107 protein-coding genes and 1 riboswitch (2 of these 108 running past the window's edge) are annotated in these 115343 nt (G+C 51.7%); of the genes, 69 read left to right on the top strand and 38 right to left on the bottom strand.

Features of this window, described 5'->3' with window-relative positions:
- The 11 genes from galU to ABC502_RS01610 all read left to right on the top strand — a co-directional run.
- Nucleotides 1–511, top strand: the 3' portion of a protein-coding gene (gene galU, locus ABC502_RS01660) for a UTP--glucose-1-phosphate uridylyltransferase GalU (protein ID WP_330087815.1). It extends 461 nt beyond the left edge of the window; 511 of the gene's 972 nt are visible here — the last part of the coding sequence; its start codon lies off the left edge, out of view; the stop codon is at nucleotides 509–511.
- Nucleotides 512–616: 105 nt separating this feature from the next.
- On the top strand, nucleotides 617–1963 hold the full coding sequence (locus ABC502_RS01655; protein WP_345914700.1) for a UDP-glucose/GDP-mannose dehydrogenase family protein: 1347 nt from the start codon (nucleotides 617–619) through the stop codon (nucleotides 1961–1963).
- Nucleotide 1964: 1 nt separating this feature from the next.
- Nucleotides 1965–2957 (top strand): NAD-dependent epimerase, encoded by a 993-nt coding sequence (locus ABC502_RS01650; protein WP_345914699.1) that lies wholly within the window; start codon nucleotides 1965–1967, stop codon nucleotides 2955–2957.
- Complete coding sequence (locus tag ABC502_RS01645) at nucleotides 2950–3744, top strand: WecB/TagA/CpsF family glycosyltransferase (RefSeq protein ID WP_345914698.1); 795 nt, start codon at nucleotides 2950–2952, stop codon at nucleotides 3742–3744. Before ABC502_RS01650 ends, ABC502_RS01645 begins: the two co-directional genes overlap by 8 nt.
- Nucleotides 3734–4975, top strand: a complete 1242-nt coding sequence (locus tag ABC502_RS01640) for a hypothetical protein (RefSeq protein WP_345914697.1) — start codon at nucleotides 3734–3736, stop codon at nucleotides 4973–4975. The genes ABC502_RS01645 and ABC502_RS01640 overlap by 11 nt, the downstream gene beginning before the upstream one ends.
- A 4-nt stretch (nucleotides 4976–4979) precedes the next feature.
- A complete protein-coding gene (locus tag ABC502_RS01635; RefSeq protein ID WP_345914696.1) occupies nucleotides 4980–5918 on the top strand; it encodes a glycosyltransferase in 939 nt (312 codons plus the stop codon).
- Between the two features lie 8 nt (nucleotides 5919–5926).
- A complete protein-coding gene (locus tag ABC502_RS01630; protein ID WP_345914695.1) occupies nucleotides 5927–7207 on the top strand; it encodes an O-antigen ligase in 1281 nt (426 codons plus the stop codon).
- Nucleotides 7208–7212: 5 nt separating this feature from the next.
- Complete coding sequence (locus tag ABC502_RS01625; RefSeq protein ID WP_345914694.1) at nucleotides 7213–8382, top strand: endo-1,4-beta-xylanase; 1170 nt, start codon at nucleotides 7213–7215, stop codon at nucleotides 8380–8382.
- Nucleotides 8383–8384: 2 nt separating this feature from the next.
- Nucleotides 8385–9305, top strand: coding sequence for a glycosyltransferase family 2 protein (locus ABC502_RS01620; protein ID WP_345914693.1), 921 nt, complete (start codon nucleotides 8385–8387; stop codon nucleotides 9303–9305).
- A 25-nt stretch (nucleotides 9306–9330) separates the two neighbouring features.
- Complete coding sequence (locus ABC502_RS01615; RefSeq protein WP_345914692.1) at nucleotides 9331–10206, top strand: ATP-grasp fold amidoligase family protein; 876 nt, start codon at nucleotides 9331–9333, stop codon at nucleotides 10204–10206.
- Nucleotides 10207–10265: 59 nt separating this feature from the next.
- The gene (locus ABC502_RS01610; RefSeq protein WP_345914691.1) at nucleotides 10266–10826 is read left to right on the top strand and encodes a hypothetical protein; all 561 of its coding nucleotides are present in this window, start codon (nucleotides 10266–10268) and stop codon (nucleotides 10824–10826) included.
- A gap of 234 nt (nucleotides 10827–11060) precedes the next feature.
- On the opposite strand, the gene ABC502_RS01605 is transcribed toward ABC502_RS01610, so the two are convergent.
- The 9 genes from ABC502_RS01605 to ABC502_RS01565 form a co-directional block, all read right to left on the bottom strand.
- The gene (locus tag ABC502_RS01605; RefSeq protein WP_345914690.1) at nucleotides 11061–11534 is read right to left on the bottom strand and encodes a type II toxin-antitoxin system YhaV family toxin; all 474 of its coding nucleotides are present in this window, start codon (nucleotides 11532–11534) and stop codon (nucleotides 11061–11063) included.
- Nucleotides 11535–11536: 2 nt separating this feature from the next.
- Nucleotides 11537–11869, bottom strand: coding sequence for a type II toxin-antitoxin system PrlF family antitoxin (locus tag ABC502_RS01600; protein ID WP_330089372.1), 333 nt, complete (start codon nucleotides 11867–11869; stop codon nucleotides 11537–11539).
- 291 nt (nucleotides 11870–12160) lie between these two features.
- Nucleotides 12161–12592 (bottom strand): DUF86 domain-containing protein, encoded by a 432-nt coding sequence (locus tag ABC502_RS01595; protein ID WP_345914689.1) that lies wholly within the window; start codon nucleotides 12590–12592, stop codon nucleotides 12161–12163.
- The gene (locus tag ABC502_RS01590; RefSeq protein ID WP_330089374.1) at nucleotides 12589–12981 is read right to left on the bottom strand and encodes a nucleotidyltransferase domain-containing protein; all 393 of its coding nucleotides are present in this window, start codon (nucleotides 12979–12981) and stop codon (nucleotides 12589–12591) included. The genes ABC502_RS01595 and ABC502_RS01590 overlap by 4 nt, the downstream gene beginning before the upstream one ends.
- Before the next feature lie 351 nt (nucleotides 12982–13332).
- Nucleotides 13333–15072, bottom strand: coding sequence for a GGDEF domain-containing protein (locus ABC502_RS01585; protein ID WP_345914688.1), 1740 nt, complete (start codon nucleotides 15070–15072; stop codon nucleotides 13333–13335).
- A gap of 382 nt (nucleotides 15073–15454) precedes the next feature.
- Nucleotides 15455–18232 carry an InlB B-repeat-containing protein gene (locus ABC502_RS01580; protein WP_345915125.1) on the bottom strand — a complete coding sequence of 926 codons (2778 nt, stop codon included), beginning with the start codon at nucleotides 18230–18232 and terminating at the stop codon, nucleotides 15455–15457.
- A gap of 63 nt (nucleotides 18233–18295) precedes the next feature.
- Nucleotides 18296–20287, bottom strand: coding sequence for a hypothetical protein (locus tag ABC502_RS01575; RefSeq protein WP_345914687.1), 1992 nt, complete (start codon nucleotides 20285–20287; stop codon nucleotides 18296–18298).
- A gap of 328 nt (nucleotides 20288–20615) precedes the next feature.
- Nucleotides 20616–21713, bottom strand: a complete 1098-nt coding sequence (locus ABC502_RS01570) for a tetratricopeptide repeat protein (protein WP_345914686.1) — start codon at nucleotides 21711–21713, stop codon at nucleotides 20616–20618.
- Between the two features lie 110 nt (nucleotides 21714–21823).
- Nucleotides 21824–23008, bottom strand: coding sequence for a GGDEF domain-containing protein (locus ABC502_RS01565; protein ID WP_345914685.1), 1185 nt, complete (start codon nucleotides 23006–23008; stop codon nucleotides 21824–21826).
- 288 nt (nucleotides 23009–23296) lie between these two features.
- Between ABC502_RS01565 and ABC502_RS01560 the strand changes: the two genes are divergently transcribed.
- From ABC502_RS01560 to ABC502_RS01500, 13 genes are all read left to right on the top strand, one after another.
- A complete protein-coding gene (locus ABC502_RS01560) occupies nucleotides 23297–24079 on the top strand; it encodes a PEP-CTERM sorting domain-containing protein (RefSeq protein WP_345914684.1) in 783 nt (260 codons plus the stop codon).
- Nucleotides 24080–24203: 124 nt separating this feature from the next.
- Nucleotides 24204–24608 carry a hypothetical protein gene (locus ABC502_RS01555; RefSeq protein WP_345914683.1) on the top strand — a complete coding sequence of 135 codons (405 nt, stop codon included), beginning with the start codon at nucleotides 24204–24206 and terminating at the stop codon, nucleotides 24606–24608.
- A 398-nt stretch (nucleotides 24609–25006) separates the two neighbouring features.
- Nucleotides 25007–25777, top strand: a complete 771-nt coding sequence (locus ABC502_RS01550; protein WP_345914682.1) for a PEP-CTERM sorting domain-containing protein — start codon at nucleotides 25007–25009, stop codon at nucleotides 25775–25777.
- Nucleotides 25778–25936: 159 nt separating this feature from the next.
- Complete coding sequence (locus ABC502_RS01545; protein ID WP_345914681.1) at nucleotides 25937–27172, top strand: hypothetical protein; 1236 nt, start codon at nucleotides 25937–25939, stop codon at nucleotides 27170–27172.
- Nucleotides 27165–29207, top strand: a complete 2043-nt coding sequence (locus tag ABC502_RS01540; RefSeq protein WP_345914680.1) for a glycosyltransferase — start codon at nucleotides 27165–27167, stop codon at nucleotides 29205–29207. Before ABC502_RS01545 ends, ABC502_RS01540 begins: the two co-directional genes overlap by 8 nt.
- Nucleotides 29204–30340 carry a glycosyltransferase family 4 protein gene (locus tag ABC502_RS01535; protein ID WP_345914679.1) on the top strand — a complete coding sequence of 379 codons (1137 nt, stop codon included), beginning with the start codon at nucleotides 29204–29206 and terminating at the stop codon, nucleotides 30338–30340. Before ABC502_RS01540 ends, ABC502_RS01535 begins: the two co-directional genes overlap by 4 nt.
- Nucleotides 30337–31095, top strand: a complete 759-nt coding sequence (locus tag ABC502_RS01530) for a WecB/TagA/CpsF family glycosyltransferase (protein ID WP_345914678.1) — start codon at nucleotides 30337–30339, stop codon at nucleotides 31093–31095. Before ABC502_RS01535 ends, ABC502_RS01530 begins: the two co-directional genes overlap by 4 nt.
- A gap of 31 nt (nucleotides 31096–31126) precedes the next feature.
- Entirely contained in the window at nucleotides 31127–32248 is a 1122-nt protein-coding gene (gmd, locus tag ABC502_RS01525; RefSeq protein WP_345914677.1) for a GDP-mannose 4,6-dehydratase, read from the top strand.
- On the top strand, nucleotides 32235–33215 hold the full coding sequence (locus tag ABC502_RS01520) for a GDP-L-fucose synthase (RefSeq protein ID WP_345914676.1): 981 nt from the start codon (nucleotides 32235–32237) through the stop codon (nucleotides 33213–33215). The genes gmd and ABC502_RS01520 overlap by 14 nt, the downstream gene beginning before the upstream one ends.
- A complete protein-coding gene (locus tag ABC502_RS01515; RefSeq protein ID WP_330088026.1) occupies nucleotides 33212–34651 on the top strand; it encodes a mannose-1-phosphate guanylyltransferase/mannose-6-phosphate isomerase in 1440 nt (479 codons plus the stop codon). The genes ABC502_RS01520 and ABC502_RS01515 overlap by 4 nt, the downstream gene beginning before the upstream one ends.
- Nucleotides 34639–36090: a phosphomannomutase gene (locus ABC502_RS01510; protein ID WP_345914675.1), complete on the top strand. Its 1452-nt coding sequence runs from the start codon at nucleotides 34639–34641 to the stop codon at nucleotides 36088–36090. The genes ABC502_RS01515 and ABC502_RS01510 overlap by 13 nt, the downstream gene beginning before the upstream one ends.
- Before the next feature lie 60 nt (nucleotides 36091–36150).
- Nucleotides 36151–37482, top strand: a complete 1332-nt coding sequence (locus tag ABC502_RS01505) for a DEAD/DEAH box helicase (protein WP_345915124.1) — start codon at nucleotides 36151–36153, stop codon at nucleotides 37480–37482.
- 269 nt (nucleotides 37483–37751) lie between these two features.
- Nucleotides 37752–37964, top strand: coding sequence for a cold-shock protein (locus tag ABC502_RS01500; RefSeq protein WP_345914674.1), 213 nt, complete (start codon nucleotides 37752–37754; stop codon nucleotides 37962–37964).
- Nucleotides 37965–38015: 51 nt separating this feature from the next.
- Here the strand turns inward: ABC502_RS01500 and dinB are convergent, their stop codons facing one another.
- Nucleotides 38016–39068 carry a DNA polymerase IV gene (dinB, locus tag ABC502_RS01495; protein ID WP_345914673.1) on the bottom strand — a complete coding sequence of 351 codons (1053 nt, stop codon included), beginning with the start codon at nucleotides 39066–39068 and terminating at the stop codon, nucleotides 38016–38018.
- Nucleotides 39069–39317: 249 nt separating this feature from the next.
- On the opposite strand from dinB, the gene glyA reads away from it, so the two are divergent.
- From glyA to ABC502_RS01445, 10 genes are all read left to right on the top strand, one after another.
- Nucleotides 39318–40571, top strand: coding sequence for a serine hydroxymethyltransferase (glyA, locus tag ABC502_RS01490; protein WP_330088030.1), 1254 nt, complete (start codon nucleotides 39318–39320; stop codon nucleotides 40569–40571).
- 75 nt (nucleotides 40572–40646) lie between these two features.
- A complete protein-coding gene (gene nrdR / locus ABC502_RS01485) occupies nucleotides 40647–41102 on the top strand; it encodes a transcriptional regulator NrdR (protein ID WP_330088031.1) in 456 nt (151 codons plus the stop codon).
- Nucleotides 41099–42223 (top strand): bifunctional diaminohydroxyphosphoribosylaminopyrimidine deaminase/5-amino-6-(5-phosphoribosylamino)uracil reductase RibD, encoded by a 1125-nt coding sequence (ribD, locus tag ABC502_RS01480; RefSeq protein WP_345914672.1) that lies wholly within the window; start codon nucleotides 41099–41101, stop codon nucleotides 42221–42223. The genes nrdR and ribD overlap by 4 nt, the downstream gene beginning before the upstream one ends.
- A 1-nt stretch (nucleotide 42224) precedes the next feature.
- The gene (locus ABC502_RS01475; protein WP_345914671.1) at nucleotides 42225–42872 is read left to right on the top strand and encodes a riboflavin synthase; all 648 of its coding nucleotides are present in this window, start codon (nucleotides 42225–42227) and stop codon (nucleotides 42870–42872) included.
- A 41-nt stretch (nucleotides 42873–42913) separates the two neighbouring features.
- Nucleotides 42914–44023 (top strand): bifunctional 3,4-dihydroxy-2-butanone-4-phosphate synthase/GTP cyclohydrolase II, encoded by a 1110-nt coding sequence (gene ribBA / locus ABC502_RS01470; RefSeq protein ID WP_330088034.1) that lies wholly within the window; start codon nucleotides 42914–42916, stop codon nucleotides 44021–44023.
- 86 nt (nucleotides 44024–44109) lie between these two features.
- Complete coding sequence (gene ribE / locus ABC502_RS01465; protein WP_330088035.1) at nucleotides 44110–44574, top strand: 6,7-dimethyl-8-ribityllumazine synthase; 465 nt, start codon at nucleotides 44110–44112, stop codon at nucleotides 44572–44574.
- A 10-nt stretch (nucleotides 44575–44584) separates the two neighbouring features.
- Nucleotides 44585–44998: a transcription antitermination factor NusB gene (gene nusB / locus ABC502_RS01460; RefSeq protein ID WP_330088036.1), complete on the top strand. Its 414-nt coding sequence runs from the start codon at nucleotides 44585–44587 to the stop codon at nucleotides 44996–44998.
- Nucleotides 44999–45033: 35 nt separating this feature from the next.
- Complete coding sequence (gene thiL, locus ABC502_RS01455) at nucleotides 45034–45999, top strand: thiamine-phosphate kinase (RefSeq protein ID WP_330088037.1); 966 nt, start codon at nucleotides 45034–45036, stop codon at nucleotides 45997–45999.
- On the top strand, nucleotides 45996–46466 hold the full coding sequence (locus ABC502_RS01450) for a phosphatidylglycerophosphatase A (protein ID WP_345914670.1): 471 nt from the start codon (nucleotides 45996–45998) through the stop codon (nucleotides 46464–46466). The genes thiL and ABC502_RS01450 overlap by 4 nt, the downstream gene beginning before the upstream one ends.
- A 14-nt stretch (nucleotides 46467–46480) precedes the next feature.
- Complete coding sequence (locus tag ABC502_RS01445; protein WP_345914669.1) at nucleotides 46481–49546, top strand: diguanylate cyclase; 3066 nt, start codon at nucleotides 46481–46483, stop codon at nucleotides 49544–49546.
- Between the two features lie 25 nt (nucleotides 49547–49571).
- Here the strand turns inward: ABC502_RS01445 and dxs are convergent, their stop codons facing one another.
- Genes dxs through xseB form a run of 3 tightly spaced genes read right to left on the bottom strand, consistent with a single transcriptional unit; the run spans nucleotide 49572 to nucleotide 52586 of the window.
- Entirely contained in the window at nucleotides 49572–51434 is a 1863-nt protein-coding gene (gene dxs / locus ABC502_RS01440) for a 1-deoxy-D-xylulose-5-phosphate synthase (RefSeq protein WP_345914668.1), read from the bottom strand.
- 16 nt (nucleotides 51435–51450) lie between these two features.
- Nucleotides 51451–52338 carry a (2E,6E)-farnesyl diphosphate synthase gene (ispA, locus tag ABC502_RS01435; protein ID WP_345914667.1) on the bottom strand — a complete coding sequence of 296 codons (888 nt, stop codon included), beginning with the start codon at nucleotides 52336–52338 and terminating at the stop codon, nucleotides 51451–51453.
- Nucleotides 52335–52586 (bottom strand): exodeoxyribonuclease VII small subunit, encoded by a 252-nt coding sequence (gene xseB, locus ABC502_RS01430; protein ID WP_330088042.1) that lies wholly within the window; start codon nucleotides 52584–52586, stop codon nucleotides 52335–52337. Before xseB ends, ispA begins: the two co-directional genes overlap by 4 nt.
- 186 nt (nucleotides 52587–52772) lie before the next feature.
- Here xseB and pomA point away from each other — a divergent pair, with 186 nt between their 5' ends.
- From pomA to thiI, 3 genes are all read left to right on the top strand, one after another.
- The gene (gene pomA / locus ABC502_RS01425; RefSeq protein ID WP_330088043.1) at nucleotides 52773–53543 is read left to right on the top strand and encodes a flagellar motor protein PomA; all 771 of its coding nucleotides are present in this window, start codon (nucleotides 52773–52775) and stop codon (nucleotides 53541–53543) included.
- A 5-nt stretch (nucleotides 53544–53548) separates the two neighbouring features.
- Nucleotides 53549–54478 (top strand): flagellar motor protein MotB, encoded by a 930-nt coding sequence (locus ABC502_RS01420; RefSeq protein WP_330088044.1) that lies wholly within the window; start codon nucleotides 53549–53551, stop codon nucleotides 54476–54478.
- Between the two features lie 77 nt (nucleotides 54479–54555).
- The gene (thiI, locus tag ABC502_RS01415) at nucleotides 54556–56022 is read left to right on the top strand and encodes a tRNA uracil 4-sulfurtransferase ThiI (protein ID WP_345914666.1); all 1467 of its coding nucleotides are present in this window, start codon (nucleotides 54556–54558) and stop codon (nucleotides 56020–56022) included.
- Here thiI and ABC502_RS01410 read toward each other — a convergent pair.
- Nucleotides 56004–56927: a 2-dehydropantoate 2-reductase gene (locus ABC502_RS01410; RefSeq protein ID WP_345914665.1), complete on the bottom strand. Its 924-nt coding sequence runs from the start codon at nucleotides 56925–56927 to the stop codon at nucleotides 56004–56006. The genes thiI and ABC502_RS01410 overlap by 19 nt on opposite strands.
- Nucleotides 56928–57009: 82 nt before the next feature.
- Between ABC502_RS01410 and ABC502_RS01405 the strand changes: the two genes are divergently transcribed.
- The gene (locus tag ABC502_RS01405) at nucleotides 57010–57492 is read left to right on the top strand and encodes a YajQ family cyclic di-GMP-binding protein (protein WP_330088047.1); all 483 of its coding nucleotides are present in this window, start codon (nucleotides 57010–57012) and stop codon (nucleotides 57490–57492) included.
- Nucleotides 57493–57594: 102 nt separating this feature from the next.
- Nucleotides 57595–57772: riboswitch (cobalamin riboswitch) on the top strand.
- Between the two features lie 35 nt (nucleotides 57773–57807).
- Nucleotides 57808–59583 carry a TonB-dependent receptor gene (locus tag ABC502_RS01400; protein ID WP_345914664.1) on the top strand — a complete coding sequence of 592 codons (1776 nt, stop codon included), beginning with the start codon at nucleotides 57808–57810 and terminating at the stop codon, nucleotides 59581–59583.
- Between the two features lie 27 nt (nucleotides 59584–59610).
- Here ABC502_RS01400 and msrA read toward each other — a convergent pair whose 3' ends face one another.
- Nucleotides 59611–60150, bottom strand: coding sequence for a peptide-methionine (S)-S-oxide reductase MsrA (gene msrA / locus ABC502_RS01395; RefSeq protein WP_345914663.1), 540 nt, complete (start codon nucleotides 60148–60150; stop codon nucleotides 59611–59613).
- Nucleotides 60151–60233: 83 nt separating this feature from the next.
- Between msrA and ABC502_RS01390 the strand changes: the two genes are divergently transcribed.
- Nucleotides 60234–61205, top strand: coding sequence for an FAD-dependent oxidoreductase (locus tag ABC502_RS01390; protein ID WP_345914662.1), 972 nt, complete (start codon nucleotides 60234–60236; stop codon nucleotides 61203–61205).
- Nucleotides 61198–61914 (top strand): SDR family NAD(P)-dependent oxidoreductase, encoded by a 717-nt coding sequence (locus ABC502_RS01385; RefSeq protein ID WP_330088051.1) that lies wholly within the window; start codon nucleotides 61198–61200, stop codon nucleotides 61912–61914. The genes ABC502_RS01390 and ABC502_RS01385 overlap by 8 nt, the downstream gene beginning before the upstream one ends.
- 88 nt (nucleotides 61915–62002) lie before the next feature.
- On the opposite strand, the gene ABC502_RS01380 is transcribed toward ABC502_RS01385, so the two are convergent.
- Nucleotides 62003–65107 carry an efflux RND transporter permease subunit gene (locus ABC502_RS01380; protein ID WP_330088052.1) on the bottom strand — a complete coding sequence of 1035 codons (3105 nt, stop codon included), beginning with the start codon at nucleotides 65105–65107 and terminating at the stop codon, nucleotides 62003–62005.
- A 3-nt stretch (nucleotides 65108–65110) separates the two neighbouring features.
- On the bottom strand, nucleotides 65111–66163 hold the full coding sequence (locus tag ABC502_RS01375) for an efflux RND transporter periplasmic adaptor subunit (protein ID WP_330088053.1): 1053 nt from the start codon (nucleotides 66161–66163) through the stop codon (nucleotides 65111–65113).
- A 192-nt stretch (nucleotides 66164–66355) separates the two neighbouring features.
- Here ABC502_RS01375 and ABC502_RS01370 point away from each other — a divergent pair, with 192 nt between their 5' ends.
- The 6 genes from ABC502_RS01370 (at nucleotide 66356) to ABC502_RS01345 (ending at nucleotide 72355) form a co-directional block, all read left to right on the top strand.
- The gene (locus ABC502_RS01370) at nucleotides 66356–67057 is read left to right on the top strand and encodes a DUF2982 domain-containing protein (RefSeq protein ID WP_330088054.1); all 702 of its coding nucleotides are present in this window, start codon (nucleotides 66356–66358) and stop codon (nucleotides 67055–67057) included.
- Nucleotides 67058–67124: 67 nt separating this feature from the next.
- Nucleotides 67125–67460 carry a hypothetical protein gene (locus ABC502_RS01365; protein WP_330088055.1) on the top strand — a complete coding sequence of 112 codons (336 nt, stop codon included), beginning with the start codon at nucleotides 67125–67127 and terminating at the stop codon, nucleotides 67458–67460.
- A 99-nt stretch (nucleotides 67461–67559) separates the two neighbouring features.
- Entirely contained in the window at nucleotides 67560–69236 is a 1677-nt protein-coding gene (locus tag ABC502_RS01360) for a FapA family protein (RefSeq protein WP_345914661.1), read from the top strand.
- Between the two features lie 104 nt (nucleotides 69237–69340).
- Nucleotides 69341–70990, top strand: a complete 1650-nt coding sequence (locus ABC502_RS01355; RefSeq protein ID WP_345914660.1) for a DUF1566 domain-containing protein — start codon at nucleotides 69341–69343, stop codon at nucleotides 70988–70990.
- A gap of 11 nt (nucleotides 70991–71001) precedes the next feature.
- The gene (locus ABC502_RS01350) at nucleotides 71002–71511 is read left to right on the top strand and encodes a DUF1566 domain-containing protein (protein ID WP_345914659.1); all 510 of its coding nucleotides are present in this window, start codon (nucleotides 71002–71004) and stop codon (nucleotides 71509–71511) included.
- Between the two features lie 85 nt (nucleotides 71512–71596).
- On the top strand, nucleotides 71597–72355 hold the full coding sequence (locus ABC502_RS01345; protein ID WP_330088059.1) for a DUF2884 family protein: 759 nt from the start codon (nucleotides 71597–71599) through the stop codon (nucleotides 72353–72355).
- Between the two features lie 5 nt (nucleotides 72356–72360).
- Here the strand turns inward: ABC502_RS01345 and ABC502_RS01340 are convergent, their stop codons facing one another.
- The 8 genes from ABC502_RS01340 to ABC502_RS01305 form a co-directional block, all read right to left on the bottom strand.
- A complete protein-coding gene (locus ABC502_RS01340) occupies nucleotides 72361–74307 on the bottom strand; it encodes an SUMF1/EgtB/PvdO family nonheme iron enzyme (RefSeq protein ID WP_345914658.1) in 1947 nt (648 codons plus the stop codon).
- A 197-nt stretch (nucleotides 74308–74504) separates the two neighbouring features.
- Entirely contained in the window at nucleotides 74505–76349 is a 1845-nt protein-coding gene (locus tag ABC502_RS01335; RefSeq protein WP_345914657.1) for a DUF885 domain-containing protein, read from the bottom strand.
- Nucleotides 76350–76358: 9 nt separating this feature from the next.
- Nucleotides 76359–77501 (bottom strand): radical SAM family heme chaperone HemW, encoded by a 1143-nt coding sequence (gene hemW, locus ABC502_RS01330; RefSeq protein WP_345914656.1) that lies wholly within the window; start codon nucleotides 77499–77501, stop codon nucleotides 76359–76361.
- Nucleotides 77498–78106, bottom strand: coding sequence for an RdgB/HAM1 family non-canonical purine NTP pyrophosphatase (gene rdgB, locus ABC502_RS01325; RefSeq protein ID WP_345914655.1), 609 nt, complete (start codon nucleotides 78104–78106; stop codon nucleotides 77498–77500). Before rdgB ends, hemW begins: the two co-directional genes overlap by 4 nt.
- 7 nt (nucleotides 78107–78113) lie before the next feature.
- The gene (locus ABC502_RS01320; RefSeq protein WP_345914654.1) at nucleotides 78114–78530 is read right to left on the bottom strand and encodes a DUF4426 domain-containing protein; all 417 of its coding nucleotides are present in this window, start codon (nucleotides 78528–78530) and stop codon (nucleotides 78114–78116) included.
- 99 nt (nucleotides 78531–78629) lie between these two features.
- Nucleotides 78630–79172: a YggT family protein gene (locus ABC502_RS01315; RefSeq protein WP_330088065.1), complete on the bottom strand. Its 543-nt coding sequence runs from the start codon at nucleotides 79170–79172 to the stop codon at nucleotides 78630–78632.
- A 30-nt stretch (nucleotides 79173–79202) separates the two neighbouring features.
- Nucleotides 79203–80018 carry a pyrroline-5-carboxylate reductase gene (proC, locus tag ABC502_RS01310; RefSeq protein ID WP_345914653.1) on the bottom strand — a complete coding sequence of 272 codons (816 nt, stop codon included), beginning with the start codon at nucleotides 80016–80018 and terminating at the stop codon, nucleotides 79203–79205.
- Nucleotides 80011–80709: a YggS family pyridoxal phosphate-dependent enzyme gene (locus ABC502_RS01305; protein WP_345914652.1), complete on the bottom strand. Its 699-nt coding sequence runs from the start codon at nucleotides 80707–80709 to the stop codon at nucleotides 80011–80013. Before ABC502_RS01305 ends, proC begins: the two co-directional genes overlap by 8 nt.
- Nucleotides 80710–80738: 29 nt before the next feature.
- Between ABC502_RS01305 and ABC502_RS01300 the strand changes: the two genes are divergently transcribed.
- The 5 genes from ABC502_RS01300 (at nucleotide 80739) to ABC502_RS01280 (ending at nucleotide 84838) form a co-directional block, all read left to right on the top strand.
- Nucleotides 80739–81791: a type IV pilus twitching motility protein PilT gene (locus tag ABC502_RS01300; RefSeq protein WP_330088068.1), complete on the top strand. Its 1053-nt coding sequence runs from the start codon at nucleotides 80739–80741 to the stop codon at nucleotides 81789–81791.
- 9 nt (nucleotides 81792–81800) lie between these two features.
- Complete coding sequence (locus ABC502_RS01295; RefSeq protein ID WP_345914651.1) at nucleotides 81801–82925, top strand: PilT/PilU family type 4a pilus ATPase; 1125 nt, start codon at nucleotides 81801–81803, stop codon at nucleotides 82923–82925.
- A 26-nt stretch (nucleotides 82926–82951) separates the two neighbouring features.
- Complete coding sequence (locus ABC502_RS01290) at nucleotides 82952–83389, top strand: CBS domain-containing protein (RefSeq protein WP_345914650.1); 438 nt, start codon at nucleotides 82952–82954, stop codon at nucleotides 83387–83389.
- 92 nt (nucleotides 83390–83481) lie between these two features.
- A complete protein-coding gene (locus ABC502_RS01285) occupies nucleotides 83482–84345 on the top strand; it encodes a DMT family transporter (RefSeq protein WP_330088071.1) in 864 nt (287 codons plus the stop codon).
- A 67-nt stretch (nucleotides 84346–84412) separates the two neighbouring features.
- Nucleotides 84413–84838 (top strand): CBS domain-containing protein, encoded by a 426-nt coding sequence (locus tag ABC502_RS01280; protein ID WP_330088072.1) that lies wholly within the window; start codon nucleotides 84413–84415, stop codon nucleotides 84836–84838.
- A gap of 57 nt (nucleotides 84839–84895) precedes the next feature.
- Here the strand turns inward: ABC502_RS01280 and ABC502_RS01275 are convergent, their stop codons facing one another.
- Entirely contained in the window at nucleotides 84896–85018 is a 123-nt protein-coding gene (locus tag ABC502_RS01275) for a hypothetical protein (protein WP_345914649.1), read from the bottom strand.
- 25 nt (nucleotides 85019–85043) lie between these two features.
- Between ABC502_RS01275 and ABC502_RS01270 the strand changes: the two genes are divergently transcribed.
- Nucleotides 85044–85895 carry a hypothetical protein gene (locus tag ABC502_RS01270; RefSeq protein ID WP_345914648.1) on the top strand — a complete coding sequence of 284 codons (852 nt, stop codon included), beginning with the start codon at nucleotides 85044–85046 and terminating at the stop codon, nucleotides 85893–85895.
- A 68-nt stretch (nucleotides 85896–85963) separates the two neighbouring features.
- On the opposite strand, the gene ABC502_RS01265 is transcribed toward ABC502_RS01270, so the two are convergent.
- From ABC502_RS01265 to hisG, 9 genes are all read right to left on the bottom strand, one after another.
- Nucleotides 85964–87652, bottom strand: coding sequence for a PocR ligand-binding domain-containing protein (locus ABC502_RS01265; RefSeq protein ID WP_345914647.1), 1689 nt, complete (start codon nucleotides 87650–87652; stop codon nucleotides 85964–85966).
- Between the two features lie 114 nt (nucleotides 87653–87766).
- Entirely contained in the window at nucleotides 87767–88381 is a 615-nt protein-coding gene (gene hisIE, locus ABC502_RS01260) for a bifunctional phosphoribosyl-AMP cyclohydrolase/phosphoribosyl-ATP diphosphatase HisIE (RefSeq protein ID WP_345914646.1), read from the bottom strand.
- Nucleotides 88382–88699: 318 nt separating this feature from the next.
- Entirely contained in the window at nucleotides 88700–89473 is a 774-nt protein-coding gene (gene hisF, locus ABC502_RS01255) for an imidazole glycerol phosphate synthase subunit HisF (protein WP_330088076.1), read from the bottom strand.
- Complete coding sequence (gene hisA / locus ABC502_RS01250; protein WP_345914645.1) at nucleotides 89455–90192, bottom strand: 1-(5-phosphoribosyl)-5-[(5-phosphoribosylamino)methylideneamino]imidazole-4-carboxamide isomerase; 738 nt, start codon at nucleotides 90190–90192, stop codon at nucleotides 89455–89457. Before hisA ends, hisF begins: the two co-directional genes overlap by 19 nt.
- On the bottom strand, nucleotides 90189–90797 hold the full coding sequence (gene hisH / locus ABC502_RS01245) for an imidazole glycerol phosphate synthase subunit HisH (RefSeq protein ID WP_345914644.1): 609 nt from the start codon (nucleotides 90795–90797) through the stop codon (nucleotides 90189–90191). Before hisH ends, hisA begins: the two co-directional genes overlap by 4 nt.
- Complete coding sequence (gene hisB / locus ABC502_RS01240; RefSeq protein WP_305945699.1) at nucleotides 90797–91867, bottom strand: bifunctional histidinol-phosphatase/imidazoleglycerol-phosphate dehydratase HisB; 1071 nt, start codon at nucleotides 91865–91867, stop codon at nucleotides 90797–90799. The genes hisH and hisB overlap by 1 nt, the downstream gene beginning before the upstream one ends.
- Nucleotides 91864–92964 carry a histidinol-phosphate transaminase gene (gene hisC / locus ABC502_RS01235; protein ID WP_345914643.1) on the bottom strand — a complete coding sequence of 367 codons (1101 nt, stop codon included), beginning with the start codon at nucleotides 92962–92964 and terminating at the stop codon, nucleotides 91864–91866. Before hisC ends, hisB begins: the two co-directional genes overlap by 4 nt.
- Nucleotides 92954–94333: a histidinol dehydrogenase gene (hisD, locus tag ABC502_RS01230; RefSeq protein WP_345914642.1), complete on the bottom strand. Its 1380-nt coding sequence runs from the start codon at nucleotides 94331–94333 to the stop codon at nucleotides 92954–92956. The genes hisC and hisD overlap by 11 nt, the downstream gene beginning before the upstream one ends.
- Before the next feature lie 3 nt (nucleotides 94334–94336).
- Nucleotides 94337–95245, bottom strand: a complete 909-nt coding sequence (hisG, locus tag ABC502_RS01225; protein WP_305945696.1) for an ATP phosphoribosyltransferase — start codon at nucleotides 95243–95245, stop codon at nucleotides 94337–94339.
- Nucleotides 95246–95731: 486 nt separating this feature from the next.
- Between hisG and ABC502_RS01220 the strand changes: the two genes are divergently transcribed.
- The 11 genes from ABC502_RS01220 to ABC502_RS01170 all read left to right on the top strand — a co-directional run bounded on the left by ABC502_RS01220 (nucleotide 95732) and on the right by ABC502_RS01170 (nucleotide 106845).
- Entirely contained in the window at nucleotides 95732–98008 is a 2277-nt protein-coding gene (locus ABC502_RS01220) for a DPP IV N-terminal domain-containing protein (protein WP_330088083.1), read from the top strand.
- Between the two features lie 58 nt (nucleotides 98009–98066).
- Entirely contained in the window at nucleotides 98067–98720 is a 654-nt protein-coding gene (locus ABC502_RS01215) for a GntR family transcriptional regulator (protein WP_330088084.1), read from the top strand.
- A gap of 50 nt (nucleotides 98721–98770) precedes the next feature.
- Nucleotides 98771–99979 carry a Xaa-Pro peptidase family protein gene (locus tag ABC502_RS01210; RefSeq protein ID WP_345914641.1) on the top strand — a complete coding sequence of 403 codons (1209 nt, stop codon included), beginning with the start codon at nucleotides 98771–98773 and terminating at the stop codon, nucleotides 99977–99979.
- 145 nt (nucleotides 99980–100124) lie between these two features.
- Nucleotides 100125–100367, top strand: coding sequence for a hypothetical protein (locus ABC502_RS01205; protein WP_345914640.1), 243 nt, complete (start codon nucleotides 100125–100127; stop codon nucleotides 100365–100367).
- A gap of 55 nt (nucleotides 100368–100422) precedes the next feature.
- A complete protein-coding gene (locus ABC502_RS01200) occupies nucleotides 100423–102369 on the top strand; it encodes an ATP-dependent DNA helicase (protein WP_345914639.1) in 1947 nt (648 codons plus the stop codon).
- A gap of 87 nt (nucleotides 102370–102456) precedes the next feature.
- On the top strand, nucleotides 102457–103926 hold the full coding sequence (locus ABC502_RS01195) for an outer membrane protein transport protein (protein ID WP_345914638.1): 1470 nt from the start codon (nucleotides 102457–102459) through the stop codon (nucleotides 103924–103926).
- A 75-nt stretch (nucleotides 103927–104001) separates the two neighbouring features.
- The gene (tsaB, locus tag ABC502_RS01190) at nucleotides 104002–104685 is read left to right on the top strand and encodes a tRNA (adenosine(37)-N6)-threonylcarbamoyltransferase complex dimerization subunit type 1 TsaB (protein ID WP_345914637.1); all 684 of its coding nucleotides are present in this window, start codon (nucleotides 104002–104004) and stop codon (nucleotides 104683–104685) included.
- Nucleotides 104686–104765: 80 nt separating this feature from the next.
- On the top strand, nucleotides 104766–105062 hold the full coding sequence (locus tag ABC502_RS01185) for a hypothetical protein (protein ID WP_345914636.1): 297 nt from the start codon (nucleotides 104766–104768) through the stop codon (nucleotides 105060–105062).
- Between the two features lie 76 nt (nucleotides 105063–105138).
- Nucleotides 105139–105876 carry an SDR family NAD(P)-dependent oxidoreductase gene (locus tag ABC502_RS01180; RefSeq protein WP_345914635.1) on the top strand — a complete coding sequence of 246 codons (738 nt, stop codon included), beginning with the start codon at nucleotides 105139–105141 and terminating at the stop codon, nucleotides 105874–105876.
- Nucleotides 105873–106364, top strand: a complete 492-nt coding sequence (locus tag ABC502_RS01175; RefSeq protein WP_345914634.1) for a DUF2878 family protein — start codon at nucleotides 105873–105875, stop codon at nucleotides 106362–106364. The genes ABC502_RS01180 and ABC502_RS01175 overlap by 4 nt, the downstream gene beginning before the upstream one ends.
- Entirely contained in the window at nucleotides 106345–106845 is a 501-nt protein-coding gene (locus tag ABC502_RS01170; RefSeq protein WP_330088093.1) for a chalcone isomerase family protein, read from the top strand. The genes ABC502_RS01175 and ABC502_RS01170 overlap by 20 nt, the downstream gene beginning before the upstream one ends.
- A gap of 4 nt (nucleotides 106846–106849) precedes the next feature.
- Here ABC502_RS01170 and ABC502_RS01165 read toward each other — a convergent pair whose 3' ends face one another.
- Nucleotides 106850–108175, bottom strand: a complete 1326-nt coding sequence (locus ABC502_RS01165; RefSeq protein ID WP_345914633.1) for an alkaline phosphatase — start codon at nucleotides 108173–108175, stop codon at nucleotides 106850–106852.
- Between the two features lie 222 nt (nucleotides 108176–108397).
- Between ABC502_RS01165 and ABC502_RS01160 the strand changes: the two genes are divergently transcribed.
- From ABC502_RS01160 to ABC502_RS01140, 5 genes are all read left to right on the top strand, one after another.
- A complete protein-coding gene (locus ABC502_RS01160) occupies nucleotides 108398–109288 on the top strand; it encodes a methyltransferase (protein ID WP_345914632.1) in 891 nt (296 codons plus the stop codon).
- Between the two features lie 4 nt (nucleotides 109289–109292).
- The gene (locus ABC502_RS01155) at nucleotides 109293–110117 is read left to right on the top strand and encodes an alpha/beta hydrolase (protein WP_345914631.1); all 825 of its coding nucleotides are present in this window, start codon (nucleotides 109293–109295) and stop codon (nucleotides 110115–110117) included.
- Between the two features lie 161 nt (nucleotides 110118–110278).
- Nucleotides 110279–111937: a long-chain-fatty-acid--CoA ligase FadD gene (gene fadD / locus ABC502_RS01150; RefSeq protein WP_330088097.1), complete on the top strand. Its 1659-nt coding sequence runs from the start codon at nucleotides 110279–110281 to the stop codon at nucleotides 111935–111937.
- A gap of 3 nt (nucleotides 111938–111940) precedes the next feature.
- The gene (rnd, locus tag ABC502_RS01145; protein ID WP_345915123.1) at nucleotides 111941–113080 is read left to right on the top strand and encodes a ribonuclease D; all 1140 of its coding nucleotides are present in this window, start codon (nucleotides 111941–111943) and stop codon (nucleotides 113078–113080) included.
- A gap of 161 nt (nucleotides 113081–113241) precedes the next feature.
- Nucleotides 113242–114615 carry a DUF4397 domain-containing protein gene (locus tag ABC502_RS01140; RefSeq protein ID WP_345914630.1) on the top strand — a complete coding sequence of 458 codons (1374 nt, stop codon included), beginning with the start codon at nucleotides 113242–113244 and terminating at the stop codon, nucleotides 114613–114615.
- A 78-nt stretch (nucleotides 114616–114693) separates the two neighbouring features.
- Here ABC502_RS01140 and minE read toward each other — a convergent pair whose 3' ends face one another.
- Both minE and minD read right to left on the bottom strand, forming a co-directional pair.
- Nucleotides 114694–114954, bottom strand: a complete 261-nt coding sequence (gene minE, locus ABC502_RS01135; RefSeq protein ID WP_228591508.1) for a cell division topological specificity factor MinE — start codon at nucleotides 114952–114954, stop codon at nucleotides 114694–114696.
- Between the two features lie 4 nt (nucleotides 114955–114958).
- Nucleotides 114959–115343 carry the 3' end of a septum site-determining protein MinD gene (gene minD / locus ABC502_RS01130; protein ID WP_330088099.1) on the bottom strand. It continues 425 nt past the right edge of the window, so 385 of the gene's 810 nt are visible here — the last part of the coding sequence; the start codon falls outside the window, past its right edge; it ends in the stop codon at nucleotides 114959–114961.

Below are 115343 nucleotides of genomic sequence, written 5' to 3'. Positions count from 1 at the left end.
GCAGGATAATTTAGCGGCCATGTTGCTGCGTTATCAGCAAAGCCAGGCCAGCCAGATTATGGTGGAACCTGTGCCACAAAATCTGGTCGATCAATACGGCGTAGTCGATATTGGCGAGCAAAGCCTGGCTGCCGGCAAGACCGCACCGGTGCTGGATATGGTGGAAAAGCCAGCGGTGGATGAAGCGCCCAGCAACTTTGCCATTACCGGTCGTTATGTGTTGTCTGCCGCCATTTGGGATTTGCTGGAATTCACCCCGCCAGGTGCCGGCGATGAAATTCAGCTGACCGATGCCTTGCATCAATTGCGCTTGCTGGAAGCGGTAGAAGCCTATCGCATTCTGGGGAAAAGCCATGATTGCGGCAACAAGCTGGGGTTAATTACCGCCAATCTCGAGTTTGCTTTGCAGCATCCGTCTCTGGGCGCACCTTTGCGGGCGCAGATGGAAAAATTACTGCAGGCATCCGCGACAGACAAAAAAGTGGTGCAGTTGGCAGCCCAGTCGTCTTAACGATTGCCAACAGGCGTAGCTAAGCTTCCAGCGCTGGCTGCGCTTTTGTTATTGTTTTCAATTTTTTGCTTACTTCCAGAGTAAAGATTCCAAAGGTACTAGCGCATGAAAGTAACAGTTTTTGGTATTGGGTATGTCGGGCTGGTGCAAGCTGCTGTGATGGCAGAGGTAGGGCACGATGTGGTCTGTGTCGACGTTGATCAAACAAAAGTAGATAACCTGAAAAAAGGCATTATTCCTATTTATGAGCCGGGCCTGACCCCGCTGGTAGAAGAGCACTATGCCTCTGGCCGCCTGCAATTTACCACCGATGCCAAAGAGGCCGTAGCCCATGGTGAGGTCCAGTTTATCGCCGTAGGGACGCCACCGGATGAAGATGGCTCGGCCGATTTAAAATACGTGCTGGCGGTGGCAGAAACCATTGCTACTTACATGTCAGAGCCAAAAGTGATTATTACCAAATCCACCGTACCGGTTGGCACTGCCGATAAAGTCACGGCCAAAGTGCAGCAGACTTTGCAAAGCCTGAACAAATCGCTGGCATTTGATGTGGTCTCTAATCCTGAGTTCTTAAAAGAAGGCGCGGCAGTAAACGATTGCATGCGACCGGACCGCATTGTGGTGGGTACCTTCAATGAGCGCCCGGTGGATTTGATGCGTGAGTTGTACGAGCCCTTTAACCGCAACCACGACAAAATGGTGTTTATGGATGTGCGTTCGGCCGAACTGACCAAGTACGCCGCGAACTGCATGCTGGCAACCAAAATCAGCTTTATGAATGAAATGGCCAATCTGGCCGAGTTGCTGGGTGCCGATATTGAGCATGTGCGTAAAGGCATTGGTTCCGACCCGCGTATCGGCTACCACTTTATTTACCCTGGCTGCGGTTATGGCGGTTCCTGCTTCCCGAAAGATGTGCAGGCGCTTATCCGCACCTCGGAAGGTGAGCAGTACCAGCCCAAAATTCTGCAGGCCGTCGAAGCGGTGAATAACCAGCAAAAATACAAATTGCCCAACCTGGTAAAGCGTCATTTTGGTGAGCAGCTGGCCGGTAAAACCTTTGCGCTTTGGGGCTTAAGTTTTAAACCAAACACCGATGATATGCGTGAAGCCAGCAGCCGGGTACTGATTGACGAGCTGACTGCAGCAGGGGCTACCATCAAAGCTTTCGATCCGGAAGCCATGGAAGAAACTCAACGTATCTATGGCGTACGGGATGATCTGGAGCTGGTAGGTACTAAAGAAGCCGCCTTAAAAGGCGCGGATGCTTTAATTATCTGTACGGAGTGGAAACAGTTCCGGGCACCGGATTTTGATGTGATTAAGCAGCAATTAAAGCAAGCTGTGTTGTTTGATGGCCGCAATATGTTTGAACCGCAACGCCTTAGCAAAAAAGGCTTTATCTATTACGCCATCGGGCGTGGTGAAACGGTCAAAAAGGTGAGTGTCTGATATGAAGGTTCTGGTAACCGGTGCCGCAGGCTTTATCGGCATGCATACGGCAAAAGCCTTGCTGGAGCAGGGCCATGAAGTAGTGGGGCTGGATAACCTGAATGATTACTACGATCCGGCTTTAAAGCAGGCCCGGTTGGCGCAATTGCAGCCATACCGTCAGTTTCGCTTTGTGCAGCTGGATTTAGCCGACCGCGACGGCATGGCGGCGCTGTTTGCCAGCGAGCAGTTTCAGCGCGTGGTGCATCTGGCTGCGCAAGCCGGGGTGCGCTACAGCCTGCAAAACCCAATGGCCTATGTGGATTCCAACCTGGTTGGCATGATGACCATTTTAGAAGGCTGTCGGCATCATCAGGTAGAACACCTGGTGTATGCCAGTTCCAGCTCGGTGTATGGCAACCAGCAAAAAGTACCCTTTAGCGAAACCGACCCGGTGGATACGCCGATTTCATTGTATGCCGCCAGCAAGAAAGCCAATGAATTGATGGCCCATACCTACAGCCATTTGTATCAGTTGCCAACCACAGGGCTGCGCTTTTTCACAGTGTATGGCCCCTGGGGCCGGCCCGATATGGCGCCATGGCTTTTTACCGAAGCCATCAGCCAGGGCAAGCCGATTAAGGTGTTTAATCATGGTGATCTGATGCGCGACTTCACCTACATCGACGATATCGTTGAAGGGGTTGTCCGCACGGCCGATGCGGTTCCTACCAGCAGTGCAGAGCAACCGGTGCCTTACCGCTTGTACAACATTGGCAACCATCAGCCGGTGCAACTGGAAAGCTTTATTCAAACCATTGAGCAAGCGCTGAATACCACTGCAGATAAAACCTATTTACCCATGCAGCCGGGCGATGTGTATCAGACCTACGCTGATGTGGCTGCACTTAGCAGTGCGACCGGCTTTTCACCGAAAACCCCGCTAGCTGAAGGAATCGGCCACTTTGTGGCTTGGTACCAAGCCTATACCACAGGGTATTACAAGCATGTTTGAACCAATCTTCGATACCGTCAATGTAGGCGGAATAGAGACTGCCCGGCTTGGGCGCAAGGACCTGGCCAGGCTGGTCGGTAATATCTGCGCCCACTACAGCGAGCAGAACAAAGCGCAACCCTTTGTTATTTTCAGCAACAATGGCCATGCTATTTCCATCTACAACTCCGATGCCGAGGCAAAAACGCAGATGGATCAAGCGGATCTGGTGCATGCCGATGGCCAGAGCGTGGTGAGTTTTTCCCGCTGGTTTAACAAAGGCAACGCCATTCCAGAACGCACTGCCACTACGGATATGATCCACGATATTCCTAACTTTTACGAAGGAACGCTCAAGCATTTTTTGCTGGGTGGCAAGGAAAGCTCGGTTACCAAAGCAGCCGATGTCTTAGCACAGAGCTACCCGAATTTTCAGGTGGTAGGGGTGCAGCATGGCTACTTCAATGAAGCGGAAGAAACCGCCATTTGCGATGCCATCAATGCAGCAAAGCCCGATGTACTCTGGGTGGGCCTTGGCAAACCGAAAGAGCAAATTTTCTGTATTCGCAACAAGCAGCGCCTGAATGTGCCGGTGATTATTTCGTGCGGTGGCTGTTACAACTACATTACCGGCGAATACCCACGCGCCCCTATGTGGATGCAAAAAGCAGGGATGGAATGGCTGTTCCGGATGGCAAATGATCCGAGAAAGCTGTTTTGGCGCTACGCGGTGACCAACCCGCATGCGATTTATTGTGTGCTGAAGCATGGCCGAGCACAAAAGAACGTGGCAGCAGATGTCAACTAAACTGCCTTTTAAACGTGCTATCGCTGCCATTGGTGGCTCAGCAGGGATGGCACTGACAAGCTTGGTACTTGCGCTGTGTCTGATGCAGCAAGCTTCTGTTGAGGCTTATGGTCTTTTTGCTTTTCTATTAATTACACAAGCACTGGCAAACGGTTTCTCTAATGCCATGCTTGGTTCGCCATTGCTAATTGCACTAAGTGAGCTAGAAGGTTCTGATAATGACGATGCAAAAGCAAAGGTGCATAGCTTTATGCTGGCAAACGTTTTGCTTTGCCTTGTATTTGCTGTCATTCAGGCATCTATAGTCTATAGCTTTACCAAAGCACCTTGGTTAAGCAGTATCTATGCTTTTAGCGCTTTTATCACCACATTACGCTGGTTTGGTCGCTCTTACTGCAACAACAGCCACCAACACAGTAAAGTAGTTATCTCTGATGCTTGCTATTCTGCACTCAGTTTAGTTGGCGCTTGCGCTCTATTCTTTACTCAAAACGTTAGCTTAGAAAGCTTTGGTATTTTAACTGCTGCAGCTGCTTTACTGGCTACGCCATTGCTTGGCAGTCGATATTTAAAGCCCCAGTTCACTTCGGCATTTCGTGCCGGTTTTAAAGGGTTTAGGGAAGGTTGGAACAAGCAGGGTAAGCATGCATTAGTTGGTGTATTAACTACTGAAGGTACACTCAACTCTCACTCTTACATGGTCACCTTCTTTTTTGGGCCAGCAGCTTTTGCGCCAATTGCAGCAGCTGGTTTGTTATTCCGGCCAGTAATGGTAGTACTGACAAGCCTGGCACAGATAGAGCGGCCAAGACTTCGTCAGTTACTGTCAAAAGGGTTCGTTGCTGAAGCCAAAATATCTCTGGTTCGTTACAGAGCGGTGAATGCAGTATTCTGGTTCTTAAACTGCATTATTGCTGCTATTGTTTTACTATTTTTTATCGACCTTTACTGGAAAGACAGCCAAAGTGTTCATGCATTGCTTTGGGCTGCTTTGCTGTTTGCATTGATTCGGGGAAGCCGATCTCTAAGTAGCACCTACAGTGTCTTTTTACAAGCTGCTGACCAGTTTAAGGCCCTTAGTTTGGTCACTGTGAAGACATCACTATTGACCATTCCATTGGTCTTTATCTCACTGCAATTATTTGAGCCTTCATTTTCTTTAATTGGTATTTTAATGGGTGAGTTGGTCGCTTTTTCTTTGTTGGTTCGTCTTTATCGTGGAGTGAAATGACCATATGGGATCACAGACAGTTGTCATAGGTATACCAACCTACAAAAGACCAATTGGTTTGCGGCGTTTACTGGATTCTATAGCAAAGCAAAGTTGTGATTTTACGCCTATTGTGCTGATTGCCGACAACGAAGGTGATGGCGGGCAAGGGTTGCAGGTGGCAGAGCAGGTAAAAGCCGAGGGCTATCCTTGGGAGTTGCATGCAATACCAGTGAACGAGCGTGGTATTTCGCAGGTTCGTAATGCCTTGATGCAGTATGGCTTTGAACAACTTAATGCGATCCATCTGGCCATGATCGATGATGATGAATGGGTGGAGCCGCAATGGATAGCAGAATTAGTCAAAGTGCAACTGGCAACAGGTGCAGAGGTAGTGGGTGGTAGTGTATCGCCTGAGTTTGAGACCGAACGACCGGATTGGGCCAAGGGCTTGCATATATACTATGAAAGTAATCCTGGGGTTTCAGGTAAAACTGAGCTGATTCAGGGAACAACCAATGTGCTGCTGTCTCGTTCCATTATTGAAAGCTTTCCAACAGAGCGGTTTGACCCCTTTTATTCACTGGTAGGTGGTGGCGATAAAGAGTTCTTTACCCGTATTAAAAGGCTTGGAGCAAGTTTTGCGTTTGCGCATCAGGCACAAGCACATGAACTTTTCACTGCAAGCCGTCTAACTAAAAAATGGGCAGTTGAACGGGCATACAGAATTGGTGCAGGTGATATGCGAATTATTAAAAACCAGCAACCCCGATTGTTAGATTGGGTTAAAGAGTTTTCTAAATTGTCGTTAGCTTTATTAATATCATCATTGCTTGCATTGATATTTTTGCCTATTCCACACAAACATATGAAAGCACGATTAAAACTCACACGACAGCTAGGCAAGTTGAGTGCTCTCTGGGGTAAGCAAAGAGCTGTCTATACTAACGTGCATGGTAATTGAACACTTTTATGATTATACGAATACCTGCATTTACTCACCAAAACCTAGCATCCTTGCTTTTAGGGTTACTTTTAGCATTTGCTTTTGTTGGCTTGTCACCGTTCTCTACCAACTCCGGTTTAGAAATTGAATTGGGTGATACGGGTGGTGGAAGTTTTATAAGGCAGCTTGTTTTTATTTCTTTCTTTGCTGGATCTTTAACGATTTTCCTTAGAAATCAAAGAATTTCTGAACTCAAGAAGATACCCTTACTATTGATCTTTATGGGCTGGTGTTTTCTGTCTGTTTTTTGGGCTGATCATCCAGACATTTCTATACGACGCGTGGTACTTCTACTGATCACTGTAAGTACTATTTTTATGTTGATTAGCTGTATGACACTCGATCAAACTATCATGTGTGTTACAAGAGTCTTAGCAGTTCTTGTTGTTATTAGCTTGATTGCGATACCTATACTTCCTGGTGCCGTTCATACTGGAGCAGAGCTTTTTGATACTGGCCTGGAGGGTAACTGGAAAGGTATTTTTATTCATAAGAATCACGCAGGTCCAGCACTTGTAGTAGCGATATCACTGTTTTTATATCAGTACTATCATAAAAAATCTTATGTGTGGTTGGTGCTTATTCTCTTAGCATTTATATTTTTGATTTTCACCAAGTCAAAAACAAGTGCAGCACTCCTAATTCCATCATTAGCTTTTGGATATTTTATATATAAGACTTTACATATAAAATCATTTTCAAATGTAGTGGGCATATCTTATGTCGTTATCCTGTTATCTATTTTTTTACTGCGTGAGCCAATTATCAATGGGTTTGTGTCTATACTAGATAATCCCGAAGCCTTTACTGGCCGTGCTACCATCTGGGATATAATTTTAAGAGCCATACAAGATCATTTTTGGCTTGGTATAGGCTATGGCTCTGTTTGGAGTGTAGGGGAAGACATGCTGGTTGTAGAGTATGCTTTCGGTTGGGTTGATTGGGTATTTACTTTGACACATGCACACAACGGTTATTTAGAGGTTTTAATTTCGCTCGGAATTATTGGTTTATCCCTTTGCGTATTTACATTTGTTATTATGCCTTTTTTTAAAGCAGTCAGTTTAAGTCGCACTACTGTGCATCCATTCATGTTCTTATTTTTCTCATCATTCTTATTTTTCACGTTACATAATATGCTTGAAACTGACTTTCTAAATGCCACTGATGGAAGGTGGTTCCTAATACTTATATTCTACTTTTCCCTGTACCTTAAATTAGACGATCTAAATTTTAAAAGGAGTTAGTGGTAATGTTGAGGTTCGTCACTATTCGACTAGTTTTATTCTTAATTGGCATCTCTTACTTTTTTAGCTACTCACTGCTAAGCAGTGATAGTGCTCAGCTATCATTGGCATATGATAATTATTTTTCGATTGGAGTTGCTTTGTCTAAAACTGACACAGCCGATGATGTTGTAATGCAATCTGTTACTCAAAACTTTAATAGCATGACACATGAGTTTGCTATGAAGTGGTCTCAAATTGAAACGCGAACTGGACTGTATGATTTCTCATATGTCGATGACTTTGTTGATATGGCTTATAAGAGTGATTTTCAGCTTATCGGGCATACATTAGTCTGGCATAAAGCTAACCCGAGCTGGCTATTCACAGATAGAGTGATGAACGGCGATATGGTCCGAGATTTCTATCTGGAAGTTATGAGAAAGCACATTGCTACTATGGTAGCTCGATATAGAGGCAAAGTTCATGGATGGGATGTTGTTAATGAGGCATTTTATTACGATGGAAATTTTCGGCCTAGCCCATGGTTAAATTTGATTGGTAAGGATTATATTGAGAAAGCTTTCGAATTTGCACATCAAGCAGATCCTGATGCGGAATTATACTACAACGATTATGGGCTTGTGGATAAATCAAAACAAGATGCTGTAGTTAAAATGATTCAAGGTTTACAATCTAAGGGAATTCCGATTCACGGAGTAGGAATTCAGGGACACTACAGTCTAACATACCCAGATATTAAGCTGTTGGATGAAGCCATTTCCCGTTTTTCATCGCTTGGTATTAAAGTCATGATCACTGAGCTCGATGTATCGGTATTACCTTTTCCTGGTCCAGAAGAAAGGGGAGAGGATGCAGAAATTAACCCAGCAAGAATTCAAGAGCTAAACCCTTACTCTGAAGGGTTGCCAGATGAGGTTATGCAGCAGCTTACAGACCGTTATGTCGATTTGTTTTGTGTATTTTTAAAGCATCGTGATGCTGTTAGCCGTGTTACTTTTTGGGGCGTTACAGATAAAAGAAGTTGGCGGAATGACTGGCCAGTGAAAGGTCGAACCGATTATCCCTTATTGTATGACAGAAACATGCAGCCTAAACCAGTTGTGCCAGCTCTGGTTGATTTGGCAACCAATTACCAAGAATCTTGCGCCCATCTTTGGACAGAAAAGGAATAAAAATGTCCGTTACTCCACTTTTTAGCGTAGTAATACCTGCGTATAACCGCGCCCATTCTATTCGACAAGCAATAGACTCAGTTTTAAAGCAAACGGAACAACGCTTTGAAATAATTGTTGTTGATGATGGCTCAACGGATAATACCGATGCAGTTCTCGCTGAGGTAAAGAAAGTTGAACCCCGACTGCAATATATTAAGCAAAAGAATGGAGGTGCATCTAATGCAAGAAACACCGGAATTAAAGCTGCTACAGGTAGCTACATAGCTTTTTTAGATTCAGACGACGTTTTTTTGTCCGAACATTTAGCGCAAGCTTTGCCAGCACTGAAAAATGGCAGCAGAATCTGTACCTTTACCCAGGTGCAGGTAGACCGGGGAAATGAAGTCTCCTTTCTAAAGCCCAGTCGAGGCCCCAAAGAAACAGAAGTTTTTAGTGAGTACCTGCTTTGCAACAAAGGTTTTGTCCCAACCATTACTCTTATTGTTCCGTCGGAGCTGGCTAAGTCAGTGATGTACGATGAACTTATTGGCTATGGTGATGATATGGATTTTGCCATCAGGCTGGTGGCTGCAGGTGCAAGCATAACCATGTTGGAAAAGCCTGGGGCGATTTGGCAAGATCACTGGTCAGATAGCAGATTATCAAGTGCTATCGATCCCGCTAAGAGAATTGCTTGGTTAGATAGAACAAGGCCCCTTTTGACCAAACGAGCTTACTATGCGGTGTTAGGTCGCTCGGTTGCAAAAGGTTATGCACAGCAAGGGAAGAAACTCAAAGGGTTATCCTGTTACTTCAAATCTCTGTTTAATGGGGGCTTTACACCAAAAACAGCAGTGATGTACTTCTTTCAGGTGTCTTTAAATCAGAAGCAATATCGAAAATTCTCTGATTTTTTAGCAAAGCTTGGTTTTCGCCCATAACAGGGAATATTTGGTCGAGTATATAATGGATAAAACAAGTGTAGTGCAATCATTAAAGGTTGTAGTGTCAAAGCTCACAAGGTTTGTCGGTGATGTTACCTTTTGCAAGGCTCTTTTCTTTATAAAAAACAGACGCGCTATCAATCTAGACAATCCAGTTAGTTTTTCAGAGAAATTGTATTGGTTAAAGCTTTTTGGTGGTTTAGAACACTATTCAAAGTATGTCGATAAAGTTGCCGTTAAAGACTATGTCCGATCAAAGCAACTTGAGTCGATTTTGATTCCAACCTTAGCCGTTTATGATTGTGCCGAAGAATTTTCTTTAAACAGCTTACCGAGTCGCTTTGTCCTTAAACTAAATAATGCTTCCGGTTATAACCTGGTTGTGACTGATAAAACAAAATTTTCAGAAGCGCAATTACGAAAAATGATCGCTAAATGGCTGAAAATTGACTTCTATCTGATTACTCGTGAGCAGCAGTACAAGCCAATAAAGAACCAGGTGATTGCTGAGGAGTTCGTTGAATTTGGCGCTGAAAAGGCATTGTTAGACTACAAGGTCTATTGCTTTCATGGAAAACCTCACATGATACAGGTTATATCGGAGCGCTCCGGGCTCGACCAGCAGCATACCTATTACGATACAGACTGGAATCTTTTAAACCTTTCCAGAAAAGAGTATCCGGCTGGAAAGGCTGTGAGCAAGCCTGAAAAATTATCTGACATGCTTCATTTCGCTGAGCTACTAGCACCTGACTTTCCATTTTGCCGGGTAGATTTTTACCTTGTTGATAATAAAGTGCTATTCGGTGAAATTACCTTTATTCCGGCAAATGCGAACCTTAATTTCTTGCCTGCTAGTGAAGATAAGCGCTTGGCAAGTTTGATAAAACTCACATAAGAACTAGTTAAAGTATTAGCTTGTCATGCTCTACTTCACTCAAGTATAAAGGTGTTGGAATGGAAATTCTCCTGCCATTTGTGAAACCAATCTTAGCCTATTTTCAAAAGAAAACAGAAGATAGGACCGCCGCCCAACAGGGGATTTTGGCTTTAGTCGATTTGGATAATTCAGTTCGTCAGCATGTAGAACGTCTTCAGGTTGAGAGTTACATATATAAAGTAACCGGATACCAGCTTTCCAGTCAGCAGTTAGTTAACGTAGAAATTGCTAGCAAGCAGCTTGAGGGTAAAGTCTCAGACAAAGAGCTTTACATCGTTGCGAGTAAGCTTGTTCGTGAAAATGAAAAAATTACAGTGACTTACGGTGTAAAGCAGAAACTGAGCTGGTTTTTTAACTTTATTTTCTCTGATGGATTTTTATACGCAGGGCTGTTACTAATAATAATTCCATTCCCACTATATCTGTTTTCAGTGATAGGCATTGAAAAGTTTATTGCAGCTTATGTGTTTGCATTTGTATTGCTCGTTTTGGGGTTGGTAGGTCTGTCTGGTGCGACTGAGGCTAAAGTAATTAGGAAAATTCATAAGCTATTATCCTTAAAAAAACCTGTTAGCTGAAAGGAGTCAAAGAGTCAGAGTTGTTGTCATTTTGGGGTCAGATAAAAATAAATAGCATCGTAAGTACAACCACCGACCAACGAGAACGGAAATGCGCCGGTTATTGGTTTACAGGCAATAAAGATAGCGCAGTTGGCGTGCGCGCGGTTTTGGTTATGCTATTTGTCAGCGAGAGGCTAATGGATGACCCAAGATTCACGGCCTCTTGTCTCGGAAAAAGAGGAGGTTAAATGCCTAAGGCGAGAGTTGCGTGCCCTTGGCAGTGTTTAGAAGTGCATCCCAGTCATCCGGTGGATTGCCTGTTTTTAGCATCTTTACGAATACTTTGTAAGCATCCGTCTTACTGTCGTGGGCTCGTTTGCTGTTATCATCATTGACCCAGGCATAAACAATAACTTTCGATTCAAGATGGTATCGAAAGAATAACCGATACTGTTGAAAAAACTTGGCACGGAACCAGTGTTTATTGTGGTGACTCAATGTGGTTCCCTGGCGATAGTCTGGCAATGTTGGATCTTGTGGAATAATCTCAAAAGCCAGCTTATAGATTGCCGCTAACCGCTTCGCGTCGTTTTTCTTAGTGTACCCCTGTGGATCTTTTGCTTTTAATGCCCCAACTTTGTCTTTCAACCTTTGGAACTGCTGCGCAAAAAGGGGGTGGGTAAATAGCGTCCAACCATTGACCACCATCGGAACATTGTCTGGCAAAGTTATTCATCCTCATCAGACAATGCTGCATCCAAATCCACTTCTACGCCAGCAACCAGCGATGCCACGCCCTGACGCAGACTCGCAGATAATGGTTGTAACTTTTCAGGGTGCTTTTGCATATCAACAGCCAAAAAGGATAGAAACTGATCCAGCACAGGATCGGTTTCCGCCGTTTCAGCTCGTTTCATCAACACACTGCCATCGGATTGGATGATGTATTTAATCTTGTCTTTCTTATTCAGATGGAGTGCCTGACGCACAGGGCTTGGTACTGTTGTCTGGAAACGATCTGTCAATGTGGATTCTGCTTCCAAAGCCATTTGTGCAAACACGATAATCTCCGCAGGTTCAAGCTGGCTAGTAGCTGTGAGTTTAGCCGCAAAGCAGGGGTAATGCAAATGCATTACCTCTTGGCGGGTTGTTCAAATAGCCGCTGTAATTTTGGGGGCAGATGAAAATAAATAGCTTCGTAACCACCTGGGTTAGCCTCCGGGCCAGATCCCGAAGGTTCGTTTCACTGGAAAAGATGTTGAAATAGTCCATTATGAGGATTATCACTAATGAGTATGCACAATCCGGCTCATCCGTAATCAGGGGGGGAATTTCGACATGCCCCTTTTTTGCTAGGTTAAAAACTCAATGGCTTTATCACAAAAATTAGCAAGGGTTTGATAGCGGCCTTGCGCCACAATTAATCGAACAATGTTCACATCGATATTAAGATAATCATGCACCAGCCCATTACGCATACCAATAATTTGGCGCCACTCTGTCAGTTCGTCAGCGGTAATCATGCCGTGTTGGTGTAGCCTTGAAAAGGTTTGATAGGCATCTACACTAGTATGCTGCTGGTGTTTTTTTAAGCAATGCTTGGCGAGGCCGATGCTTAATTCTGTAAGGAGTTGTAATAGGCGTTCAATGGCTAAATAATCGCGCCTGCGCAGTTCGCCTTTTGCTAAATCTGCACGTAGCTCATCAAGTTGCTGGCAATAGTCTAGTTTGTGTTTTGCCGCTTCAGATAAGTAGAGTTGCAAGCCTGCATCATGACTTTTCATTGTTTTGCTTCTCGTTGTTGGTACTCAAATAGACTGTTTATGCGGGTAATTTCCTGCCAGGCACGTGCGCTGCCATCACTATAGAGTAGCTGGCCAGTATCAATAATTTGATAGGCCAGATAGATGGGCGCTTGGTTGATATCTACTATTGAGAACATTGTTTCAGGAAGACCTAATTCTGCTGCCCAATCAAGTGCTAAACATTGTGGACGTGTGTAACGGGCGAGAGGATCTAGTTTGAAGTTATTAAAAGCAATCGCTAAATCATAATCACTGTCTGGCCGTTCGCGTCCCAGTGCTCTGGATCCATACAGCCATATTGCCCCGATATCAGCATTTTTCGCTGCTAGCTTTTTAAGCTGGTGTAATCTTGGGTCCGTGTTAATCATGAAAAGGCGTTTGTAGGTCTGAATGTGTTTATCCTATCAGAAAAGCTAGGATTGGACGATAGAGCACATAAAAGCGGGGGGATTTTGGGGTCAGGATTTTGGGGGCAGATAAAAATAAATAGTTTCGTAAGCACAACTAACTGTTGATGTTCACTGGGAAATACAGACGGGGGAGCCCACTCAAGTCTCCGGAGCTTTTAAAGCAAGATGGAATGTTAAAGCGGGCTCTGTTGGTAAGTTAAAGAGTAATTATGGCTTTAAAGTGTTCGGCGACTATTAAACCGGTCCTGGAAGTCTGAATCAAGGGGTCAATCAAGGGGTCAGAGTTGTTGATGCTCGCAATCAAGAAAATTAGCCCAGATCAATCATACTACGGTTTCTGCCGGCTGCTTTGGCGGCATACAGCTGGCGGTCTGCCAGGGTAAGTACATCGTCAATACCCAGATTGGACTGCATGGCGGCACCACCGATACTGATGGTGACTTGGATAGCATGCTCCTGGACATCGGTGGTGGTGCTTTGCACCGCTGTTCGTAACCGCTCTGCCAGTGGCTGGGCCTCTGATGCTGTGGTTTTAGGGCAAATCAGTAAAAACTCCTCGCCGCCCCAGCGGCCTAATACATCGTTAGGGCGGATGCGTTGGCGCAGGCACTGACTAACGGCAGCCAGAACCTGGTCTCCTGCCAAATGGCCATAGGTGTCGTTCACGGCTTTAAAGTGATCAATATCCAGCAACAGCACAACAAAAGGCTCTGCATTGCGTTGATAGCTTTGGAACGCGCGCTCAAGCACCTGATCAAGCATTTTACGGTTGTACAGGCCTGTCAGGGTATCCGTTACCGATAGCTTTTCCAGCTGTTGATTGGAGTGTTCCAGATCGGCCATCAAGGTTTTGGACAACTGAGTATGAAACTTCAACAGCTCACTGGTGGTAAGGCTTAACTCGTCTTTAGGATCGACCGGTGTCGGCGATACAGAAAAGCGGCAACAGCTGTTATCTTCCGACAAAAAAAGAATCGACATGGCGTGGCTGAGTAAGCAGTTTTGGCCTTGTTGGTTTTGCCCGATTCCGCCAAATCCAAAGCAGCCGACCGTTGGCACCATTTGACGGATTGGAGCCAGCTCATCCTGGATGCTGTCTTTTAGCAATTCCAGCCGTCCACCGCAGGAAAAGATAAAGGCACAACCCGCTGGCAGGCAAGGGTAGTCTTCAAGATAGTGGTTATCCAACAGGCTGTCCATATTGGCAAAGGCTATCCAAACCTGGGCCCCTTCCGGTATCTGCCGATTGAACAGACAGCTGCCATCTTCGAAGGATTGCAGCAGCAATGCTGTTTTTTGATGATGTTTGCCGTAATACATTAACGGGAAGACAGAGGCGATTCCGATCAGCTGTTTTTTAGACAGGTCACCAAAATAGCGCTGATACACCTGATGAATACGCATGCCATCGATGCTATCCACCCGATAACCGGAAGCCTTGGTTACCCGCATCGCTTTGCCAATTGGAAACCAGTTTTGCTTGATCACCGACTGAGCTTGCAACTGGTCACCATGCAGCAGAGTCAATAAATAACCATCGTTGGAATGGTGCGTGCCATTGAACACACTGGACAACTTGTCTGGCCCTTGTGGCGATGCAACGGTGCCGGCTACCACGGTATCAGGGCTTAGCTGGTATAGCGCATCAAGAACGCGACTGTGGCTGTCTTGCCAATCGGCAGAGTGCAATAACACGGCTTTGGTATTGGCTTGCAGCGCATTCAGTAGCTGTTGTTTGATCGCCTGATCAGTCGCATCCTGTTCAATAAAGCATTGCGATGCATGGCTGCTTGGCATACGGGTGATGTTCATCGTCAATCCTTGACGAGTCACCTGGCTCTGATACAAAGAGCCATAGCTGGTGATGCCGGCAACAATGGCATCTGGAAATCGTTGCTGCAATAGCTGTTGCAAGGGCTCAATCCAATGGTCCAGGGGGTCACACAAATACAGCTGCACTAAAGTAGCAGCAGGAAGGATAGAAATGTTGCCCCAATCAGCCGGGCAAAGCGCTTCTGGTGTTGGAAAATGGTAACTTGTTGTCTGCATGAGCACTCAGGTTTTATCATCGCTCAATCGAAGGGCTGGTAGCTATGCTAAGTGTAGCGGTTATTGGTTTGTTTTGCTGCATCTTTGTTGGATCGTTCAGGAATTTTGGAGGCAGATAAAAATAAATAGCTTCGTAAGCACAACTACCTGTTGATGTTCACTGGGCAATACAGACGGGGGAGCCCACTCAAGTCCCCGAAGGTTATTTAAAAACCATCAATTAGTAAATCCAGACCGGCTTTGAGCTGAGCCCGGTAATGCTGTAGCGATAAAGATATGGCTGTTAATCGTTTGACTGAAACCGAGGTTATATCTAATCAATCGACAAAGCCGATCGGGTTGGAGATTCGTTTTGTTTCGTTAAATTAACCGCTGCACCCTCTCAGCGATTGCCAGGTTGCACCGCCAACCACACTAACCCCAGCCGGCTTTTGCGCAGCCATGCCAGTATGCCCAAGCCGACTAACCACAGTACATGCATACTGCCTCCTTTTGATGTCAGCTGCTCTTCGCTCTCACACCATTGCGCCGTCACCTGTAAATCGCCAGCTGGCATGGTCGCAGGTAATGACGGGTTCCAACCTTTAAACCTATACCCCTGTCTTACCGGTACCGGTGCTACTATCGGATTGCCAAAGTTCACCCACAGCGGCGCTAATTCCTGACCTCCGGCCGTATTAAAGCGAATTTGATACGCATTCACCTGCCACTGCGCCGTGTACGTTGCATTGTTAGACGGGATCGTCTCTGGTAATGCCGGGCTCCAGCCTATAAAAGTATGGCCTTCCCGAACGGGTGGAGCAATATTCAGCGCACTGCCAAATAACTGGGTTACCGGCGCCACAGCGCTGCCACCATTAGGGTTAAAGGTTAAGGTATAGCGATTGCGTATCGCCAGCACCCCCGGGTCCCGGATAACACCATTCGCTATGGCATCATCATCGTTAGGGCCGCCATCTTCAATAATCAGGCGGATACAGCCATACCCTGCAACAAGCCCATCCTCCCACACATCTGACGATACTACCGGACATTGACCCAGCGCATCGCGGGCGGCAGATTGGAGCACATTATTCTCATCTTCCACAAAATCATGCCATTGCATTGTGGTAAACTTACGCCATACCGCATCTTGGGGTATCGAAGTACCCACCGGTAACGGGATCATCACCGGTACAGACTCGCCCGGCACTAAGAGACCAAGGATATCCAGGTTCACCTTGTAACCTACCTGCGTAAATCCTTCATCAGGAAGGGAGCCGTCGTTTAATGCCAGCCCAAACTGATCTGAACTCCAGGAGGTATTGCCAGAGAAAATACCCAGTGCCAAGGTATACAACAAGGGTACCTCGGCAAATAAGAGATCTTGGTCCTGACAATTCCCGACCCGGTTAGTCACCATTTCAACAATAGGACAGATTGGTAAGCGATTTCTAGAGTTTCGTAACGAATTTCGCTCCGCAGGAATACCGCTAATGGTAGCGCAACTGTCAAAGTTACAGCCATCAATCACCCGCAATGTCAGGGTATATTGGCCTGTTCGACGACCATCTGTCGCGGTAATCAGCACGCTGTAATCTCCTAACTGGACATTTTGAGGATCAAAGCTAGCTTGTGCTGCATCGACTTGCAGCGGTAAACCATTTGCTGACCAGCTAAAACTCACACCGACACCTGTTTGTTCTTCTACTGATAACAGAACCATACCGTTGCGACGGTTAATCACTAACGTTGCTTCGTCCTGTTGCAATGCCGTTGCGAGTAAAGAAAGCGGGGCCGGCTCTTCAACAACAACCAGACGATGATTTTCCGGAGTACCGGGGAGTGCATTGACAATACTGTCAGCCTCTAACCAGATCGTTGCATCCGAGGTCGCAGTTGCCGTGAGGTTTTGCTGCAGTCTATCTTCAAGCTGAATATTCACCACCTGACTATTCAAGGCCACATCATTTGCCACCAGCGTTGCAGAAACTGGGTAGAAAATGGCCTCATCACTTAACCAAACCGAGAGTTGTGTTGCCAACTCCGGCTCTGTTTGCTGCCGGCTTGAGGCAAATGCTAAATAAGGCAAAACATCAAAGCTGATTTCCACCACCTGGCCACTGGAATCATCCACAAATCGGAAGCTATAACGCCCGGTTCGGCTTGCTGCAAAGCGGTAGCTGCCATCCTCAAGGTGGGTCAATGTCATGTTAATCTCGTATTCCGTCATCGGCACCACGCGACCGGCGCGGGTTAAATCCGCTTCCAATAAGTGCTGCTCACCACTGCCACCTAATACCGTAAAGGGACGGATTTGGTTGATTGGCCCTGGCGCAGTACTGTCTGCCTCAACCTGGACCGGCGCATACACTGTGACGTCAATGCTGCAGCCGGCAACGATTGGCGCCGTAATAATTTCACCTGCATGATAGCTGGCACCACAGTCGCTGTTTACCACGACCACATCATCAGCATTGGTATGATTGAGCGCAAAAGTTGCATGACGGCCATACAGCACCATCTGTCGATCCGGCGTGACTATGGCAGCACCACTAACGCTAACTGACACCTCGAAAGACAGCTCTTCATACAGTGCGCGAACATCCAGATCACTGGTGATACTACCCAAATCTTCACTCCAACCTATAAAGCGGAAGCCTTCACGCTCTGGTAACAGGGGTAATACCACGGCTTCACCATCAGGTATTTGCAGCACTTGCAGTAACGTTTCGTCCCAATCCAGGAAGCGCACTGTGAAGGTATTCAATTCCCAATGGGCGGTAAGGGTGGTATCGCTGGCTGGCATACTTTCTGGGAACGCAGGGTTCCAGCCAGCAAAGGTGTAACGTTCTCGTGTCGGGTTCGCTGGTGCTGTTAAGGTTGAGCCAAAATTGGCTGTGATCGTTGCCAGGGCTGAGCCACCATTGCTGTCAAAGGTGATCGTGTATTGGTTTAGCAGCCAACTGGCATATAAGATTGCTGAGGCATTCTCACTATAAATGGCACCTTCAGCAAATGCCGTCCCACTGCCGTCTGTAGCAGTATTCCAGCCATTAAAGGTATGGCCTGTTTTCGTCAATCCGCCGGTATTGCCAGACAAAATCAGCGGTGAATTAAAGTCTTTATTTTGAGCAACAGGTGGCGAGCCCGCAGTGGCACCATTACTTTCATAAGTGATGGAGTAACTAAAAGCTGCAATATCAACACTGGCGAAAAACGGCGAGAATAACTCGCCAGCATATTAAAAGTCACCGGCGACATATAGCCTGTTGTCACGAATTAGTAAGGAGTTAACATTCCCATTGACACCACTTCCTAAATGAAACCAGTTACTGCCGTTCCAACCAGCAATCCGGCTGGCACTAATGCTACCGGCTGACGCAAAAGCCCCGCCGGTAAATACAACCCCACCTTTAACAGCAATAGCACGCACAAAATTGCTCAGGCCATTATCAGCCTCGGAGCCGATACTTGACCAACTTCCCTCTGCCCATTTAGCAATCCGATTCGCGGTATTTCCCCCTGCAGTGGTAAAACTACCGCCTACAAATAATGCAGAATCACTCACAGTCAAGGTATTAACCACACCATTTAAACCACCACTCACATCAGACCAGGCTAAACCATTCCATTTAGCTAATCGATTAACCGGTGTGCCGCCCGCCATGGTGAAGCTGCCACCGGCATAAAGCCCGCTCTGCATCAAGGCCAGGGCTCTTACCTCGTTGTTAACGCCGCTACCCAGCGAAAACCAGCTACTGCCATCCCAGCGTGCAATTCTATTTACTACGATGCCGTCGGCCTGAGTGAAGGCGCCACCTACCAGCAACTCTGTATCTGATGCCACTATCGTGTTCACCACACCATTAACACCCAAACCAAGCCCCTGCCAGTTTGTGCCATCCCATCGGGCAATGTTATGCGCGGTCACTTCGCCTGCCATGCTAAAACTACCAGCTGCGTAAAGCATGCCATCTAGTATCGCTAGACTATTTATAACGCCATTTAAACCATCTGCCAGTGGAAACCAATGTTCACCATCCCACTTTGCTATTTTATTCGCGGCTATCCCGCCAATACGAGTAAAGTCACCGGCAACGTACATAGCCCCATCGGTTTGGGTAAAAGCGTTTATTACGCCATTCAGACCATCACCTGAGCCAAGCCAGTTACTTCCATCCCAAACTGCAAACTTTTCTACCGGCACCCCTCCGGCAGCACTAAAAACGCCTCCGACATAAAGTTTGCTATCTCCACGCCCTAACGCGTGAACGCTGCCATTTAAACCACCGCTCACTCCTGACCAGGCGGAACCATTCCATTTAGCTAACCGACCCACAGTCTGTCCGCCTGCTAAATTAAAAATACCGCCAACAACAAGCGCTTCTCCATCAAACAGCAAAACGTTTACTTGATTGCTAACCCCCGAACCCAATGCCTCCCAGGCTACTCCATCCCATTTAGCAACCCTGTTGGCCGCTACACCGGCTGCAGCGGTGAAGCTCCCGCCCACAAATAAAACACCATCCGCAGAGGCAAGCGATGTCACACTGCCATTAACGCCTGTAGCCAAACCGAACCAGTTGTTCCCATCCCATCTGGCAATACGATTAACGGTAATACCGCCAGCTGTGGTAAAGCTACCCCCCACATACAACTCGTCATTGTGTCTAACTAAGGCTCTGACATCACCATTGACCCCTGCGCCTAATGAAGACCAATTGGTTCCATCCCACCGAGCGATCCCGTTTGCAATAACAGCACCTGCCAGAGTAAAACTGCCAGCAACTAGCAGTGATCCATCGGCGTCAATGTCAAGTGCATACACCGTATCATTGACCCCATAGCTTATCTCCTGCCACTGTGAGCCATCCCACTTCGCTATATTTTGCGCAGCGATCCCGCCTGCATGATTAAAGCTGCCACCTATATAAATTTGGCTATCGTGGATTTTGATGCTATGGACAGTGCCCGCGACTCCGCTCTCTAAGGACCACCAGGCCTCACCATCCCACCTGGCAATTCCAGAAACTGACAAGGCACCTAAAACCGTAAAACTGCCCCCAATGTAAACATCACCATTATCAGCAATGGCAATAGCGTTAACCTCACCATTGATACTTGGTAACGTGTTCATAATCTGCCAGTCAGCATCGGAAATACTTGGCATTGCTTTAATGGGAAGGGAAAAAAAGCAAAAAAACATACAAATGATGTAAAACGTTTTAAACATATATTTCTTTGCTCTGCAGCCCTGGGCTGTTGATCTTTCGTGGTGAGTTTTTAGTCGGCATCATGCGCTGGTATAATTATTTTAGCCAAAAAACAACCACACAGCATTCCATCATGTCAAAAACAATAGTAACAGATGATTCCTGGTCGAAGCTAATCCAGTTGATGCTGAAACCGAGGCTGTATCTAATCAATCGACAAAGCCGAGCGGGTTGGAGATTCGTTTTGTTTCGCTAAATTAACCGCTGCACCCTCTCAGCGATTGCCAGGTTGCAAATCTGCCTAAGCATTCTTAACTCACCGGCTGTGCCGTTATGTGATGGCAGGCTTTAGCGGCAGCCAGTTGATCCAAGCCCTGCGTTTTTCTGACCAATCTGGCCAATTGTCCCAGCTGTTTGTTGTTTTTCACTGCTGAGTGTTGGCCAGTTGCATGCTACTACGCTGTTAAACCAAGGGCGGTTGAAGCCTTGGTTGTTGATGATGGGGTCTGCGTGCACATCCACGCCCAATTCGCCGGCCAGGTAGCGTTGAATCAGTATTTTTACGTGGTTGTCTTCCAGTTGCTCGAAGGCGTCGCTGAGTTGTTGCTTGGTTTGCAAGTCAATAGCATGTCCTTGCAGTTGCAGATACCTTTGATGCAACCAGAGCAGCAAGGCTTGTTTGGCTTCGTTCGGAAAGTTGGTTGTTAGGGTAGAGGTTGGCGGATACAAGCGCTGGAAGTTCGTGACATCGTGTTGCAAAACAAAATAAAACAATAGGTTAATGCCGGCTGATATTTTTCCCGCCCGATGGTCCATGGCCTGATACTGTGCCAGTGCCGCGCGAAAATGTGGCTCGGCGGCGGCCAGGTTTCCTTCATGCAATGCCAGTAAACCCAGATTATTCTCTGTCATCGCGGCTATGTTCATTTGGCCAGATTGCAATGCCATTCGTCTGGCTTCTTCAAAGAGGGTTTTTGCGTGGTCGATGTCATTTAATTGTCGGGCTACCAAGGCCATGCTGTTGGTCAGTGTAAGGCGTTGACGCTCTGTCTTACTGTGTCGGTATGAGCAGCTAAGGCTGATCTGGGCATCATGCAGGTAATTGTTTCGCCGAAGCCAAATGCCCAGGGCACTGGTAATTGCGGTTAGTTCTTGCTGGAAGTCAGCATGCTGTTGATGTTCAAAGAGCGCATCGAGCACTTGCAACAATCTGTCCATATCATTGGTTGGTACGGCTGCACGCAGTAACAAAATATTGCGTTGAATGGCAAGATTAAGGGGGAGCTTGTCAGGTGCTGGCATGTTGTCCAGCAAACTTATGGTGCGCGCTGGTTGAACTGTTAGGTAAGCCTCGGCTTCATGCAAGGTTGCGGCTGCATTGTTTGCATAAACAAAAGGGCTGAATATAGCCACCAGTACAGCAATATGCAGGTAATAGCGAGACACTGAGACACCTATGAGGATAAGTGCATACTATAAACATAGGTGATCAGGCGGAGTTTTTCAAAACCATTATCTCCGATAAAGTGCACTGCCACAAGGTCTAAGCTAACCGTTTAGCTACAAGCTATCGCATCGGCCAGTTCAGAGGGGGTAGCAAAGACCACACAATTCCGCCCACCAGCCTTGGCCTGGTACAGTGCCTGATCGGCTTGTTGCAACAGTGTTTGCCAGTTGGGCGTATCAGGCTGCTGTACGGCGCATCCTATACTGATGCTGAGCGGTGTGGATAGCGGTGCTGGTGTTGCCGCTGTGGCGATATGTTGTCGCAAACGCTCACAAATCTGCTGCAGGTTGGCGCCTGGTACCCCAGGCAAGACGGCGACAAACTCCTCACCACCCATACGGAACAATAAATCGTAATCGCGCAGCTGTTGCCTTGCCAGTTGAGTAATGTGTTGCAAAACGCGATCGCCCACAGTGTGGCCATGCTGATCATTTACCTGTTTAAAATGATCAATATCAAATACCAGCACACTAAAGGGCTGTTGTTCGCGTTGACAGCGATGCCACTCACTATCCAGACGCTTTTCCAGGTAATGGCGATTTAGCCAGCCAGTTAAAGGATCTGTTTCCAGTAAGGTTTGTAGTTGCAGAGTCTTTTGCCGTACCAGCAGCAGGACACAACCTACCATCGCCATCAGCATAAACAACATAACCGCCATGGTCCCAATGCTGAACCAATGCTCCGGGGTCAGTATCGGTTGTGCCCCAAACTGCTGTTGCAAAAAGGCGGTTAACCGCAGGCTCAGCTGCATCATGTTAAGAACTAACACGATATTAAGTAGCAACGCAGCCCGGGCTGTTTCAAAGGTGGCTTTGCTGAGTAAGTAGTAAAGACTGAGCAGATTAAGCAATAGCAGCAGCGGGTAGTTAAGTAGGACTCTATGCAGCAAGTCTGCTTGTGCAAAGGGTAATAGATTGGCGCCGTAGATCAGGAGTAATACGATGGTTAGAGTTCGCTTGCGGTACGGACGCTGAAAAAACATCGCGATACCGCTGAGCAACAATAAGTAGCTGGCCACCAGTAAGGTGTTTCCTAATGCCGGGCCGGCCCAGTAAGGCCAATGATCTGGGCTATAACTGAAACTTAGGGCTGAATAGGCTAAAAACGACATGGCAGCAAAAAACCAATGCAGCAGGCTTTGATCTTTTGGAGTTGCCAACAACAAACCAGCCATGGTGATCGTCATTACCAAAGCAACGGCGATATTTACGACCTGTAAAGTAAACGCATCCATGTAATTTTTATTCTTACGCCAGGCGGTTGCTATTATGTTAAGAGTATAACAGGGGCAGGAACTTTTGTCATGTTGGCAGCGGCGGATGTAGGGACAAGGCAGCAACAGACAGCTAGCATCTGTTCACATCCCTAAGTTACACAACGTCAGTTAATTTTACAGTATCAGTTACCACAAGATGATTGTTGCTGATAAGCTTATGATTTTATAGTAATTAAATTGTGGCGCTTATCTTGCTAAGGGTGCTGGGTCAATTTTGATGAAAACAATCACCTTTATGGAGGAAGTATGAAGTTATTAAAGCCTGTAGTTTGTGCTGTTGGTCTGGCATTTTCCGGCATCGTTAGCGCAGGGCCTATTTTAATTATCAATGGTGCGGATCAAACCTCAGAAGTACACACCACCGCTGCTGTTACTAACAATCTGACCTTCTTACATGAAGCTGTTGGAAATACAGTCACCGTTAGCAACCATCTGCTGGCCGATTTATCGGGCTATGCCCAGGTTTGGGATGTACGTTTTTTCAATGGGGCAGCACTGGACGCTGGTTCTTTTAACACCTACCAAAATTATCTGAGTAATGGCGGCGGCTTATTCTTGATGGGTGAGAACTCAAATTTTATGGCGCGTAATAACTCTATCCTGTCGCTGATCGACTTGTTAGGTGGTGGTTCTGTTGGCTTTCAGGGAAACTGCCAAAGTAATCAGGTTGTACACGCCCCTTTTGATGGCCCAAATGCGGTATCACAGGTAAGCTACAATGCTGCCGGTTGCTTTGATGGTACTGGTGCCGGCCAGTGGATTACCTCCACGGCGAATGGTGCTCAGGGCTCTGGTCTGGCGTTTAGTGTAGGCACTTTGGCCAACGCTATGGCAGGTAGCCTGACCACCATCCTGGATGTGAACTTCATGATGAATCAATTTGATTTACCAAACTCGCAAGAGCTGACTAAAAACCTGATCACCTATGTTGGTGATCAAACTGAGCCAACCCCGGTACCGGCCCCTGCCAGCTTTTTATTACTTGCTGCCGGCCTGCTTGGTTTGCGCCTGAGCCGCAAAACTGCCTGATTAAGACCCAGCCTTATTGGCAAATCAATGCACGCGCACTGCACAGTGCGCGTGTTTTTATTTGCAAAAACCAGTAAACTAGTCGGTGTTTTGTTACTTATTTCTGGTAGGGAAGCCCGAGCCTATGCTGTTTTTTCTTCGCGCTTGCAGTGCGCTGCTGCTGGCCGGCATTGCTTGCCTGGTATTGCTGATGTATTTGCCTGCGTCCAATGAGGCTGCAAGAGGTTTTATCCGTGCTCTTGGCGGCCATGCTCAGATGCATGTGCTGGTAGGGGCATTGCTGCCTTTGTGTATCGCTTTGCTGCTGCGGCTGTATCGTTGGTCAAAGTCTTGGCAGTGGTTGTTTTGGGGCAGCTGTCTGATGCTGTTTGCATTGGATGAAAGCATGCAGCGTTTTTCTGTATTGCGTGCATCACAACTAGCCGATTTTGGCTGGTCTGCTTTAGGCTGGGGGATAGGCTGTGCTATTTGGTGGCTGTTTACCGGCCTGGCACTCTTGTATCGCCGTCGGGACACTATCACGTACTAACCGATGCTGGCGGTGCTGGCCTCTTGAATGCATCCGCTGTGTCCAACTGATTAGAAACTACTTATTTTCGTGCTTTATTAACATCTTTGCATGAAAGCTTGCATTTTGATCTGTTTGGTTTTTTGTTATTTTTTTTCAGTGGCTTGGATTTTTTGTTTTTCCTTTTTTCTGCGAAAAAAACGTTCTGAAGCGAAGGTTTCAGTTTTTTTACCGGGTTAAATGAACGCTTTTAGTCGACTTATATAAAAAAAGGCTGATTTGTCAGGCTTCTTTACAGGCACAAAATCCCTATTTGTTAAAACTCTTTGAAAACAGCGGCTTAATATGTGGCATGTATTTTGCTTTAGATTTGAGTAAGTTTAAGCTCTCTTCTTATTTTTGCACAATGGAGTGTATCTATGTTCCGTGAAAAACTTTTGCCTACGCTGGTTGCTACTGTTGCTGCGCTATCTTTCAGTGCGCATGCTTCTCTTATTTCTAACGGTAGTTTTGAACAGACCCCAGGCAGCGCTGACTGTCTTGTTCAATATACGCATGCACCTTATGCATCCTGCGATGCCGAGGTGATCCGCACTGCAGATGGTAACTCAGGCGGCTGGGGTGTATTTAACCAGTTACCAGGTTGGAACCTGCTGTATGGTAACGGCATTGAAATTCAAGGGCAGAATGCTGTTGGCGGTGGTTTTGCACCGGCACATGGTGATTTTTATGTTGATTTGGATAGCCACTTTGAGGTTGCCAACCCAACTGGTAGCAACGCTGGTATTTACCAACAGTTGAACGGTCTGGCTATTGGCCAGTGGTATGAGCTGACCTTTGCTTACGGCATCCGTACCAACAACGAGAATGAAAACGGCCTGAACGTCTTCTGGGGCGAAGATGAAGCTTCTCTGGCTGATTCGATTGTACTTAGCATGATTGAACAAAGCGAAGATGCGCAGTGGTTCTCGGTATCTTACATGCTGCAAGCCACCAGTGACACCATGTTCATTGGTTTCGGCGCCTTTGGTGACTATGTCCGTCAGTTGGATAATGGTAACTGGACCTCAGACGGCAGTGGCCGTGGTGCTATGCTGGATAACGTAAGCCTGGTTGCAGTGCCTGCACCAGCCACTTTAGGTCTGTTTGGTTTGGCCTTAGCTGGCTTGCTGTTAGGCCGTCGCCGCTAAGCGTCTGCTTTCTTTACACAAAAAACCGGCCATTGTGCCGGTTTTTTTCTTAACTTCTGTTCCCCCTTCTTTAGTGAAAGCGTATGCTAGCTTTTTTGACTGCAAGCCAGCGGCATCAGACGGCTGCTTTGGCCGGCTTGCATCTGCATGGAACCCGGTATGCGGCATGATGGCAACAGCATCAAAGCAGTGAGCAGTATAGTGGCTCAGTGTGCGCTGGCTGGTGCGGCACTGGTGCAGGCGCTGGCCCTGTTGCTGGCTGGTTCCCTGACGCAGTACGGTACTTTTGCTGCGTTGCAATTGGTGCAAGGTTTGATGTTGGGGGTGGTGTCGGCTTTGCTGTTATCACCATTGCTGATCCAGCTGGCCAGCCAGAATGCAGCTTTACTGAGTGCATACGCACGTTTGCAGTTGGCTTTAAGTGTTGTTTTTGCTTTGGTGCAGGCGCTGCTCTGTGTCTGGCTGATAAGGGATGGGCCTGCGCTGTTGGCTGGCGGCGCTATTTTCTTTCATAGTGTGCGCTGGTATGCCCGTGGCCTGGCTCAACTCAATGGGCAACTGCTGCATGCCGTTGCCAGCGATGCATGCTCTGCAGTGGTGTTGCTAACTGGTGTGGCAGTGTTGTGGTGGTTTGACGCTGTACAGTTATCCACACTATTGGCGGTGAACCTTGCGGCGGCATTGTTGGGTTGTGTTGCCACCGGCAGCTATTTTTGGCGTACTTTGTGGCCTGTGCAGGCGAAACCCGATTGGTTAAGGCTGCGTCAGGGCTGGCGGGGGCAGGGCAGGCCGGCACTCTCCGGCACTTTGGCCTCGGAAGCGGCCGCCAATGCACACAGTTATTTTGCGGCTTTGTTGTTTGGTCCGCTGGCTTTCGCGCCCCTGGCCGCCGCCGCACTGCTGTTTCGTCCGGTAGTGGTAGTGCAACAGAGTTTGCAGCAGACGGAGCGTCCTGCTATGCGCCAGGCCCTGTTAGCTCAGAATGATGGGTTGTTTCAGCAGTTGCAGCGGCGATTTTTTGTGTTTGCCCTGGCTGCACTGGGCGCTAATGTGCTACTGGCTGCCTGGCTAATGGGGCTGCAGCCAGAGTGGCTCTGGAGCGATAGCAGCAGCATCGGCCAGTGGCAACTGGCAGGTGTTTTGATGGCAGTGCTTTGTTTTTTTCGTGTCTTTCGCAGTGGTTTTACGGCACAACTGCAGGCTCGTGATGCTTTTGCTTTTTTGGCCCGGACCGCTTGGCAGGCCGCTGTATGGGTGATTCCGTTGAGTGTGTTGGTGATGATGGTGTTTGGCGTAGTCTGGTCTTTAATGGTGGTGGTTTTGGCCGAGTGTTGGCTGCTGGTGCGCCTGCAACAGCATTGTGCTTTGCTGCAACGTCAGGTTGCCCATGGTTGAATCGATAGCTGCTAATAGCTTTGCCGATGACGCTGGCCCGGTACGGATTGCTGTGCTGATGGCCTGCTATAATCGCAAAGAGACAACCCTTCGTTGTTTGCAGCGCTTGTTCAGTCAGCAGCTTGTGAATAGCGAGCTGCAGCTGTACCTGGTGGATGATAACAGCCCCGATGGCACGGCCGCAGCTGTGCGGACAGAGTTCCCCCAGGCGCATGTGATTGAGGGGACCGGCGGGCTATACTGGAACGGGGGGATGCGGTTGGCCTGGCAGCAGGCACTGACCGGCTCGCACCACTTTTACCTCTGGTTGAATGATGATGTGCTGCTGCAGCCCGATGCCATTACGCGCTTGCTGCACTGCTATCAACAGCAAAAATCACCTGCTTTAGTGGGGGCTGTACTTGGTGCCATGATCTGCCCTGCCAGCGGCGAGGTGACCTATGGCGGCCGCCGCAGTCGCTATGGCTGGTTACCCCTGCAGATGGGGCCTTTGCTGGCAGTCTCTGAAGCTGTCCAGTACCTGGATGGCATGAATGGCAATTGCTGCTTAATCCCCCATCCGGTGGCCGCAAAGATGGGTATTTTGTCATCCCGTTATACCCATGCGATGGGCGATTACGATTATGGTTTTCGGTTGCAAAAAGCCGGTTACCAGCTGTTACAGGCTCCCGGTGCCTTTGGCCAGTGCGCCGCCAATGGCGTAGCTGGTGGTGTGCGGGATGGTCGCTTGCCATTGGTGGTGCGTAAAGCCATGTTGCAGCGACCAACCGCCTGGCCGCCGTTGCCGGAGTGGCAGTTGTTTGTTCGCCGCCATGGTGGCCCTTTGTGGCCCTTGCTTTGGTTAAAAGCTGCCCTGCGTGGTGTTTTTCCCGGGTTGTGGTTGCGTAGCATTGCGGTGCCAGCCCGGGAGCTGGACGAGCGGCCCAGAGTGGTGATCGTGCAGCAGGTGTTGAAGCAGTATCGGTTGCCGTTATTCAACCAGTTGCAGGCCGAACTGGCGCAGCGCGGCATCGCCTTGCAGCTCTTGTTCAGTAAGGCCGATGGGGTGGAAGCTGCCAAGGCAGATCAGTGCCAACAGGCCTTGCCATCCTATTGCTGTGAAGTGCCGTTGCGGCGGCTGGGGCCTTTGACCTGGCAGAGTTGTCCTTCCTACCATCCACAGCAACTGGTGATCCTGGAGCAGGCCAACCGGCATCTGCTAAATTACTGGTTGTTGTTGCAGCGACGGCTGGGGCGTTTGCCTCGTTTGGCCTGGTGGGGCCATGGCTACCATCATCAAAAGCAGCAGCCGGACCTGAAAGACAAAATAAAGCGGGCCCTGCTGACGAAAACCGACTGGTTTTTTGCCTATACCGGGCCGGTGGCAGAGTATGCGGCCGGGCAGGGCATGCCCAAAGCGCGTATCAGTGTATTAAACAACAGTCTGGATACCAGCGAACTGGCCAGCCAGGTCCGCTTGCTGCGAAAAGATCGGCAGGCAGGGCCAGCAGGTGCCAGCGATAGCCGGTTGGTACTGCTGTTTTGCGGTGCCCTGTATCCGGAAAAGCGTATCGATTTATTGCTGGCTACGGCCGATTTGCTGCAGCAACGCGGTCAGTTACAGCGCTTAATTGTGTTGGGGGATGGCCCCTCGGCACCCTTGTTGCAGCCTGCTCCGGCCTGGCTGGATTATCGTGGCGCCTGTTTCGGTGCCGACAAAGCCAGGGCCTATGCCGAGGCGGATTTTGTGCTGCATCCGGGCCTGGTTGGCCTGGCAATTCTGGATGCCTTTGCGGCCGGGGTGCCTTTTGTCTGTGCCAGCCAGCCGAATCACAGCCCGGAAATCTGTTACCTGGAGCCGGGTGTGAATGGGGTGATGACGGCGGCAACGCCAGAGGCACTGGCGGATGCGATCATGGAGCTTTGGCAGCAGCCAAAGCGTTACCAGCAACTGGTGCAGCAGGCACAACACAGTGCTGAACGCTACAGTCTGGCAGCTATGGTGACTGCATTCAGCGATGGGATCCAGACCTGCCTGCTGGGGGATTTGGCATGAAAGTCCTGCAAATTCATCAGTGTTACCGGCAAGCAGGCGGCGAAGAACAAGTGGTGGAGCGCGAAGCCAGGCTGCTTAAAGCTGCCGGTTGCGAAGTGGATACCTGGTTGCTGCCGGCACTGTCCGGACAGGAAAGCGGATTAAAAACACTGCTTTCGATGCTGCATCACCGACAAGCATGCCGTGAGCTGGCCAGTCGCCTGGATAGCAAAGCCTACGATGTGGTGCATTTGCACAATGTTTTTCCTGCGCTTTCACCGTCCATTTGCCAACCTGCCCGGCAACGAGGTATTGCGGTGGTGATGACGTTGCATAATTTTCGCCCGCTGGTACCAGCCGCAACCCTGACTGGGGAGTTGCCACTGCGTGGGCGGTGGCGGCTGTGGTGGCGTCAGGTGATGACGGGAGCCTACCAGCAATCACGACTGCGCACTCTGGCATTGGTGGCTTTTATTTTGGTAGCCCGTTACCGCCGGTTCTGGTCGCAGCTGGATGCTTTTATTTGCCCGTCGGAATTTGTGCGCCAGCAATATCTGCGGGCGGGCTTTGCCGCCGATAAGCTAAAGGTGTTGCCGCATGCCTGTGAACCTGTTACCGACAGGGTGATGCCTGTGGGGCACTATGCCCTGGCGGTTGGGCGCTCAGGCCCAGAGAAAGGGCTGCACTGGCTGGCTCAGCATTGGTCTGATATGCCGCTGCCCTTAAAAATAGTGGGCATAGCACCCCGCAGTGCTTTGCCTGCAGAGCCGGAATTTTGTGGTTATCTGCAAGGGGACGCATTAAAGTCCCTGTATCAGGAGGCAGCGGTGGTTGTGGTGCCTTCGTTGGTGTGTGAAACTTTTGGAAATGTCGTGATGGAAGCTTTTTCGGCAGGTAAACCCTGCCTGGTTGCTGCCCATGGTGCTTTAACCGAGTGGGTGCAGCCGGATTACAACGGAGCCTGGTTTGTGCCGGGCGATGCGGCGGATTTGCGCCGGCAGTTAACGGGGCTGCTATCGAACCCTGAGCAGTTGGCAGCTCTGGGGCACAATGCCCGTGCCTGTTGGCAGCAACAGTTCAGCCCGGCCCGGCACGCGGCTGCGTTAATGGCACTGTATCGCGCCGTGGCTGCACGACAGGCAGGTCTGCGATGAAGCCGGTGGCGGTACTGCGTTTACAGGTAGACCCTCATACCATGAGCAGCGCTCTGGCCGCGTGCCAGCAATTGTTGCTCAGGCCCCATCCCGGCTACGTTTGTCTGGCGAATGTGCATATGTGCATGGAAGCCTGGGATCAGCCCGATTTTGCTGCCCTGGTCAATCAGGCGGCCCTGGTGCTGGCTGATGGCCGCCCGGTCTATTGGGCACAGCGGCTGTTGCTGCCAGCCAGCTCGCCGCCAACCGAGCAAATCCGCGGGGTGGATTTTGTGCAAGCCATCTGCGCCATGGCTGCACAGCAGCAAATTCCGCTGGGTTTGTACGGTGGCAGCGACGATGCCCTGTTAGCGCGGCTGGAACAGCAGCTCTGTGATCAGTATCCCGGTTTGCAGGTGGTGTACCGTTATGCGCCACCTTTTCGGGTGCTAACTGAGCAGGAGCGTTTGGCGGTGCATCAGGCCATCAGTGATGCCGGAGTGCAACTGTTATTGGTCGGGCTTGGCTGTCCCAAACAAGAGCGCTGGATGGCTGATGCGGCCGCTTTGCCGGTGCTGATGTGCGGAGTGGGCGCTGCCTTTGACTTTTTAGCCGGCGCACGGGCAGAGGCACCGCGCTGGATGCAAACAACCGGCCTGGAATGGTTGCATCGCTGGTGGCACGAGCCGGTGCGTTTAAGCTGGCGTTATCTGAAACACAATCCTCGTTTTATGCTGTTGTTCTTTTGGCAATGGATTCGCGGTAAACTTCAGTAATGCATTTTGTATCTTGAATTCAGGGAAGGGTATGACCGAAAAAAAGGCATTGATTACCGGCATTACCGGGCAGGATGGCTCTTATCTGGCCGAGCTGTTATTGGAGAAGGGCTATCAGGTGCATGGCCTGAAACGGCGCGCCTCGTCCTTTAATACGCAGCGGATCGATCATTTATACCAGGATCCGCACACGCCGGATCCAAAACTTATTCTGCATTATGGCGATATGACCGATAGCTCGGGTCTGATGCGTTTGCTGGCAGAAATCAGGCCGGATGAAGTTTATAACCTGGCGGCCCAAAGCCATGTGGCGGTTTCTTTTGAATCGGCTGAATACACCGCCGATGTGGATGCGCTGGGTACGCTGCGCTTGCTGGAGGCGATTCGTGCTGCCGGGCTGACCCAATGCCGCTTTTTTCAGGCATCGACATCGGAGCTGTATGGGCTGGTGCAGGAATCGCCGCAACGGGAAAGCACCCCTTTTCATCCGCGCTCACCCTATGCGGTGGCGAAGCTGTATGCGTACTGGATCACGGTGAATTATCGTGAAGCCTATGGCCTGTATGCCTGCAATGGCATTATGTTTAATCACGAATCACCGCGCCGGGGTGAAACCTTTGTGACACGCAAGATAACCCGTGCCTTTGCCGCCATGGCATATGGCCTGCAGTCGTGTTTGTACCTGGGCAATATGGATGCCCGGCGTGATTGGGGGCATGCGGCCGATTACATGGAGTTGGTATGGCGGATGATGCAGCAAGAGCAAGCCGATGACTTTGTGCTGGCGACCGGACAACAACATTCAGTGCGGGATTTTGTGCAGCAATGCGCTACGGAGCTGGGGATTGAGCTTGAGTTCAGTGGCGAAGGCTGTGCTGAAACCGGCCGGGTGCGAACTGCCTGCCCGGAGCGGGCTCCGGCTTTGAAGGTGGGGGATGTGTTGGTGCGGGTCGATCCGCGCTACTTCCGGCCGGCTGAGGTGGATTCATTGCTGGGCGATGCCAGCAAAGCCCATCGGACCTTCAACTGGCGCCCGTCTTGTAGCTTTACCCAGTTGTGTCAACAGATGATGCAGCACGATATTGCCGAAGCACAGCAGCAGGCGTTGTTGCGCCAGCACGGTTTCTGTGGGCGTAGCTATGACCGGGACTAAGCCGGTACGCGTTTGGGTTGCCGGGCATCAGGGCATGGTGGGGGCGGCTTTGTGCCGGCAACTGACGGCACAGCCGGGGATCCGCTTGCTCACTGCCAGCCGGCAACAGCTGGATTTAACCAGCCAGGCCGCTACCCTGGCCTTTGTGCAACAGCAACAGCCAGACCACATCTATCTGGCGGCAGCCAAAGTGGGGGGGATCCTGGCCAATAGCCAGCAACCAGCCGACTTTTTACTGCAAAACCTGCAAATCGTCACTCAGGTGGTGGATGCAGCCTGGCGCTGCGGCGTGGCCCGCGTGATGGTGCTGGGTTCCAGTTGCATCTATCCGCGCCTGGCCCAGCAGCCTGTGACGGAAGACGCCCTGTTAACCGGGGCGCTGGAGCCCACCAACGAAGCCTATGCCATTGCAAAAATTGCCGGCCTTAAGTTGTGTCAGGCGTTTAACCGTCAGTACGGCACGGACTTTCGCACCGCAATGCCAACCAATTTGTACGGGCCAGGTGATCACTATGCGCCGGGTGCCAGCCATGTGATCCCCGGCCTGATGCACCGGATGCATCTGGCCAAAGTACAGCAGCAAGCCGAGTTGCAGGTGTGGGGCAGCGGTCGTCCGCTACGGGAGTTTTTGCATGTCGATGATCTGGCCGTGGCGCTGGTGCAATTGATGCAACTGCCTCAGGCCGATTATCAGCAGTTGCTTGGCTCGGGGCCTGAGCATCTGAACATCGGATCGGATGATGAGGTGTCGATTGCAGATTTAGTGCAGTTGTTGGCGGAGGTGATTGGCTATCAGGGCCGGTTGGTGTTTGATACCAGCAAACCGGATGGGACGCCGCGTAAACGCCTGGATTCCAGTCGTATCCACCGGCTGGGCTGGCGGCCGGCATTCAGCTTACGGCAAGGATTGGCGCATACCTATCAGTGGTATCTGTCTCAGTCACAATTGCGCGGGGTGAAGGAATGAGCCTGTTGCAACCTGTGATCCTGGCTGGTGGCACAGGCGATCGATTGTGGCCTTTGTCGCGGCAACACTGTCCAAAACAGTTTCTCGCACTGGTGCCCGGGACTGAACTTAGCTTGCTGCAGCAGGCGGCGGAGCGGGTTCGCTCACCGCTGTTTGCTCCTCCTGTGGTGGTCACGCATCAAGCCTATCGTTTCCGGGTAGCAGAGCAGATGCAGGCTATTGGCATGGATGCCGCTATTATTTTGGAACCCGAAGGTAAAAACACCGCCGCGGCTATGGCTTTGGCCGCTTTGTACGCTCAGCAGCAGGGAACGGGACCGATGCTGGTACTGGCCGCCGATCATTGCATGGACCAGTTGGATGCCTTCCTGGCATCGGCTGCTTGTGCCAGGCCGCTGGCAGAGCGCGGGGCTATTGTGCTGTATGGAATTGCGCCCGACGGCCCGAACAGCCGTTACGGCTATATTCAGGCAGGAGCTGCTGTATCCGGGACGGTGCAGGGATTTCAGGGCTATGCGGTTCAGCGCTTTATTGAAAAGCCAGCCCCGGAGTTGGCAGCCAAGTTGCTCCAAGCCGGTGATTGTTACTGGAACAGTGGCAATCTGATGGTGCAACCCGGGGTGTATTTACAGCAATTGTTGCAGTTTCAACCGCAGATCCATCAATGCTGCCAACAGGCCTGGCAGGCCCGGCAACCTGATCTGGATTTTATCCGGGTGGCTGCTGCCGACTATGCGGCTTGCCCGGCAATGGCAGCCGATTACGCGGTGCTGGAGCAGACAGATAACGCGGTGATGGTGCCGCTGCAGGCTGGCTGGAGTGATTTAGGCAGTTACGATGCCCTGTGGCAACAGCTCAGCAAAGATGACCGGCAAAATGCCAGTTATGGCAAAGTTCGAGCCCTGGCCGCGGATGCGAACCTGTTGTACAGCACTCATGGGGTGCTGGTGGCGTACGGTGTGTCGAACTTGCTGGTGATTCAAACGAAGGATGCGGTGCTGGTGGCCGACAGGCAGGATGATCAGGCGCTGCGGCAGGTGGTGGCCGATCTGAAAACCAGCGGCATCAGTGAAGCTGGCAGCAGTGTGGTGACCTACCGGCCCTGGGGACATTTCGAGCTGATTGATGCCGGATCGCAGTATCAGGTGAAACGCATCAGCGTGCGTCCTGGTGGGCGCTTGTCGTTGCAGCTGCATCAGCACCGCTCAGAGCACTGGGTCGTTGTCGCAGGACAAGCCAGGGTGCAGCTGGATGGTGTGAGTCGTCAGTTGAGTGCCAATCAATCGATTTACATTCCGGCGGGTAGCCGCCATGCGTTGGAGAATACCGGCCAGGACACCCTGCAGTTGATTGAAGTGCAAACCGGCGCTTATCTGGGCGAAGATGATATCCAGCGCTTTGAGGATGTGTATGGCCGCAATGAGTGGGGAGACTGAGCCGGGTGGTACAGCTGAGTTGCTTTAAGCGCTACGATATCCGAGGTGATACCACAACAGCACTAACCCCTGTGATTGCCTATGCGATTGCCAAAGCTCTGGTTGAACAGCTTGGCTCGACTGCAGTGGCCGTCGGTTGCGATGCCCGTTTAAGCAGCCCGGCACTAAAAGATGCGGTGATCGCTGGCCTGGTGGCTGCCGGTGCCAGGGTGTTGGATCTTGGTCTGGTGGCTACAGAGCAGCTGTATTTTGTCAGCCAGCAACAGCAACTGGATGGGGTGATGATTACCGGCAGCCACAATCCGGCCCATGAGAATGGCATGAAACTGGTGTCTGCCGGAGCTGTGCCGCTGGATCCTGTGCTGTGTTTGCCGGCGATAAAACAACGGGCCGAGTCGTATCTGGAGCAGGGTGGCAACGAAATAAGGCACGTCGGTGCGGCGCTGCCACCCTCGCGTGAGCAGCCAGTGACGCTGCTGGCACCCTCATTAACCCATAGCCGCTATTTACAACACCTGATTGGCTTGCTTGGCCTGCAATTGCAGCAGCAACGTACCGTGGTAGTGAACTGCGGGCATGGTGTGGCCGGGCCTTTGATGCAACAGCTGGCGGCAGAAGCGACCGCCGCTGGCTGGCCACTGCAGTTGGTTTTGCTGCATGCAGAGCCGGATGGCCGCTTCCCGACCGGAGTGCCTAATCCGCTGCTTAGCTGGCAACGACAGCAGACAGCAGATGCGGTGCTGGCGCATCAGGCCGATCTGGGGATTGCTTTTGATGGCGATGCCGATCGCTGTTTCTTTTTTGATCACCGCGGCCACTTTATTGATAGTTATTACCTGATTAGTTTGTTCAGTCAATGGTGCTTGCCGGCTGAAGGCGGTAAGGTGGTGCTGGAGCAGCGTGCTTGCCTAGGGCCTGAGCAAGGGGTTCTGGCTGCCGGTGGCGAACCGGTATTCAGCCGGGCTGGTCATGTGTTTATCAAGCAATGCATGCGGGAACACGATGCGGTGTATGCCGGTGAAAACAGCGGCCACCACTACTTTAAAGCGCTGGGCTTTTGCGATAGCGGTGTCTTTCCATTATTACTGGTGTTGCAACAGCTGGAGCAGCAGGCTTTGTCACTGGCGGCTATGTTGGCACCGTGGCAGGCTCATTACCTGGTATCGGATGAGATCAATTACCACTGTGAGCAAGTGCCTGCTTTGCTGCAGTACCTGAAAACGCGATTTCAGGCACAAGCGTTGAGCCTTTCTGAGCAGGATGGCCTGAGCATAGGCTGTGACAACTGGCGCTTTAATCTGCGTCAATCAACGACAGAGCCAATGCTGCGGCTGAATGTGGAAGTACGCGGCGATGCTGCATTGCTGGCAGCAAAGTTGGCTATGGTACAGCACGCCATGGCCCAAGGCTGCCCGGCCATTCGTCTACTGTCGTTTTAGCCCGGCTGCAGGCTGCAAATTACGGTATACTAAGAGCCAGATACCAAAGGAGACTCCATGATCCCATTTGCCGACCTGGCTTTGGATCCAAGATTACTGCGTTCGATGCAGCATCTTGGTTTTACCCAACCGACAGAAATACAACAAGAGGCCATCCCTGCAGTACTGACCGGCAAAGATTTGCTGGTGTCGTCCCGCACCGGCTCTGGTAAGACACTGGCCTACCTGCTGCCGATGATGCAGCGTTTGCTACGCAGCAAACCTTTGTCACGTCAGGATGCCCGTGCCCTGATCCTGGCACCGACCCGTGAGTTGGCGAAACAGGTGTATGGCCAGCTGCGCTTGTTGATTGCCAATACCCCCATCCAGGCGGTTTTGCTGCTGGGCGGTGAAAACTTTAACGATCAGGAAAAGCAGCTAAAACGCCAGCCACAGATCATTGTGGCCACCCCTGGCCGTTTTTGCGATCACCTGGCACATCGTTCTATTTTCCTGCAGGGGCTGGAACTGTTGATCCTGGATGAAGCCGACCGGATGCTGGATTTAGGCTTTGCCAATGAATTGCTTACCATTCATAAAGCGGCCTCCCACCGGTTGCGGCAAACACTGTTGTTCTCGGCCACGCTGGATCATATTGATGTGAATGAGCTGGCATTGGCACTGCTGCGCAAACCGCACCGCATTACCACCGATGATGCCCATCAGCAGCATGCCGATATTAAGCAAGATTTCTACCTGTGCGACAATCTTAGCCATAAAGAAGCCTTGCTGTCGCATCTGCTGCAACATGCCGCTGAGTTACGGCAGGTCATTATTTTTACAGCCACCAGAGCGGATACAGAGCGTTTGCCGGATTGGTGTGCCAGGCTGGGTTATCAGGCGATAGGGCTGAGCGGCAAATTAAGCCAGGCGAAGCGCAATAGCGTGATGCAGGACTTCGCTAAGGGCAAGTATCAGATCTTAATCACGACCGATGTTGCTTCACGCGGTTTGGATTTGTTGCAGGTGTCGCATGTGGTGAATTTCGATTTGCCCAAGTTTGCCGAAGAATATGTGCATCGGGTAGGCCGGACCGGCCGTGCCGGGATGCAAGGCCAGGCCATTTCGTTGGTGGGCCCGAAAGATTGGCAGAGTTTGCAGTTGCTGGAGGCTTTTTTCCGCCAGCCGGTGCAGTTTTCGGTGATTGACTCGTTGCCAGCCCGTTTTACTGGCCAGCCACAGGTTTCGGCAACCAAGCAAGCTAAGCAAAGCAAGACCAAAAAGAGCAGTGCGAGCCCAGCCCGGCTTAGCAGCAAAAAAACCGGACAGACCCCGGACAGTAAGCCTGCCGGTCGTAAAACGTTTGAAGCCGGTGATGATGGCAATATCCCTGTTCGGCGGAAAAAAAATTAATAGGGTATTCATCAACTTTCCGGGAATTCGGTGCTACACTCATTTTGTGGTGCTGCAGCAAGGCCTTGACCAGGTTGCAGTGCCCGCAAGGTGCAGCTTCCAGCGGGCACCAAGAAGATCAGAATCTACCAATCCGGTTGTCTGGTAGTCCTTTAGGTGTAGTGGCTGGCTGAGTTGCCGGAGTTGCTGCCTCACTCGATGGCTGATTGTTTACAAGGTTTATTCATGGCCAGCGTGCTGGTCATCTCAAGTTAATGTAAGAGAGAGTTATGTCAGATCTAATTACCGGTACCGTCAAGTGGTTTAACGAAGACAAAGGCTTTGGTTTTATCGAGCGTGCAGGTGGCAAAGATGTATTTGTGCACTTTCGGGCCATCAATGGCAGCGGGCGTCGGAGTTTACAAGAAGGTCAGCAAGTGACTTTTGAGATTGTTGAAGGCCAAAAAGGGCCTCAGGCTGAAAATGTGACGGTAGTATCCTAAGCCGGAATAAATTGCAGATAAAGCCAGCGCTTGTCGCTGGTTTTTTATTGGCTAAAGCTCTAACTGCAACTGTTTTTTATCGTGCTCAGCCAGGCCAGCTTGCAAACCAATCAAACGTACCGGCCGGCCTTTGCCACGCTGCCAGGCAGTGACCAGCAGCGATCGTAGTGCCGCCAGATCGGGGGTTTGCAACTGCTGCTCTACCGTGGTTTGCTGGAAGTCGTGAAACTTTAGTTTGACGGCAAGCTTTTGCACCAAAGGAGTGGCCCGGTGCCGCTCCAGGCGTTGCTGCAGGGTTTCCAGCAAAGCAGGCAATTCGGCTTCGCAATCTTGCAAGCTGCATTTATCCTGCGCATAGGTATGCTCTACACCAACCGACTTACGCACCCGCTCGGCACTAACCGGGCGCTGGTCCAGGCCTTGACAGCGCTCAAGCAGGGTTTGACTAAAGGCACCGAATTGCCGTATCAGTCGGGCTAATGGGATTTTAAACAGGTCCGGGCAATGGTGCACCCCCATATCATGCAAACGAGCCGCCGTCTTTGGCCCTATGCCCGGAATTTTTTGGACCGCTAGCCTGGCCACAAAGGCGGATACCTGTTGTGGGCAAATAACAAAAATCCCATCGGGCTTGCGTTCATCACTGGCAATTTTGGCTAAGAATTTGTTTGGGGCCACACCGGCAGAGGCAGTCAAACCGGTTTCTGTCTGAATGCTGTGACGAATGGCCTCGGCGATACGGGTTGCACTGCCCTGAAACTGCGCACTGTTGCTCACATCCAGATAGGCTTCATCCAGTGACAGCGGTTCAATTGTGCTGGAAAAGCGCCGCAGGATGTCCATCACCTGACGACTGGCCGTTTTGTAGGCGTGCATCCTGCCCGGCAGCAAATGCAGGTGTGGACATAGTTTTAATGCCTGAGCGGTCGGCATGGCGGAGCGTACTCCAAACGCTCTGGCCGGGTAATTGCAAGCAGCAATCACACCGCGGCTGCTGGTACTGCCGCCGACCGCTATCGGTTGATCCCGCAAAGCAGGATTGTCCCGCATTTCGACAGCAGCAAAAAAGCAATCCAAATCGATGTGTATGATTTTACGTTGCATCAGAGCCTGCCATAAGTGGTGTATGGATATACAGTATTTTAGGTGGAGCTGTGTAAAATGCAAGCAGTGTTGGTAAAAATGCACAGGGTTGTGCGGATTTTTGCACAGCCACAGCATTTAAAATACAGCTTGGATGTTTAGATGGCTAAAATCTGGGTGCATCCTGATGCTTTTGCGGGTAGAATAGGCCGCATTTCAGGCTAAGCCTTACTATGAACTAAGCGTAGCACCTACGCCGCGGGAGAACCTATGTTGAAGCGTGATATGAATATTGCCGATTATGATCCAGCACTGTGGCAAGCCATTGCTGATGAAACTCAGCGCCAGGAAGATCACATCGAGTTAATTGCCTCTGAGAACTATGCCAGCCCGCGTGTGTTGCAGGCTCAGGGGACTCAGCTCACCAACAAGTATGCCGAGGGCTACCCGCACAAGCGCTACTACGGTGGTTGTGAGCATGTTGATATCGTCGAAGATTTAGCCATTGCCCGGGCGAAGGAGTTGTTTGGTGCCGATTACGCTAACGTGCAACCGCATTCTGGTTCTCAGGCCAACTCAGCGGTGTTTCTGGCATTGCTGGAAGCCGGCGACACCATTTTAGGCATGAGCCTGGCGCACGGTGGTCATTTAACCCACGGCGCTACGGTGAGCGCTTCAGGCAAATTGTACAAGTCTGTACAATATGGGTTGCACCCGGAGACCGGAGTGATTGATTACGATCAGGCCGAGCAACTGGCTTTGGAACACAAACCCAAACTTATTATCGCTGGCTTTTCTGCTTATTCAGGCATTGTTGATTGGCAACGTTTCCGTGCCATTGCAGATAAAGTAGGTGCTTATCTGTTGGTGGATATGGCGCATGTAGCCGGTCTGGTTGCAACAGGTTTGTACCCGAACCCGGTGCCTTTTGCTGACGTAGTGACCACCACCACTCATAAAACCCTGGCTGGACCGCGTGGCGGCCTGATCCTGGCCCGCAGCAATGAAGCCATTGAGAAAAAACTGAACTCAGCCGTATTCCCTGGCAGCCAGGGTGGCCCGCTGATGCATGTGATTGCGGCCAAAGCTGTAGCCTTTAAAGAAGCACTGGAACCAGAATTTAAGCTATACCAGCAACAAGTTGTGGTGAACGCTCAGGCGATGTGTGATCAGATGATCAAGCGCGGTTACACCATTGTCTCTGGTGGTACCGAAAACCATCTGTTCCTGGTTGATCTGATCAACAAAGACATCACCGGTAAAGATGCAGATGCTGCGTTAGGCCGTGCTCATATCACGGTGAATAAGAACTCGGTACCGAATGATCCACGCTCACCATTTGTTACCAGCGGTCTGCGTATTGGCACCCCGGCCATTACCCGTCGCGGCTTTAAAGAAGCAGAAGCGCGCCTGGTGGCTGATTTTATCTGCGATATTCTGGACAACATGGGCGATGAGTCGGTGGTTGACCGGGTGCGGGCTCAGGTTGCTGAGCTGTGTGGTCGGCTACCAGTCTATGCCTAAAGCTTGATTTTCATGCTAAAATGGCCGCTATTGCGGCCATTTTGCCATTAGCAAGCGTTTAGAGGAAAACTAAGCATGTTTTGCCCTTTTTGTGGGAAAGACGAGACCAAAGTCATTGACTCCCGATTGGTCGCTGATGGTCATCAGGTTCGGCGTCGACGGGAATGTGGTGCCTGTCATGAGCGCTTCACTACTTTTGAGTCTGCTGAGCTGGTGATGCCCCGTATCGTCAAGCGCGATGGCTCACGCGAGCCTTTTAATGAAGATAAACTTCGCAGCGGCTTGCTACGCTCACTGGAAAAACGACCGGTTGCAACGGAACAAACAGAGCAACTGATCAACAAAGTCAAATCACAACTGCGGGCCACCGGGGAGCGTGAAGTCAGTAGCCAGTTGCTCGGTAACCTGATTATGGATGAACTGGTGCTGCTGGATAAAGTCGCTTATGTCCGCTTTGCCTCGGTCTACCGTTCTTTCAAAGACATCCGTGAATTTGGCGAAGCCATTGCAAAGCTTGGAGATGAGCAGTGAGCTTTAGTGCCGACGATCATCGTTTTATGGCCCGCGCTATTGAGCTGGCGGCTAAAGGACGTTTTACCACTTCCCCCAATCCCAATGTTGGCGCTGTACTGGTGCACGATGGTGTGGTGGTGGGCGAAGGTTACCATCATCAGGCGGGTGGGCCCCATGCTGAAGTCGTGGCTTTGCAGCAAGCCGCAGAGCTGGCACGCGGCGCCGATTGTTATGTCACCCTGGAGCCTTGCAGCCATTATGGCCGGACTCCTCCTTGCGCTGAAGCCTTAATCAAGGCTGGCGTGCGCCGGGTGGTGATGGCGATGCAGGATCCCAATCCACAGGTAGCTGGCCGGGGTGTTGCGCTGTTGCAGGCGGCAGGTATTCAGGTGCAAAGCGGCTTGATGGCCAGCAGTGCCAGAGCCTTGAATGCCGGCTTTTTAAGCCGTATGGAGCAGCAACGTCCTTTTGTCCGCTTAAAGCTGGCAGCCAGCCTGGATGGTAAAACCGCGCTGCGAAATGGTGCCAGCCAGTGGATCACCTCAAAAGAGGCGCGGGCTGATGTGCAATGGCAACGGGCGCAAAGCTGCGCGGTGTTATCTACCGCCGAAACCGTGCTGCGGGATGGAGCCAGGTTAACCCTCCGGCCTGAACAGGCCAGTGCAGCCATCACCCCACTGCAGGATGGCAGCTACCGCCAACCGTTGCGTATTGTGCTGGACCGGCAACAGCGCTTAACTGGCAATGAGCCACTGTTTCAGCAAGCAGGGCCTATTGTGCTGGTGTATCCAGCGGGTTCTGCCGCTTTAGCTCCGGCTGGTGCCAGAACGCTCTTGGTGCCATGCAGCGAGGACGGCTACTTTGAGCTGGCGGCTTTGATGTTGGCGTTGGCACAGGATGGGATCAACAGCATTTGGGTCGAGGCTGGTGCCCGCCTGGCGGGCTCACTAATGCGTGCTCAGTTGGTCGATGAGTTCTGGTTGTATCAGGCGCCGAAGCTGCTGGGCAATCAGGCGCGTGGTTTGGTGGATGGTCCTGAATTTACAGATTTGACCCAAGCCTATGCTTTGCAATGGCAGGATATTCGTCAGCTTGGGCCGGATGTACGTTTTATTGCAACAGTACAGGGCAGGGGATAGCATGTTTACCGGAATTATTGAGGCCATTGGTTCTATTCGCTCCTGCCACAAAACAGGGCAGGGCATGCAGCTTTGGATTGAAAGTCCACAACTGGACTTTTCGGATGTAAAGCTGGGTGACAGCATTGCCAGCAATGGTGTTTGTCTGACGGTTACTGCAACCGACGGCGACGCCTTCCGGGCCGATCTTTCGGCTGAAACTTTAAGCCGTACTTTGTTTGCAGACTACCAGCGCGGTCAAAGGGTCAACCTGGAAAAAGCCTTATTGCCGAGTAGCCGGCTTGGCGGCCATTTGGTGAGTGGGCATGTGGATGGCGTGGGGCAGATCCGCGCTATCGACAAAACATCCGACAGCTGGGAGCTGTGGCTGAGTATGCCAGCAGCGCTTAGCCGTTACATCGCCGAGAAAGGATCCATTACCGTGGATGGCATTAGTCTGACTGTGAATGAGTTAACCCAGGATGCTTTTCGCCTGACGATAGTGCCTCATACGGCCTTGGTGACGACACTGCAGCAGGCCCGGGTGGGTAGCCGGTTGCACCTGGAGGTGGATTTGATTGCCCGCTATCTGGAACGCTTACTGCAAGACAGGACGCCTGCTATGGCTGGTGTCAGTACCGATTTACTCCGGGCCCGCGGTTTTATCTGAGCTGGTCGATATTTTGAAAAGATGAGTCTGAGAAGGTCTTTATGCAATTAAACAGCACGGCAGAAATTATTGAAGACATCCGCCAGGGGCGGATGGTGATCCTGATGGATGACGAAGACAGAGAAAACGAAGGTGATCTGGTGATGGCAGCCGAGTACGTCACGCCGGAGGCCATTAATTTTATGGCGACGCACGGCCGTGGTTTGATTTGCCTGACCTTAACCGAAGATCGTTGCAAGCAATTGAATTTGCCGTTGATGGTCGATAGCAATAAATCGCAGTTCAGTACTGCTTTTACGTTGTCGATAGAAGCCGCAGAAGGCGTGACAACTGGCATCTCTGCTGCCGATAGAGCCCGTACGGTCAAAGCGGCAGTGGCGCGCGATGCCCGAGCCAGTGACATTGTCCAGCCTGGTCATATCTTTCCGCTTAAAGCACAAAACGGCGGGGTGCTGAACCGTGCCGGCCATACCGAAGCTGGCTGTGATCTGACCCGTATGGCAGGGCTTGAACCTGCTGCTGTGATTGTTGAGATCCTTAACGAGGATGGCACCATGGCGCGGCGGCCGGATTTGGAAAAATTTGCGGCCAAGCACCACATCAAAATTGGCACCATTGCCGATCTGATTGAATACCGCAACCTGAATGAAACCACCATTGAACAGGTTGCTCGTTGCCAGCTTAGCACCGATGTCGGGGATTTTGAGTTGGTAACGTTCAGAGATACCATTGATAACCAGATCCACTTTGCATTGGTCAAAGGGGACATTAAGGCCGACGAGCCTTGTCTGGTTCGTGTGCATTTGCACAACACCTTCAGTGATTTGCTACTGGCCGACCGTGCGGCCAATCGAAGCATTCCATTGCACAAGGCCATGCAGCGTATTGCGAATGAAGGCGGTGTGCTGGTACTGCTGGGCAAGCACGAAAGCCCGGAAGCTCTGATACGGATGGTGCAGGCTTTTGAAGCCGAAGACAAAGGCGAACAACCGAAGTCGGCACCATGGCAAGGAACTTCCCGCACCGTAGGGGTTGGGTCACAAATCCTGGCCAGCCTGGGGGTTGGTAAGATGCGTTTATTGAGCAAACCGAAAAAATACCATGCTTTATCCGGCTTTGGGCTGGAAGTAGTGGATTACGTCTGCGACTAGTTGGTTGTTGCTATAATCCTTCGGCTTTGCCGCAGTTGTGGTATCATACGCGGCGATTTTGAATTTGAACCAATTGGAGCTGCAAGATGCAGGTAATTGAAGCAGGCATGACTGCCCCGAATAAGAAGTTTGCGCTGGTAGTGGCGCGCTTTAACAGTTTTATCGTTGAAAGCTTGCTGCAAGGCGCTATTGATACGTTAAAACGTGTTGGTCAGGTCCGTGATGAAGACATCACCGTGATTCGGGTGCCGGGTGCTTTTGAACTGCCATTGGCAGTACAACGGGTGGCTGCCAGCAAAAAATACGATGCCATCATTGCCTTAGGCGCTGTGATCCGTGGCGGTACACCACACTTTGAGTACGTCTCGTCCGAGTGTACCAAGGGCATTGGTCAGGTTGCGATGCAACAAGACTTGCCGGTGGCTTTTGGGGTGTTGACGGTGGACTCCATCGAGCAAGCCATTGAGCGCGCCGGTACCAAAGCTGGCAATAAAGGTGCTGAAGCGGCCATGTCTGCGCTTGAGATGGTTAACCTGCTTGAGCAGTTGTGAGGACTCCTGAATGAAACCCAATGCGCGTCGTAAGTCACGCTCGTTAGCCGTGCAGGGCATTTACAGTTGGCAGCTCAGCCAGAATAAGATTCAGGACATTGAGCAGCAATTGCTGTTAGAAAATAACGTGAAGCAGCTGGATGTTGCCTATTTTCAGGACCTGTTGCGTGGTGTGGTTAGTTACCATCAAACGCTGGACGAGCTGTTGAAGCCGTTCTTAGATCGCCCTTTCGATGAAATTGACCAGGTAGAAAAAGCCATTTTACGTGTCTCAGGCTATGAGATGAAATACCGGCTGGATGTGCCCTACAAAGTGGTGATTAACGAAGCCATCGAACTGGCAAAATCCTTTGCTGCCGACGACAGTCACAAGTTTGTTAACGGCATTCTGGACAAAGCGGTTCGCACACTGCGACCAAACTAAAGGACAGCCGGCACCCTAGCCGGCTTTTTTCTGTTATGGGTGAATTCGAAGTTATACAACGCTATTTTGCCAACTCTGGCCGTGCACGCACAGACACGCTGCTTGGGGTGGGGGATGATGGTGCTGTGTTGCAACTACGTGATGGTTATGATCTGGTAGTGACCACCGACACCATGGTGGCTGGCACGCATTTTTTCCCGGATGTGGATCCCAGAGCTTTGGGTCACAAGCTGGTTGCCGTGAATATCAGTGATTTAGCGGCGATGGGCGCTGAGCCGGCCTGGTTATCACTGGCCATGACCTTGCCTAAAGTTGATGATGCCTGGTTGGCTGCTTTTGCGGCAGCTTTCAGTGAGACGGCCGATTACTACGATTGCCAGTTGGTTGGTGGGGATACTACCCGTGGGCCTATGACTTTCACTGTGGTTGCCAAAGGCCAGGTACCGCATGGCAAAATGCTAACCCGCCAAGGAGCCAAAGTCGGTGACTTTATCTATGTGACCGGAACTTTAGGTGATGCTGGCTTGGGCCTGCGTTTGTGCCAGGGCCAGGTCGAAGTGAGTAAGAAGCATCGTGCCCATATTCTGCAGCGTTTTCACTACCCGACCGCTCGCCTGGCCATTGGGCAGGCATTACGGACGGTTGCCAGCAGTGCGATGGATTTGTCGGACGGTCTTTACTCGGATATTCAGCATCTGATGCATCGCTCTGTTGTTGGCGCTAGCCTGGACGTAGAGCGTTTGCCATTGTCGCAGGCCCTTAAAGACAGCTGTGATCGCAGTACGGCTTTAGCACTTGCCTTATCGGGCGGTGAAGATTATGAGTTACTGTTCACGGTGCCGGAAAGCAAAAAAAGCATGCTGGATGTATTACTGGCCCCTTATGGAGTACCCGTTACTTGCATTGGCCGGATCACCGGCGCTGCCGGCAAGCTGGAGCTGCGAGCTGGTAATGAAGCTTTTGCCTATGAACACCGGGGCTTTGAGCATTTCGAAAAATGAAAGCACAGTTTAATCTGAAAAAATGGCAACATCTGCTGGCGCTTGGTTTTGGCTCCGGGCTGGCGGCGAAAGCACCGGGGACTTTTGGTACCCTGGCCGCAGTGCCGCTGGTGGCTGGCTTGATGTTAAGTCCGCTTTGGTTGTATCTGTTGATTGTACTGGCTGCCTGGGCTTTGGGCATTTATGTCTGCGAGGTGACAGCGCGTGATGTGGGCGTGCATGATCATGGTGCCATTGTCTGGGATGAAATCGTCGGGCTGGCAGTGACCATGATCCTGGTACCATTGTCGGCCTGGAACCTACTACTGGGCTTTGTGTTGTTCCGCTTCTTTGATATTGTAAAGCCTTGGCCCATTCGCTGGCTGGATCAAAAAGTGGGCGGTGGTCATGGCATTATGTTGGATGATATTGTAGCTGGTGTGATGGCTTGTCTGGTGTTGCACGGCTTGTTTTGGTGGTTTGGATAACTGGGAGTTCAGGCATGGCGCTGAGGTGCTGCTGGATTTGGTTGCTGTTCAGCTTTTCGCTTCAGGCAGCTGTGGAGCTGTCACTGCATGATTACGATATTAAGCAGTGGGGCAACTCGGAAGGCCTTTCATCCAGCTCAGTACGAGCGCTGACGCAAGATGCAGACGGTTATATCTGGGCTGGCACTTTGCATGGGCTCAGCCGGTTTGATGGCTTAAGCTTTCAAAACTTCACCAGCCAGCAGCATCGCCAACTGGCCAGCAATGCCATTACGTCCTTGCTAACGGACTCTGAGGGCATGATCTGGGTTGGTACCAAGGCTGGCCTGAGCCGGCTGGAGCCGGATAAACTTCGCTTTGAACGTTTTAGTATTTTAAGTGAAGTCTCGGCTATGGTTGAAGTACAGCCGGGTGAGATCTGGGTGGCCGCAGAGCACTTATTTCGTATCCAGCATGATCAGGTGAGCCGGGTCAGCACCATCCGCCAGCCGGTCCGGCAGATGCGGAAATTCGGACAGTCATTGTGGTTAACAACCAGCCAGCATCTGATCCGTTATGAACTGGACTCCGAGCAGCAACACATCTATAGCTTGCCATCCGAGCTGATGCAAAGCCCTGTGTACGATATTTCGGTGGATGCAGACCAGGTACACTTGGCTACTGAGGTGGGTTATTATCATCTGACCCCTGATGGTACTATAGTGCGCTGCGAGTTGATGGCGCAGGAAAGCAGTGCTATATACCGCATTTTTAAAGACAGTCGGGGCTCTGACTGGATATCGAGTTACAGCCGTTTATTTCATCGTCACCCCGGACAACGCTGGCAGTCTATCAGTGCGGATGAGCTGGGCAGCAGCCCGTGGTTTTACGATATTTTTGAAGACAAAGATCAGAATATCTGGCTGGCAAGCTTTAGTGACGGTATCTTCCGGGCATCGCCGGGACATGTCCGGCGCGTTCTGGGCCAAGGGCAGCAGGATGTGGTGGTGCGAAGCCTTGCGGTTACCCCGGAGCAACGTTTAGTGATTGCCAGTCAGTCTGGCCTGGGTTATTTGAGCCAGCATGGGCAGTACCAGCCATTATTGACTGAACAGCAAATGGGTTCGCAGACCATCCATGATTTTCACTTTTCCAGCGATGAGTGGTTGCTGGCGATGGATTCCGGTTTGTTTTCCTATGTGCCGGGCAGCGCACAGCTCAATCCGGTTGCGGCGGAGATGCAAGGCACTACTATTCGCTTTATTGAGCCCCGAAAAGCCGGAGGCCTCTGGCTAGGTGGCAGCTCAGGCTTGTATGTCTGGCAGGATGCGGAGTTGACTCCTTTTGCGTTAAATCATGAGCTTGAATCGCGTCATGTCACGGTGCTGCAGGAGCGGGATTGGTATCAGGTCGTTGGTACCACGCGCGGCCTTTATCAATTACAACAACGGCGGATGCAGCGGCTGGGTATTGGTAGCCCGCTTTACAACAGCTATATTACCGCTTTGTTGGTGTTGCCGGATGAAACCCTGTTGGTTGCCACCCTGGATGATGGCCTCTTTATTCGCTACCCGGATGCGGAGTGGCGACACTTTGATAACAGCAATGGCTTACCACATAGCCCCATCGTGAGCATGTTGCATGATACTGAGCTGAATCAATTATGGTTCAGCTCATTAAAAGGTGTATTTCGGCTGCCAGCCGATGTGTTGGTTCGGTTTCGGGATGATCCATTTCAGGCTGAGCAGGTACTGGCTCCGTATCAGCGTCAGCTTGGCACACCTCCAGGCCGTTGCTGCAATGGTGCAGGTCATGCCAAGGTTGCCTTGTGGCAGGATCAAGTCTGGTATCCGAGTTTGCAGGGTGTTGTAGCCATCGATCGCACCTTTAAAAGCAGCAGGGATGCCGACTTCAGGCCTTTGCTGCAACACATTGTGGGTCAGCGCAAGTACCCATTGCATCGTAACCAGGCGCGCGTGGTATTACCGGTGAACGAGCGTAGCCTGAGTATCCATTATACTGCTTTGGACTATTTCCATGCAGCAGCACTGGAGTTTCGTTACAAACTGCAAGGTTTTGATGCGGAATGGCAATACGCTTCCAGCCGGCGGGAAGCCATTTACACCAACCTGCCACCAGGACACTACCGCTTTGCCGTGCAGGTCCGGCGGCAAGGGCAAAGCTGGGCCGAAGCGCCGGTCAGCATCCTGGAGCTGATATTTCCACGCCGTTTTGATGAAACTGTTTTTTTCCAGGTACTCTGGTTTGCGTTATTAGGGCTGATTTTTTACAGCATATTATGGCTGTTGCGCAAGAACAACGCATCAAAGCAGCAGGAGTTAGCCCGTCTAGTGCGCCAGCGTACGCAGGAGCTGGAAAACAGCAATAATCAGTTGAATGTATTGAATGCACAGTTAGGCCAATTGGTATACAAGGACAGCCTGACTGGGTTACGAAACCGGCGTTTTCTGTTTGAACAACTGCCCAAAGATATTGAGCATTACCAGCGAAATCGTCAGAGTCTGGAGCAGCAGGGTAAATGTGTCGCCTTGGTTCATCTTGATCTGGATGGCTTTAAATCGATCAACGATCAGTTTGGTCAGGCCGCTGGCGATAGTTTATTGCAGCAGGTCAGTGGATTGCTGCTTAGAGAAAGCCGGGGTTCGGATTACGTGGTTCGTTATGCCGGTGAGGAGTTCTTGCTGGTGTTACGGGATATCGGCACCGAGCTGCTGTGGGAGCTGGTTACCAAGCTGCATCAACTGATTGGCGGCACGCGTTTCCAGTTACCGGATGGTGGCCGTATCCAGTTGAGTTGTTCTATTGGTTACTCAATTTACCCATTGCAGCTGATCGGCGGCCAACTGATGAACTGGGAGTTGTCGTTGCAACTGGCTGAAATGGCGATGTACCGTGTAAAGCATGAGGGCAAAAATGGTTTTGCAACCATCACCTTTGATCAGCAAGTGGATGCTTTTGAGTTTGAAGAAACTATGCACATTGAAGCTCAGGTAGAGCAGCTGTTATCTGAAGGCTTGGCGCGTTTTAAAATTCAAAGAGAAGAACAAGAAAGTGATGAGCAACAACAATCCAACGGATAAGCTGGTCTGTTGTTGCTCAAAGCAATCAGGCTAACCGTTGCCGGATGCTGCGTAATATCCCGGCTTCATCCAGCCCTAATTCGGCGTAAATTTCCTGCTGACTGCCATGTTTGATAAACTGATCTGGTAGGCCCAACTGCAGCAACTGACAAGGGTGTTGCTGCTGCAGTAGCATTTCTGCGACAGCGGAGCCTGCCCCTCCCAACACAGCGCCATCTTCAATGGTCACCAATAATTCATGCTCTGCGGCCAGCTCAGCCAACAAAGTCTGATCCAATGGCTTGATAAAGCGCATATTGACTAAGGTGGCGTCCAGTGTTTCAGCAACCGTATGGCAGCTTTGCAGTAAGGGCCCGAACGCCAGGATGGCTACCTGCTTGCCTTGCCGTACTTTCAGTCCTTTGCCTAGGGTCAGGGGCTGCATCTCCGATGTTGGTACAACGCCATTACCACTTCCACGCGGATAGCGGACCGCTGCCGGGCCAGTATGCTGGTAACCTGTGTACAGCATTTGCCGGCACTCGTTTTCATCGGCCGGGGCCATCAGTACCAGATTAGGAATACAGCGTAAAAAGCTGATATCAAAAGCACCCTGGTGGGTGGGCCCATCCTGACCGACCACACCGGCACGATCAATGGCAAAAAGCACATCCAGATTTTGCAGCGCAACATCATGGATCAGTTGATCGTATGCGCGCTGTAAAAATGTGGAGTAAATAGCTACCACAGGCTTCAAGCCTTCAATAGCAAGGCCTGCCGCCAGAGTGACTGCATGCTGCTCGGCAATGGCAACGTCGTAATAACGTTCTGGAAAGCGTTTTGAGAAGTCCACCAGATCTGAGCCTTCCCGCATCGCGGGGGTAATGGCGTGCAGGCGTTTATCCTGCGCTGCCATATCGCAGATCCAACGACCAAATACATTGGAGAAACTGGGACGACCAGCGGCTTTGGCTGGCAAGCTGCTGCTGGTTGGATCGAATTTAGAGACGGCATGATAACCAATAGGATCCTGTTCTGCCGGGTGGTAGCCTTTGCCTTTTTTGGTGACCACATGCAGCAGTTGCGGGCCCTTCATGGTACGCATATTGCGGATGGTATCGGTCAGGCTAAGCACATCATGGCCATCGATGGGGCCTATGTAATTAAAGCCCAGCTCTTCGAAGAAGGTGCCTGGTGTTACCATACCTTTGAAGTGCTCTTCTGCCCGGCTGGCCAGTTCATGCAGGGGCGGGACGCCACTGAGAATTTTCTTGCCGCCTTCACGCAAATTGGTGTAGAAGTTACCGGATAAAATACGGGCAAAATATTTATTCAAAGCGCCGACATTTTCCGAAATCGACATGTCATTGTCATTCAGGATCACCAGCATATCGGGTTTGGTTTCCCCAGCATGGTTTAAGGCCTCAAAGGCCATACCTGCAGTAATAGCACCATCGCCAATCACTGCGACCACCCGGCGGCCACTTTGCTCTGCCTGAGCCGCCAGCGCCATGCCAAGAGCTGCACTGATGGAGGTACTGGAGTGACCTACACTTAAGGTGTCGTATTCACTTTCTTCCCGGTATGGAAAAGGGTGCAAGCCATCTTTTTGCCGGATGCTGCTCATCCGATCACGGCGTCCGGTCAGAATTTTGTGCGGGTAGGCCTGATGGCCTACATCCCAAATCAAGCGATCAAAGGGCGTATTGTAGACATAGTGTAAGGCTACCGTCAGTTCCACCGTGCCAAGGCCTGAGGCGAAGTGACCACTGCTTTGGCTCACACTATTGAGCAAAAAATCGCGTAATTCGTGACAGAGCCTGGGAAGCTTGTCCTGGGGGATCTGCCGTAATTGCTGTGGCAGGTTTGCCTGCGCCAGCAAAGGGTAGTTGTCGATATCAACAGTCATGCATCTGCCTTTGGTTTTAGTTTTTACGGGCAATTAGAAATTGCGCCAAGGCTTTTAAATCATCGCCCGGGTAGGGCAGTTGCTCCAGGGCTGCCAGTGCATCCTGATGCAATAATTCAGCTTTGCGCTTTGCCTCTGATAGCCCCAGCAAGGCCGGGTAGGTTGCTTTGTTGGCCTGGTGATCAGAGCCCTGGGGCTTGCCTAGTGTTTCAGTATCGCTTTCAATATCAAGGATATCGTCCTGCACCTGGAATGCCAGGCCTAATGAGGCGGCAAAACGGCGTAAAAGCTCCAATTCCTCAGGAGCCGTTGCAGGGCTGGCCAGCCAGGCCAGCTCAATGGCGCACTGGATCAATGCGCCCGTTTTTAAGCGGTGCATTTGCTCCAGTGTTTCCAGGTTAAAACCCTGATTGGTGTGTGCCAGGTCGATGGCCTGACCGGCGCACATGCCGGCTGCCCCCCCGGCTTTTGCCAACTGCTGTACCATTGCCAGTACGCGCTGCGCAGGAACTTGTTGGTAACTATGGCTGCTAAGTATATCAAATGCCAGGCTTTGAATGGCATCGCCGGCTAAAATTGCGGTCGCTTCATCAAAGGCAATGTGGCAAGTAGGCTTGCCGCGACGCAGTGCATCGTTGTCCATGGCTGGCAGGTCATCGTGGATCAGCGAGTAGCAATGGATGGCCTCGAGTGCTGCCGCAGGCGCATCCAGGTCCTCGAGCCTGGCCCCTAGCATCAAACCACAGCGATACACCAGCGAAGGGCGTATCCGCTTACCTCCAAGTAAAATACTGTAGTGCATGGCCTGTTGCAGGGATTGGGCGGCTACGTCCTGTTGCTGCAGTTGTTGCTGCAATACCTGCTCAACCCGTGCCTGGTCAAGTGCTAAAAATGCTGGTTTCACGCCGGTTCATCATCCTGATTGGTAAAGGGAACCAGTTCATTCTGGCCGTCTTTTTGCAATAGTTGGTGCACTTGTTGTTCGGCCTGCTGCAATTGCTGCTGGCTTTGCCGGGATAACTGAATGCCCCGTTCAAACTGCCGTAAGGATTCATCCAATGACAGATCGCCTTGCTCCAGCTGTTGAACAATTTGTTCCAGCTCGGTCAATTGCTGTTCGAACTGACTCAAATCGGTTTTCTTTTTTGCCATGCGTTCCTCGTTCCAAACCCGCGGGCGAAGTGCCTTGACCCGCTATTATGGCGAATCAACCACAGCTTTTGAACTGGTTTTACCGGAAAAGTGAATTTAAGCTTTGTTTTACTTTGTCGATAAACAGCTATCGGCTAAGATAAAAGCAATAAAGCTCAATCATTTGTCCGGCGCGGGGAGTCAGGTGTGGATTTAGCAACGCTCATAGGTCTGGTTGGTGCCATTGGTTTTATCATCATGGCTATGATCATCGGCAGTGCCGGCGATCCGGGGATGTTTGCCGATGTGGTGTCTTTGTTGATTGTGGTCGGTGGTTCTCTGTTTGTGGTAATTGCCAAGTTTCCCCTTGGGCAATTTTTTGGTGTTGGCAAAGTGATGGTCAAAGCCTTCATGTTCAAAATTGAAGAAGCTGAGGAGCTGATTGAGCAGGCCGTCCAATTGGCTGACTCCGCCCGTAAGGGGGGCTTTTTGGCGCTGGAGGAGGCGGAGATATCCAACACTTTTATGCAAAAAGGCATCAATATGCTGGTAGATGGTCACGATGGCGATGTGGTGCGGGCCACATTACTCAAAGATATTAGCCTGACAGAGAAACGTCACGAGCAGGGAGTCAGCATTTTCCGAAGCTTAGGAGATGTTGCACCTGCCATGGGCATGATTGGTACTCTGATTGGTCTGGTGGCTATGTTGTCCAATATGGATGATCCTAAGGCCATTGGCCCGGCGATGGCGGTTGCATTGTTAACCACCTTGTACGGTGCTTTTATTGCAAATGTGATTGCCATTCCCATTGCAGATAAGCTGGCGCTGCGCAACGAACAGGAAAAGTTGAATAATCAGCTGATCCTGGATGCCATTTTAGGCATTCAGGACGGTCAGAACCCGAAAGTCATTGAAGGACTGCTACGTAATTACATTGCGCAAGGCAAGCGTGAAGTGGCAGTTGAAGAAGGCTAACGGCTATGAGAGAAGAAACCCAAGAGTGTAAATGCCCCCCCAAGGGACTGCCCCAGTACATGGGCACCTTTGCCGATCTGATGGCACTCTTGATGTGCTTCTTCGTCCTGTTGCTGGCATTCTCAGAAATGGATGTGCTGAAATTTAAACAAATTGCTGGCTCAATGAAGTTTGCGTTTGGGGTGCAAAATAAGATTGAAGTGGAAGACATTCCAAAAGGCACCAGTGTGATTGCGCTGGAATTTCGGCCCGGACGTCCCGACCCAACCCCGATTGAGACTTTGCAACAGCAAACCATTGAAATTACTCAGCAAATGATAGAGTTTCAAGCCGGTGAGGAAGACTCCGCTGGCGGCCGCCAGGAACAGCAGCAGGATCAAACCGGTGGTATGTCTGCCAGTACCGATGATGAGGTGTCTGAAAGTGATACTGAGGCAGCGCAGGCGCAACAGGAAGTGAACGAGCTGGTGAAGCGTATTGCCGATCAAATGGAGCAACAGATTCTGGATGGTGCTATCGAGTTGGAATCGTTAGGCCAGCAGATCATTATTCGTATTCGTGAGAATGGTTCTTTCCCATCTGGCTCGTCGTTTTTGCAGCCGCGCTTTAAACCCATTATTCAACAAATCGGTGGCTTGTTAACAGAAATTCCTGGTGAAATTACGGTGACCGGACACACGGATGATGCGGTGATAGCAGACGAGTTACACGACAACAACTGGGACTTATCGGCCAAGCGGGCTGTGGCTGTGGCGACTGAAATGCTCAAAGCGCCGGGCTTTGATAAAAACCGGTTGGCTGTGGTTGGTTATGCCGATACCAGACCTTTGGTGCCGAATACCAGCGATCTGAATCGACGCCGCAATCGTCGGGTTGAAATTTCCATTATGCAGGGGCAGGCGAAAGAGTCGGATCCGATCAGTTTGGAAAATTAGCGCTGGAAAACCAGCGTTAGTCAGGCTGGTAGCGATCAGGTATAATGCCGGGCTTTATTAGCAAGATTAGCCCGGCAATGCTCGAATTTATTATTAAACTGCACTCTGAAATCACCATCAAAAGCAAGTCGGTGCGTAAGCGCCAGACCAAGCTACTGCAACAAAACCTGAAAACCATCCTGCTGCAACTGGATCCAGCAATACGCATTGAGAGCCACTGGGACCATCTGATGGTGTTGGTGCCTGAAGCCAGCCCGCAGTTACGGGCCCAGTTGATCGAGCGACTGGCCTGTATTCCGGGCATCGCGCAGTTTGCTGAAATGCAATCGAGCAGCTTTAGCAGTCTGGACGATATTTATCAGCAGGTGCTGCCGGTATTCGCCGACAAAATCGCAGGCAAAAGCTTTTGTGTACGGGTGCGGCGTGCCGGTTCGCACGACTTCAGTTCGACCGAAGTTGAGCGTTATGTCGGGGGTGGTTTGAATCAGCAGGTGCCAACAGCCCGGGTGCAATTGAAAAATCCGGATCTGACGGTGCAACTGGAAGTCCGTAAGGACAAACTGATTATGGTGCGGGCGCAGTATGCCGGCATGGGCGGTTTTCCTTTGCCTTCGCAGTCCGATGCTTTGTCCTTGATTTCAGGTGGCTTTGATTCTGCGGTCAGCAGCTATCTGATGATCAAAAAGGGCATGCGTAATCACTATCTGTTTTTTAACCTGGGGGGCAAGGCGCACGAGACCGGGGTCCGTGAAATTGCGTATTTCCTTTGGCAAAAATACAGTTTGTCGCACAAGGTGAAATTTATCAGTGTGGATTTTGCTCCGGTGGTGGCTGAGATCCTGGAAAAATCTGAGCCGGGCCTGATGGGAGTGATTTTAAAACGGATGATGATGCGTGCCGCAGCCGATATCGCGCAGCAGCTTGGTATTCCGGCCATCGTGACCGGAGAGAGTGCCGGCCAGGTTTCCAGTCAGACACTGGATAATCTGAATGTGATTGACCGGGTCACGCCGATGTTGATCCTGCGGCCGTTAATTGCACATGATAAGCAGGACATTATTGATATCGCTCGCAAAATTGGGGTCGAGGATATGGCTGCCAGTATGCCAGAGTACTGCGGGGTGATTTCCAACAAGCCAACGGTTAAGGCGCGCCTGGCGGATGTGGAAGCCAACGAGCAGCGTTTTGAGGCGGAAGTGCTGGCCAAGGTTGTTGCCGCTGCCAAGATTATGGATATTCGCACCATTGATTATCAGTCCAGTCAACAAGTGACAACCATTGAAGCTGTGCAGGCCATGCCATTGGATGCAATAGTGCTGGATATTCGCCGGCCCGATGAAGCCGAGGCCAGCCCACTGCAGGTGGCTGAGCATCAGGTGGTCGAGCTACCGTTTTACAAATTGGCCAGTCAGTTCAGTAGTTTGGCGCAGGACAAAGCCTATTACCTGTATTGCGATCAGGGGGTGATGAGCCGGATGCAGGCGTTATTGCTCAAAGATGAGGGCTATCAAAACGTGGGTGTTTATCAAAAACCCGCATCCTGACACTGTTGGTATAGTTGCTGGTGCTTGGGTAGCACCAGCCCACATCGTTCTGCCTCACGCAGCACAAAGCCGGTAATAAACGCCAGCTCGGTACGACGCCCTGCCAGTCGGTCTTGCAACATGGATGAGCGGTTGCTGGCAGTGCGCTGGATCACCTGCTGCAGTTGCTGCCAGGCTGCAGCCTGATCTTGCGGATAACCGACTGCTGCTGCCAGCAGGCAAAATTCGTTGAACAACCCATCCAGTTCAGCAGCAAAACGGGGACTTGCCAGTGCGCCGTTTGGCACCTGATGCAGTGCTGTTAATGGGTTGATCAGGCAATTGATCAGCAATTTTTGCCATAAAAACGGCTGAATGTCTGTAACCCGTTGCAATGGTCCCAGAGCTTTTGCCAGGGCCCTTTGCCAATCAGGCTCCTGGTGGATGGCATTGGGCCCAATAGCGGCCAGTATTGAGTTACCACCACCGCTATGAACCACCTGACGAGTGGCTGCTTTATCCGCTTTGATGTAAGCACCATGGGTGGTGGTTAAAAACCATAGTTGTTGTTTGGGTTTTAATTCAGCCTGAATGCTGGCCAGTGTGCCTAAACCATTGTGACTAAGGATCAGGCTGGCATCTTCAGCCAGTTGCGGCTGCAATTGCCGGATGCAGTCCAAGGCGTCGTAAGCCTTGACGGCTATCAAAGCCAGCTTTGCTGCTTTGTCCTTTGGCCAGGGTGCAAACTGGTGCTGTTGCACCGACCCTTCAAGCGCAGTGAAAGCCACCTTCAGTGCAGCAGGCTGTCGCAACCACAGTTGCACTCTTTCGCCTTGTTGCTGCAACCGGCAAGCGCTTAGCAGGCCAATGGCTCCTTTACCGACCACCAGCCAATCGGCCGAATTTTGCTGTATTGAGTTCGTCATCGTAGTACCAAAGCGCAACAATGCTCGGATTGTAGCAACTTTACCGCTATAATCGCGAGGTTTAATCAGCTTTGGAGTGACTATGCCATCTTTTGATATTGTGTCTGAAATCGAGCAGCAGGAAGTACAAAATGCGGTGGATAATGCCAACCGTGAACTGGATACCCGCTATGACTTCCGTGGTGTGGAAGCCAGCTTTAGTCTAACCGACCAGCAGGTCACTATGAAGGCGGATGCTGAATTCCAATTGCAGCAGATGTTGGAAATCTTCCGTGCTAAGGCTATTAAGCGCAATCTGGATGTACGCTCCTTTAAAGAAAACGACGTGGTGCATTCAGGGAAAACCTACAGCCAGACGTTAAGTCTGCTGCAGGGGATTGATACTGCCACCGCGAAAAAACTGGTGAAGCTGATCAAAGACAGCAAATTGAAAGTGCAGGCTTCTATTCAGGGAGACCAGGTACGGGTGACCGGCAAAAAGCGTGATGATTTGCAAGAGGCCATCGCCTTTATTAGACAAAGCGAGCTGGAGCAACCATTCCAGTTTACTAACTTCCGCGATTAACGCCCACGCTGCAAGCAAAGACCGGCTGCTTGGTGGCTCTGTCTTTGCTTGGCTGGTTTAGCCATCTGGATTTCTATTGACATTTTCCTTGTGCAGGCTACACTGAGCCCGCTTTTTTCAGGTGCTGCGTAAATACGCAGTGAAACGGGAATCTGGTGTAAAACCAGAGCTGCCCCCGCAACGGTAACAAGCATGGTCCGAAACCACTGTCGCTGGATGGGAAGGTTAGGACAGGCGCTGCTTGTAAGCCCGGAGACCGGCCTGAAAATTCCATCAACCAACCAATGTGCGGTGGGCACATTGCAGGAGTTTTTCATGTCTAAGTATACTTTGGCAGCATTGGCTGTTGCGACGGCTTTGCCTGCCGCCTATGCCGATTCTATCGAAACCCTTACTATCTATAGCAGCCGCCAGGTACAAACGGTCGAGCAAAGTCTGGCCAGTGTGACTGTATTAGAGCGAGAGGATATTCTGGCCCGCCAGGTACAGGATCTGCCGGCTTTACTCAATCAGTTGCCAGGCGTGACCATTGCCCGTGACGGTGGCCGTGGTCAAAGCAGTGGTGTCTTTATTCGCGGCGGTAACAGCGGCCATACACTGGTGTTGGTGGATGGCGTTCGGACCGGTTCGGCAACATTGGGGCAGGCCTCATTGGCGATGATTCCACTGGATATGATTGAGCGCATTGAAGTGATCCGGGGCCCCCGTGCGGCCTGGTATGGCTCGGATGCAGTGGCTGGTGTGATTGCCATAACGACCCGGCGGCAGCAACAAACCGAATTTAATGCTGGTGTTGGCAGCTATGGGCTGTTGGAAAGTGATTTAGGGCTGCAGCACCAGCAGGGAGCTCTGCAGCTGCAAGCCAATGTGGGCTACAGCAGAGCCGATGGCTTTAATGTCCAGCCAGCGCTGGACCCGGATAAAGACGGTTACTGGCAGCGCTTTGCCCGCTTTGGAGCTGCTTATCAGTCGGATATTGGGCACTTTCACTGGCACAGCCATATTAACTCTGGCCGTTATGACTTTGATACTGCCTGGGGCAGCGAAGATCGCTCTGCGGTGTTGCAGCGCAGCCATGTGCTCGGGTGGCAGCATCAGTTGGGCCAGACTGGCCATCAGTTGCAGCTTAGTCGGAATCTGGATTCGGATACCACCTTCGGACCGGATTCTCGCAGCCCGTTCAGTACTGCGCGTGATGAAGTAAACTATCAGTTGACTCAGACGGTGCTTGCCGGGCTGGATGTGCTGCTGGGTGCAAACTGGTATCAGGAAGAAGTGGCCAAGGCAGCACCAGCATACGAAGAAAGTAAGCGCAACAACCGCGCCTGGTTTACCGGACTAAACTATCAGCTGGAGCAATGGTTGTTTGAAGCGGCAATCCGGCAAGACAGATTCAGTCAGTATGGCAGGGAGCGCACCTGGCAGTTGGCTGCCGGTTATTACTTTACCGAGCAGTGGTTGCTGCGTGTTAGTCGGGGAACTGCATTTCAGGTTCCTTCCTTTAACCAATTGTACTGGCCTGGTTTTGGCAATCCGGATTTAAAGCCGGAAGAGTCGGTATCCAATGAAATTGCGCTCCGATACAGCGGTCTGCAGTTACAGTCCGAGCTGGTCTTGTTTGAGCGGGATGTGACCAACCTGATCCAGGGCGGGGAGCAGGCAGAGAATGTATTGCTTGCCACGGTGCGCGGTGCTGAGTACAGCCTGGGTATGACGCAGGATAGCTGGCAGCATCAATTGGCTTACACCTGGTTGGATAGCCGAAATGAACAAAGTGGTGAGCCTTTACAACGCAGGCCAAAACATAGTGTGAATGTGCGCTCTGGCTGGCATGGTGAGAGCTGGCAGTGGTTTGCTACTTTGGATTATCAAAGTGCTACCTTCCAGGGATTTGACTGGAACAGCAATGTCAACCATCCGGATCTGGGCGGTTTTACGCTGCTAGGTGTGGGGGCAAGTTATCAATTGACACCACAATGGCAACTCAGTGCCAAGCTGGACAACCTGAGCAATAAAACTTACCAGACCAGTATTGGTTATGCTACGGCCGGCCGAACCCTTGGTATCAGGGTGCGTTACCTCGGCTTCTGAACCGACAAGGACTGATGGCTATGGCTGTCAGTCCTGTTTCAGCTGGGCACGGAACTGCTGACGGAACTTCGCCAGTTTAGGAGCAACTATAAACTGGCAATAACTTTGTTGGGGATTTTGCTTGAAATAGCCCTGATGGTAACCCTCCGCCGGATAAAAACGACTGGCAGGGCTGAGCTCTGTCACTATAGCGTCCGGAAAGACATTCGCTGCTGTGAGTTCCGCCTCTATCTCGGTTGCTTGCTGTTGTTGGGCTTCGTTATGGTAGAAAATCACCGAGCGGTACTGGGTGCCGATATCGTTGCCCTGCCGGTTTAGCTGGGTTGGATCGTGCAGGCAGAAAAAAATCTGGCACAGCTGCTGATAACTGATCTGTGCAGGATCGAAGGTAATTTGAACAACTTCTGCATGGCCCGTCTGGCCCGTGCAAATTTGCTGGTAACTTGGGTTCTCGGTGGTACCACCCATATAGCCACTGATGGCTTGCTGCACGCCATGCAGCTGATTCATGGCGGCTTCCAGGCACCAAAAGCAGCCCGCTCCAAAGGTGGCGATTTGGGTTGTCATAAGTGACTCCTTTTCCTGTTTTGCTTTGATCGTAGCGCTTCTGATATACGTACACCAGCACAATTGGATGACAAGGAATCAAAATGCGTGTAGCAATCGTAGGAGCTGGAGTTGCCGGTCTGAGTTGTGGCCAGGCCTTATTGGCAGCAGGTGCTGAGGTACACTGGTTTGATAAAAGCCGTGCGGCAGCTGGCCGAACTTCCGCCAAAAGGGCTTTTGATGGGCATGTTGATTTGGGGGCTCAGTACTTTACCGCGCGTCAGCCTGAGTTTCGCCAACAGGTTGAGTTATGGCAGCAGCTAGGGCTGGTTGCCCGCTGGCGGGCAAATCTTTACCGTTACCAGCAAGGTCAACTGCTGGCTTCGCCTGATGATCAGGTGCGTTATGTTGGGGTTCCTGCTATGCACAGCCCATGGCGGCATGGCCTGGATAGCAACAATTTTACTTTAAACAGCCGCATTACCGGGCTGGAGTATCAGCAAGGCTGGCAACTGCATGATGAGCAGGGGCAGAGCTTTCAGGGGTTTGATGCATTGGTATTGGCCGTTCCACCTGTGCAGGCCATTCAGCTTTTGGCGCATGATGATGAGTTGCGTCAGCAAGTACCTGACAGCATGCTACAGCCGTGTCAGGCCATTGCAGTAAAGCTGGCAGAGCCGGTCCGGCATGAGGCTACAGCTGTTTTTGTGAAGGGCAGGCCTCTGGGCTGGGTTGCGCGCGATGATAGCAAGCCCGGACGGCAGACAGCTTTTCAGCAATGGGTGCTGCATTGTACACCGGAGTTTAGTCAGCAACAGTTAACGAGCCCGTCCCATGAGTTGGTTGCCTTGGCGATTGCGGAACTGGAGCTGCTGTTTCAGCAAGAGATCAAACTGCTAGACAGTGTGCATCATCGCTGGCTCTATGCCATTGTTGATGCCGGGCAGGCAGCTCCTGGTGTGCTGATAAGCCGTCGTTTACCCTTGGTATTGGCCGGTGACTGGTGCCTGGGGGGACGGGTAGAAAATGCCTGGTTAGCCGGCCGTCAGGCGGCTAAGGCGGTACTTCATGTCTGAGGTGTTGATTATCGGCGGCAGTGGGGCCATTGCAACGGCCTTAATTCACCACTATGGTGCTAACGGGAAAGGGGTCACTGCTTTAAGTCGTCAACTGAGACCAGGCTGGGCCGAAGGCATGAACTGGTTGAACTGGCATAGCGTGGACGAGCAGGATACGACCGCTTTAGAGGCGGTACTGGCGCAGTGCTTTAGCAGCTCGCCGGCCTTGATTTACCTGTGCCAGGGCTGGTTGCACTCGGACCAGATGCTGCCGGAAAAAGCCATAAGTCAACTCACTGAGGTGCAGCTGCAGCAAGCTTTAACGGTTAACCTGTTTTCCCCGGCGAGATATCTGCAACTGATGATGCCCTATCTGTTTAAACTGGCTGCAGTGAAAGTACTGGTACTGAGTGCCAAAGTTGGCAGCATTACCGATAACCAGTTGGGTGGCTGGTACAGCTACCGGGCAAGTAAGGCTGCTTTGAATATGTTGGTGAAGACCGCAAGCATTGAACTTAAACGTCGTAATAAAACGGCGACCTTGGTCACCGTGCATCCGGGAACGACCGCATCGGATTTATCCGCTCCTTTTCAGGCCAATGTTCCGGCCGGGCAATTACAGCATCCTGCCAATACCGCCAGACGTCTGGCGGATGTGGCAGCGGTTGTGCAACCGGAGCAAAGCGGTTTGCTGTTAAACTGGGATGGGCAGGTATTGCCATTTTAAAACCTGCTTACAACCGGCATAAGCTGCTGTGGAGGTGGCTTCTGCCGTGTTGGATTTTCGGGCCCAATCCCGGGCCCGTGTTCCTTGGTTAATGCTTCTCTGGCCCTGCTTCTGCTTCCAGCACTTCCAGCTCTTTGGCCAGTCGTTTTGGTGAACCGGTGTTACGCGCCAGGGCAATGTACATCACTGGCACCACATAAAGTGTCAGCAGCGTTGCCAGGGCGACACCAGAGAAGATAACCGTACCAATCACCATCCGGCTCTCCGAGCCAGGCCCTGATGCCAGAATTAATGGCAGGCTGCTCATGGCGGTGGTAAAGGCCGTCATGGTAATAGGACGCAGACGTTGCACCGCTGCACGGCGCACTGCATCTTCAAAGGCAACGCCGGCATCACGCAGCTGGTTGGCAAACTCGACAATCAGAATACCATTTTTTGCCACCAGACCTATCAGCATCACCAGGCCTATCTGACTGTAAATATTCAGCGTCATACCCGAGAAATAGAGACCGGCCAGGGCACCCACCAGACCAAGCGGCACCGTAATCATAATCACCAAAGGGTGAATAAAGCTTTCGAACTGTGCAGCCAGTACCAGATAGGTGATCAGCAAAGCCAGTAAAAAGACCAGGGCCGTGGCATCGCCACTTTCCTGATACAGCTGCGACTCGCCCTTATAATCAATGCTGACATGATCATCAATTTCCGTGCGAACAATATTCTCCAGGTACGCCAGTGCTTCCCCCAAGCTGTAGCCTGCGGCCATATTACCGCTGATGGTTATGGCCCGCATCCGGTTGTAACGGTTCAGGCTGGAAGCTGTGGCTTCTTCGCGTAAGCTCACCAGGTTATCCAATGGGATCAACTGATTGGAGGTTGACGAGCGGATATAGACATTGCTGATGGTCGATGGCGAACGGAAGTCGTCATCCCAGCCTTCCAGTAAGACGTCGTATTCACGGCCACGGTCTAAAAAGGTGGTGACACGGCGTCCACCCAGCATGGCTTCCAACGAACGGCCAATGGCACCAATGGAGACCCCTAAGTCTGCTGCTCGTTCAACATCAATATCAACCAGCACCTGAGGCACAGTTTCCCGATAATCATGATCCAGCATCAACAAGTTTGGATTCTCTGCTGCTTTTTCCAGCACGATATCACGCCAGCGGGCCAGTTCTTCATAGGTATTGCCTTGCAGCACAAACTGGATGGGCCGGCCACCGCCGCCGCCGCCACCAAGGCCACTGCGCATAAAGGTAAAGGCACGGATATCTGGCAGCTCATTCAGCTTTGCCCGTACTTCCCCCATCAGTTCTTCAGTACGGCGGTGATCGTTGTGCCAGTTCTCTGAGCCGACGATGGCGATACCACCGGCATTGCCCCAGCCAGGTACCCGGATCAACAGGCGGTTGAACTCGCCACGCTCGTAGTAGGGGAGCAGTACGTCTTCGACCAGGCTCATATTGCGGCTGTTGCTGCTGTAGCTGGCACCCTCTGCGCCATTCATACTGACAAAGAAAGTACCTCTGTCTTCGGTGGGGGCTAATTCAGAGGGCAGTAAACGCAGGAGCATGACACTGGATGCCAGGCAAAGCGCCACCAGCGCAATCACCGGCCAGCGGCTTTTGGTCACGACTTTCAGTTGATTGGTATAGCCAGACTCCAGTTTTTGGAAACCGACATGCAACCAGTTGCCTAGTTTGCTTTCGCGCTTTCGGTGGCTGAGTATTTTGCTGCACAGCATTGGCGACAGGGTAAGGGCTACAATGCTGGAGAAAGCGACAGCCGCCGCTACAGCCAGGGCAAACTCGGTAAATAAGCGCCCAATTTGGCCTTCCATAAACACCAGCGGCACAAAGACTGAAATCAGTACCAGAGTGGTGGCGATAACCGCGAAACCTACTTCGCGGGCACCCCGATAGGCGGCCAGTAGGGGCGGTTCTCCTTGCTCAATACGACGGTAGATGTTTTCCAGCACCACGATGGAGTCATCGACCACCAGGCCAATAGCCAATACCATGGCTAACAGGGTGAGCAGGTTGATGGAAAAGCCCAGTGCGTACAGGACAGTAACAGCAGAAATCAGCGCCACAGGTACCGTAATGGCTGGAATAAAGGTGGCGCGGACATTGCCAAGAAACAGATAAATCACCAGCACCACCATGCTCATGGCAATGGCAAGGGTGCGGTAGACTTCTTTGATCGACTCTGAAATAAATAATGATGAGTCGTAACCTGGCTCTATGGTGGTCCCGGCAGGCAGGTTCTGTTTGATCCGCTCCATCTCTGCTCGGGCATTGCGCACCACCTCCAGCGTATTGGCTGTAGACTGTTTTACAATGCCTATACCCAGTACGTTGCGGCCATCACTGCGAAACTCGCTTTCTTCATCCTCGGAAGACAGCACGACATGGGCTACTTCACCCAGTCGTACCAGATAGTTGTTGGCCCCGCGTTTCACAACCAGATTGCGAAAGTCTTGCTGGGTTAAGAAGGTTCTGCTAACCCGGACGGTAAAGTCCCGGTCAATGGATTTGATGTTGCCAGCCGGTAATTCGACATTCTCACTGCGCAGCACGTTCTCAATGTCTTGAATCGTGACCTGGCGTGAGGCCATCGCCTCCTGATCGAGCCAAATACGCATGGCATAGCGCCGTGAGCCACCAAGACGCAGGTTGGCTACGCCATCCACTACAGAAAAGCGTTCTACGATATTTCTGTCGGCGTAATCGGTGAGTTCCAGCGAGGTCATGGTTTCACTGTTCAGCACAAACCAAACCACCACATCATCGTCATCACTGGCTTTGAACACTTCGGGAGGAAAGGCTTGATCCGGCAAGTTATTCAGCGCTCTGGAAACCCTTTCGCGGACATCGTTGGAGGCAGCATCAATGTCGCGACTAATATTGAACTCTATGGTGATATTAGAGCGGCCATTGCGGCTGGTGGAGTTAATGCTTTTGATGCCTTCCACACCGCTGATGCGATCTTCCAGCAATTGCGTGATTCTGGACTCGACGATTTCAGCGGATGCACCAGGATAGACCGTACTAATACTAACCACAGGACGATCAATGCTGGGGTATTCCCGCAACGGTAGCATGGTAAAGCAAACGATACCGAAGGTGAGCAGCAGCAAGTTGACAACGGTAGCAAAGACCGGACGCTTTACAGACAGATCGGATAACAGCATCTTTTACTCCACCCGGCTGATAGTAACGCCAGTGCGTACTTTTTGTACGCCTTCGATGATGATTTCATCCCCCTGTGTCAGGCCGGTTAAAATTTCAACCCAGCCAGGGATGCGTTCACCAATGGTCACTTCAACTTGAGTGACTTTGTTGTCTTCACCCACTTTGAAGACATATTGCCGATTTTGCAGTGGCACCAGAGCATTTTCCGGTACCATCAATGTATCCTGATTGTCCAGTGTTACCCTGACATCCAACAGCATGCCGGGACGTAAACGCAAGTCCTGGTTATCGATCATGCCATGCACTCTGACTGAGCGGGTAACCGGATCAAGTCGAGGGTCGATGGCTTTGATCTCGCCATTAAACTCAACCTGCCGGTAGGCAACGTTGCTGATGGCAATGGGCATTCCTACTGCCAGTTCGGCGATAAAGCGTTCAGACACATTAAACTCGACCCGTAATCGGGAGATATCGTCCAGCGTAGTTATGACGCTGCCACTGTTGACGTAAGCGCCCTGACTGACTGAGCGCAAGCCGAGGACGCCATTAAAAGGAGCCCGGATGGTCATTTGCCGCAAGCGGGATTCGGCACTTTCCAGTTGCGCCAAAGTGGTATTGACCCGGGTTTGTTGTTCGTCCAGCATGGATTGAGCCGTGGCCTGAGTGGCTGCCAGATTTTTCAAACGCTCCAGCTGGCGTTGCTGTTCGGTCAGTTGTGCTTGCAGTTCTGCAACTCTGGCGCGTTGCTCTACATCATTGAGCCGGGCAATCACCTCACCCTGGCTTACCGGACGACCTTCAATCACATTCAGATAGGTCAGGTACTCACTGCTGGATGCAATCAGTTCTACGGAGTTATTGGCAAGACCGGTCCCTAAGGCGGATACTTGCCTGACGAGTGGCCTGGTATCGGCATGGGTTGTTTTCACTGCAACCGTCTGTGCTGGCGGGCGCTGACCATTTGCTTCCTGCTGCGTCTGGTAAAATAAATAGCCGGAAAACAGGATCAAACCTGCCAGCAGCAAAAGAATAAGACCCGAATAATTCTTGACCACAATCACTCCAATACGTAAAAAAGCAGAACCATGGCTATTGTATGTAAATTAGCGCCAGATGGATGTCTCGTTGTCGCAGAGCAAGCTGCGTTGGTCGTATAAAGCACAGAGTGCACTGAGACAGAGCACCGATGGCAAGCCCTCGAGAAATACAGTATAGTTGCTGCCATGGTAAATTTTGGGTGTTGCTCTATGTTGCAAAAAGCAGGACCGCCACAAGCAGGTAATGATGGTACTTTAATGCAGTTTAAAGCCAGTGGTAACGAAGGTGGCGCTAAAACCATGCTGTACAGTGCAGCTATTTTTGCATTATTGGTGTTGTATTCCTGGTGGTTTGCTGAGCAGGCCAGCCCTGTGCTGGCGATTTGCTTTATTGCTGCTTCTGTTGGGATCTATGCCGGTTGGGCCAAGCTGGCAGAGCCGTTGCATGGTATCGTGTGTGATGAAGCTGGCGTGCATTATCACCATAAGAAAGGAAGTTGGCTGTTACCCTGGGCGGCTTTTTCGCATTGCAGCCCGCAGCCAGATGTGGAACAGGAAGTGAATTACATTGCTTTCAAAGTCACTGATATGCATGCATTCTTACAGCATTTACCGCTACGCCTTGCTATTAAATTGATGATGGAACAGCGGGCACTTTGGTTTGCTGTGCTGAAAGAAAAATGCCCGCAAGGGCAGTGTGCGACTGAATGGCTGGCAGAAAAAGACCGGTTCTCAACGCCAGAGCAGCAATACGACGGTGTGAAAGCCATGTTTGCCAATCGAATGCAACGATTTGGTGGCTTTTGTGGTTTTGAGCTTTTTATTCCAGTGAACGCCATTGATGTGACGGCGGAAGAGTTTTGCAAACAAGTAAATCAGCTGCGGTTGCAGCAATTAAGTGACAGACCATAAGCTAGACAGTTGAGTTTGGCTGTATCATAATGAATTAAATTAGTTCTGTGAAGTCAGGTGACTATGAATGAATAATTTCGAAAAAGCGTTTTTAGTGAGCGGCCGCAACACCATCATCCACAAACAAAAGAAAGTAGACCTGATCATTATAAATGATGATGAAGATCCGCCGTTGATTGTTTCCCGTCATGGTGTTAAGCCTTTTACCGAGACGGTACCTGCCAATAAGGCTGAGGCCAAAGACCGTTATATGGAAATTGTCGATATCTCCAGTACCGATGTATTTGGTGAGTGTAAAACGCTGTTATTTGTCCAGGCTCTGAACAACAAAGAGTACAAGATCGACTACAGCAAACCCAATACACCGCTCTTTATCCGGGTGCATCAGGATAACTACATTTAATTACTTATTTGCCCTGTCCAAACAAGGTACAGGGCTTGCCTTTCCTCCAATTATTTGTTTCATTAGTCACTATCTGACTCTTCGTTGTGCGATGGTGCTGTGAGCGACATTCAAATCAGTTTTAAAGAAAAAGAGCAACAAGTCCATGCTGTTGTGGCGGTGGTTGAAACGCCATTAACTAAAGAGCTTCTGCAACAAGCTTTGCAACAAGCGGGCTATAGCCGCTGTAAGCTGGTGCCAGAGCAAATAAAGAATCTGCTGACCCACTATGAGCAGGAACAACAAAAAGTTAAAGAAAAACTGCAAGCTCCGCATAGCAAAGAGCTGAGTTACGCTGTGGCGGAAAAAATAGACGCTGAGCTTTTCTTTACGATAGCGGACGATAAGATGACCGCTTCGGCGCACATTACCGCTGCTTATGGTGGAGCTCCTGTGTCGGCTAATGCGCTGGTCAAAGCGGCACAAAAAGAAGGCATCGTGTTTGGTTTTATTAAAAATAATATCATTCACCTGGTGGCTCAGGCGGCGAAGGTGGATGCTGGTACTAAACTTAAGCATACCATTGCGCAGGGGCGCGCTATCCAACAAGGCGAGAACTCGCGGTTCGAGCCCCTGATCCAGGCGATGGAGAGTCGCCGTAATCGCCCAGTCATCAATCCGGATGATAAGAAAGCCGATCTACGTGATTTTGGTGTGATCCCTTCCATTGCTGCCGGTGAACCTTTGATGCGGCGTCACCCACCAACCCCAGGAAAAGAAGGGATGACGGTCACTGGCGAAGCGCTGCCCGCCATGCCTGGTTTGACAGTGGAGTGGAATCTGGGGGAGGGGGTTGGTTTATCTTCGGACGATCCGGACCTGTTGCAAGCAACCAAAGATGGTTTGCCACGCGTGATCGAAGCCGGGGCCACCGTGGATGATGTATTCAGTGTGAAAGAGGTTGATAACAGCACTGGGCATATTATTTTTAAAGGTTCTGTGGTGGTAGCCGGGGATGTTCATGAAAGCATGAAGGTCATTGCCGGGGGCAATATTTTTGTGAAAGGTATTGTTGAAGGCACCTTACTGGAAGCCGGCGGAGATATCACCATCCAGGGGGCCGTGATAGGGCACCAGATTTCTAACCCGGATGAGCAAAGTGAATACAGCACTGTGGTGCAGGCGAAAGGGGATGTGCAGTGCAATATGGCGCAATACGCTCGTTTTCGCTGTGGTGGCAACTTGTATGTCAACAAACAGCTGGTGCACAGTGCTGTGGAAGCCCGCATTGTGTTTGCTGGCCCTGAAGACAAGCCAACCGGCAAAATTATTGGTGGCAATTTTTACCTCGATCAAGGGGTTTATGCCGGGAGCCTGGGTGCCTTATCCATCAGCTCGATTGTGATTCGCTTGAATCGTTTAATAGACCCTATTGTGGAAAAACAAGAGGTACTCAAATCCAGTGTGGCCGGTTTAAAGACTGATATGGCGGCAGTGAAGGAGAAAATTGAGCAGTTTAAGAAGCTGGAAGGCAGTGCCGCTATTGAAGCCAGGCTGGAAGAGTTAAGCAGGGAATTTGAAGATTATCGCCGTACAGCGACTGAATTGATTGCGGATATTCGACTGCTGGAAGAGCAGCGCAAAGAGCTGTTGGCGAAGGCTGAGGTGGTTGCCCGCAACGAGCTTTTTTCTGCAGTTGAGGTGCAGTTTGATAAAGACATTATTCGTAGTCGTCGCGAATATGGACCATCCAAAATCCATATGGTTGGGGTTAAACCGGAGATAGAGCCACTGTAACTTAAATCCGGTCTGGCCTGAACCTTGCTTTACGACTTGTCTGAATGCTCTGATGCCAGCACGCCCTGCTGCAGGCATTGTTGATGGGAGTGGAGCCTTATCTCATGATGAACTATCGATGGATTCTGCTGGTTAGCCTGATGCTACTAGCTGCATGTGGTGGTAAAGGCTCTGAAGCGGAGAGCCTGGCCAGCGTCAATGCCGGGCCGGATCAGACTGTGCATGTCGGCGATACCCTGAATTTGATAGCCAGAGGCGATCCTTCCGGCGGCGAATTTACCTGGCGACAATTGTCAGGGCCAACACTTGCTGAGTTTCCATTGACTGGTGGTGCCGCCTCAGTGCTTTTGCCAGATAGCATGACACCAGCCCGCTTGGTGCTGGAAGTACAGTACCGTTTGCCGGATGGCAGGGTATTGACGGATCGGATGACTGTTGATGTGCAGCCTCGGGTCTCTGTTCCTGTGGCGCTGATTCAAAGTACTGCCGCCTCAGGTCAATGGCTGGCAACCGGAGCGATGGTGCTGCTGGACGGCAGTGATTCCTTCGATCCGGAAGGGCAAAGCCTTTCCTTCTCCTGGCAACAACTTGCAGGTGACAGCAACTGGTTACATGGTCAGGATCTGTCTCAACCAAGATTGGAACTGAAAGCGCCCTTGTTGGCTGCAGACAGCCGCTACCTGTTTGAACTTACGGTGCAAAATGATGCCGGACTCAGCGATCAAGCCACTATGGAGCTCTGGGTGCAGGGCAATGCTGCCGGTATTTATGCCGATGCTGGCGTGGATCAGACGGTGGTAGAATTTAAGCAGCATTGGCTGGATGGTGGTAACTCGGCATCCTTAGCTGGCCCCATTCGCTGCAGTTGGACACAAACCCAGGGAAATAGAGCTGTTTTAACCGATGCCTCGGACTGTCGGACAGACTTCGTGGTGCCAGATAGCCGGCAACAACCTGAACTGGTGTTTGAACTCCAGGTTCAGGATGACAGTGGGGCATCTGCCAGCGACACGGTGCGGTTCACAGTGCGTCCATCAGGCTTGCACTACAAAGCGGATACAGGCCAAAGACAGTGTTACGATCAGCTTGCGGCACTGCCATGTGACGATCAGGCCTATCCCCGTCAGGATGCAGACTTTGGGCGTGATGCCGTCGCCGATTTTCTGAATAAAATAGGCATTGGTCGCGCTGGTTTTGATTTTAGTAAGTTGGATGCTTTTGGTGATGAGTTGCCCCGGGATGCCACCGATTTTGTCTGTATTCGGGATAACGTCACTGGCCTTATCTGGGAGTTAAAAGAACCGGCCGCTGCCAGCCTGGCCAATGCGTCGCTTCGGGCAGCGAGCAATTACTACAGCTGGACCAGCGAGCAGGATGGCAATGGCGGAGAGCCTGGCCAGGCGGCTGCAGCACAGGATGGCTGTCCCAGCCAAAGTGATTGTGGTACTGCAACATACCTGGCTGAAGTGAATGCCATTTTGTACTGTGGCGGTGCAAACTGGCGGCTGCCTACCGTGACCGAATTAAATAGCCTGGTAGATTTTGGTCATACTCAGGTGCTGGATCCGATTATTTTTCAGCATGAACCTGCTGCATCCTTATTAGGTCACCGTTATTACTGGACCCGGCAAACCAGTGCCGAAGGAGGTGCTGGTCATGCAGCCTGGGTTATTAGCATGGACGATGGCAACGACAACTCCTTACCAAAACGGCAGGATAGTCGTGCTTTCATCCGCTTGGTGCGAAGCCCCTAAGGAGAGACTCTATGCGACCCTGTCTGATACTTTTGTTGCTAGCTGCTGGTTTGCTCCAGGCGCAACAAGCTTGTTTTAGTGATATTACCGCATCCAGTCCCGCCAGTGATTTTACGGTATTGCCAGGTGGCTTGGTGCATCAGCAAAGTACTGGCCTTACCTGGCAGCGTTGCTTGTACGGCCAGAGCTGGAATAGTGCCGGGCAGCGCTGCGATGGGACAGCCATCCGTTTGAGCTGGCAGGAAGCGCTGCAACAGAGCACACTGCTGCAACAACAAGGTGCTGTCTGGCGTTTGCCTGATGTCAAAGAAGCCATGCGTATTGTGGAACGCAGCTGCGTTGATCCTGCGATTCGGTTGAACATTTTCCCCAATGCCAACAGTGAAAATCTTTGGACCAGTACCACAGTGCAGGCCGTGCCAGCTGAAGCCTGGGCTATTGCCATGTACAGTGGTAAAAACAATCGCAAAGGCAAAGAACAGCAGCTGTACGTTCGTTTTGTGCACTTTTCCGATGAGTAGAGTACTGGCTGCGTTTTGTTGTGCTGAGTGACTTGGCAGAATAAGCTACTATTCTACAGAGCTGTATTGCGGGTGGGGTTGAGTTGTGAAGCGTATTATTAGTATGTGCCTGTTGCTTTGTGTCTGGTCGGTGCAAGCCCGTGATTGCAATATGGGTTTTGGCTATGGCCTGCTGATTTCACCCGAGCAGATCCGCATTATGAAGAATGACAGAACCTTGATGCAGATTAATCATGACGCTCAGCTGTTTATTCAGGGGGAGTGGCAGCAACTGACCGAGCAAGAAACAGCCCTAGTTACTGAGTATAGCCAGGGGTTGCGCAAATTTGTGCCTGAAATTGTTGGTATTGCTGTCGATGGGGTCGAGCTTGGCTTGTCTTCCATGGAGCGGATGTTATCCGGCGTCGGCAGTCGCTCACAGCAAGCTGAGTGGAACGATTTGATCAGGGAGACCACTTTTCAATTGTTATCCCGCTTTGTCCGCAGCGGCGATCATTTTTATCTTGCACCGCAAAGCCTGAACGAGCTAGAACACTTCTTAAATGGTGAGTTGAAGCCCCAGCTCAACAATCTGGCCAGGCACTCTTTTGGAGCTGTTTGGGAAGCGTTACGGGACACCTTACAGCACACCGATGCAAACTTCGAGCAAACCGATCCGCAGGAGTGGGATGCAGTTGGGCACCTGGTTGATCGCATCAATACTGGCCTGGAAGAAAAAGCCAGTCTGCTGGAAGAAAAAACAGCGTTATTCTGCCAGCGATTAAAAGAGCTCAATAGCATCGAGACGCAGCTGCAGCAACGACTACCGCAGCTACTGGCGTACGATGTGGTGGTCGAGAAATAACAGCGTTATTTCGCTTCATTCGCACTTATTGGCTGCATCAGGCGAAAGCCATTGTTACGATGACGTAAGGTTGCGTCGTAACTGCTGCGGTGGCTCACGCTGAGCTGTGCCTGGGTTGAGAGCCAGGTCCCACCCCGCAGGACACGACGTACACAATTTCCGCTCAGCCTGGGCTCTGTGGTAGCAACTGCCTGTTGGTAGTCGGCATTCCAGCAATCCTGCGTCCACTCCCATACATTGCCATGCATATCGTACAAGCCGAAGGCATTGGGGCTATAGGACATGACCGGCGCAGTGCCATCCAGCTGATTGCTGCATTCTCCACCACTGCGCCTGCCAAACCGGCCTTGTTCGCAACTGATGCTTTCCCCAAACTGATAGGGCGTGTGTTGACCTGCCCTGGCGGCATACTCCCATTCTACCTCCGATGGCAAACGAAAGGATTGACGGCTTGCTTGATTGAGCCAGGGGATAAACTCAGCAACAATTTCTTGATAACTGACATTCATTACCGGACGATTGCCTCGCCCCCAGCCTTCGTCACGAGGCCTGTGATTGCAACCACCCTGTTCAACGCAAGCATCCCACATTGCAAAGGTGACCTGGTGTGCCATCATCTGAAAACTGGGTACCTCGATGGTGCGGGTTGGCAACTCTTCTTCCGGGCAGTTGGTGCCAGAGCAGCCCATGATAAAATTGCCAGCGGGTATGGTGACAAGCTGATACAACTGCCGTGTTTCTTTGAGTCGTTGGCTTTCCAGTTGTGCCAGACGTTCCATACTGTGGTGCTGGTTTAGCAACTGTTTGTCTTCGGTCGATGGTTTGCTAAAGACATAAGTGACGGCGACCAGCAGCAAAGCTGCGGCTGCACCTGCACTGTATTGCAGAGTGCGAGGGGAGTCTGATGCGCTCTGCTCAGGTGTAGTCCTGGCTGGGACCGGGGTTGCAATCACAGCCGCCTCAGGCACAGTCTGAGCTGTATCCTTTTGCTCCGCCTTGATAGCTGGGGCTATGCGGTTAGACGCCGTTGGTTTGCTGGCAGGCATGGCTTTGCCATGCAGTATGGCCAGAACTTCGGTAATACTTTGTGGTCTGTCCTTTTGTCGTAATTGTACGCAAGCTGTAACAAGCTGAATGAGTGCATCGCTGTAGCCATTGCTTTGTGAAGACAGCTCTGGCAAAGGATCCACTTCATTATCGAGGATAGCGCTCAGTCGATCTTGTGCTAACGGCAGCTCCAGCCCGGTCATCAGCGAATACAATGTCATACCCAGGGCGTAAATGTCACTGGCAGGATTTAACTCTGACTTTTTCGACAGCAGCTCGGGTGCCAGGTAGGGATGAACCGATTCCAGTGACACTATGCCGGATAAGGTGCTGGTCTGGCCGATGCATTGCGCCTGCGCAAAGTGCGTAATGACCGGTGCCGATAGCTGTGGGACAAAAATATGTTTGGGTTGCAAGTCTAAATGCACTATACCTTTATTGTGCAGACATTGAACACCTTGCAGGATCGGAGTGATGAGTTGCTGAATGTCCGATTCGTCTAATTGTGTACTTGACCGTTGTTGCTGGTATTCCAACAGTGAGGGAGCGTCCAGCTTTTCATGCACACTCAGGACTGTCCCACCATGATGCAGGCAAGCCATAGTCCGGTTTAAATTTGGATGCTCGCATTCAAGTAAGAGCGAACAGATCCGGGCAAAGTTTTGGATACTGCTTTGCAGTGTTTCTGCTTTTGCTGCCTCAGTGGCACTTAAATCACGAAAGCTGCTGTGTCGTGTTGCTAAAGCTGCCGGGAAAAACTCGGTTAGTGTGACCAGTCGGTTGCTGCTGGTGCTGAGGGCTCGATAGTGAATGCTGATATCGTCGAAAGCCAGAGCCTTAACGATACTGTAATCCTGAATGGGAGAGCCGGTGGATAGAGGTACACGATTGTCTGTTATTTTCATTATACTCAGGACCCAAAAATGCCATGTAAATCCCTAATGTAGAAACAAAAATTCAGCTTTCCATGCATATTATTTAGTTAGTGTTATAACTCCTATTGCTGCAAAGACCAAGACTTTCTTAATAAAAAAAGGCGGGGGAGCCCCGCCTTACCCAGTAAGTTGTAGTTTTCAGTCAGAGCCAGTATGGCTAGCCAACTTTAATCTGCTGCCTCGATATAGGCATCGATCAGTTGTTCCAGCACATCCAGCGGGACGGCACCATTTCGTAGCACCACATCGTGGAATTCCCGAATATCAAAGCGCTCGCCAAGTTGCTCTTTGGCTTTCGCCCGGAGTTCCAGCAGTTTGATCATGCCAATTTTATATGCTGTAGCCTGTGCTGGCATCACAATATAACGCTCAATGGCTTTTTGTGCATCGCCCTCTGGATTAGGGGTATGCTCAACCAGGTAGGCGATGGCTTGTTCGCGGCTCCAGCCTTTGTGATGAATACCGGTATCGACTACCAGCCGGGCTGAACGCCATAGCTCCATCGCCAACCGGCCAAAGTCGGAGTAAGGGTCCTGGTACAAGCCAATTTCTTTTGGCAGCAGCTCGGTATAAAGTCCCCAGCCTTCGGTATAGGCGGTATAGCCACCAAAACGGCGAAAACGTGGGATCCCTTCCAGTTCCTGCTGAATCGCCAGTTGCATATGATGGCCAGGCAATCCTTCATGGTAGGCCAGGGCTTCCAACTGATAGAGCGGCATATCGCTCATGCGGTACAAATTGGCGTAGTAAATGCCTGGGCGACTACCGTCCATTGAAGGGCGCTGATAAAATGCTTTGCCGGCGGATTGCTCTCGAAATGGCTCGACTGCCCGCACTTCCATCTCTGCCTGTGGCAGGGTAAGGAAAAGCTCATTCAGTCGGGTCCGCATATGATCGATCACAGCGGTCGCTTGTTGCAGGTAGGCCTGACGGCCTTCTTCGGTATCCGGCAAGTAAAATTGCGGATCGCTGCGCATAAACTCGAAAAATTCCGCCAGTGAGCCATCGAACTCAACCTGCTGCATAATAAGGCGCATCTCCTGGTGGATCCGGGCCACATCGTCCAGGCCGATTTGATGGATTTGTTCGGCAGTCAACTGGGTGGTAGTCATGCGGTTCAGAGCATGTTGATAGTACGCGCGCCCATCCGGGAAACGCCAGACACCATCGTCATCGCCGGCTTTTTGCTCCAACTGCTGTAAGTAGGTAATCAGTTGTTGGTAAGCCGGTTTAACACTGGTTACTAATGCCAGCTCGGCCTCATTTAAAAGCAGCTGTTGTTCAGCCTGGGATAAAGGCAATGCGGTGACTTTACGCTGGAAATCGGCCCAGAGCACACTGTCGTCACCACCATCAAAAGGGGCTCCGGTAATCACATTACTGCTGTCCTGCACTACGTAGGGAAAGACAAAACGAGGAATGATAATGCCTTTTTCTGCCCGCTGTTCCAGTTGATTGATCAGTTGGGCAAACAGGGTGGGCACTGCATTTAAGCGGCTAATATAATCTTTGGCATCCTGTTCTGTTTCGATGTGATGCTGGTTTAACAGCGTGACTGGTACCTGCGTGTGGATCCCCCGCATTTGATTGACCGGGTAGCTGTACAGATGCCATTGCTCATTTTCCAGCCGTTGCTCCAGACGTTGTTTCATCAGTTGGTAGCTTAGTTCGGTTTGCTGATCCAGTGCCGGAGCATCGATGTCGGCAAGTAATGCCAGATGCTGACGGGTAAGTTCCAGATCTGCCAGCCGTCGCTGTTCGGATAAATCTTGCCAACGGTCTTTATTGGTCTTTAGGCCCAGTTGGGTTTGTCGCAGTGGGTTGGTTGCCAGTTCTTCATCAAAAATTTGTTCAAACAACGCATTGGCCCGTTCAGACTCCGTTTGCTGGCTGCTCTGCTGGCTGTTTGCTGTTGTTGAGCTGTGGCTGCCGGGTTGGGGAGGCTCGCAACCGGTGAGTACACTTAGACTTATGGCGAGGGCCAGACTGGTCAGGCGGTATGATCTGAGCATCTTGATTCCTTAGATAAAGTGGGTCAGCAGATCATTCAGGTAACGGGCTCCTTTAGAGCTGATCTGCCAATGATCTGTTTGCTGCTGAAGTAACTCTAGCTTAATGGCCTGTTGGATGGCTGCCGAGGTAGTTTCGACCGGCAGGCCGGTGTACGCGGTAAAGTCACTAATCGGGCAGGGCTCCAGCAGCCGGAAACGGTTCATAAAAAACTCAAAAGGTAGCTCGTCGGCTGCGACAATACGCTGATGATCCAAGTAGGAGCGAGTCAGATCCATGTAGCCTTTGGGGTGTTTAATCTTGCTGGTGCGCAAAATGCTATTGCTCTTTGGCAGGGTAATTTTGCCATGGGCGCCACAACCAATGCCGAGGTAGTCACCAAACCGCCAGTAATTCAGGTTGTGCTGGCATTGATGGCCGGCTTTGGCATAGGCCGAAGTTTCGTACTGCTGATAGCCATGTGCCTGCAACAGTTGATGCCCATGCTCCTGGATCTCCCATAGCAGTTCGTCCTCTGGCAGCACCGGTGGCCTGGAGGCAAAAGCAGTATTGGGCTCGATGGTTAACTGGTACCAGGATAAATGAGGCGGCTCTAAAGCGATGGCTTGCTGCAAATCGGCCATGGCATCGGCCAGGCTTTGGCCGGGCAGGCCATGCATTAAATCCAGGTTAAAACTGTGCAGGGGGAGTTTGGCTGCCAGCTGTGCTGCCTGAATGGCCTCGCTGCTGCTATGGATCCGGCCAAGTGCAGTAAGCTGTGTCTGCTGAAAACTTTGCACACCAATCGAGAAGCGGGTTACGCCAGCTGCAACATAACCAGCAAAGCGCTCAGCCTCAAAGGTGCCGGGGTTGGCTTCCATCGTCACTTCGCAGTCATCGGCCAGTTGCACGCGGCTACGGACACCAGCCAGCAGTCGTGCTATGCCAGCGGCTGTAAACACACTGGGAGTACCGCCGCCGATAAAAATACTTTGAATAGCACGGTCCTGCACCCAGGACAGATCCTGCGTTAAATCATCCAACAAATGGCTGATGTATTCCTGCTCCGGAATGCCTTGCTTCACGGCGTGGGAGTTAAAGTCGCAGTAAGGACATTTTTGGATGCACCAGGGAATATGAATGTACAGCGATAAGGGCGGTAGTTGCAGGCTCAAGAGATCAGGTATCCCTGTTGTTGCAACTGGCTTAGCAACTGGCGCAGTGCCTGGCCGCGATGACTGAGTTGCTGTTTTTGTGCTTTACTGAGCTCTGCAGCAGTGCAGTTCAGTTCAGGCAGATAAAACACTGGATCGTAGCCAAAGCCACCCTGACCTTGTGGTTGCTGATGAATGACCCCTTGCCAGCGGCCATGGCTGATTAAAGGCGTTGGATCTTCGGCATGGCGCATAAACACCAGTACACAATGAAATTGAGCCAGGCGTTGTTGCTTTGGTACGTCGTTCAGTGCTTGCAGCAGTTTGTGGACGTTGTCGGTATCGCTGGCCCCTTCGCCGGCGAAGCGGGCTGAGTAGATACCCGGAGCCCCTCTGAGCGCATCGACCGCTAAGCCTGAATCATCAGCAATGGCTGGCAAACCAGTATGAAGAGCGGCATGCCGGGCTTTGATAATGGCATTTTCGACAAAGCTTAGCCCTGTTTCATCGGCATCGGCCAGCTTAAACTCACTCTGGGGGGTTACCGTGCAGGCAAATGGAGCCAGCATGGCAGCAAGCTCGGTGACTTTACCAGGGTTGCCTGTGGCTAAAACAAGTTGTTTCATGGGGTACTCAATCGATGTAGTAAGTGTGTTCAAAGTGCAAGCGTTGTTGTTCATTGCCTTGTTGCAACTGAATATCAAAGCGCCACAACTCTTCGTTGCGGATGGTTAGCGGGGCGAAGTAGTATATAGCAGCGCCATCCCGGACTTGTTGGAAACGCAAGGTACGTTGTTGCCCGAGCAAGTTACGGGCTGTGCCGGTCACATTGACCGGCTGAGCGCTCTGATCATCACTGCTAAGGACCGTTAGATTCACAATACCGGTAAACCGGCTGCGTTCGATACCGTAACTGCGTGCTACTTCGGGGGTTAAAAAGGTAGCATTAAAGGCCAGGTAATGGACATCCCAGGGGCCTAAGCTTTGTTTTTGCTCGGCGACAGCAAAGCAACTTAACAGCGAAAAAACACAGGCCAGCCAGATTTTCATACACACCTCGTTCATGTCAGGCAGGGGGGGATAAAGTATAGCTGAAACCCTCTGTGCTGTCGCAGCGCAAACTGGTAAGACAGCACAGCAGGTCAGGCTTTAGAAGCCCCGTAACACATCGGCTAGCAGGATTTGCACAAACTGCAGTGCAATTAAGGCCACCAGCACCGATAAATCCAGGCCACCCATGGGTGGGATCACCCGGCGGATTGGCCGTAGCAGCGGCTCAGTTAATTGATGCATCACCAGTTCAATGGGATTACGGCCCTGACTGAACCAGCTAAGAATGGCGCGGATTACCAAAATCCAGAACACCAGGCTAAGGCTTTCTTTCAGTAAAATCAGTACACCGGCAACCAGGGCATGGCTTAGTACGATGCCACCTAACAACAGTTGTTGCAACACCAGCATTTTAACAACAGCTACCAGCCAGGCCAGTACCAGAGTGGCAGTATCCAGCGGCCCAAGGCTTGGGATCACTTTGCGCAGCGGCAACACCAACGGATTGGTTGCTTTGACGATAAACTGACTGAACGGATTGTAAAAATCTGCCCGGGCCAACTGCAGCCATAGCCGAAGTACCACCACCATCAGGTAGAGGTTAAAGCCGGTATTGATTAAAAAAAACAGCGCGTTATTCATAGCGTCCCCAAAAGTTTTTGACCAAAGCAATTAAAGTGTTTGTGCCATTTCACGCGCCCGGCGAATCGCTGCCTGCATCGCCTCGCTGACCATCTGTTCCAGACCAGCATTGGCAAAGCTGGTGACGGCTTCATGGGTGGTGCCGCCTTTGGAAGTCACCTGAGCGCGTAACTCGGCAAAGCTATGCTCGCTCTGAAGGGCCATGGTGGCAGCGCCCAAGGCCGTTTGGGCCACCATTTTTTTGGCTTGCTCTGGGGCAAAGCCCAGGGCTTCGGCTTCTTGTTGCATGGCCTGCATAAAATAGAAAAAATAGGCGGGGGAGCTACCGGTAACGGCAATCACATGATCGATCTCGGCTTCGTTGTCCAGCCAAACCGTCATGCCGGTGCCTTTAAACATGGTATCGACAAAGGCTTTTTCGTAATTGGAGCAGCGGCTGGGGTAAAGACCGGTGACGCCAAGGCCCACCAGCGATGGTGTATTGGGCATGCTGCGAACCAGGCGAACTTCGCCCAGCCAGCGCTCATAACGACTAACCGGTAAACCGGCGGCTACGGTGACAAAGAGCTTTTCTTTAATTTCCGGTGCTTGCTCAATCAATTGCTGACAGACATCACCCATCATTTGCGGTTTTACCGCCAGCACAATGACATCTGCTTTTTGAACAGCTGTAAGATTATCCAGCGTGGTCTGAATGCCATAATCGGCAGCTAAAGCCTGTAATTTTGGTTCGGTTCGGTTGCTGGCAATGATGTTGCTGGCCGGGTAACCCGATTTCACCATGGCTGCGATCACGCAGCGTGCCATATTGCCGGCACCAATAAAGGCAACCATGTTGTCATTCATGTCGTTCATAATTCCTTGCGCCAAAAATTGCGGTGCCTAATCGTATCATAGTTGCGCCATATTTTAGAGCCAATGGCCAGTCATCGCTCATGCCCATCGATAGCTCCTTGGCCTGAGGTAAGATGGCTCTTAGAGCCAGACTAAGTTGCTGCATGCGGGCAAACGCTGGTTCTACCGGTTCATGCGCATCGGGCGCAGGGATAGCCATCAAACCTTTGAGCTCAAGGCCGGGCAGGGCAGCCACTTCTGTTGCCAGTGCTAGCACCTGATCTGGATTGATGCCTGCTTTGCTGGCTTCACCACTGATATTAACTTGCAGCAAGACCTTTAATGGCGGGAGTTGCTCCGGCCGCTGGGCAGACAATCGGCTGGCAATTTTTAGTCGGTCCAGGCTATGACACCAGGTAGCATGCTCTGCCACCAGTTTGGTTTTATTGGACTGCAAAGGGCCAATAAAATGCCAACAGATCCCTTCCTGTTGTGACAAAGCAACCGCTTTTTCTGCCAGCTCTTGCGGGTAATTTTCGCCAAAATGACGCTGACCGGACTGATAAGCAGATAAAATATCGGCAGCAGCTTTGGTCTTGCTGACGGCAATTAATTGCACATCCGCTGGCTTTGAACCAAGCTTAGTGCATTGCTGTGCAATTTGTTGGTAGGCGCTTTGCAAGCGTTCTGCTATGGTGTTCATACATTCAATCGTACTAAGTGAGAATTGTCATGGATATTACTGAGTTACTGGCATTTAGTGTGCAACATAAAGCATCGGATTTACACCTCTCTGCCGGTGTGCCGCCATTGATTCGGGTGGATGGCGATGTTCGAAAACTCAATATTCCAGCCTTAAATCATAAAGAAGTTCATGCCTTAGTGTATGAAATTATGACTGATAAACAGCGAAAAGAATACGAAGAAAACCTGGAAACGGATTTTTCTTTTGAAGTGCCCAACCTGGCCCGTTTCCGGGTGAATGCCTTTGTGCAAAATCGTGGCGCTGCTGCTGTGTTTCGTACTATCCCCAGCGAGGTGTTAACCTTGGATGATTTGGCTGCGCCAGATATTTTTAAGAGCATAGCTGAAAATCCGCGTGGTCTGGTGTTGGTGACAGGGCCGACCGGCTCAGGTAAGAGTACCACCCTGGCGGCGATGATTGATTACATCAATACGACTCGTTATGACCATATTCTGACCATCGAAGATCCGATAGAATTTGTGCATCAGAATAAACTGTCGTTGATCAATCAACGGGAAGTCCACCGCGACACCCATAGCTTTAAAAATGCATTACGTTCTGCTTTACGTGAAGATCCGGATGTGATTCTGGTGGGTGAGTTGCGGGACCTGGAAACCATTCGACTGGCGATGACCGCAGCAGAAACCGGTCATCTGGTGTTTGGTACTTTGCATACCACCTCGGCACCGAAAACCATTGACCGTATTATCGATGTCTTTCCGGGGGAAGAAAAAGATATGGTACGTTCGATGTTGTCTGAGTCTTTGCGAGCTGTTATTTCTCAGACCTTACTTAAAAAAGTAGGTGGGGGCCGGGTGGCTGCCCATGAAATTATGCTTGGTTTGCCGGCTATCCGAAACCTGATCCGGGAAGATAAAATTGCCCAGATGTACTCGGTGATCCAGACTGGCGCAGCACATGGCATGCAAACCATGGATCAATGCCTGGTGAATCTGGTAAATCGTGGCATGGTGTCGCAAAGAGATGCCCAAAGCAAAGCTCAGGATAAAAACACTTTTGGCACCATGGGGCGGATGTAAGGAGCATGTATGCAACTGACTGAATTTTTGCAGGCCATGGTGACGAAAGGGGCTTCCGATCTCTTTGTTACCGCAGGTATGCCGGTAGCGGCCAAAGTCAATGGCGAGCTGATCCCTATTGATGAACAACCACTGACGGAAGATGACTCCTTTCAGTTGGTTGTATCGGCGATGAATGAGAAGCAAAAGCAGGAATTTGTTACCAGCAAGGAATGCAACTTTGCCATTGCCAATCAGGCCGGACGTTTTCGGGTGTCTGCTTTTTGGCAGCGCGATCAGGCGGGGATGGTGATCCGGCGCATTGTGACAGACATTCCAAAAGCCGATGAGCTGGGGCTGCCGCCGATTTTAAAAGAAATCATCATGTCCAAGCGTGGTTTGGTGCTCTTTGTGGGGGGGACAGGTACTGGTAAATCCACCTCGCTGGCGGCGCTGCTGGGCTATCGAAATCGCAATGCCAAGGGCCATATACTGACCATAGAGGATCCTATTGAATTTGTGCACGAGCACCATAAAAGCCTGATCACCCAGCGTGAAGTTGGTATTGATACCGAATCTTTTGCTGCTGCGTTGAAAAGCTCATTGCGTCAGGCTCCGGATATGATCCTGATCGGTGAGGTGCGCGATATGCAAACCATGGAGTATGCTTTGTCTTTCGCCGAAACCGGCCATTTGTGTGTGGCTACCCTGCACGCCAACAATGCCAACCAGGCTATTGACCGTATTATGCACTTGGTGCCGAAAGAAATGCATCAAAAGCTCTTATTTGATTTATCATTAAATTTACGTGCTATTGTAGCCCAGCAACTGGTGCCGACTGCTGACGGTATGGGTCGGGTTGCTGCTATAGAGGTACTGCTTAATTCGCCTTTGGTCGCGGACTTGATAGCCCGGGGACAGATTGGGGAAATTAAAGCTGTGATGACCAAGTCGCGTGAGTTGGGCATGCAGACCTTCGATCAGGCACTGTACGATTTATACGAACGTGGGCGGATCAGCTATGCCGATGCCTTGCATCATGCCGATTCACCCAATGATCTGCGTTTGATGATTAAATTACGCAGCAACGATACCCGGGGCTCTGGTTTATTATCCGGCGTCACTATCGAAGGCTTCGAAAAACCAGATGCATAAGCCCTGGAGCTTTGTTGAGGAGAGCTATGAGCCGGATTGGTGCTATTATGAGTCGGAAAGTGCTGACTACCAGCGAGGATGCCAGTTTGTCCTCGCTCAGAGAGGTGTTTTCTGCAGCAAAGTTCCAACACCTGCCAGTGGTGGATAGTTCAGCACGGTTGCAAGGTATTATTTCGGTGAAAGATTATTTCCGGGCGTTAAGCCCGGTCATGGATTCAGCTTTTGAAACCAGTGTAGAGAGTTATATCCGTAGTCGTAAAGTGCGGCATGTTATGACCTCACCGGTTGTTACCGTCACTGATAAAACCAGTATTAAAGAAGCTGCCAACCTTTTGCTGCAATACAACATAGGCTGTTTGCCCGTAGTGGATGCCGAGCATCGACTGCTGGGTATTGTATCGTGGAAGGATGTGCTGCGCTTTGCTCTGCAGCCGAAGACCACAGCACAACCGGCAGACCCATAGATAGTATGCAAAGCTTTGCAGACCACTCTGACTTTTCAGCCGTTTCCGATATACTAACAAGGTTAGCCAACACTTTCTGAGATCTCCATTTCATGTCTGATACCAATTTGAAAACGCTGGTACTTGCAGTGCTTAGCGTATTACTGGCCATGGTTTGTATTCAATCTGGAGCCTCCATTGCGAAGCAGCTATTTCCGCTGATTGGTCCGGAGGGAACAACAGCACTGCGTGTTGGTTTTTCTGCTCTAATTCTCTGGTTGGTATTCCGGCCCTGGCGGCACTGGCCTAAGGGCCGCCAATGGCAAGCCCTGATTATTTACGGTGGTTGCCTGGGTGGCATGAATATCCTGTTTTATATGGCAATTGAACGGATCCCACTTGGTGTTGGGGTGGCGCTGGAGTTCACCGGGCCTTTAGCCGTGGCTCTGCTTTCATCCCGTCGGAAACTGGATGTTTTGTGGGTGGCTTTTGCACTGGCTGGGGTGTTGCTGCTGATGCCAGATATGCGTGGGGCGGATGCTCTGGATCCCGTTGGTGTGATGCTGGCTCTGGCTGCTGGTGGCTGTTGGGCTGGCTACATTCTATTTGGGCAAAAGGCGGGCAATTTAGCGCCTGGTGGTGCCACTGTTGCGTTGGGGATGACCATTGCTGCTTTGTATCTGTTTCCTATCGGACTGGTGACTGCGGGCAGTGATTTATTCCAATGGCAGATCTTGCCGCTGGCACTTTTGGTGGCCGTGATGTCCAGTGCTTTGCCTTATTCCCTGGAAATGGTGGCATTAAAGCGTTTACCAGCTAAAAACTTCAGTGTCTTGATGAGTGTGGAGCCAGCAGTTGCGGCGCTGGCGGGACTCTTACTACTGGCTGAGTTTCTCAGCCTTTGGCAATGGCTGGCGATTGCCATGGTCATTACGGCATCTCTTGGTAGCAGTTTGACGAAGCCGAACAAAGTTTGATCTGTATCGGGAAAATTGTTTTGGAATTGACTAAGCTAGCACTAAGTCTGAACGAGGAGACCAGAGCATGACTGCAAAAACGGTAGCGGAGTTGATGACCGCGAATCCTTTATTTGTGCGCCGTGAGCAAAGCCTGAAAGATGCGCATGATCTAATGCGGAACAAGAATATCCGGCATATTCCTGTGCTGGATGAACAAGATAAATTGGTTGGGGTGCTGACCCAAAAAAAGATGATTGCGACGGTGATGGGGCTGCTGGCTAAATACGGCACCAGTGCGCTGGAGCGTAAAGAAAAGCAGCAAATCATTGGTGAGCTCATGGATACAGATTTTGCTACAGTGCAACCAGAACAGGCACTGGCAGAGGTCATCAGTTATTTTTTAAAAAATAAACACGGCTGCCTGCCAGTGGTGGATGCGGACGACCAGCTACTTGGTATACTCACGTCTTCAGATTTTGTCCGTTTGGCGGGGCAATTGCTCGGTGATTAGAGTACTAAAAACACATTTTCCAGATTAAATGACTTGTTTTTATTTTTAGATTGGCTATTATTTGCGCACTTTGCGCACTTTGCGCACTTTGCGCACTTTGCGCACTTTGCGCACTTTGCGCACTTTGCGCACTTTGCGCACTTTGCGCACTTTGCGCACTTTGCGTGACAACGTTGTCATTGCGCAGCAAAAGGAGTTCTTACCAATGCGTCTGATACAAGGATTGTTTGCAGTTTTCTGTTTAACTACATCGTCGCTGTCTGTTGCCAGCGTGTTTGATGTTGGCTCGCTGGCTGAGTTTGCGCTCTTTGCCGGAGCCAATGGCCAGAGTTCCCAGGCAGGCTACCTTGGTTTTGGCTCGGAAAGTGATGTGCATGGAAATGTGGCAGCACGAAACCCAGAGTTTGGTGCAGGAAGTCATATTCATGGGTATGCAGCAGGTGTTCAGGCCGGGGTCGGTGAGGGCGTAAGGTTAGATGGTGGTTGGCAGCAATGGCAAGAACATCACTTTAGCCTGCTGAATCAGCAATTGTTGCACTTGTCCCAACAGTTGCAGTCGTTGGGAGGACAGCAGACAAGTCTTCAGGCGCTCCATGGATACCAGGGAGTTGGTGGTTTAAATGTGTTTCAGTTAACCCCGGTGCAAATGGCGCATCAAAGGGTAGAGATCTATGGTAACGCCGATGATATTTTTGTTTTTAATATTGCCGACTTTTTTCTGATGGATGGCGGCGGTATTCTGCTGCATGGCATCAACCCCAATCAGGTGTTTTTTAATTTCCATCAATACAATACGGCAACTGAATACAGCCATCTGGCGGCTGCCAATATCGGTACCAGTTCCATTCAGGGCAACTGGCTGGCACCTAACATGATGTTCCAGATTGGTGATGGGGCTACTCTGGACTCAACCCGAGTCTGGGCTGGCGCTATGCAGCTAAATATACAAACTTTTATTCCTCCTGCGACAGAGCAACCGACTCCAGTTCCAGTGCCAGCGACTTTGATGTTGATGCTGTTTGGACTTCCTGCTGCACTGTGGCGTCTCAAGCGTTAAATTTTGGCGTTGAGCTTCGTTTTTGAAGGTGACCAGCGCAGGCCACCTTGTAATGATGGTTACAGGATTTAATCATACCAACTGGTTAGGCTGTGCTGTTTTTTGGCGGCATACATGGCAGCATCAGCCTGGCGTAACAACTCATCGCTACTGCTTTCTCCCATAAACAATACCAAACCGATGCTGCAGCTGCACTGGTGCATGCTGCCGCCAGGTAAAGGGTAAGGGTGCAGCAACCGTTGTTGGATTTTGCTGGCCAGTGCCTCCAGTTGCTGACGGGCTTTGTGTTTATCAGTATCCATATCGCGCAGCAGAACCACAAACTCATCACCGCCAAAGCGTGCTACGGTGTCGGCACTGCGGACGCTTAGCTGCAAGCGGCTGGCGACTTCGATAAGCAAGGTATCACCGGTTTTATGGCCATAAAGATCATTGACCGGTTTAAAGTTGTCCAAATCAATAAACATCAGGCCGGCAAATTTCTGGCTACGCTGGCTGGCTGCTATCACCTGCAACAGATGCTCTTCCAGCAAACGCCGGTTAGCCAGTTTTGTCAGGCTGTCGTAGAACGCCAGTTGGCGAATTTGCTGACTGCTAAGGCTGCGGCTAATGGCAAGTTCGGCCAACTTGCTGTAGCTGTCGATTTTGTGAAGCAAGGCTTCGGATGGCTCTGAGGGTTGCTGGTAATAGATGGCAAAAGTACCGAGCACTTTGCCCTCCGGGTTCAGCACGGGTTGCGACCAGCAAGCCTGTACGCCGGCCAGCTCCGCCAAAGCCAGGTAGGATTGCCAGTAGGGATGCTGCTGAATATGGCTGACTATCACCGTTTTTCTGGTAAAGGCAGCAGTGCCGCAAGAGCCGACCCCTTCCCCGATACGAACCCCATCCAGTGCCCGATTGTAAGCTTCGGGCAGCGAGGGGGCGGCGCCATGGCGCAGGGTCTGGCCATCGTTATCAAGCAACAAGATGGAACAAATCGCGCCTGGGTGCAGTGCTTCGACTTGCTGCACCAGATGCAGGAGCACAGTGGTCAGTGGGGCTCCCTCACTTATTTGCTGCAAGATGGCGTTCTGCATTTGCAGCTCCTGGGTTCGGGCAGTCACCAGTTGCTCGGTTTGCTGCAGACTTTGCTGGTAGCGGCTATTAAGCAAACTAAGCTGACTGATTTGCAGGGCCAGGGCCGAGAGCATATTGAGCAGGGCGGGCAGTTTGGCTTCATCCAGAATCGGCACTTCGTCAATGGCAGCTAAATATTCCGTGACATCAAAGCCGGCTTGCTCAGCTTGCTTGGTAAAGTAGGCGATATCAGGCTCGGTGGTAAAAAACTGACCGATAAAGAGGTTGGCGATATGGCGGTCTTCGAGCAAGATCGGGGTGGCGCAGTCAATCAGTCCATTACGGCAGCGGTACACCGAATAGTTTTTACCTTGCTCCAACTGCAACGCAAGATCCCGGTCACTTTCCAGGCAGCGGTTTAAGGTGGTGGGGGACTGGCGATGAAAGTGAGCACAGGCCTGTTGCCAGCGTGATGATGCCAATACCTTGCCTTGCAGGTCTATGAGTGCAATGGGAATGCCCATTACCTGCAAAAAATTATCGAACAGACTATTTAATTGGGAAAAGTCGATGGCGGCTACCAATTCTTCGGCAACCGTTTCATCGGGTGCAGCCAAAGCCTGATTCCAGTCGCTGTCTATTGGGTCTAGCATCTGGATCAGGTTGGCCTCACGGTGCAGGTGGGATTGTTTTTTTGTCATGACTTGTAAATTCTAGCCCAAGCTGAGCGCAAGGGAGCGATGCAAGCATTTTTACAGTGCGGCCTTTTGCGTGTAACTGTATGCCTTGCTTGCCAGTTAAGCAGTGTTATTTGCTCAGCGATGACGCTCTTTTAACACTGTCAGGACATCGTTTAACTCAAGCTGCTGACTTTGCAGCAACACCAGCAAATGAAACAGTAAATCGGCGGCTTCATTTTTTAGCTCTTCCCGATCGCCGGCCATGGCCGCCAGGGCGGATTCGACGCCTTCTTCACCGACTTTTTGCGCGATGCGTTTCACCCCTTTGGCAAAGAGGCTGGCGGTGTAGCTGCTGGCTGGGTCGGCCTCTTTGCGGCTTTGAATCACCTGCTCTAAATCGTACAAAAAGCTCAGCGCCGGGCTGTTGCTTTGGTTGTCGTGCCAGCAGGTTTCGGTGCCAACATGGCAGGTCGGGCCCTTGGGCATCGCCAGCACCAGGATGCTGTCAGCATCGCAGTCGCTGCTGATGGCAACCAAGTCCAGGGTGTGGCCTGAGCTTTCGCCCTTGGTCCAGAGCCGTTGTTTGCTGCGGCTAAAGAAAGTAACTTTTTCGCTACTCAGGGTGTGGCTGAGCGCTTGCTGATTCATATAGCCCTGCATCAGCACTTTGCCGGAGATGGCGTGCTGAACAATGGCTGGCAGCAGGCCGGTGTCGGGCCATTTGAGTTGGCTGATGGTGTCTTTATTCATGGTCGTTTCTCAAGTTTGTTTCATTTAGTTTATGGTTTCATTGGTGACACACCAAGCTTTGCAAGCAACAGGAGCGGGCTGCTAAGCGGAGCTTCTTTGGCATGGATGCCAAAGCAGAGCCTACAGGGATGTATTCACGGCGTCTCCGTGTGCAGTCTGCTCTTGTTGCCAACACCTGTTTATTGCCACCGGGCTGACCAATGGTGATTTTTCCGGGAAACGCTGTAAACCCCTCCCTGGGCGCTCTTGAGACGCCGTCCGGGCGTCTCAGGTTCCCGGAAAAACACCATCCGGCCATCCCTGGTATTGCTGTATACCCTAGGGCCGAATTGACACCCCGGCGGCAATCAGCTGCGCCTTTAAATCGGCAATCTCAATCACCGCTTTGTGAAACACACTGGCTGCCAGAGCGCCATCGACATCGGCTTGCTGGAACACCTCGGCAAAGTGCTCAATTGCCCCGGCGCCGCCACTGGCAATCAAAGGCACCTGACACAAAGCGCGAATGGCCGAGAGCTGGGCAATATCATAGCCTTTACGTACCCCATCCTGATTCATGCAGTTCAGCACAATTTCACCGGCACCCAGTTGCTGCACCTCTTGCACCCAGTCGCGGGTCAGCCAGCGGGTTTTTTGGGTGCGGCTCTCATCGCCGGTGAACTGGTACACCTGATACTGGCCACTGGCGACATCAAAGAAACTGTCGATGCCGACCACCACGCACTGCTGACCAAAGGTATCGTGCAGCTCGCGCACCAGCTCTGGCCTAAGCAGGGCAGGGCTATTGACCGAAATTTTATCGGCACCCATTTCCAGTATGCGACCGGCATCTTCGACGCTTTTGATGCCACCAGCGACGCAAAACGGAATATCAATCACTTCAGCGATGCGCTGCACCCAGCTTTTATCGACCACCCGGCCATCGCTCGAAGCGGTGATGTCGTAAAACACCAGTTCATCGGCACCGGCTTTGGCGTAGCGCTCTGCCAAAGGCACGATATCGCCGACAATTTCGTGGTTGCGAAATTGCACCCCTTTGACGACTTTACCATCCCGCACATCCAGGCAGGGAATTATCCGTTTTGCCAGCATGCTATGGCCTCCTCCAAGGTAAACTTGCCTTCCAGTAACGAGCGGCCCAGGATCACACCGGCCACGCCCGAGCCACGCAGGGCACGGATATCGTCCAGGCAGCCAATGCCGCCGGACGCCTGCCAGGCAATCTGTGGGTAAGCCTTGGTCAGCTCCTGATACAAAGCGACATTGGAGCCGCTTAAGGTGCCATCTTTGCTGATATCGGTGCAAAGCACATGTTTGGCGCCGGCGGCAATAAAGCCATCCAGTACCTGCTCTAAGGTCACATTGGAAGCTTCAATCCAGCCATGGCTGGGCAGGGTTTTCTCGCCTTCAGCGTTAATGGCCACATCCAAGGCCAGCACAATGCGTTCACCGCCATATGTTCTGAGCCAGCTTTGCACCAGTTCGGGCTGGCGAATAGCCAGGCTGCCAATCACTACCCGGCTGGCGCCCGCTGCTAACAGCTCCTGCACATCCTGCTCTGAGCGCACGCCACCGCCGACCTGGATCTTGAGTGGGGCTTTGGTCATCAGCTCGGTCAGTAAGGCCAGCTGGCGCTTGCTGGCATCTTTGGCGCCGGATAAATCCACCACATGCAAAATGGGTGAGCCGGCAGCAGCATACTGATCGCGCAGTGCCAGTGGGCTGAAACTGTATTCGGTGGTTTGGTCGTACGAGCCCTGATAGAGCCGGACTATTTGGCCGTCGATTAAATCAATGGCAGGAATAATCATGGTTGCCACTCCAGAAAGTTTTGCAGTAAACGGGCACCGACCTTGCCGGAGCGCTCCGGGTGAAACTGGGCACCGGCCACATTGCCTTTGCCAATCACTGCTGAAAAATCGTTGCCGTAATCGCACAGCGCTAGGCTATAACGGTTGGGAGCCACCCCAAAGCTGTGCACAAAATAGACATAATCCTGGCTATCAAAACCTGTCATCAACGGGTGATTGCTGATGCTGTGCAGGGTGTTCCAGCCCATATGCGGCAGGCGCAGGCCATTGGCCTGCAGCGGCAGCACTTCACCCGGGATCAAATTCAGGCAGGGCACATCGCCCTCCATGCTGTGGGCGGTCAGCAGCTGCATGCCAAGGCAAATACCCAGCAGCGGTTGCTGCACATTTTTCTGTACCGCTTGCAGACATTCAATCAGTTCACGCTGTTGCAGGTTCTGCATGGCTTGACGGGCACTGCCAACGCCCGGCAGCACAATGCGGCTGGCGGCTTTGATGGCACGTGGATCCTTGCTGATGGTTGCGTCTGCTCCCAGGCGCTTGAAAGCAAAATACACCGAGCTGATGTTGGCGCAGCCGGTATCGACAATAACCAAACCGCTCATTACAGCACCCCTTTGGAGCTTGGCAAGGCCTCGCCACTGACGGTAATGGCCTGGCGCAGGGCCCGGCCAAAGGCTTTAAACAAGCCTTCCACCTGATGGTGTTTGTTGCCCTCGGTGATGCTCAAGTGCAGCGTCATCAGCATGGCATCGCTAAGCGAGCGGAAAAAGTGCGGCACCATTTCCAGGTTCAGGCCACCGACCAGGCCATCGCCCAGTTCAGCGTTGAATTTAAACAAAGGGCGGCCGGATAAATCCATCACACATTCGGCGCGGCATTCGTCCATCGGCAGCACAAAGCCAAAACGGTTGATGCCGCGTTTGTTGCCAAGGGCTTTTTTCAGCGCCTGACCCAGTGCCAGCGCCGTATCTTCCACGCTGTGGTGATCGTCGATGTGCAGATCGCCTTTTACCGTGACCTGCAACGAGAAATTGCCGTGGGTGGCAATTTGCTCCAGCATGTGATCGAAAAAGCCAATGCCGGTATCAAACTGGTTGTTGCCAGGCTGATCCAGGTCCACCGCCACCCGGATATCGGTTTCGCGGGTAGTGCGAACCACTTCGGCGCTTCGGCCCCGGCTTAAAATACGCCGGGTGATTTCGGCCCAACCCAGGCTGTCACGCTGGTATTGGAATGACGGCAGCCCCATGTTTTCTGCCAGCTGCACATCGGTCTGACGATCGCCAATCACATAGGAGTTGGTAAAATCGATTTTGCCTTGCTGCAGATAGTCTTTGACTAAGCCCAGTTTGGGTTTGCGGCAACTGCAGTTGTCGTGCTCAAAGTGCGGGCAAATCAGCACATCGTCAAACTGAATGCCCTGCGAAGTCAGCAGCTGCATCATCTTGTCGTGCGGCGCATCAAAGGTCGGGCGCGGGAAGCTGTCGGTCCCCAGGCCATCCTGATTGGTCACCATCACCAGCCGGTAACCGGCGGCCTGCAATTTCAGTAAGGCCGGCACCAGGCCGGGTTCGTACACCAGCTTTTCCAGGCTGTCTAACTGTTTATCGATGGCGGGCTCTTCCACCATGGTGCCGTCACGGTCAATAAAAAGGATCGGTTGGCCACTCATGCCGTTGCTTCCTGTGAATTGGGGGTGCGCGCACCCGTGTTGCTAAAATAGTCCTGCATCGCTTGTTGCAGCGCTTGCATCTCATCCGGGCTGCCAATCGACACCCGCACCACTTCCGACAAGCCAAGCTGTGCCGATTGGTTGCGGATCAAAATGCCCTGCTGTTGCAGCGTGCTGACGCAGGCGGCGGCATCCGGGACCTGCAGCAGCACAAAGTTGGCCTGGCTCGGCCAAACCCGCGATACACCGGGCAGTGTGCTGGCAAAGGCACTGAATTCAGCGCGCAGTTGATTGATGATGGCGACGCTTTGCTGCATGCGGGCAATGCCCTGCTCTGACAAGGCCTGCACGGCAATTTGCGCCACCGGCTCGGCAATCGGGTAGGGCGCGATCATTTGCTTTAAGGCGTTGATCACCTCGGGCGCAGCCAGGGTAAAGCCACAGCGCAGGCCGGCCAGCGCAAAGGCTTTGGATAGGGTGCGCAGGATCACCAGGTTCGGGTACTGCGCCAGTAAATCGACCACTGACCCTTGCATGGCAAATTCGATGTAAGCTTCATCCACCACCACCAAAGCGCTGCTGGCAAAGTGCTCCAGCACGCTGACAATTTGCTGGCGGCTAATCAAGTCGCCGGTCGGATTGTTCGGGCTGCAAATAAACACCAGCTTGGCTGCGATCTGCGTCAGGGCTTCGACATCCAGGCTGGCATCCGGTTGCAGCGGCACGATCACGGAGGCAACCTGATTGCTCTCGGCGCTGATGGCGTACATGCCGTAGGTCGGCGGGCAGATGGCAATGCGATCTTCGCCCGGCTCACAAAAACTGCGGATCAGCAGTTCAATGCCTTCATCGGCGCCGCGACTGACCAACACCTGCTCCGGGCGAACGCCGGCGTAGCGGGCATAGCCTTCAATCAATGCAACCGGTTGGCAGGAGGGGTAGCGGTTAAACTGCCCGCTGAGTTGGTACTCGCTCGCCAGTGCATTCTCATTGGCATTGAGCCAGCTGGCGCCACCGCTCATGCTGCGCCTGGCCGAGGCATAGGGCACAATGGCCTGCACGGAGGCGCGGGCCAGTTCAGATATCTTAACGCTCATTCGAGGACTCCCCTTGTGCCAAGCCCTGCTGCAAGTCAGGCTCTGGCAAATCGTGCTGTTGTAACCCCAGTTGTTGCAAACGAAGAGAGACCGCCAGCGCATGAGCGCCCAATTGCTCGGCTTCAGCCAGGGTCACAATGGCCGGCCCTATCGACTGCATGCCCGCTGCCGTCAGCTTTTGCACGGTAAAGCGGCGGTAAAAGTCGGTCAGCGACAAACTGGACGCGGTACGGCTGTAGCCATAGGTTGGCAGCACATGGTTGGTGCCACTGGCGTAGTCCCCGGCAGACTCCGGTGTCCAGGGGCCGACAAAGATGCTGGCAGCGCTGGTAAATTGCGGCACCAGGGCATCGTCGTCGTACGTTTGCACAATTAAATGCTCCGGCGCATAGGCATTGGTGACGGCTACCGCTGTCGCTAAGTCGGCGGTGCAAATAGCCCGGCTGTGACTGAGTGCCTGGCGGGCAATATCGGCCCGCGGCAGGATTTTGAGCTGCTGCTCGACTTGTTGTAGCACTTTGTCGATCAGCGACTGACTGGGGCTGACCAGCAAGACCTGCGAGTCCGGCCCGTGTTCGGCCTGCGACAGCAAGTCGGCGGCGACAAAGGCCGGATTGGCGCTGTCATCGGCCAGTACCAGCACTTCGGAAGGCCCGGCCGGCATATCAATCATGGCGCCTTGTGCATCCTGACTGACTTGTTGCTTGGCTTCGGTCACATAGCGGTTGCCTGGGCCAAAGATTTTATCGACCTTGGGGATGCTTGCTGTGCCATAGGCCAGGGCGGCAATGGCCTGGGCGCCGCCAATGGTAAAGATTTGCTGAATGCAACAAAGCTCAGCGGCATAGACAATTTCCGGGGCGATGTCCGAAGCCGAGGGCCGGCCCGGAGGCGTCACCAGCACGGTGCGTGGGCAGCCGGCCAGCTGGGCTGGCACACCCAGCATCAGCACGGTGGATGGCAAAGGAGCACTGCCGCCCGGAATGTACAAGCCTACCGAGCCAATTGGCCGCTGGCGCAATTCACAGAAGACACCCGGCGTGGTTTCCACCTGAATATCGCTGGGCTGTTGGGCGGCATGAAAACGGCGGATATTGCCATAAGCCAGCTCAATCGCGGCTTTGCGCTCTGGCTTAAGCTCTGCTATTAAGGCTGCTCGCTGCGCTTTAGACAGCAGCAAGGCATTGTCGGCCAGGCCATCAAACTGGGTGCTCAGACGTTTGAGCGCCGCATCGCCATCGCGGCGTACCTCGGCAATAATGCCTGCCACTGTGGTGGTAAGCCCCGCCGAGTCCAGCAGGCTGGGCCTGGCCAGAGCGGCGGCTTGTTCGGCAGCACTTAGCTGCTGCCAGGTTAGACACTGCGTCATGCCTTACTCCATCATCTTCTCTATCGGCAGCACCAAAATGGAGCTGGCGCCTAAGGATTTTAATTGCTCCATGGTTTCCCAGAACAGGGTTTCACTGCTGACCACATGCACCGCCATCTGATCGTCGTTGCCAGCCAGTGGCAGCAGGGTTGGGTTTTCCGCACCTGGCAGCAGCGCAATGATGTCGCTCAGTTTGGCTTTGGGCGCATGCAGCATGATGTACTTGCTTTCGTTGGCCTGCATCACGGCATTGATGCGAGGCATCAGGGTGTTTATTAGCTTTAACTGGGCAGCGTCGGCCAGATCTTTTCGCTGAATCAGCACCGCCTTGCTGCGGTAAATGACTTCAACTTCTTTCAAGCCGTTGGCTTCCAGGGTTGCGCCGGTCGAAACCAGGTCACAGATGGCATCGGCCAGGCCGGCCCGTGGCGCTACTTCGACCGACCCTTTTAAGGTGACGATGCGGGCCTGCACTCCTTGTTGTTTCAGGTAGCGATTGAGCAGCCGTGGGTAGGTGGTGGCAATGGTTTTGCCGTTCAGGCTGGCCGGGCCATCGTAGGCCGACTCTTGCTGCACGGCGATGGATAAACGGCAACCGCCGAAATTGAGCCGGCTTAGCACCGCATAATCGCAGGGCTCGTTATCCAGCTGGCGCTGCAAGGACTCTTCTTCCAGCACGTTTTCGCCGACAATGCCCAGATCGCAAACGCCATCCATCACCAGGCCGGGGATGTCGTCGTCACGAACCCGCAGGATATCAATGGCCATGTTTTCAACATGCGCAATCAAGCGCTGCTCACGTAAATTAATTTTCAGGCCGCAGCTGCCAAGCAGTGCCTGAGATTCCTGCGACAGGCGACCGGATTTTTGCATCGCAATGCGCAGGCGGTTGGAATTTTGGTTAAACGTCATGCTGGTACTCCGAAATCAATAAGAAAAAACCCCGGGCTCTCCCGGGGTTTTTGCAAGCTGCCACCGGAGGAACCAAACATCAGCCCTCCGACAAAGCCGGATGGCTTAGTAATGATGATGGTGGTGGTGAATGAGATTCAGGCTCATCGCTTGCTCTTTGTTGTCTGGTTTTGATGCTATACAACTTATCGTATTGTGCGGCTGCTGACAAGTTGTTTTTAAAATCCAATGTAGGCGTCTGCTTCATTTAAATTATTAATTTAATTGCAATTTATTTTTTATTGGTTTTCTGGTTATGAAAAATCAACCCTTTATCAGCGGTGAAACTTATTGGTTTTGTCTAAAAATTGCTCAGGCTGTATAGTCATCGTCTGTTTCCGGCTGCTGGGTTTGATTTTGTATACAATATTCCTTATTGTTTGCTAAGCCAATGCACTTTACGAGATACCAACGAAAATGAAAGACGCTCACTTGCAAAGCAACAGGATGCTCACTCGTGTGTTAAGCGCAGCTCTGTTTTGTATGGCGCTGCCAGTTCAAGCGGCACCTGATCGTGGCAGTATTGAGCAGGCACTGGATTTACGTGAGCGCTGGTTGCCACTTACCAGGGATGTAATGTTGGCCCCTGTTTGGGCATCCGATGGCGATACTTTTCATTACAAGCTGAGTGTCGAGGGGGGCTTCTATTTTTTTCGTCAATCGCTGACTGGCTCAGCACCGCAACTGGCTTTTGATCATGATAAGGTGGCCAGTGGTATATCGGCAGCAACCGGACACAGCTACCAGGCAGAGGTGTTGCCTTTTGAGCAGTTCCAGTTCACCGAGCAGATGGAGGCTATCACCTTTTACCTGAACAACGCCCGCTGGCAATGTCAGTTGCAAACGCCTGATTGTCGGGATATCACAGAACCACGACAAGGCAGTGCTTTTGGCGTCGTGCGGGATTTAAATCAGGATGTCGATGCCAGCCCGCTATGGTCGCCGGATGGCCGTTATCAGGCGCTGGTGCGGGGGCATAATCTGTTGTTGTTGGATCAGCAGGGGCGTTTGCTGCTAAAGACTGACGATGGCAATGGCAGCAACTTTTACGATCCACAGTCGATCCGCTGGGCGCCGGACAGTTCGGCGCTGCTGCTGGTCAGGGTGCAGCCTGGTACAGCCCGCTATGTCACCCGGGTATTGGCGGCACCTGAGGATCAACTGGAGCCCAAGGTCATTCAGCAGCTCTACCCTAAGCCCGGTGATGCAGTGGATATTGATCAGCCGGTGTTGATAAAGCTGCAAGCAAAAACCGTAACGCCGATTGAAAATGCACTCTTTGCCAACCCCTACCGGATTGACCAGTTGGTCTGGCAGCAGGATAGCAGTGCTTTTACCTTTCGCTACACCGAGCGCGGTCACCAGCGGATGCGGATTATCCACGTCGACGCGGCAACCGCGAAAGCCACTGCTTTGGTCACGGAAGATAGCCCCACCTTTGTTAATTTATGGGCGGCTTTTCATCAGCCCTTACAGCAGGGGGTGCAAGGTGTGGTCTGGTTATCGGAGCGCGATGGCTGGGCACATTTGTACCGTACGGACAGGAGTGGCAAGAAGCTTCAGCAACTGACCAGTGGCAACTGGCGGGTGCGTCAGGTGCTGGCGATTGATGAAAATGCTGGCCATGTCTGGTTTACCGCCAGCGGCTATTATCCAGAGCAGGACCCGTACTATGAGCAGCTATTTCGGGTCGATTTGGCTGGCGGCAATCTGACTGCACTAACAGAGCGCAATGCCCATCATGAAGTCGTGTTGTCGCCGGATCGCCAGCACTTTATTGTGCGCTACTCGCGGGTGGATTTGCCCTATGTGACAGAGCTGCGCCAAAGCAGTGATGGGGCTTTAATCCGTACTCTGGCTCAGGCAGATATCAGCCGGTTGACCGCTGCTGGCTTTCGGCCACCACAGCCGTTTGTCGCCAAAGGACGGGATGGTGCAACCGATATCTGGGGCTTAATCGTCAAACCGCAAAATTTTGACCCGGAAAAACGTTACCCGGTGATTGAAAATATCTACGCCGGCCCACACGACAGCTTTGTGCCCAAGAGCTTCTGGCCTTTTGGCTTTCATGCCGGTGGCGATAAAGTGATTGGCATGCAGGCGCTGGCGGATCTGGGTTTTATTGTGGTGCAAATCGATGGTATGGGCACCGCCAATCGCTCCAAGGCTTTCCACGATGTGGCCTGGCAAGACCTGGCGGACTCAGGCTTTCCCGATCGCATCCTGTGGCATCAGGCGGCAGCAGATAGTTTTCCCTGGTACAGCATCGAGGGTGGCATTGGCATTTACGGCGCTTCAGCTGGCGGTCAGAGCACGGTCGCTGCTTTGCTGTTTCATCCGGATTTTTACCGGGTCGGCGTGGCCTATGCCGGTTGTTACGATAACCGGATGGATAAAATCAGCTGGAATGAGCAATGGTTAGGTTATCCGGTGGGGCCCCAGTATGCCGCTTCATCGGTGGTGGAGCAGGCGCATTTGCTGCAAGGGCAGCTGTTGATTATCAACGGCGAGCAGGACAGCAATGTAGATCCGGCCTCGACCATGCAACTGGTGGATGCCCTGATCCGGGCGGATAAAGACTTTGATTTGCTGATTGTACCGGGTGGGGAGCACAGTGTCGGGCGCTCCAGTGGCCCGATTCGCTATGTGCAGCGCCGTCAGTTTGATTTCTTTATCCGGCACCTGCAAGGTGCTGCCACGCCGGATTGGAACCGGGTACACTAATGTTGCGGTAGTTATTAATACCAACAGTTAAACCTGGCTAACAGCAGATGAGGATGATATGGCCTTAGAGTACAAAACCCGTACCCAGGTTGTATTAGAGGAAATCCGCAACAGAATTTTAAGCGGGAAAATTAAAGCTGGAGAACCGCTTAGGCAGGCTGCACTGGCTGAAGATTTAAATGTAAGTCGTATCCCAATCCGCGAGGCTCTACTTCAACTCGAAGCTGAAGGTTTGGTTGTTTTTGAGCCTCACAGAGGAGCAACAGTAACCGAGCTTTCTTCAACGCAGGTTATGGAGTTGTTTGAACTACGGGCTTTGCTGGAAACGGAGTTACTGCGATTAGCAATACCAAAGCTGACTGAAACAGCATTGGCAGAAAGTGAGCATATTTTACAGCAAATGACACTAGCCTATCAGATGGTAGATACTTCAGGGAGTTGGAGTGAGCTGAATAGCCGCTTTCATTTAAGTTTGTACCTGGCAGCTGAGCGGCCAATGATGTTTGAAATTGTCCAGAACCTGAATAAAAACACGGATCGGTACATCAGGTTGCATCTATTGCTGGCTGGTGGCGTCACTAAATCAGATCCAGAGCACTTAACATTGTTAACGCTATGCAGGCAAAAGAATGTCGAGCAAGCTTGCATTTGGCTGCGACAGCACATTTTGGGAGCAGCCAGTGAAATTATTGAGCTGGTTAAGCAGCAATAACATGGAGTGGTATTTTCCTTACCGCTTCAAGGAAAAGAACAGGAGTCACTATGGCAAACGGCATCGGTGGAACAAGTAAAGAAGAAGCTTTGAATACTTTACATGATATGGCGGCCTCGGTGGCACCTATCGAAGTGAAAGAGTATCAACAACGGCTGGATAAAGCCCTGAGCCTGATGCAGCAGCATCAGCTGGATGCGGTGTTGCTAAACGCCGGTACCAACCTGCGTTATTTTACCGGCGTTGACTGGTACGCCAGTGAGCGGCTGGTGGCCGCCTTGCTGCTGCGTGATGGCCGTTTGCTTTATGTACTGCCGCATTTTGAGATTGGCAGCATCAAGCCCAGGATGCAGCTTGCAGGCGAGATCCTAAGCTGGCAGGAACACGAAAATCCTTACCAGCTCTGTGCCGATGCCATCATGGCTTTGGCCGGCGAGCAGGCCCGGCTGGCGATTGATGAAAGCGCGCAGTTTTTTATTGCTGATGGTATTCGTCAGGTGGCGGCCAGCTTTCAGCTGAGCAATGCCAAAGTGGTGACTGCTGGCTGTCGGATGCAAAAATCGGCTGCAGAGCTAGCGCTAATACAGCGGGCGATGGATATGACGCTGGCGGTGCATCAGGCCACCGCCAGCATGCTTTATCCTGGTATCAGCACGGCAGAAGTCGAGCGTTTTATCGATCAGGCCCATCGCAAAGTCGGGGCATCGGGCTCGTACTTTTGCATTGTGTTGTTTGGTAGCGATACGGCATTTCCTCATGGCGTGGCCCATCCAAAAACACTGGAAGTGGGGGATATGGTGCTGATTGACACCGGTTGCCGTTTGCATGGCTATCTGTCGGATATTACCCGCAGTTATGTCTTTGGGGAAGCCACGGCCAAACAGCGCGCGGTTTGGCAGCATGAAAAAAATGCCCAACTGGCCGCTTTTGCCGCTGCCACGCCGGGAGCGGCTTGCCAGCAGGTCGACCGGGCTGCCAGAGCCTACTTGCAGCAGCAGGGCTATGGCCCCGATTATCAGCTGCCAGGCTTGCCGCATCGCACCGGTCATGGCATTGGGCTGGATATTCATGAATGGCCCTATCTGGTTGAAGGCAATAGCACGCCACTGGCAACCGGCATGTGCTTTAGCAATGAACCCATGCTGGTGCTGCCCGGTGAGTTTGGTGTGCGGCTGGAAGATCACTTCTACATGGCCGAACATGGCCCGGTCTGGTTTACCGAGCCGGCGCACAGCATCGACAATCCGTTTGGTCTCTGACGCGCTGGAACCAATGGCTTGTTTGTTCTGTCTTAACCTAAGCAACAGTTGATTGAAGGCTGTTGCCAAAGCTGTTGCTTAAGTTTTCTGCTTTGTTGCCGATAACAAGCTAAGCTTGTAACGATCCTATCAACGGAGGCGGGCAATGGATGTCATTATTCCATTTTTGCAGCGCACCCCGGGCACCCCTGTCGAGCAGGAACCCAGGGTGGTCCCGCCTGTGTTCAAAGAGGCCCGGTTAACTCCACTGAAAAAAGAACGTGATCAGCGCGATGAACGCTATGGCGGGAAAAAACGCCAGGCCAGTAGCTTGCCCGAAGCACCGGAAACCACGCCGGAAGAGCAACAAACCGTCGATCAAGACGGCCATGTCGATATCTATATCTAAGCCTTTTCTGCTACCATAGCGCCACAAAATTATCTTTACCTTGGTTAAGGCAGGCATGGCATCCATTCGCGCAGAGGTGGCAGCAGCATTTCGTCCAGCAGGGCCTTTAGCCCGCCAGATCCCAGGCTTTCGCGCCCGCGATGCGCAGTTGCAGCTGGCCGATCGCATCGCCCATGCCATTGAAAAGCAAAGCGTATTGTTGGCCGAAGCCGGTACTGGTACCGGCAAGACCTTTGCCTATCTGGTGCCGGCGCTGTTATCCGGCCAGAAAGTGCTGATCTCGACCGGTACCAAGAATCTGCAGGAACAACTGTTTCATCGCGATTTACCCAGCATGACCGCCGCTTTGGCCAGCCCTTTGCAGTTGGCCTTGTTAAAAGGCCGCGCCAATTATCTGTGCCTGTTCCGGTTGGAGCAGCATGTAGCCCATGTGCCGGTGGCCGAGCCGCAGCTGATGCAGGATTTAACTTTAATCAACAAGTGGGCAGCGGAAACCCAAACCGGCGATATCGGTGAGCTGACCTATATTGCTGAAGACTCCAAAGCATTGCCCTATGTCACCAGCACCACCGATAACTGCCTCGGTAAAGATTGCCCGGTGTACGAAGACTGCCATTTACTGAAAGCCCGGAAAAAGGCCCAGGCCGCCGATCTGGTGGTGGTCAATCACCATTTGTTTTTTGCTGACTTGGCGATTAAAGACACCGGCTTTGGTGAGCTGCTACCGCAAATGGACGTGTTTGTATTCGATGAAGCGCATCAGTTGCCGGATTTAGCCTGCGATTACTTTGGCGAGCATGTCTCCAGCCGGCAGTTGCTGGAACTGTGTCGCGACCTGGATCTGGCCTGCAAAACCGAGCTGCGCGATCATCCTCAGCTGCGCAAAATCACCGACAAAGTTGCGCAGCAAGTGAAAGACTGGCGCTTGCAGTTCCCGGTAGAGCCCGAACGGGGCAATTGGCGTGAGCGCAGTCTGCAACCGCAGATGCAAAGCATGATGCAGCGTTTAACCGAGAGTATGGAGTTGCTGTATCAGGTACTGAAGGAAAGCCTGGGGCGCAGTGACGCCGTCGATCACTGCTTTGAGCGGTTGGCGCAAAACCGCAATCGCCTGCAAAAGCTGAACGACACCAGCAAGCCGGATGTCAGTCTTTGGTACGACACCAGCCGCCTGCATCTGACCTTGCACCTGACGCCGCTGAGCATTGCGGAAAAATTTCGCGAGGTGGTGTTTGCCGGCCAAAAAAGCTGGGTTTTTACCTCGGCTACGCTCTCGGTTGATGGCGGTTTTGCCCATTATCAGCAGCAAATGGGGCTGGAGCAGGCCGATACTCTGCTGCTGGACAGTCCCTTTGATTACCAGCAGCAGGCACTGCTTTGTGTGCCGCGCTATTTGCCGGAGCCGCATCAGCATCAGGCGATGCAGCAAGCCTTATTGAACACCGCCATACCGCTGATTGAGGCCAATCAGGGCCGCTGTTTTATGCTCTTTACCAGTCACCGCATGCTGAAGTGGATGGCCGAGGTACTGCCAGAGCAGATTCGCCAGCCGGTGCTGGTGCAGGGCCAAACCAGCAAGCGGGTGCTGCTGGATAAGTTTGTGCAGCTGGACGATGCGGTGCTGCTTGGTACCAGTAGCTTTTGGGAAGGGGTGGATGTGCGTGGTGATGCGCTGAGTCTGGTGATTATCGACAAACTGCCCTTCGCCAGTCCGGACGATCCTTTGTTGCAGGCCCGGATGGAAGCCAGCAGCAAGCAGGGCGTGGATCCTTTTGCTGCCGTGCAACTGCCGCAGGCGGTGATCAGCTTAAAACAGGGCGTAGGGCGTTTGATCCGTGATGTGACCGATCGCGGCGTGCTGGTGATTTGCGACAACCGGCTGGTGACCCGGCCTTACGGTGAGGTGTTTTTAAAAAGCCTGCCGCCGATGCAGCGAAGCCGCGATCTGACACGGACCTTGCAGTTTATTGCCGACAAAGCCAGCGCCAGCAAAGACGACTAACGGGCTATTTTCTCTGATGTAGAGCCTGTACTCTAAGGTCTGACCTCTTTATACTGCCAGCCTTTTGCTGTCGACAAGGCTGTATCTATGTTGAAAAAGTCCCCGTTTTCCCTGGCTGTGGTCAGTGCGCTGCTGTGTGGTTCGCTGCAGGCTGAAGGTTATAAGTTGTATGAGCAATCGGTCAGCAGCATGGGCACGGCCTATGCCGGCCGCGGTGCCCAAGTCACCGATGCCAGCCTGGTGTACTCCAACCCGGCGGCCTTAACCCGGTTGCAAGGCGCTCACTTTGCCGGTGGCATCAGCTTTGTTGGTGCCAGCAGCCGTTACTCGGATGCGCAAGCTTTCAGTGCCAATGGCCAGCCGGTGGCCGGGCGCAGCGATGGCAACAACAAGCTGCGTTCCGTGATCCCATTTTTGTTTTACAGCAACCATCTTAACGAGCGGCTGAGCTATGGGCTTGGTCTTTATGTGCCTTTTGGCATCGGTGCCGAGTACGACGATGATTTTGTCGGCCGTTATTTTGCCACTGAAACCGGCGTGCAGGTGGTGAGCGCTCAAGTCTCGCTGGGTTACCAATTGACCACTAACTGGTCGGTGGGCGCTGGTGTTTCGCTGAACCGGGTGAGCGGCGTCTTATCCAAATACAAAGATCACAGTGGCCTGTGCGAGTTAGGGGAAGCCGCAACCAATACGCTTTTTGGCGCGCCGGTCTACAACGATGCGTATTGCCACAGTCACTATGAGGTAAAAGGAGACGATCTGGCGCCTGGTTTTAGCTTAGGCCTGCATGGTGAGCCCTGGCAGGGCACCCGATTGGCCCTGATGTACCAATCGGCCATTCGTTTTACCCTGACCGGTGATTCGGTGATCAGCAATACTCCGATCACAGGTGCCAATGTGCAAGGGCACCCTGGCTATCTGGTGATCGCCCCACAGCTACCGGCCATTGATTTAACTACCGGCAAACTGGCCGCCATGCCACAGCTGACCGAAGCCAGCCAACTGGATTTAACCACGCCAGCCAGTGTTGCTTTTAGCCTGGATCAACAGTTGACTGAACTGCTATCGCTGCAGTTTAGCCTGGCCTGGACTGAGTGGAGCCGCTTTCAGAGCATTGATATCATCAGCGCCGACCAAAGCCCGAGCTTATCGCTGAGCACAGAGTTGCCACAAAACCTCAATGCGCCAGGCTATATTGGTTATATTCCGCAAAAATGGCAAAACAGCTGGTCCGCTGCAGTTGGGCTTAGCTTTCAGGCACAGCCGAACTTGCTGCTCAAAACCGGCCTGGCCTTTGATCAGAACCCGATCCGGCCCGAGCGCAAAACAGCGCGGATCCCAACCGATGACAGAACCTGGCTGACTCTTGGCGCCAACTGGCGTTTTTCTGCCAAAAGCAGCCTGGATGTCGCTATTGGCCATATGTGGATGCCCGGCGTTTCGGTCGATGAGTTTGAGTACAATGTGCAGGACCAGCCGTTGTACCAAAGCCGTTTTCAGGCCAACTACCGCAATAAGGCGCTGTTGATTGGTATGCAGTTCAATCGCAGCTTCTAAGGTGCTCTCATGGTATTTTGCTGCCAGCCAAGGTAAAATCCGCTGTCTTTTTGGCTGTGACCCCTGGAGTATGGCGTGAAATTACTGGCCCTGGATACCTCAACCGAAGCGTGCTCTGTGGCTCTGCTTGATGGCAGTGAGCTGCTTACGCTGGATGAAGTCTGCCCGCAGCAGCACAGCAAGCGGGTGCTGCCAATGGTGCAGCAACTGCTGACCGACAGTGGCCTTAGTTTAACTCAACTCGATGGCCTGGTGTTTGGCAAAGGCCCTGGCAGCTTTACCGGTGTACGGATTGGTGTTGGGGTGGCGCAAGGGCTGGCTTTTGGTGCTGACTTACCGGTCTATGGTGTCTCGACCCTGGCAGCCATGGCGCAGGCCGCTTACCGGCAGTTACAGGCCAGCCAGGTGCTGGCAGCCATTGATGCCCGTATGGCCGAAATCTATTTTGGCCGCTATCAGTTGGATGCCAATGGCTTGATGCAGCTGCAAGGCCAGGAGCAAGCGGTTAAACCGGATCAATTGGCCCCGCTTGATTCCGGTGAAGATTTTACTGCTGTGGGCACCGGCTGGCAGACTTATGCTGAAGTGTTGCAGCAATGGCAAGCAGCGCAAAGCAGCGATATTTTGTACCCATCGGCGCAGGATATGCTGCCGCTGGCCCGGCAGGCGTGGGATGCCGGTCACTTTGTGACAGCCGAGCAGGCTGAGCCGAGCTATGTGCGGGATACTGTTAGCTGGCAAAAGCTGCCAGGGCGTTAGTGCTCTTTCTGGTTACTTGGCACTGCCGCCGACACTGGTTATACTTCAGCCAATCATTTATTTTTTGCTGAGCTACTGCCTTGAGTTTTAGTCTGGAAAATAATCTTGCTGCCACAGGCGTTGCCGGGATCTTTCGGGAGACCACGCCACGTCCTGCTCGGCCGGAACAGCCAGCTGTTAACTCGGAACTACCGCAAGGGCAGGGCATCCGCCGCTCTGAAAAAGCACTGGATGCACTGGAGCAAAACCGTAGCCGGAAAAATGCCATGCCTGCAGGGGCTCAGGCATCGCAAAAAACCGCACTTTACCAGGACATTGCCAACCAGCAGCAACGCTCTGAACTGCAATCCATGCTGGGCATTGACCTGTACGCTTAACTTTCCGTATCAATCCAGCTGATCTTCCTGCTGCTCCCAGTCGTAGAATGTCGTATTGCCTTCTACTGGATTGATCATGCCTTGTTGTTTAATTACTGGTGCCAGCTCTGGCATTGGCCGCCAGCTCGCCCTGGACTACGCCCGGGCCGGCTGGCAGGTGCTGGCCGTCGCCCGCTCAACCGATGCGCTGGAAGCCCTGGCTGCTCAGCATGACGGCATCCGTCCGGTGGTGGCCGATCTGACCCGGGCCGAAGATATTGCTGCGCTTTGTCAGGGCATCGCCGAATCCGGCCAGCCGCTTGATTTGGCGGTTTTAAATGCCGGGACCTGCATTTATGTCGATGCAGGGGATTTGCAACTGCCAGACTTTGAGCAAACCTTCGCCATTAATTTCTTTGCCATTGTCCGGTTAAGCGCCGCCTTGCTGCCCTTGTTGCAGCAGTCGAAGCAAGGGCGGCTGGCATTGGTCAGCAGCCTGGCGCACTACTTTCCTTTTACCCGGGCCGAAGCTTATGGGGCCAGCAAGGCTGCCGTCAGTTATTTTGCCGATAGTCTTCGGGTAGATTGGGCCGATAAGGGGGTGGCGGTGACTCTGATAGAGCCTGGCTTTGTCGATACGCCACTGACGCAGAAAAATGACTTTGCCATGCCGTTCTTACTCAGTGTCGACGATGCCAGCCAGCGGATGCTGACAGGGCTGAGCAAGGGCAAGCCTCGCATTCGTTTTCCTAAACGCCTGGTCTGGTCGCTGAATTTGCTACGGTTGCTGCCTTACCCGCTGCGGATCAGGGTAGCCGGGGGAATGAAACCATGAACTGGCGCGCCGTGATTGGTTTTGAACTTGGTTGGTTGGCACTGGTGTATTTTCAGCATCTGGCGATGCTGCCGGTGGCCATCTACCTGCTGTGGGCCTGGTGGCGCTTGCCGAGACCCAGGCAGATCCTGGTGTTGCAACTGGCGTTGTTAGGGATAGCTATCGACAGCGTCTTGGTGTTTACCGGGGTGTTGCAGTTTACTACTACCATCTGGTTGCCGGCCTGGTTTTTGTTACTCTGGTGTTTGTTTGCGCTGGCGGTAGTGGAAGCCTTTGCTGCCTTGCTCAAACCCCTTTGTCTGGCACCCATCCTTGGAGCTATTGGTGGGCCCCTTTCTTATCTGGGGGGAGCTGTACTAAGTGGTGGTCAGTTGCTGATGCCGTTGGGCTGGGTTTCCTGGGCTTGCCTGGTACTGATTTGGGCAGGGCTGGCCGCTTATTACGGTTCATTAAATAAGGAGCGATTGCATGCGCAAAAACTTGCTTAGTGTTGTTCTGCTGGCGTGGCTGTGGCCGGCTGCCGCCATGCCGGATTTGCAACTGGTTGGCGAGGGCAGTTTTCGCTATCTGTTCTGGCAACTGTACGATGCCCGCCTTAAAACCAGTGATGGTAGTTTCGATGGCTATCATAACAATGCACCGGTGCTGCTGGAGCTGACCTACAAACGCAACATCAGCCGTGACCAGTTTATTGATGCGACGGTGGATCAGTGGCAGCATCTGGGCCACAGCAGCACAGCGCAGCAGCAGGACTGGGCCAATCAGCTGAAAGGCATCTGGCAGGATGTCGGACGGGGCGATCGTTTGGCCGCTTTGTTGCAACCGGATATGACGGTGGATTTTTTCTTAAACGGCGAAGCGATAGGCAGTGTGACGGATACCGAGTTTGGCCCCTTGTTTTTTGATATCTGGCTGCACCCGGATACCAGTGCACCAGCGCTGCGCCGCCAGCTGCTGGCGGCGCGTTAACCGGTTATTTGGCCGATTGCTGAATAAAGCTCATGATGCGTTTGGCAATATCAATGTTGTCCATAAAGCCGGTGAACTGCTCTGCGCCGGCGCCATAAGCCATCACAGGTACATCAGCGGCGGTGTGGCCTGAGGTGGTCCAGCCGGTACGGGTAGCCTGATTAATGTAGCCATTTAAAAGGCTGTACAGCTTGGGTTGATCGTGTTGCGCTGCAAGTACGGCAGTCAGTTGCTCGTCAGTAAGTCGCAAGCCGGTCCAATGCCGCCATTGATCGGCCAGTTTAGCCGGCTCCAACGCCATCAGGCGTTCGGTAATTTCCCGAACTGTGTACTGCACACCATAAATTAAATCGGCGCGCCATTCGTAAATGCCATCGGCTGCCAGCGCCAGGCCGCCGGTTTCATGATCGGCGGTGATAATCAATAAGGTATCGGGGTTGGCATCAACAAAGGCCTTGGCCGATTGGATGGCAAGTGCAAAATCGTGCATTTCGGCCATGGCACAGGCAATGTCATTGGCATGGCCGCACCAGTCGATTTGGCTGCCTTCGACCATCAGCACAAAGCCTTGTGGCTGGCCTGATAACAGCTCCAATGCTTTTTCGGTCATTACCTGCAAGGGTGCTTCCATCTCCTGGTTTAACACCGAAGGTAGACCACCATCGGCCAGCAATGCCAGCGCGGGTGCTTGCGACAGCTGTGTCAACTGCTGCCAACTGTCGGCGTACTGGTAGCCTTCGGCCTGAAACTCAGCCACCAGATTGCGATCATCGCGGATAAAGTGCGTCAAACCGCCACCAAGCATCACATCCGGCACCAATTGGCCCTCAATACGAATATCAAAGAACTGATCGGCAATGGCATCCATATTACGCCGGCTTGGGTTGTGGGCTAAAAACGCCGCTGGGGTGGCATGGTTGACCTGCGAGCTGGCAACAATGCCGTTGGCTTTACCCAGGCGTTTTGCTTGTTGCATCAGAGTACCAATCGGCAGATGCTGTTGATCGACCGAGATAGCCCCATTAAAAGTTTTCACCCCTGTTGCCAGCGCCGTGGCACTGGCAGCGGAATCGGTGACCAGGGTTTGATCGTCTGGCCAGGTGCTGGAGATGCCGGTCCAGAGCTCATCGTAAATGGTGGGCTTGATTTGTTGCTGTTTGCCTTCGGCCAGAAAATAGCGGTAGGCGGTTAGATAATTGGCACCCATGCCATCACCAATCATAAAAATAATATTGTTGGGCGCTGCCTGCTCTGAAGGCGTTGGGGCTGGGGTTTGGGCGCAGGCACTCAGTAAGGCGATGGCCGCGAGCGGAAGGGTGAAGCGATACATAATGATTCCTGTCAGAAGACACAATGTGTTCAGTGTACAGAATTGTGGGCTATTCGACAAAAACATCGGCTAAACCCCACTTTTGTTGCGATAGTCAGAAAAAATGCAGTGATGTGCTGTATAAAAGTTGGACAGCCTGAACTTTCATGGCATGCTGTACTCAGATGATTTGTAAGAGTTTGTAATCACCATTTGATTTGAATGCAAGTCGATGAGGTTTGTATGACGCTACCAACAAAAATAATTCAAGCGTGCCTGCTTTGTTGTGCCTGCTTCCTGCTGCCACTTAAGGCTGAAATAGCGGCAGAGCAACAATCTTTCTACGAGCAACTTCGCTACTATGCTGAGCATCCGCTTCGCTCTGATGAACACAAAGCCCGAAACCCTCACCGTAACCCAGTGGACACGCTGCTTTTTTTTGATGTTGAGCCACAGCATCAGGTGTTGGAAATTTGGCCTGCTCGTGGTTGGTATACCGAGATCCTGGCGCCTTATTTAAAAGAGCAGGGGCAATTGACCATCGCGCATCACCGCCAGTTGCAATTAGATGCGGATAACGAACGGCAACGCTTCTGGGCTCGTATCAGTCGCCAGTTGTCCGATCGCATCCAGCAACAGCCAGAACATTTTGGGGCCGTGAAGCAACTGGCGTTTGATCCGCCGGAACTGCTGCAACTTGGGCAAGAAGGACAGTACGACAGGGTACTGAGTTTTCGCAATGCGCATATCTGGGATCAGAACGGTACCTTGTTGCAGAGTCTGCAGGAGTTTTTCCGGGTGTTGAAACCAGGTGGTATCCTTGGCATGGTGGAGCACCGGGCCAGCCGGATATCCGATATTAGCAGCTTTGCCGGTGAAGGCTACCTGGATGAGGCCTACATTATTATGGTCGCTGAAGTTGCCGGCTTTGAGCTGCTGGATCGCAGTGAAATCAATGCCAATCCGCTGGATAGCCGTGATCATCCTCGTGGTGTCTACAGCTTACCGCCCACCCTAGCATCAGGCTCTGAAGATCGCGAGCGTTTTTTGGCCATTGGTGAAAGTGACCGTATGACATTAAAATTTATCAAACCAGAGTATGCTTCGCCCCCTCCTTATGCAGTACAGCCATAAGTTCTTGCTGAATAACCTTGAGTTGGCTGCGCTTAGTAGCAGTGAAACGCTGTCTGTCCAGCCGATACTCTGTTTGCATGGCTGGCTGGATAATGCCGCCAGCTTTGTGCCACTGGCACATCATTTGCCTCAGTTGCCATTATTGGCACTGGAGTTTCCCGGCCATGGTCATTCATCACACCGCAGCCCGGATGCAGCCTATTATTTTTTTGACTGGGTGCAGGACTTGGTTGTTCTTTGTCGACAGCAGCAATGGCAGAAACTGACCATCATCGGGCATTCGATGGGCGCTATGGTGGCAACAGCCCTTGCTGCCAGTTTTCCGGAGTTAGTCGCTCGGCTTGTGCTTATAGACAGCCTGGGTTTTGTGGTAGCGGACGAAGCAACCGCAGCCCGGCAATTGCGTGCTGGCATCGAATCACGTTTAAAGCCACGCTCAGGACGAAGCCCTTGCTACCCAAGTCTCAAGGCTGCAGCAGAAGCCCGGCAAAAACAAAGTGACTTTTCACTGAGCGAAGCTCTGCTGCTGGCTGAGCGTGGTACCGTGCAGCAAGCCGATGGTTTTCGTTGGCGGGCAGATATGCGACTAAAGCAACAGTCGGTGTATCGGTTAAGCCCGTCGCAGGCCCGCAATTTAATCGCGGCAGTAGCGTGCCCGGTACTGGCAGTTCTGGCGCAAGATGGTATGTTTAACAAGCAGACTGAAGCATGGCAGCATCATTACCAGCAGCTTACCGTAGATAGTGTTCCAGGTGGCCATCATTGCCATATGACTGCAGCCAGGCAGGTTGCCGCCAGTATTCAGCAATTTTTATCTGCCGCATCCTGAGGTAAGATAACAGCAAGCGGATTGTGGCCTGACCACTTTTGTGGGAAGATAATTGGCTAGAGTAAAAACTCTGAATGGGTGTTGCTGCATTGACAGCCAGAGCAAGCCATAATAAAACAGAATAAAACATTATTAAGACAAGAATTTTTAAGGAGAGGACGGTGGAGCAAGTTTGGTTAAAACGTTACCCAGCCGGCGTACCTGCAGAAATCAATGCCGATCATTATCATTCCTTGCTGGATATTATTGAGCAGAGCATTAATAAATTTCCGGACCATACGGCCTTTATTAATATGGGCAAAAGCATCACTTACCGTGAGTTGGATAAGTTGAGTAAAGCTTTTGCGGCTTATTTGCAAAAAGAGCTGGGGCTTGGCAAAGGCGATGCCGTGGCGATCATGATGCCAAACTTGCTGCAGAACCCGGTAGCTATCACCGGTGTATTGCGAGCTGGTTGTACCGTGGTCAATGTGAATCCTTTGTACACACCACGCGAGTTGGAGCATCAGCTCAATGACTCTAAAACGAAAGCCATCATTATTGTCGAAAACTTCGCACATACGTTGGCTGCTGTGCAGAAAAAAGTAAAAGTAGAGCATGTCATCCTGACCCGGATGGGCGATATGCTTGGTACGGTAAAAGGCACTATTGTCAACTTGGTGGTCAAGCACGTTAAAAAACTGGTGCCTGCCTACCAATTAAACAATGTGATTGCGTTCAAAGATGTATTGGAAAAAGGCCAGCATCTGAAGTATCAAATGCCGGATGTTGATGGCAGTGACTTGGCCTTTTTACAGTACACCGGTGGCACCACAGGCGTTTCCAAAGGGGCTATGCTGACACACCGTAACATGGTGGCCAACCTGGAACAGGCTTCAGCCTGCCTGGACCCAGTGCTGGAAGAAGGCAAAGAGCAAGTGGTGACCGCATTGCCGCTTTATCATATCTTTGCACTGACTGCGAACTTCCTGGTGTTTATGAAGTATGGCGGTACCAATTTACTGATCACCAACCCGCGTGACATGCCTGCTTTTGTGAAAGAGCTAAAAGCTTTTTCTTTTACCGCTTTGACCGGGGTGAATACCTTGTTTAATGGCCTGATGAACACACCAGGTTTTACTGACATTGATTTTAGTCGGCTGAAAATTTCATTGGGTGGCGGTATGGCCGTGCAGCGGCCGGTGGCAGAGCGTTGGCAAAAGCTAACGAAAACCCGCTTGCTGGAAGGCTATGGGTTGACCGAATGTTGTCCATTGGTGACACTGACACCATACGATGTCGATGGTTTTACCGGTAGCATCGGTTTGCCGGCACCATCCACCCTGATCCGTATTGTGGATGAAGAAGGCAAGGACGTAGCAGCCGGCGAGCCTGGCGAAATGATCGTACAAGGGCCGCAGGTGATGAAGGGCTACTACAATCGCCCGGATGAAACCGATAAAACCATCAAAGATGGCTGGCTTTATACTGGCGACGTTGCTCGGATGGACGAGGAAGGCTTCTTCTACATCGTGGACCGCAAAAAAGACATGATCCTGGTGTCTGGCTTTAATGTGTTCCCGAACGAAATTGAAGAAGTGGCAGCCATGAACGATAAAGTGCTGGAAGTTGCTGCGGTTGGAGTGCCGAATGAAGCGGCAGGTGAAGTGGTGAAACTCTTTGTGGTGAAGAAAGATTCATCATTAACAGCCGAGGAACTCATTGCTCACTGCAAGCAGCATCTGACTGGCTACAAAGTACCGAAACAGGTTGAGTTTCGCGATGAGCTGCCTAAAACCAATGTGGGTAAAATTTTACGCCGGGAATTGCGGGAGTCTTAAGTTCTGATAAAGCCATTACTGCAACACAACGACAGCCTGCAGCAATTTTGCTCGCAGGCTGCAACCAAACCGTTTTTGCTGCTCGATACTGAGTTTATCCGCCAGAGTACTTTGCAACCTAAACTGGGTTTAATCCAGTTGTACGATGGTGAGGAACTGGTGCTGGTGGATCCTCTGGCCATCAGCGACTGGCAGCCGCTGCGAAACCTGTTAGCCAATACCCAAGTGACCAAAGTGATGCATGCTTGCATGGAAGATTTGGATGCTTTTCAAACCATAGGTATTGAGTGCATTGCCCCTTTAATCGATACTCAAATGGCTGCGTTATTGTTGGGGCAGGGTAGTAGTGTTGGCTTTGCTGCTTTGGTAGAGCAGGTCACCGGCACCAAGCTGGATAAAGGGGAGTCCAGAACCAATTGGTTGGCACGGCCGCTGCGTGATGCACAGCTTAGTTACGCCGCCAATGATGTGCTTTACTTGTTGCCGGTTTATCAGCAGCTTGAGCAGCAACTTACGGCTGAACAGTATCAATTATTGCAGCAAGAAGCGGAGCAACTGCAACTCAGACGCAGTATGCAATGGCCTGATCAGCTTCGTTTTATTGATGTGAAGAATAGCTGGCAATTAGCACCTCGTGCTTTGGCCATACTACAGCAACTGGTGGTGTGGCGGCTGGATTATGCCAGAAGCAAAGATCTGGCCTTGGGGCTGATCTTTAAAGATGCTCAGCTGTTTGATATTGCCCGCAAAGCTCCGGCCAGCTTCGCTGCCTTGCAGGCAATTCCGGGACTGCCAGAGCGCGAGCTTAAACGTCATGGCCAAATGGTGCTGCGTATCGTGGCGCAAGTCTTAGATACCGATCCGGCCTTGTGGCCACAACCGGCTTATCACCGGGAACACTTTGCCGGGTACCGGGAAGTGACCGCACAAATCCGGGATAGCGTGCAGCAGGCCGCCAGACAGCATCAACTACCGGCTGAGCTGCTTGCGACTAAACGGCAACAAACCGAGTACCTGAACTGGTGCTGGCGAGTGTCGGATGCGGAGCGTCAAAGCCTGCCAGTACCAGAAGTAGTGCGTGGCTGGCGCCAGGCATTGCTGCAGCCTTTACTGCCCTGGCCTGCACATCTGAACCAGAGTTAAACTGAACCAGAGTTAAATGAATTTTATACGTACAAAGGCTGAGTTGGATCAGCCTTTTTTTTGCATTATAACAAGTTAATTTTTCAACTATTTTTCATGTGATCGTCTTTTTGAATGGTGGCGTAAAGTTTGAGCAACCTCCAATCAATAAGGGTATTTATATGAAAGGAATAACACGTCTTGCTATCTCTACAGCGATAGTCACTTCATTGGCTGCATGCAACAGCAGCTCCGATCGTACTGACCCGCCGCCTCCACCACCACCTCCGGTTGTGGATGCATCTTTACGGGTTATACACGCTGTCTCTGATGCACCAGCGGTTAACATTGTTGCCAATGGCGATGTGGCAGTGGCGGGCCTGGACTACGCCGAAAGCTCAGAGCGGTTGGCGTTGGCGCCAGCTACTTATAGCATTGCTGTCGATGCGCTGTTACCAACTGATGAAACACTCACTGTGATTGGTCCGGTGGAGCTGGCTTTGGAAGAAGCCACCAACTACAAAGTCTTTGCTGTAGGCTCTGTGGTGGCCGATAGTATTATGCCTGTGGTCGTGACCTCGGACATCGAAGACATCGCAGAGGGCAATATTCGTCTGCAGGTGGTGCATGCTGCTTCCGCAGCACCGGCCGTCGATATTCATGTCACGGCGCCTGATGCCGATTTAACAGCACCCAATGCAACTCTTGATTTTGCTGAGTATACAGGTGTTCTCAATGTTCCAGCGGGTAATTACCGGGTACGAATCACCTTGCCTGGTGAAGATACCGTGGTGTTTGATAGTGGTGCTTTGGATTTAGCTGCCGGAACCGATCTGGTAGTTGCAGCCATCAATAGCCGCTTTGCTGGTGACTCACCGGTCTCTTTGCTGGCTGTAGCACCAGATGGTACTTTTTTTGATGTGCTGGATGCGAACAGCAAGTCCGCAGTACGGGTGATCCATGGGGTATCGGATGCACCGGCTGTCGATGTGTTGGTGAATGACAGTATACGGCTGGTCGAAGATTTATCTTTCCCGGACTTCACCGGTTACCTCACTGTTGATCCAGATGAGTACAATGTCAAAGTAGTGGCTAATGCAGATAATAGCATTGAAGCCTTTGGTGCGGACCTGAACTTAGCTGCGGGTGCTTTTTACAGCGTGCATGCTCTGGGTTCCTTCGGTGAAGGAGATATATCGCCTCTGGTATTGGTAGATACGCCGCGTCGTGTAGCAACCGAGGCCAAAGTGCGCATTATTCATGGCTCTTTCCTGGCTCCAAATGTGGATATCTATGTGACACCCACTAACGATATCAGCGATGCTGAGCCAGCCTTCAGTGACGTGCCCTTCCTGGCAGAAACCGGTTATGTATCCCTGCCAGCAGGTTCCTTTGTAGTAACAGTGACACCGACTGGCACCAAAGATGCCGCTATTGGTCCGGTTACGTTGGATCTGCAAGCCAATCGTATCTATACCGCTATTGCGCGTGACGGTGTCGATTTAACGGCAGACTTTGGTTTAATCCTGATGGACGACTTTGTGCAGGAAGATTAATTCTGTGCTGGCATCCTGACTGATGTGCAGTTTGGCCCACCGTAACAAGTGGGCCTTTTTTATGCTGTGTAATAGGAACTAACGCTTTTCATCCGGGAAACTCACGTTGAGTTCAAGCACCGAAAGCTCATCGGAGCGCTGCTCCAGCGAGACTGATATTTGATCCGCTGGGATATCAACGTATTTGCGGATCACTTCCAGAATATCACGCTCCAGTTGAGGCAGATAATCCGGACCAGAACGCCGGTTACGCTCATGCGCGACAATGATTTGTAGCCGCTCTTTGGCGGTACTGGCACTTTTTTTCTTGGTGGAACGAAAATAATCCAATAATGACATCTAGCTAACCTCCAAAAATCCGTTTTAGCAGTCCTTTTTTCTCCACTGTTAAGAAGCGGAAATCGACGGTATTGCCAAGCAGGCGGCTCACTGTATCAAGATAAGCCTGGCCGGCATCACTGTCTTGATCCAGTGTGACCGGCTGGCCAGAGTTGGATGCGTTCAGAACGGCCTGTGATTCCGGGATCACACCAATTAACGGAATGGCCAGAATTTCCTGCACATCTTCCACACTGAGCATCTCGCCTTTGGCAACCCGCTCTGGGTTGTAGCGGGTGAGTAGCAGATGTTCTTTAATGGCATCTTCACCGCGCTCGGCTCGGCGAGACTTGCTGCTGAGCATGCCTAAAATGCGATCCGAGTCGCGCACGGAAGATACTTCCGGATTG

The organism is Alkalimonas sp. NCh-2 (genome assembly GCF_039631345.1).
Taxonomy (GTDB): Bacteria; Pseudomonadota; Gammaproteobacteria; order Enterobacterales; family Alteromonadaceae; genus Alkalimonas; species Alkalimonas mucilaginosa.
This window is presented reverse-complemented; position numbering and strand designations above follow the sequence as displayed.

Bases quoted from the DNA above. Each gene is read 5' to 3' on its own strand.
- ABC502_RS01355 (WP_345914660.1), top strand. From the start codon at position 69,341: ATGATGAACTATCGATGGATTCTGCTGGTTAGCCTGATGCTACTAGCT.
- glyA (WP_330088030.1), top strand. From the start codon at position 39,318: ATGTTGAAGCGTGATATGAATATTGCCGATTATGATCCAGCACTGTGG.
- ABC502_RS01565 (WP_345914685.1), bottom strand. From the start codon at position 23,008: ATGGATGCGTTTACTTTACAGGTCGTAAATATCGCCGTTGCTTTGGTA.
- ABC502_RS01205 (WP_345914640.1), top strand. From the start codon at position 100,125: ATGGATGTCATTATTCCATTTTTGCAGCGCACCCCGGGCACCCCTGTC.
- hisG (WP_305945696.1), bottom strand. From the start codon at position 95,245: ATGACGTTTAACCAAAATTCCAACCGCCTGCGCATTGCGATGCAAAAA.
- proC (WP_345914653.1), bottom strand. From the start codon at position 80,018: ATGAATGACAACATGGTTGCCTTTATTGGTGCCGGCAATATGGCACGC.
- ABC502_RS01625 (WP_345914694.1), top strand. From the start codon at position 7,213: ATGTTGAGGTTCGTCACTATTCGACTAGTTTTATTCTTAATTGGCATC.
- ABC502_RS01410 (WP_345914665.1), bottom strand. From the start codon at position 56,927: ATGACGAACTCAATACAGCAAAATTCGGCCGATTGGCTGGTGGTCGGT.
- ABC502_RS01295 (WP_345914651.1), top strand. From the start codon at position 81,801: ATGCAACTGACTGAATTTTTGCAGGCCATGGTGACGAAAGGGGCTTCC.
- ABC502_RS01160 (WP_345914632.1), top strand. From the start codon at position 108,398: ATGACGCTACCAACAAAAATAATTCAAGCGTGCCTGCTTTGTTGTGCC.
- hisF (WP_330088076.1), bottom strand. From the start codon at position 89,473: ATGCTGGCAAAACGGATAATTCCCTGCCTGGATGTGCGGGATGGTAAA.
- thiL (WP_330088037.1), top strand. From the start codon at position 45,034: ATGGGTGAATTCGAAGTTATACAACGCTATTTTGCCAACTCTGGCCGT.
- ribBA (WP_330088034.1), top strand. From the start codon at position 42,914: ATGCAATTAAACAGCACGGCAGAAATTATTGAAGACATCCGCCAGGGG.
- ABC502_RS01475 (WP_345914671.1), top strand. From the start codon at position 42,225: ATGTTTACCGGAATTATTGAGGCCATTGGTTCTATTCGCTCCTGCCAC.
- ABC502_RS01385 (WP_330088051.1), top strand. From the start codon at position 61,198: ATGTCTGAGGTGTTGATTATCGGCGGCAGTGGGGCCATTGCAACGGCC.
- minE (WP_228591508.1), bottom strand. From the start codon at position 114,954: ATGTCATTATTGGATTATTTTCGTTCCACCAAGAAAAAAAGTGCCAGT.
- hisH (WP_345914644.1), bottom strand. From the start codon at position 90,797: ATGAGCGGTTTGGTTATTGTCGATACCGGCTGCGCCAACATCAGCTCG.
- ABC502_RS01595 (WP_345914689.1), bottom strand. From the start codon at position 12,592: ATGAAAAGTCATGATGCAGGCTTGCAACTCTACTTATCTGAAGCGGCA.
- ABC502_RS01630 (WP_345914695.1), top strand. From the start codon at position 5,927: ATGATTATACGAATACCTGCATTTACTCACCAAAACCTAGCATCCTTG.
- ABC502_RS01550 (WP_345914682.1), top strand. From the start codon at position 25,007: ATGTTCCGTGAAAAACTTTTGCCTACGCTGGTTGCTACTGTTGCTGCG.
- ribE (WP_330088035.1), top strand. From the start codon at position 44,110: ATGCAGGTAATTGAAGCAGGCATGACTGCCCCGAATAAGAAGTTTGCG.
- dxs (WP_345914668.1), bottom strand. From the start codon at position 51,434: ATGACTGTTGATATCGACAACTACCCTTTGCTGGCGCAGGCAAACCTG.
- ABC502_RS01180 (WP_345914635.1), top strand. From the start codon at position 105,139: ATGCCTTGTTGTTTAATTACTGGTGCCAGCTCTGGCATTGGCCGCCAG.
- ABC502_RS01195 (WP_345914638.1), top strand. From the start codon at position 102,457: ATGTTGAAAAAGTCCCCGTTTTCCCTGGCTGTGGTCAGTGCGCTGCTG.
- ABC502_RS01520 (WP_345914676.1), top strand. From the start codon at position 32,235: ATGACCGGGACTAAGCCGGTACGCGTTTGGGTTGCCGGGCATCAGGGC.
- rdgB (WP_345914655.1), bottom strand. From the start codon at position 78,106: ATGAAACAACTTGTTTTAGCCACAGGCAACCCTGGTAAAGTCACCGAG.
- ABC502_RS01555 (WP_345914683.1), top strand. From the start codon at position 24,204: ATGCTGTTTTTTCTTCGCGCTTGCAGTGCGCTGCTGCTGGCCGGCATT.
- ABC502_RS01615 (WP_345914692.1), top strand. From the start codon at position 9,331: ATGGATAAAACAAGTGTAGTGCAATCATTAAAGGTTGTAGTGTCAAAG.
- ABC502_RS01620 (WP_345914693.1), top strand. From the start codon at position 8,385: ATGTCCGTTACTCCACTTTTTAGCGTAGTAATACCTGCGTATAACCGC.
- ABC502_RS01290 (WP_345914650.1), top strand. From the start codon at position 82,952: ATGAGCCGGATTGGTGCTATTATGAGTCGGAAAGTGCTGACTACCAGC.
- nrdR (WP_330088031.1), top strand. From the start codon at position 40,647: ATGTTTTGCCCTTTTTGTGGGAAAGACGAGACCAAAGTCATTGACTCC.
- ABC502_RS01390 (WP_345914662.1), top strand. From the start codon at position 60,234: ATGCGTGTAGCAATCGTAGGAGCTGGAGTTGCCGGTCTGAGTTGTGGC.
- ABC502_RS01610 (WP_345914691.1), top strand. From the start codon at position 10,266: ATGGAAATTCTCCTGCCATTTGTGAAACCAATCTTAGCCTATTTTCAA.
- hisD (WP_345914642.1), bottom strand. From the start codon at position 94,333: ATGACGCAGTGTCTAACCTGGCAGCAGCTAAGTGCTGCCGAACAAGCC.
- ABC502_RS01400 (WP_345914664.1), top strand. From the start codon at position 57,808: ATGTCTAAGTATACTTTGGCAGCATTGGCTGTTGCGACGGCTTTGCCT.
- ABC502_RS01530 (WP_345914678.1), top strand. From the start codon at position 30,337: ATGAAGCCGGTGGCGGTACTGCGTTTACAGGTAGACCCTCATACCATG.
- ABC502_RS01285 (WP_330088071.1), top strand. From the start codon at position 83,482: ATGTCTGATACCAATTTGAAAACGCTGGTACTTGCAGTGCTTAGCGTA.
- ABC502_RS01650 (WP_345914699.1), top strand. From the start codon at position 1,965: ATGAAGGTTCTGGTAACCGGTGCCGCAGGCTTTATCGGCATGCATACG.
- ABC502_RS01280 (WP_330088072.1), top strand. From the start codon at position 84,413: ATGACTGCAAAAACGGTAGCGGAGTTGATGACCGCGAATCCTTTATTT.
- hisA (WP_345914645.1), bottom strand. From the start codon at position 90,192: ATGATTATTCCTGCCATTGATTTAATCGACGGCCAAATAGTCCGGCTC.
- msrA (WP_345914663.1), bottom strand. From the start codon at position 60,150: ATGACAACCCAAATCGCCACCTTTGGAGCGGGCTGCTTTTGGTGCCTG.
- ABC502_RS01200 (WP_345914639.1), top strand. From the start codon at position 100,423: ATGGCATCCATTCGCGCAGAGGTGGCAGCAGCATTTCGTCCAGCAGGG.
- ABC502_RS01365 (WP_330088055.1), top strand. From the start codon at position 67,125: ATGAATAATTTCGAAAAAGCGTTTTTAGTGAGCGGCCGCAACACCATC.
- ABC502_RS01170 (WP_330088093.1), top strand. From the start codon at position 106,345: ATGCGCAAAAACTTGCTTAGTGTTGTTCTGCTGGCGTGGCTGTGGCCG.
- ABC502_RS01575 (WP_345914687.1), bottom strand. From the start codon at position 20,287: ATGTTTAAAACGTTTTACATCATTTGTATGTTTTTTTGCTTTTTTTCC.
- ABC502_RS01305 (WP_345914652.1), bottom strand. From the start codon at position 80,709: ATGAACACCATAGCAGAACGCTTGCAAAGCGCCTACCAACAAATTGCA.
- ABC502_RS01275 (WP_345914649.1), bottom strand. From the start codon at position 85,018: ATGACAACGTTGTCACGCAAAGTGCGCAAAGTGCGCAAAGTGCGCAAA.
- ABC502_RS01215 (WP_330088084.1), top strand. From the start codon at position 98,067: ATGGCCTTAGAGTACAAAACCCGTACCCAGGTTGTATTAGAGGAAATC.
- dinB (WP_345914673.1), bottom strand. From the start codon at position 39,068: ATGCAACGTAAAATCATACACATCGATTTGGATTGCTTTTTTGCTGCT.
- ABC502_RS01350 (WP_345914659.1), top strand. From the start codon at position 71,002: ATGCGACCCTGTCTGATACTTTTGTTGCTAGCTGCTGGTTTGCTCCAG.
- ABC502_RS01515 (WP_330088026.1), top strand. From the start codon at position 33,212: ATGAGCCTGTTGCAACCTGTGATCCTGGCTGGTGGCACAGGCGATCGA.
- ABC502_RS01340 (WP_345914658.1), bottom strand. From the start codon at position 74,307: ATGAAAATAACAGACAATCGTGTACCTCTATCCACCGGCTCTCCCATT.
- ABC502_RS01380 (WP_330088052.1), bottom strand. From the start codon at position 65,107: ATGCTGTTATCCGATCTGTCTGTAAAGCGTCCGGTCTTTGCTACCGTT.
- ABC502_RS01500 (WP_345914674.1), top strand. From the start codon at position 37,752: ATGTCAGATCTAATTACCGGTACCGTCAAGTGGTTTAACGAAGACAAA.
- ABC502_RS01635 (WP_345914696.1), top strand. From the start codon at position 4,980: ATGGGATCACAGACAGTTGTCATAGGTATACCAACCTACAAAAGACCA.
- xseB (WP_330088042.1), bottom strand. From the start codon at position 52,586: ATGGCAAAAAAGAAAACCGATTTGAGTCAGTTCGAACAGCAATTGACC.
- ABC502_RS01270 (WP_345914648.1), top strand. From the start codon at position 85,044: ATGCGTCTGATACAAGGATTGTTTGCAGTTTTCTGTTTAACTACATCG.
- gmd (WP_345914677.1), top strand. From the start codon at position 31,127: ATGACCGAAAAAAAGGCATTGATTACCGGCATTACCGGGCAGGATGGC.
- ABC502_RS01265 (WP_345914647.1), bottom strand. From the start codon at position 87,652: ATGACAAAAAAACAATCCCACCTGCACCGTGAGGCCAACCTGATCCAG.
- ABC502_RS01220 (WP_330088083.1), top strand. From the start codon at position 95,732: ATGCTCACTCGTGTGTTAAGCGCAGCTCTGTTTTGTATGGCGCTGCCA.
- thiI (WP_345914666.1), top strand. From the start codon at position 54,556: ATGCTCGAATTTATTATTAAACTGCACTCTGAAATCACCATCAAAAGC.
- ABC502_RS01655 (WP_345914700.1), top strand. From the start codon at position 617: ATGAAAGTAACAGTTTTTGGTATTGGGTATGTCGGGCTGGTGCAAGCT.
- ABC502_RS01640 (WP_345914697.1), top strand. From the start codon at position 3,734: ATGTCAACTAAACTGCCTTTTAAACGTGCTATCGCTGCCATTGGTGGC.
- ABC502_RS01445 (WP_345914669.1), top strand. From the start codon at position 46,481: ATGGCGCTGAGGTGCTGCTGGATTTGGTTGCTGTTCAGCTTTTCGCTT.
- ABC502_RS01585 (WP_345914688.1), bottom strand. From the start codon at position 15,072: ATGCAGACAACAAGTTACCATTTTCCAACACCAGAAGCGCTTTGCCCG.
- ABC502_RS01590 (WP_330089374.1), bottom strand. From the start codon at position 12,981: ATGATTAACACGGACCCAAGATTACACCAGCTTAAAAAGCTAGCAGCG.
- ABC502_RS01370 (WP_330088054.1), top strand. From the start codon at position 66,356: ATGTTGCAAAAAGCAGGACCGCCACAAGCAGGTAATGATGGTACTTTA.
- hisIE (WP_345914646.1), bottom strand. From the start codon at position 88,381: ATGAATAAAGACACCATCAGCCAACTCAAATGGCCCGACACCGGCCTG.
- ABC502_RS01165 (WP_345914633.1), bottom strand. From the start codon at position 108,175: ATGTATCGCTTCACCCTTCCGCTCGCGGCCATCGCCTTACTGAGTGCC.
- hisC (WP_345914643.1), bottom strand. From the start codon at position 92,964: ATGAGCGTTAAGATATCTGAACTGGCCCGCGCCTCCGTGCAGGCCATT.
- ABC502_RS01300 (WP_330088068.1), top strand. From the start codon at position 80,739: ATGGATATTACTGAGTTACTGGCATTTAGTGTGCAACATAAAGCATCG.
- nusB (WP_330088036.1), top strand. From the start codon at position 44,585: ATGAAACCCAATGCGCGTCGTAAGTCACGCTCGTTAGCCGTGCAGGGC.
- ABC502_RS01545 (WP_345914681.1), top strand. From the start codon at position 25,937: ATGCGGCATGATGGCAACAGCATCAAAGCAGTGAGCAGTATAGTGGCT.
- ABC502_RS01560 (WP_345914684.1), top strand. From the start codon at position 23,297: ATGAAGTTATTAAAGCCTGTAGTTTGTGCTGTTGGTCTGGCATTTTCC.
- ABC502_RS01405 (WP_330088047.1), top strand. From the start codon at position 57,010: ATGCCATCTTTTGATATTGTGTCTGAAATCGAGCAGCAGGAAGTACAA.
- ABC502_RS01140 (WP_345914630.1), top strand. From the start codon at position 113,242: ATGAAAGGAATAACACGTCTTGCTATCTCTACAGCGATAGTCACTTCA.
- ABC502_RS01320 (WP_345914654.1), bottom strand. From the start codon at position 78,530: ATGAAAATCTGGCTGGCCTGTGTTTTTTCGCTGTTAAGTTGCTTTGCT.
- hisB (WP_305945699.1), bottom strand. From the start codon at position 91,867: ATGAGTGGCCAACCGATCCTTTTTATTGACCGTGACGGCACCATGGTG.
- ABC502_RS01535 (WP_345914679.1), top strand. From the start codon at position 29,204: ATGAAAGTCCTGCAAATTCATCAGTGTTACCGGCAAGCAGGCGGCGAA.
- ABC502_RS01420 (WP_330088044.1), top strand. From the start codon at position 53,549: ATGAGAGAAGAAACCCAAGAGTGTAAATGCCCCCCCAAGGGACTGCCC.
- ABC502_RS01335 (WP_345914657.1), bottom strand. From the start codon at position 76,349: ATGCTCAGATCATACCGCCTGACCAGTCTGGCCCTCGCCATAAGTCTA.
- ABC502_RS01540 (WP_345914680.1), top strand. From the start codon at position 27,165: ATGGTTGAATCGATAGCTGCTAATAGCTTTGCCGATGACGCTGGCCCG.
- ABC502_RS01210 (WP_345914641.1), top strand. From the start codon at position 98,771: ATGGCAAACGGCATCGGTGGAACAAGTAAAGAAGAAGCTTTGAATACT.
- ABC502_RS01315 (WP_330088065.1), bottom strand. From the start codon at position 79,172: ATGAATAACGCGCTGTTTTTTTTAATCAATACCGGCTTTAACCTCTAC.
- ABC502_RS01450 (WP_345914670.1), top strand. From the start codon at position 45,996: ATGAAAGCACAGTTTAATCTGAAAAAATGGCAACATCTGCTGGCGCTT.
- ABC502_RS01645 (WP_345914698.1), top strand. From the start codon at position 2,950: ATGTTTGAACCAATCTTCGATACCGTCAATGTAGGCGGAATAGAGACT.
- ABC502_RS01175 (WP_345914634.1), top strand. From the start codon at position 105,873: ATGAACTGGCGCGCCGTGATTGGTTTTGAACTTGGTTGGTTGGCACTG.